This window comes from Hymenobacter saemangeumensis, from assembly GCF_039541835.1.
GTDB lineage: Bacteria > Bacteroidota > Bacteroidia > Cytophagales > Hymenobacteraceae > Hymenobacter > Hymenobacter saemangeumensis.
Window position 1 is genome coordinate 54704 of record NZ_BAABGZ010000079.1, and the last position, 90769, is coordinate 145472.

Annotated in this window: 79 protein-coding genes and 1 riboswitch (1 of these 80 only partly in view); of the genes, 32 read left to right on the top strand and 47 right to left on the bottom strand. The window is 62.3% G+C overall.

Annotated features, from left to right (window positions below):
- The 6 genes from ABD919_RS20760 to ABD919_RS20785 form a co-directional block, all read right to left on the bottom strand.
- Nucleotides 1-973 carry the start of a peptidylprolyl isomerase gene (locus ABD919_RS20760; RefSeq protein WP_345237995.1) on the bottom strand. Its footprint begins 1346 nt before the window's first position, so the window shows 973 of its 2319 coding nt (coding positions 1-973); it begins with the start codon at nucleotides 971-973; its stop codon lies off the left edge, out of view.
- Between the two features lie 400 nt (nucleotides 974-1373).
- Complete coding sequence (locus ABD919_RS20765) at nucleotides 1374-1787, bottom strand: ATP-binding protein (RefSeq protein WP_345237996.1); 414 nt, start codon at nucleotides 1785-1787, stop codon at nucleotides 1374-1376.
- 96 nt (nucleotides 1788-1883) lie between these two features.
- Nucleotides 1884-2213: an STAS domain-containing protein gene (locus ABD919_RS20770; RefSeq protein WP_345237997.1), complete on the bottom strand. Its 330-nt coding sequence runs from the start codon at nucleotides 2211-2213 to the stop codon at nucleotides 1884-1886.
- Between the two features lie 15 nt (nucleotides 2214-2228).
- A complete protein-coding gene (locus ABD919_RS20775) occupies nucleotides 2229-3626 on the bottom strand; it encodes a PP2C family protein-serine/threonine phosphatase (RefSeq protein WP_345237998.1) in 1398 nt (465 codons plus the stop codon).
- Between the two features lie 385 nt (nucleotides 3627-4011).
- Nucleotides 4012-5490, bottom strand: coding sequence for an IMP dehydrogenase (gene guaB / locus ABD919_RS20780; RefSeq protein ID WP_345237999.1), 1479 nt, complete (start codon nucleotides 5488-5490; stop codon nucleotides 4012-4014).
- 177 nt (nucleotides 5491-5667) lie between these two features.
- Entirely contained in the window at nucleotides 5668-7077 is a 1410-nt protein-coding gene (locus ABD919_RS20785) for an alpha/beta hydrolase-fold protein (protein WP_345238000.1), read from the bottom strand.
- Between the two features lie 359 nt (nucleotides 7078-7436).
- Between ABD919_RS20785 and ABD919_RS20790 the strand changes: the two genes are divergently transcribed.
- Both ABD919_RS20790 and ABD919_RS20795 read left to right on the top strand, forming a co-directional pair.
- Complete coding sequence (locus ABD919_RS20790) at nucleotides 7437-9437, top strand: T9SS type A sorting domain-containing protein (RefSeq protein ID WP_345238001.1); 2001 nt, start codon at nucleotides 7437-7439, stop codon at nucleotides 9435-9437.
- Between the two features lie 505 nt (nucleotides 9438-9942).
- Entirely contained in the window at nucleotides 9943-10794 is an 852-nt protein-coding gene (locus ABD919_RS20795) for an oxidoreductase (protein WP_345238002.1), read from the top strand.
- A gap of 270 nt (nucleotides 10795-11064) precedes the next feature.
- Here ABD919_RS20795 and ABD919_RS20800 read toward each other — a convergent pair whose 3' ends face one another.
- Both ABD919_RS20800 and ABD919_RS20805 read right to left on the bottom strand, forming a co-directional pair.
- Entirely contained in the window at nucleotides 11065-13569 is a 2505-nt protein-coding gene (locus ABD919_RS20800) for a T9SS type A sorting domain-containing protein (protein ID WP_345238003.1), read from the bottom strand.
- A gap of 33 nt (nucleotides 13570-13602) precedes the next feature.
- A complete protein-coding gene (locus ABD919_RS20805) occupies nucleotides 13603-14397 on the bottom strand; it encodes a hypothetical protein (protein WP_345238004.1) in 795 nt (264 codons plus the stop codon).
- A 253-nt stretch (nucleotides 14398-14650) separates the two neighbouring features.
- Between ABD919_RS20805 and ABD919_RS20810 the strand changes: the two genes are divergently transcribed.
- Complete coding sequence (locus ABD919_RS20810; RefSeq protein ID WP_345238005.1) at nucleotides 14651-15493, top strand: FRG domain-containing protein; 843 nt, start codon at nucleotides 14651-14653, stop codon at nucleotides 15491-15493.
- 200 nt (nucleotides 15494-15693) lie between these two features.
- Here ABD919_RS20810 and ABD919_RS20815 read toward each other — a convergent pair whose 3' ends face one another.
- Both ABD919_RS20815 and hrpB read right to left on the bottom strand, forming a co-directional pair.
- The gene (locus ABD919_RS20815; RefSeq protein WP_345238006.1) at nucleotides 15694-16452 is read right to left on the bottom strand and encodes a DUF2490 domain-containing protein; all 759 of its coding nucleotides are present in this window, start codon (nucleotides 16450-16452) and stop codon (nucleotides 15694-15696) included.
- A 177-nt stretch (nucleotides 16453-16629) separates the two neighbouring features.
- On the bottom strand, nucleotides 16630-19353 hold the full coding sequence (gene hrpB / locus ABD919_RS20820; protein WP_345238007.1) for an ATP-dependent helicase HrpB: 2724 nt from the start codon (nucleotides 19351-19353) through the stop codon (nucleotides 16630-16632).
- A 102-nt stretch (nucleotides 19354-19455) separates the two neighbouring features.
- Here hrpB and ABD919_RS20825 point away from each other — a divergent pair, with 102 nt between their 5' ends.
- On the top strand, nucleotides 19456-20406 hold the full coding sequence (locus ABD919_RS20825) for an alpha/beta hydrolase family protein (protein ID WP_345238008.1): 951 nt from the start codon (nucleotides 19456-19458) through the stop codon (nucleotides 20404-20406).
- A 129-nt stretch (nucleotides 20407-20535) separates the two neighbouring features.
- Here ABD919_RS20825 and ABD919_RS20830 read toward each other — a convergent pair whose 3' ends face one another.
- On the bottom strand, nucleotides 20536-20853 hold the full coding sequence (locus ABD919_RS20830; protein WP_345238009.1) for a rhodanese-like domain-containing protein: 318 nt from the start codon (nucleotides 20851-20853) through the stop codon (nucleotides 20536-20538).
- A gap of 86 nt (nucleotides 20854-20939) precedes the next feature.
- Here ABD919_RS20830 and pnuC point away from each other — a divergent pair, with 86 nt between their 5' ends.
- The 3 genes from pnuC (at nucleotide 20940) to ABD919_RS20845 (ending at nucleotide 23404) form a co-directional block, all read left to right on the top strand.
- On the top strand, nucleotides 20940-21569 hold the full coding sequence (pnuC, locus tag ABD919_RS20835; RefSeq protein ID WP_345238010.1) for a nicotinamide riboside transporter PnuC: 630 nt from the start codon (nucleotides 20940-20942) through the stop codon (nucleotides 21567-21569).
- 47 nt (nucleotides 21570-21616) lie between these two features.
- The gene (locus ABD919_RS20840; protein ID WP_345238011.1) at nucleotides 21617-22141 is read left to right on the top strand and encodes an AAA family ATPase; all 525 of its coding nucleotides are present in this window, start codon (nucleotides 21617-21619) and stop codon (nucleotides 22139-22141) included.
- 390 nt (nucleotides 22142-22531) lie between these two features.
- Nucleotides 22532-23404 carry an aldose 1-epimerase family protein gene (locus ABD919_RS20845; RefSeq protein WP_345238012.1) on the top strand — a complete coding sequence of 291 codons (873 nt, stop codon included), beginning with the start codon at nucleotides 22532-22534 and terminating at the stop codon, nucleotides 23402-23404.
- A gap of 118 nt (nucleotides 23405-23522) precedes the next feature.
- Here ABD919_RS20845 and ABD919_RS20850 read toward each other — a convergent pair whose 3' ends face one another.
- Nucleotides 23523-23747, bottom strand: coding sequence for a hypothetical protein (locus ABD919_RS20850; RefSeq protein ID WP_345238013.1), 225 nt, complete (start codon nucleotides 23745-23747; stop codon nucleotides 23523-23525).
- A 163-nt stretch (nucleotides 23748-23910) separates the two neighbouring features.
- A riboswitch (TPP riboswitch) is annotated at nucleotides 23911-24014 on the top strand.
- Nucleotides 24015-24075: 61 nt separating this feature from the next.
- Between ABD919_RS20850 and ABD919_RS20855 the strand changes: the two genes are divergently transcribed.
- Nucleotides 24076-26556 (top strand): TonB-dependent receptor, encoded by a 2481-nt coding sequence (locus tag ABD919_RS20855; RefSeq protein WP_345238014.1) that lies wholly within the window; start codon nucleotides 24076-24078, stop codon nucleotides 26554-26556.
- A gap of 229 nt (nucleotides 26557-26785) precedes the next feature.
- On the opposite strand, the gene ABD919_RS20860 is transcribed toward ABD919_RS20855, so the two are convergent.
- From ABD919_RS20860 to ABD919_RS20870, 3 genes are all read right to left on the bottom strand, one after another.
- Nucleotides 26786-28525 carry an amino acid permease gene (locus ABD919_RS20860; protein ID WP_345238015.1) on the bottom strand — a complete coding sequence of 580 codons (1740 nt, stop codon included), beginning with the start codon at nucleotides 28523-28525 and terminating at the stop codon, nucleotides 26786-26788.
- Nucleotides 28526-28680: 155 nt separating this feature from the next.
- Nucleotides 28681-29361 carry a potassium channel family protein gene (locus ABD919_RS20865; RefSeq protein ID WP_345238016.1) on the bottom strand — a complete coding sequence of 227 codons (681 nt, stop codon included), beginning with the start codon at nucleotides 29359-29361 and terminating at the stop codon, nucleotides 28681-28683.
- Between the two features lie 144 nt (nucleotides 29362-29505).
- Nucleotides 29506-31326, bottom strand: coding sequence for a TrkH family potassium uptake protein (locus tag ABD919_RS20870; protein ID WP_345238017.1), 1821 nt, complete (start codon nucleotides 31324-31326; stop codon nucleotides 29506-29508).
- Between the two features lie 276 nt (nucleotides 31327-31602).
- Between ABD919_RS20870 and ABD919_RS20875 the strand changes: the two genes are divergently transcribed.
- Nucleotides 31603-32838, top strand: coding sequence for an acyl-CoA dehydrogenase family protein (locus ABD919_RS20875; protein WP_345238018.1), 1236 nt, complete (start codon nucleotides 31603-31605; stop codon nucleotides 32836-32838).
- 70 nt (nucleotides 32839-32908) lie between these two features.
- On the opposite strand, the gene ABD919_RS20880 is transcribed toward ABD919_RS20875, so the two are convergent.
- Together ABD919_RS20880 and ABD919_RS20885 are read right to left on the bottom strand one after the other, a co-directional pair.
- A complete protein-coding gene (locus tag ABD919_RS20880; protein ID WP_345238019.1) occupies nucleotides 32909-33274 on the bottom strand; it encodes a hypothetical protein in 366 nt (121 codons plus the stop codon).
- Nucleotides 33275-33336: 62 nt separating this feature from the next.
- Nucleotides 33337-34491: a hypothetical protein gene (locus ABD919_RS20885; protein ID WP_345238020.1), complete on the bottom strand. Its 1155-nt coding sequence runs from the start codon at nucleotides 34489-34491 to the stop codon at nucleotides 33337-33339.
- A 241-nt stretch (nucleotides 34492-34732) separates the two neighbouring features.
- Here ABD919_RS20885 and ABD919_RS20890 point away from each other — a divergent pair, with 241 nt between their 5' ends.
- The 7 genes from ABD919_RS20890 (at nucleotide 34733) to queG (ending at nucleotide 40923) form a co-directional block, all read left to right on the top strand.
- Entirely contained in the window at nucleotides 34733-35677 is a 945-nt protein-coding gene (locus ABD919_RS20890) for a helix-turn-helix transcriptional regulator (RefSeq protein WP_345238021.1), read from the top strand.
- Nucleotides 35678-35720: 43 nt separating this feature from the next.
- Entirely contained in the window at nucleotides 35721-36476 is a 756-nt protein-coding gene (locus tag ABD919_RS20895) for a hypothetical protein (protein ID WP_345238022.1), read from the top strand.
- Nucleotides 36477-36575: 99 nt separating this feature from the next.
- Nucleotides 36576-37559, top strand: a complete 984-nt coding sequence (locus ABD919_RS20900; RefSeq protein ID WP_345238023.1) for a hypothetical protein — start codon at nucleotides 36576-36578, stop codon at nucleotides 37557-37559.
- A 52-nt stretch (nucleotides 37560-37611) separates the two neighbouring features.
- Nucleotides 37612-37959 (top strand): HIRAN domain-containing protein, encoded by a 348-nt coding sequence (locus tag ABD919_RS20905; RefSeq protein ID WP_345238024.1) that lies wholly within the window; start codon nucleotides 37612-37614, stop codon nucleotides 37957-37959.
- A 264-nt stretch (nucleotides 37960-38223) separates the two neighbouring features.
- On the top strand, nucleotides 38224-39279 hold the full coding sequence (gene ruvB / locus ABD919_RS20910; protein ID WP_345238025.1) for a Holliday junction branch migration DNA helicase RuvB: 1056 nt from the start codon (nucleotides 38224-38226) through the stop codon (nucleotides 39277-39279).
- Nucleotides 39280-39284: 5 nt separating this feature from the next.
- Complete coding sequence (locus ABD919_RS20915; protein WP_345238026.1) at nucleotides 39285-39875, top strand: hypothetical protein; 591 nt, start codon at nucleotides 39285-39287, stop codon at nucleotides 39873-39875.
- Between the two features lie 91 nt (nucleotides 39876-39966).
- On the top strand, nucleotides 39967-40923 hold the full coding sequence (queG, locus tag ABD919_RS20920; protein WP_345238027.1) for a tRNA epoxyqueuosine(34) reductase QueG: 957 nt from the start codon (nucleotides 39967-39969) through the stop codon (nucleotides 40921-40923).
- Nucleotides 40924-41153: 230 nt separating this feature from the next.
- Here the strand turns inward: queG and ABD919_RS20925 are convergent, their stop codons facing one another.
- The 7 genes from ABD919_RS20925 to ABD919_RS20955 all read right to left on the bottom strand — a co-directional run bounded on the left by ABD919_RS20925 (nucleotide 41154) and on the right by ABD919_RS20955 (nucleotide 46950).
- On the bottom strand, nucleotides 41154-41348 hold the full coding sequence (locus ABD919_RS20925) for a hypothetical protein (RefSeq protein ID WP_345238028.1): 195 nt from the start codon (nucleotides 41346-41348) through the stop codon (nucleotides 41154-41156).
- Nucleotides 41349-41550: 202 nt separating this feature from the next.
- Nucleotides 41551-42441 carry a ferritin-like domain-containing protein gene (locus ABD919_RS20930; RefSeq protein ID WP_345238029.1) on the bottom strand — a complete coding sequence of 297 codons (891 nt, stop codon included), beginning with the start codon at nucleotides 42439-42441 and terminating at the stop codon, nucleotides 41551-41553.
- A gap of 24 nt (nucleotides 42442-42465) precedes the next feature.
- Nucleotides 42466-43182, bottom strand: coding sequence for a ferritin-like domain-containing protein (locus tag ABD919_RS20935; protein WP_345238030.1), 717 nt, complete (start codon nucleotides 43180-43182; stop codon nucleotides 42466-42468).
- Nucleotides 43183-43305: 123 nt separating this feature from the next.
- The gene (locus tag ABD919_RS20940) at nucleotides 43306-44286 is read right to left on the bottom strand and encodes a ferritin-like domain-containing protein (RefSeq protein WP_345238031.1); all 981 of its coding nucleotides are present in this window, start codon (nucleotides 44284-44286) and stop codon (nucleotides 43306-43308) included.
- 47 nt (nucleotides 44287-44333) lie between these two features.
- A complete protein-coding gene (locus ABD919_RS20945; RefSeq protein WP_345238032.1) occupies nucleotides 44334-45140 on the bottom strand; it encodes a ferritin-like domain-containing protein in 807 nt (268 codons plus the stop codon).
- Nucleotides 45141-45325: 185 nt separating this feature from the next.
- Nucleotides 45326-46210 (bottom strand): ferritin-like domain-containing protein, encoded by an 885-nt coding sequence (locus ABD919_RS20950; protein ID WP_345238033.1) that lies wholly within the window; start codon nucleotides 46208-46210, stop codon nucleotides 45326-45328.
- 26 nt (nucleotides 46211-46236) lie between these two features.
- Nucleotides 46237-46950 carry a ferritin-like domain-containing protein gene (locus ABD919_RS20955; protein WP_345238034.1) on the bottom strand — a complete coding sequence of 238 codons (714 nt, stop codon included), beginning with the start codon at nucleotides 46948-46950 and terminating at the stop codon, nucleotides 46237-46239.
- A gap of 262 nt (nucleotides 46951-47212) precedes the next feature.
- Between ABD919_RS20955 and ABD919_RS20960 the strand changes: the two genes are divergently transcribed.
- Entirely contained in the window at nucleotides 47213-48727 is a 1515-nt protein-coding gene (locus ABD919_RS20960; RefSeq protein WP_345238035.1) for a BatD family protein, read from the top strand.
- 72 nt (nucleotides 48728-48799) lie between these two features.
- The gene (gene aroC, locus ABD919_RS20965; RefSeq protein WP_345238036.1) at nucleotides 48800-49879 is read left to right on the top strand and encodes a chorismate synthase; all 1080 of its coding nucleotides are present in this window, start codon (nucleotides 48800-48802) and stop codon (nucleotides 49877-49879) included.
- A 19-nt stretch (nucleotides 49880-49898) separates the two neighbouring features.
- Here aroC and ABD919_RS20970 read toward each other — a convergent pair whose 3' ends face one another.
- Genes ABD919_RS20970 through ABD919_RS20980 form a run of 3 tightly spaced genes read right to left on the bottom strand, consistent with a single transcriptional unit; the run spans nucleotide 49899 to nucleotide 51419 of the window.
- On the bottom strand, nucleotides 49899-50135 hold the full coding sequence (locus ABD919_RS20970; protein ID WP_345238037.1) for a hypothetical protein: 237 nt from the start codon (nucleotides 50133-50135) through the stop codon (nucleotides 49899-49901).
- Nucleotides 50136-50159: 24 nt separating this feature from the next.
- A complete protein-coding gene (locus ABD919_RS20975; protein ID WP_345238038.1) occupies nucleotides 50160-51221 on the bottom strand; it encodes an OmpA family protein in 1062 nt (353 codons plus the stop codon).
- Nucleotides 51222-51233: 12 nt separating this feature from the next.
- Nucleotides 51234-51419 carry an OmpA family protein gene (locus ABD919_RS20980; RefSeq protein WP_345238039.1) on the bottom strand — a complete coding sequence of 62 codons (186 nt, stop codon included), beginning with the start codon at nucleotides 51417-51419 and terminating at the stop codon, nucleotides 51234-51236.
- A 286-nt stretch (nucleotides 51420-51705) separates the two neighbouring features.
- Here ABD919_RS20980 and ABD919_RS20985 point away from each other — a divergent pair, with 286 nt between their 5' ends.
- Together ABD919_RS20985 and ABD919_RS20990 are read left to right on the top strand one after the other, a co-directional pair.
- Nucleotides 51706-52326, top strand: coding sequence for a hypothetical protein (locus ABD919_RS20985; protein ID WP_345238040.1), 621 nt, complete (start codon nucleotides 51706-51708; stop codon nucleotides 52324-52326).
- A 226-nt stretch (nucleotides 52327-52552) separates the two neighbouring features.
- Nucleotides 52553-53155, top strand: coding sequence for a NifU family protein (locus ABD919_RS20990; RefSeq protein ID WP_345238041.1), 603 nt, complete (start codon nucleotides 52553-52555; stop codon nucleotides 53153-53155).
- An 81-nt stretch (nucleotides 53156-53236) separates the two neighbouring features.
- On the opposite strand, the gene ABD919_RS20995 is transcribed toward ABD919_RS20990, so the two are convergent.
- The 11 genes from ABD919_RS20995 to ABD919_RS21045 form a co-directional block, all read right to left on the bottom strand.
- Nucleotides 53237-54151: a DUF5777 family beta-barrel protein gene (locus ABD919_RS20995; protein ID WP_345238042.1), complete on the bottom strand. Its 915-nt coding sequence runs from the start codon at nucleotides 54149-54151 to the stop codon at nucleotides 53237-53239.
- Nucleotides 54152-54178: 27 nt separating this feature from the next.
- Complete coding sequence (locus ABD919_RS21000; RefSeq protein ID WP_345238043.1) at nucleotides 54179-54769, bottom strand: YceI family protein; 591 nt, start codon at nucleotides 54767-54769, stop codon at nucleotides 54179-54181.
- A 35-nt stretch (nucleotides 54770-54804) separates the two neighbouring features.
- The gene (locus tag ABD919_RS21005) at nucleotides 54805-55197 is read right to left on the bottom strand and encodes a hypothetical protein (protein ID WP_345238044.1); all 393 of its coding nucleotides are present in this window, start codon (nucleotides 55195-55197) and stop codon (nucleotides 54805-54807) included.
- A gap of 56 nt (nucleotides 55198-55253) precedes the next feature.
- Nucleotides 55254-56033: a hypothetical protein gene (locus ABD919_RS21010; protein WP_345238045.1), complete on the bottom strand. Its 780-nt coding sequence runs from the start codon at nucleotides 56031-56033 to the stop codon at nucleotides 55254-55256.
- A gap of 994 nt (nucleotides 56034-57027) precedes the next feature.
- The gene (locus tag ABD919_RS21015) at nucleotides 57028-57636 is read right to left on the bottom strand and encodes an RNA polymerase sigma factor (RefSeq protein ID WP_345238046.1); all 609 of its coding nucleotides are present in this window, start codon (nucleotides 57634-57636) and stop codon (nucleotides 57028-57030) included.
- A 169-nt stretch (nucleotides 57637-57805) separates the two neighbouring features.
- Complete coding sequence (secDF, locus tag ABD919_RS21020; protein WP_345238047.1) at nucleotides 57806-60814, bottom strand: protein translocase subunit SecDF; 3009 nt, start codon at nucleotides 60812-60814, stop codon at nucleotides 57806-57808.
- A 132-nt stretch (nucleotides 60815-60946) separates the two neighbouring features.
- Nucleotides 60947-61321 (bottom strand): hypothetical protein, encoded by a 375-nt coding sequence (locus tag ABD919_RS21025; protein WP_345238048.1) that lies wholly within the window; start codon nucleotides 61319-61321, stop codon nucleotides 60947-60949.
- A gap of 103 nt (nucleotides 61322-61424) precedes the next feature.
- Nucleotides 61425-61886 (bottom strand): DUF4268 domain-containing protein, encoded by a 462-nt coding sequence (locus ABD919_RS21030; protein ID WP_345238049.1) that lies wholly within the window; start codon nucleotides 61884-61886, stop codon nucleotides 61425-61427.
- Between the two features lie 10 nt (nucleotides 61887-61896).
- Nucleotides 61897-62535, bottom strand: coding sequence for a uridine kinase family protein (locus ABD919_RS21035; protein ID WP_345238050.1), 639 nt, complete (start codon nucleotides 62533-62535; stop codon nucleotides 61897-61899).
- Between the two features lie 82 nt (nucleotides 62536-62617).
- On the bottom strand, nucleotides 62618-63244 hold the full coding sequence (gene rdgB / locus ABD919_RS21040) for an RdgB/HAM1 family non-canonical purine NTP pyrophosphatase (protein WP_345238051.1): 627 nt from the start codon (nucleotides 63242-63244) through the stop codon (nucleotides 62618-62620).
- Nucleotides 63245-63356: 112 nt separating this feature from the next.
- Nucleotides 63357-63812, bottom strand: a complete 456-nt coding sequence (locus tag ABD919_RS21045; RefSeq protein WP_345238052.1) for a hypothetical protein — start codon at nucleotides 63810-63812, stop codon at nucleotides 63357-63359.
- A 202-nt stretch (nucleotides 63813-64014) separates the two neighbouring features.
- On the opposite strand from ABD919_RS21045, the gene ABD919_RS21050 reads away from it, so the two are divergent.
- From ABD919_RS21050 to ABD919_RS21080, 7 genes are all read left to right on the top strand, one after another.
- The gene (locus ABD919_RS21050) at nucleotides 64015-64260 is read left to right on the top strand and encodes a type B 50S ribosomal protein L31 (RefSeq protein WP_345238053.1); all 246 of its coding nucleotides are present in this window, start codon (nucleotides 64015-64017) and stop codon (nucleotides 64258-64260) included.
- Nucleotides 64261-64444: 184 nt separating this feature from the next.
- The gene (locus ABD919_RS21055; protein WP_345238054.1) at nucleotides 64445-65653 is read left to right on the top strand and encodes a GlmU family protein; all 1209 of its coding nucleotides are present in this window, start codon (nucleotides 64445-64447) and stop codon (nucleotides 65651-65653) included.
- Nucleotides 65654-65658: 5 nt separating this feature from the next.
- Nucleotides 65659-66198, top strand: a complete 540-nt coding sequence (locus ABD919_RS21060) for a hypothetical protein (protein ID WP_345238055.1) — start codon at nucleotides 65659-65661, stop codon at nucleotides 66196-66198.
- A gap of 33 nt (nucleotides 66199-66231) precedes the next feature.
- Complete coding sequence (locus ABD919_RS21065; RefSeq protein WP_345238056.1) at nucleotides 66232-67371, top strand: DNA polymerase III subunit; 1140 nt, start codon at nucleotides 66232-66234, stop codon at nucleotides 67369-67371.
- Between the two features lie 102 nt (nucleotides 67372-67473).
- On the top strand, nucleotides 67474-68403 hold the full coding sequence (gene hemC / locus ABD919_RS21070) for a hydroxymethylbilane synthase (protein WP_345238057.1): 930 nt from the start codon (nucleotides 67474-67476) through the stop codon (nucleotides 68401-68403).
- A gap of 73 nt (nucleotides 68404-68476) precedes the next feature.
- Complete coding sequence (locus ABD919_RS21075; protein ID WP_345238058.1) at nucleotides 68477-69163, top strand: peptidylprolyl isomerase; 687 nt, start codon at nucleotides 68477-68479, stop codon at nucleotides 69161-69163.
- A gap of 84 nt (nucleotides 69164-69247) precedes the next feature.
- A complete protein-coding gene (locus ABD919_RS21080; protein ID WP_345238059.1) occupies nucleotides 69248-70156 on the top strand; it encodes an SDR family oxidoreductase in 909 nt (302 codons plus the stop codon).
- Between the two features lie 813 nt (nucleotides 70157-70969).
- On the opposite strand, the gene ABD919_RS21085 is transcribed toward ABD919_RS21080, so the two are convergent.
- From ABD919_RS21085 to ABD919_RS21100, 4 genes are all read right to left on the bottom strand, one after another.
- On the bottom strand, nucleotides 70970-71944 hold the full coding sequence (locus ABD919_RS21085) for an ABC transporter permease (RefSeq protein ID WP_345238060.1): 975 nt from the start codon (nucleotides 71942-71944) through the stop codon (nucleotides 70970-70972).
- Complete coding sequence (locus tag ABD919_RS21090) at nucleotides 71932-72993, bottom strand: ABC transporter permease (protein WP_345238061.1); 1062 nt, start codon at nucleotides 72991-72993, stop codon at nucleotides 71932-71934. The genes ABD919_RS21085 and ABD919_RS21090 overlap by 13 nt, the downstream gene beginning before the upstream one ends.
- Nucleotides 72994-72997: 4 nt before the next feature.
- Nucleotides 72998-74752 carry an ABC transporter substrate-binding protein gene (locus tag ABD919_RS21095; protein ID WP_345238062.1) on the bottom strand — a complete coding sequence of 585 codons (1755 nt, stop codon included), beginning with the start codon at nucleotides 74750-74752 and terminating at the stop codon, nucleotides 72998-73000.
- A 71-nt stretch (nucleotides 74753-74823) separates the two neighbouring features.
- The gene (locus ABD919_RS21100) at nucleotides 74824-75030 is read right to left on the bottom strand and encodes a hypothetical protein (RefSeq protein WP_345238063.1); all 207 of its coding nucleotides are present in this window, start codon (nucleotides 75028-75030) and stop codon (nucleotides 74824-74826) included.
- A 434-nt stretch (nucleotides 75031-75464) separates the two neighbouring features.
- Here ABD919_RS21100 and ABD919_RS21105 point away from each other — a divergent pair, with 434 nt between their 5' ends.
- Nucleotides 75465-76922 (top strand): hypothetical protein, encoded by a 1458-nt coding sequence (locus ABD919_RS21105; protein ID WP_345238064.1) that lies wholly within the window; start codon nucleotides 75465-75467, stop codon nucleotides 76920-76922.
- A gap of 43 nt (nucleotides 76923-76965) precedes the next feature.
- Here the strand turns inward: ABD919_RS21105 and ABD919_RS21110 are convergent, their stop codons facing one another.
- From ABD919_RS21110 to ABD919_RS21120, 3 genes are all read right to left on the bottom strand, one after another.
- Nucleotides 76966-77136, bottom strand: a complete 171-nt coding sequence (locus ABD919_RS21110) for a hypothetical protein (protein ID WP_345238065.1) — start codon at nucleotides 77134-77136, stop codon at nucleotides 76966-76968.
- Nucleotides 77137-77309: 173 nt separating this feature from the next.
- On the bottom strand, nucleotides 77310-79370 hold the full coding sequence (locus ABD919_RS21115) for an OmpA family protein (RefSeq protein WP_345238066.1): 2061 nt from the start codon (nucleotides 79368-79370) through the stop codon (nucleotides 77310-77312).
- Between the two features lie 55 nt (nucleotides 79371-79425).
- Entirely contained in the window at nucleotides 79426-80523 is a 1098-nt protein-coding gene (locus ABD919_RS21120) for a tetratricopeptide repeat protein (protein WP_345238067.1), read from the bottom strand.
- A 390-nt stretch (nucleotides 80524-80913) separates the two neighbouring features.
- Here ABD919_RS21120 and ABD919_RS21125 point away from each other — a divergent pair, with 390 nt between their 5' ends.
- The 4 genes from ABD919_RS21125 (at nucleotide 80914) to ABD919_RS21140 (ending at nucleotide 86997) form a co-directional block, all read left to right on the top strand.
- The gene (locus ABD919_RS21125; RefSeq protein ID WP_345238069.1) at nucleotides 80914-82512 is read left to right on the top strand and encodes a DUF6377 domain-containing protein; all 1599 of its coding nucleotides are present in this window, start codon (nucleotides 80914-80916) and stop codon (nucleotides 82510-82512) included.
- Nucleotides 82513-82877: 365 nt separating this feature from the next.
- On the top strand, nucleotides 82878-84992 hold the full coding sequence (locus ABD919_RS21130; RefSeq protein ID WP_345238070.1) for a glycoside hydrolase family 97 protein: 2115 nt from the start codon (nucleotides 82878-82880) through the stop codon (nucleotides 84990-84992).
- Nucleotides 84993-85036: 44 nt separating this feature from the next.
- Nucleotides 85037-86437: an alpha-amylase family glycosyl hydrolase gene (locus ABD919_RS21135; protein ID WP_345238071.1), complete on the top strand. Its 1401-nt coding sequence runs from the start codon at nucleotides 85037-85039 to the stop codon at nucleotides 86435-86437.
- 137 nt (nucleotides 86438-86574) lie between these two features.
- Nucleotides 86575-86997, top strand: coding sequence for a BrxA/BrxB family bacilliredoxin (locus tag ABD919_RS21140; protein ID WP_345238072.1), 423 nt, complete (start codon nucleotides 86575-86577; stop codon nucleotides 86995-86997).
- A gap of 294 nt (nucleotides 86998-87291) precedes the next feature.
- Here the strand turns inward: ABD919_RS21140 and ABD919_RS21145 are convergent, their stop codons facing one another.
- Together ABD919_RS21145 and ABD919_RS21150 are read right to left on the bottom strand one after the other, a co-directional pair.
- Nucleotides 87292-89355, bottom strand: a complete 2064-nt coding sequence (locus ABD919_RS21145) for an OmpA family protein (RefSeq protein ID WP_345238073.1) — start codon at nucleotides 89353-89355, stop codon at nucleotides 87292-87294.
- An 81-nt stretch (nucleotides 89356-89436) separates the two neighbouring features.
- Nucleotides 89437-90582, bottom strand: coding sequence for a tetratricopeptide repeat protein (locus ABD919_RS21150; protein WP_345238074.1), 1146 nt, complete (start codon nucleotides 90580-90582; stop codon nucleotides 89437-89439).
- Between the last annotated feature and the right edge of the window lie 187 nt (nucleotides 90583-90769).

The following is a 90769-nucleotide window of genomic DNA, read 5'->3' on the forward strand; positions in this document are numbered from 1 at the left end:
CGCCGGGGCTCTGCAGCTTAAAGGCGGCTTCCTCAAACGAGGGAATCATGCGGCCGGTGCCGAAGGGCGGCAGCTCGCCGCCGTTGGCGGCCGAGCCGGCATCCTCCGAGAACTGCGCCACGAGCTTGTCCCAGTTCTCGCCTTTACGGAGGCGGGCGTACAGCTCGTCAATCTTCTTTTTAGCGGTCAGCGAGTCGGCCGTCGGGGCGTTGCGGTTCACGCGCACCATCAGGTGAGCTACTTTCACCTCCCCCTGAGCCGCGCGCTTGTCGTTTACCTTGATGAGGTGGTAGCCGAAGCGGGTACGTACCGGCGCCGAAATCTGCCCTACGGGCGTCTTGTAGGCAACCGACTCGAAGGGGTACACCATCTGCATGGCGGTGAAGTAGCCCAGCTTGCCGCCGTTGTCTTTGGCCGAGGGGTCTTCGCTTACTTCCCGAGCCAGCGCTCCAAAGTCCTGACCGGCGGCAATCTGCTGGCGGATTTTCTCAATTTTCTGATACGCCGCCAGGGTATCCTGCGGCGCCGCGTCGGGGGCAATGCGTATCAGGATGTGGGAGGCATTGACTTCCTGACCCATGCGGTCGTACGCCTCCTTCACCAGCTGGTCGGTTACGCTCTTTTCCGTCAGGTAGGGCTGAGCCAGCTGCTGGCGGTAGCCATCGAGCTCCCGCTTAAAGGCTTGGGTGGTATCGAGGCCTTTCTGTTCGGCTTCCAGCACCTTGAGGCGGAAGTTGGTGTACAGGTCCAGGTACTCGTTTACGCTCTGGCGGCTGCCGTACTCGGGCGCATTGCTGTTGTTCTTGCGATAAACGTAAGCAAACTCGCTGGCTGGCACCGGGTAAGTTCCCAGTGTTTCGATTACAGGGCCGGTGGTGGTTGAGGCGGCAGCCGTGGCCGCGGGTTTGGAAGCCTGGCAGCCGGAGAATAGCGTAGCGGCGGCCGCGCCGACGTACAAAATGCGTTTGTGCATAAGTGGATTAAGAAGTCAGCTGCGCCGGATAGGTAGGCAGATGCGGCGCGGGCGTAAGATTACCGCTGCGAAATTAGGCAATTTTACGTGTAAGTGGGAGGGACGCAGCAAGTGACCGCCAACAGCAGGACGGCGCCCAAGGGTAGATTCCTGTTTGCAGCGGCAAGCAGCAGATGCTCAGCGCTGCCCAGCACGGCTGTCCGGCTGCCAGCTGAACCGGCACTCATAAGAAGTCCCCCGCCTGTTTAGGCGGGGGACTTCTTAAGTATTGCTCAGGTCAGGGGAGAGAGTTAAAAGTTTAAAGAGAAACAAGCCCGTCTTTGAACTATCAGCATTTGACTTCTTATTCAAAGCATACACCAATAGAGGAGCTGCGCTGAGTGGGGGCCAAGTGCAGCGCTTACGCCAGGCGCTTGCTCAGATGACAAACGGTGTGGTTGTCGCGGGTGAAGAACTCCACCCGGTCCATAAGGCGGTTTACCAGGGTCATGCCCATGCCGCCTTTGCGGCCCTGGCGGATGTAGTCGCGCAGGTCGGGGGCCTGGTGTTCCGGCGGCAGGAAAATGGTATCGCCCTGGTCGGCTATCTCGATGTTGAGCTCCGGTCCTTTGAAGCTCATTTTCAAGTCCAGAAACTGCGTTTCATCCTCATCGTTGGCATGAATGATGAAGTTGGCCACTACCTCGTCGACGGCCAGAACTACTTGATTTACTGCTACATCGGCAAGCTGGCGCTGGGTGAGGTAAGTCCGCACGAAGTCGCGCACCTCTTGCAGGTTGCCGCGCGAACAAGCAATGCGGAGTGTGGACTTCATCTTGACAGAATTAAAAATTAAAAATTAAAAATGATGAATTGCCGATGGGGGCCGGCGGCAACATTTATAATTTCTAATTCAAAATTTTTAATTGAATTAGGCAGCCGTGGCTTCGGCTTCGGTGGGAACGATGGTCATCAGGGCATCGAGGCCCAGGATTTCAAACACGTTGAAAACCTTTTCCTGCATGTTGTAGAAAACCAGCTTTACGTTGGCATCCTGAAAGCGCTGCAGGTGGGAGATGAATACGCCCAGGCCGGCCGAGGAAATGTAGGTCAGCTTGGCGCAGTCCACCAGCACCTTGCGGTACTCAAGGATATCGGGCTTAGCCAGTTCGGTGTCGAGCAGGATGGCGGAGCTAGCGTCCAGTTCACCGTCTAGCTGGAGGGTGAGGACATCGGCGGAGGGTTGAGCGGTTACTTTCATAGTGAGGCCGATACGTTAGGCGAATGGTGCGGGTTGAGCGGCTTTAAATTTTATGACCAGCAGGGTTTGGTCGTCGTGAATAGGGTAGCCGCGGGTGAAGTTGTTGAGGTCGCGCAGGATGTGCTCCTTGATTTCGTCTGCTTCGAGGTAGTAGCTGGCTTCGAGCTGGGCTTTGAGGCGGGCCTCGCCGTACTCGGTGTTGCCCTCGCCCCGGGCTTCTACGATGCCATCGGTGTAGATGACCATCACATCGCCGGGGCTGTAGTCGTAAAACTGATTTTTGATGTGCTTCTCGTAGCTGTCGTTGCGGATAATGCCCAGGCCCAGGCCGGTCGACTCGAAGTAGAACACTTCCTCGCGCATGGCGTGGTAGTACAGGGTATGGCAGTGCCCGGCCCGCGCAAACATGAAGCCGCCCTGCTCATAGTCGATGATGTAGAGCGTGGAGGTGATAAACGACGAGCGTTCCAGGCAGTGGGTAAGGGCCGCGTTGGCCTGGGCCATGAACTTGCTGGGCACCGGAAACTTGTCGCGCTCCGACTTAGCCAAAGGGTTTTCCTGCATCAGCGCGTGGAAAATTCCTTTCATCTGGGCCATGTGAAAGGCAGCCGTGACGCCCTTGCCGGATACGTCGCCGATGAGCACAGCCAGGCGGCGGCCCGGCAGGTGCAGGAAGTCGTAGAAGTCGCCGCCTACTTCCTTGGCGGCCAGGGAGTGGGAGCTGATTTCGAACCAGTTGTCGGTAGGGAGGTTTTTAGGAATCAGGCTTTCCTGCACCTGCGAAGCAATTTTCAGCTCTTCCTGGGTGCGCTGATTTTCGGCCGAGTTGGCGGCCAGCTGAAGGTTTTCAATACTAAGGACTGCCTGGCTGGTGAAGGTCTGCAGAATGCCCAGGTCTTCGTGGTGAAAACCCTGGGCCTGCTGCTTTAGCAGGTAAAGCGTGCCGTAGTGGTTGTGCATGCCTCGCAGCGGCAGGGCCAGCAGGGAGCGCAGGGGGCCGCTGCCCAGGGAGGGCCCGTCAGTGAGCTCGTTGAATATGCGCTCGCTGTCCTGCAGCGAATGGCTGATGAGGTAGTCGCGAATGGTAGCTGCCTGGGCTGGCGTGAGCTGGTGGTAGAGAGCCCCGGCGTCAGGCGCTTCAGCATCAGAATGCCCGGCCTGCAGGTCGAGCCAGGCGGCATCGGCCCTTACCGTTTGCACCGCCGACTCCAGCAGAATCTTATAAATCTCACTCGAGGTCTGGCCGCGCTGAATAATCTGGGTCAGCCGTTGCAGGCTGGCAATTTCGGTGCGGCGCGGCGCCAGGTCGGCTACTAGCGGGGCTGTTGGCTCGGGCTGGCTGCGGTATACTATCACCAGGCCCACCAACGACAGCAGCGCGGTAAGCAGCAGGGCCAGCACTGGCCAGTACATCCAGGATAGCCTCTCTTCTCCACTCACAGCGTTGACCATGAGGGCACCCCAGCTCAGCAGGGTAAGAGGGAAGAGTATGGATAGTAACCGTTGACGCACGCAGAGCGACTAGAATTAGCACAATTAACCAAGCCCCTTGCGCCCTATAGGCGCTCCAATTGCTGTGCAAGATACAATCGGGCAGGTAGGAAATTGTTGATACGGGAACCAGGGAGTGGGGTTGAGGGGATGGGGGAGAAGGAATAGGAGGTAGGGGCTAGGGTAATGTGGAATAGGAATAAGAAGGTTGAACTTCCTGCCTTAAGCTTACGCCAGATAAGCGCAACACGTAGGTTCCCTTTTTCCTCCTTTCACACCTTACCCCCTATTCCTTTATCCGCACCCTTTACCGGCTGCTGTAGTTGGGGGCTTCGCGGGTAATCTGCACGTCGTGGGGGTGGCTTTCGCGCAGGCCGGCATTGGTGATGCGCACGAACTGGGCTTCTTGTAAGGCGGCTATATTCGCCGCCCCCACGTAGCCCATGCCGGCCCGCAGGCCGCCGGCCAGCTGGTAAATCACCTCCGACACATTGCCTTTGAAGGGTACGCGGCCCACGATGCCTTCGGGCACCAGCTTTTTCACGTCGTCTTCAGCGTCCTGGAAGTAACGGTCCTTGCTGCCGTCTTCCATGGCTTCGAGCGAGCCCATGCCGCGGTAGGTTTTGTACTTGCGGCCTTCGTAGATGATGAGGTCGCCGGGGGCTTCCTCGGTGCCGGCCAGCAGGGAGCCCACCATGACGGCGGTGGCACCTCCGGCCAGGGCTTTCACTACGTCGCCCGAAAACTTGATGCCGCCATCAGCCACCAGGGTGGCCTTGGTGCCCTCCAGGCCCCGGGCCGCTTCCAGCACGGCCGAGAGCTGCGGCACCCCAATGCCGGCGATGATGCGCGTGGTGCAGATGGAGCCGGGCCCGACGCCCACCTTCACCACATCGGCGCCGGCATCGGCCAGGGCGCGGGCGCCGGCGGCGGTAGCCACGTTGCCAGCCATTACCGGCAGGCTGGGGAATGCCGCCTTGATGGCCTTCACGGCGTCGAGCACGCCCTTGGAGTGGCCGTGGGCGGTGTCGAGGCTTACGATGTCGACGCCGGCATCAACCAGCGCGGCTACGCGGGCCATGAGGTCGGCGGTGACGCCCACGGCGGCGCCCACGCGCAGGCGGCCCAGGCGGTCTTTGCTGGCCCGGGGCGAGCGGCGCCGCTTGCGGATGTCCTTGTACGTCATCAGGCCAGCCAGTCGGCCGTCCTTGTCCACCAGGGGCAGCTTTTCCACTTTGCTGTCCTGCAGCAGCTCCTCGGCCTCGGCCTGGTCGATGCCGGCGGGGGCGGTGATGAGGCGGGCCAGGGGCGTCATCACGGTGCTCACCGGCTGGCTGAGGTCTTTCTCGAAGCGCAGGTCGCGGTTGGTGAGGATGCCCACGAGCCGGCGGTCGTCTTCAATAATGGGAATGCCGCCGATGTCGTGCTTGCGCATGAGCTGCTTGGCATCGCCGAGGGTAGCGCCGGGCGCCAGGGTGAAGGGGTCGGCAATGAGGGCCGACTCGCTGCGCTTCACGCGCCGCACCTGCTCGGCCTGGGCTTTCACCCCCATGTTTTTGTGGATGATGCCGAGGCCGCCCTCCTGGGCCAGGGCAATGGCCATGTCGGCTTCCGTCACGGTATCCATGGCGGCCGAGATGAGCGGGGTGTTCAGCCGGATGGTATCGGTGAGGCGGGTGCTGGTGTCGCAGTCGCGGGGGAGAACCTCGGAGTAGGCTGGCAGCAGCAGCACGTCGTCGTAGGTGAGGGCCTCGAAGGCAATTTTGGGGGCGGCGGAGTCGGCCATGCGCAAGAAGTTTTCGGGGTGAAACCTATTGCCGGTCAAAGGTACGGTGCCGCCGGGTAGTTTTGGGTTGCTGGTTTCTTGTTTCTGGTTGCCGAGGGATTTTGGGTAAAGGTGTTTATGCCCGCCGGGGCCGCTGGATTGCAGCAATAAGCGTTGTTTTGGTCGATAGGCAGAATATTATTCTTTGATGAACTTACTGGTGCTGATAAAGCCGGCGCTGCTTAGGCGGGAGATGTAGATGCCGCTGGGCAGCCCGCGCACGTCCACGGCCTCCTGGGCCTGTACCTGGCGGCGCAGCACCACCCGGCCCAGGGCGTCGCGGAGCTGCAGCTCGGCCGTGGCTGTGGCGGCGGGCAGCTGCACCCGCAGGGTTTCGGCGGCGGGGTTGGGGTAAAGCAGAGTGCCGGGTAGCTGGGGGCGGGCCGAGGCCGTGGGGGCGGCGGCGTACAGCCACTGGTAGGCCGCCGGGAACTCGCGCCGCCAGTACCACTCGGCGTGCTGCCCGTCGGCGTGGGTAGTGAAGCTGAGGTTGGTGGCGGGCACGCCCTGGCGGGCCAGGGAGTCGCGCACGGCGCGCATGTGGGGCACCATGGTGGCACTTTCATTGGTGCCGGCCACGAAGTAGAAGCGGGTGTTGGGGTTGGCAGGGTTCTGGCGCAGGTACTGGTGCAGCTGGGTGTTGGCAAACCAGAAAGCCGGCGAGAACACGCCCACTTTGCTGAACACAGCCGGGTAGCGCAACGCGGCATACGTGGCAATGAGGGCGCCCATGCTGGAGCCGGCAATGCCGGTGTGCTCGCGCCCGGTGAGGGTGCGGTAGTTCTGGTCGATATAAGGCTTGAGGGTCTGCACCAGGAAGTTGACGTACTGCTCGCCCTGCCCGCCGCCGTACTGCGGGTTGTTCCAGGGCGAGTACTCGTCGAGGCGGGAAGCGCCGCCGTTATCCACGGCCACCACGATGCAGCCGGTGGGGTCCTGGCCGCTGGCCTGCAGCTGGGCCAGGGCTTCGTCCACGCCCCACTCGCCGGCAAAGGCGGTGAGGTTGTCGAACACGTTCTGGCCGTCCTGCAGGTACAGCACGGGGTAGCGGCGGGTGCTGCCGGCATAGTTGGTGGGCAGGTAAATCCACACCCGGCGGCTGCGGTTGAGCTGCGGCATCTGGAAGGAGGTGGAAATAATGCGGACGTTGGCATTGGCCGTCGACTGGCCGCCGGGGGTGCCGCCGGCCAGGTCTTCCCAGTTCAGCACCTGGTGCAGCACCGGGCCGGAGCTGCTGCCAAAGGTGAAGCGGCGGTTGGGCACCTGCCCGTTGCTGGCGTTGGTTTCGACGGCGGCCCAGCTGCCGCGGGTAAACTTGTACTCGATGGTGCCCGTGCCGGTGGGCAGCGTTAGCTCATAGCTGCCGTCGGCGCTGTTGTAGCTCAGGGCGTGGGCGGAGCTGGCGGGGTTCCAGTTGTTGAACGAGCCGGCCATATAGATGACGGCATTGGCGGGCGTGTTGGCCGGCACGGCCGTGATGCGGAAGGTCACCTGCGCCGAGGCCAGCGAGGCCCACAGGGTCAGCAGTAGGGTAAACAGGTTTTTCATAGTGAACATACAGCGAGCAGCGGGGTACAAGGGCCTTGCTATGCGAAAGATACAAGCTGGTTAGAAAGGCTTTTGTACGTCCTGCGGCAAGAGCTTGCAAGCTTCCTGGAGTGGTTTTAGGGGTAGTACACCTTTTTTAGGTAGTAAAAGGTGAGCGTTAAAAGCTAAAACTCATCCAGCCTGTCTTTTTACTTTTAACGCAGCACCTAGAAAGAGAAAGGTTCAAAACAGCTTTATAAAATGAGTAACCACTCATGGACTTGCTTTTCACTTATCATTCAAAATAAATATCAACTCGCAGGCCTTACTCCGTTCTGAGGCGGGTGTAGCTTTACCAGACTTTTCTATCATCTTATTTCATGTTGCTTGTGCTTACTTCTCCTCGGTCGTTAACCAGCCTTCGGCCTCTGGCGGGCCTGCTGCGGGCCCTGCTGCTTACATGGCTACTAGCTGCCCCGGCCGGAGCCAGCACGCCCCCGACCGGGCCGCTGGCCGAAGCCCCGATGCCCAAAAGCCAGCCCCTGGCTGGGGCCCTAAACCCCAACGGCACTCTCAAGGCGGGCACCAAAGGCTCCTTCGATGCCCGCGGCTACTTCCTGGCCACGGCCCCCGACGGGCGGCCCACATTCCGCCCGGCTGGCGCCGGCGACGAAAACTGGCAGGACGGCTTCGGCCTGCCCGGTACCGACGGTGAGGTGCTTACCGTGGTGCGTAGCGGAACTGATGTCTACATCGGTGGCCGCTTTACGGTCGTGGGCACCGTGCGGGCCAACTACGTAGCGCGCTGGAACGGCACGGCCTGGAGCGCCCTCGGCACGGGCATGAACAATCAGGTGAATGCGCTGGCCGTAGGCAGCGGCGGCGAGCTCTACGCCGGGGGCTTCTTCACCACCGCTGGCGGGGTGGCCGCCAGCCGGGTAGCGCGCTGGGACGGCACAGCATGGACTGCCTTGGGTTCGGGCATGGATGGTGCCGTGGGAGCCTTGGCCGTAGGCAGCGGCGGCGAGCTCTACGCCGGGGGCTTCTTCACCACCGCTGGCGGGGTGGCCGCCAGCCGGGTGGCGCGCTGGAACGGCACAGCCTGGAGCGCCCTGGGAACGGGCATGAACAATACCGTATTTGCCCTGGCTGTGGGCAGCGGCGGCCAAGTATACGCCGCGGGCAGCTTCACCACGGCCGGCGGGGTGGCCGCCAGCCGGGTGGCGCGCTGGAACGGCACGGCCTGGACTGCCCTGGGCACCGGCATGGACGGAGCCGTGGGAGCCCTGGCCGTGGGCAGCAACGGCGAACTCTACGCTGGGGGCGGCTTCACTACGGCGGGCGGAGTGGCCGCCAATTACGTGGCGCGCTGGAACGGTACAGCCTGGACTGCCTTGGGTTCGGGCATGAACAATGGCGTGGACGCCCTGGCCGTAGGCAGCGGCGGGGAGCTTTACGCCGGGGGGGCGTTCACCACCGCTGGCGGGGTGGCCGCCAACCGGGTGGCGCGCTGGAACGGCACGACCTGGAGCGCCCTGGGCTCGGGAATGGACGGTAATGCCGTGTATGCGCTGGCTGTGGGCAGCGGTGGAGAGCTCTACGCCGGAGGCCTCTTCTTCACGGCCGGTGGGGTGACCGCCAATTTTGTGGCGCGCTGGAACGGCACAGCCTGGAGTGCCTTGGGCACGGGCCTGAACAATACCGTGCAAGCCCTGTCCGTGGGCAGCAACGGCGAGCTCTACGCCGGGGGCATCTTCACCACGGCCGGTGGGGTGGCCGCCAATTACGTGGCGCGCTGGAACGGCACGGCCTGGAACGCCCTGGGCACGGGCCTGAGCAGTCGTGGCGTGGTGGCCCTGTCCGTGGGCAGCGGTGGTGAGCTCTACGCCGGGGGCACCTTCACCACGGCCGGCGGGGTGGTCGCCAGCCGGGTGGCGCGCTGGAACGGCACGGCCTGGAGCGCCTTGGGCACGGGAATGGACGATGCCGTGTATACCGTAGCCGTGGGCAGCAGCGGCCAGGTCTACGCCGGGGGCATCTTCCTCGCCGTGGGCGATGGCAGCAAGGTGTCGGCCTACTTCGGCGCGTACTGGCCGCGGGGTGTGCCCACGGCCACCGCCGCCCCGCAGCTAGCCGCCCAGGTGCTGCTCTACCCCAACCCGGCCAGTAATACCGTCTTCATCGAGCTACCGGCCACGCTTAGCCGCACGGCCCATACCGTGGAGCTGTTTGACGGGCTGGGCCGCGTGGTGCGGACCCAAGTGCTACGGGCTGGCATGAAAACCCAGCCGGTATCCCTGCAGGGATTGGCGGCGGGCATGTATGCTCTGCGCCTGGCTACGGCCCAAGGCACCATCAGCCAGAAGCTGGTGGTGGAGTAGCCGAGGCTGACCCCGGAAATGAAAGCCCCAGCCGCGCCTGCGGCCTGTTTCTTTTCTAAATCCTGCAAAGCGCTGGCTCCTGGGCCAGCGCTTTTTTTTAGGCCGTGGCCACGCTTGCGGGGCGACAAACCCGCACAACTAAAAAGAGCGCCGGCTAACCGGCCGGTGCTCTTTTTAGTTTGGGTAAGCCCCAGCTGCGCGCGGCGGGGGCTTAGGCACGTAGCGGGGAGCCGGGCTAGGTCGGCAGCGGGGCGGGTGCCAATTTCAGCTTGGGCTACCTAGACCATTTGCGTCTCCGGCCGCGCCGATAAGTTAATCGCGTTTAGCGACGAAACGCAACCAGACGCCTCTACCAACTCAATGCTTAACTCAACAGCTTCACGGCCACGGGCAGCTGCTTCTTCAAACAATTCCCTGCTTGAAACGTCTTACACGCTGCCCACCGTCAAGTCTCACCCTTCAGGCTGAAACCTGCCTGGACAATTTCTCATTTTGCTAAACCCCTATGTCAGATTCAACTTCCAAAACATGGTTTATTACGGGGGCTTCCACCGGCTTTGGCGAAGCGCTGGCTACCTATGCCCTGGAGCAGGGCGACCGGGTGGCGGCCACCTTCCGCAAAGACGGCCAAGCCAGCGAGTTTAGTGGGCACGGCAGCGGCCGCGCCCTGGGCGTGGTATGCGACGTTACCGAGGAGCAGCAGGTAAAAGCGGCCATTGAAGCGGCCATTGCGCACTTCGGCTACCTCGACGTAGTGGTGAACAACGCGGGCTACGGCTCCATGGGCAGCATCGAGGAAGTAAGCGCCGAAGAGGTGCGGCGGCAGTTCGACGTCAACGTATTCGGGCCCCTGCACGTGCTGCGGGCTGTGCTGCCCCACCTGCGCAGCCGGCGCGCGGGCCACATCCTCAACATCACCAGCATTGGCGGGCTGCGCGCCTTCCCGGGGGTGGGCATCTACAACGGCTCCAAGTTCGCGCTCGAAGGCATCGGCGAAAGCCTGAGCCTGCAGCTGGCGCCCCTGGGTATTCGCGTTACCAACGTCGAGCCCAGTGGCTTCCGCACGAAGTGGGCCGGCGAGTCGGCCACTTTTACCGAGCCCGAAATCGACGACTACCAGGCCACCGTGGGCGAGAACATGCGGGCCATTCAGGGCTACAGCGGCCGGCAGCCCGGCGACCCCGTGCGCGCCGCCAAGGCCATGTTTGAGCTGGTGCGCATGGAAAACCCGCCCTTGCACCTGCCCCTGGGCGTAGCCGCCGTGCGCGGGGCCCGCGACAAGGTAGCTACCCTGGCCAGGGAGCTGGAGCAGTACGCCCACATCGGCGAAGCAGCCGACTTTCCGGCCGGCGAGTAAGCAGTTAAGTATTCAGCCACAAGTACCCGTATAGTCGGCGCGGCCACGTTAACCTCACCCCCCGGCCCCCTCTCCAAAAGAGAGGGGGTGCCAAACGGCGATTTTCGGGACAGGCTCCCCTCTCTTTTGGAGAGGGGCCGGGGGTGAGGTTGGCGGCGTAGGGTGAATACGGTTTCTTATGCACAAGTACTCAGGAAGCTTGGTGGGCACTAAGTGCAAAAAGCCCCGGCGCCAGTAGCGGCACCGGGGCTTTTTACCAGGTTGTCGGCCTTATTCTATTACCACGCGCCTGGTGGCCGAAAGCTCGGCTCCTTGCAGCCGCAGGGTATAAACACCGGCGGCAAGGGCCTGTGTAGAGAGCTGGCAGCTGCTACCGGCCGTAGTGCCGCCCAGCTGCTGCTGCAGTACGGGGCGCCCCAGCGCGTCGAGCAGCACGGCCTGCACGGGGGTGGCGCGGGCCAGGGGAGGCAGGCTCACCGTCAGCTGCCCGCGGGCGGGGGTGGGGTAGATGCTGACCGATGCGGCCAGGGCACTGCTGTTGCCCAGGGGGCGGGCAGTGCCGAACTGCAGGGCGAAGCGCCCGGCCGGAGCAGTGCTGCTGCTGCTGAAGGTGTAGCTGGCTTGCGGCTGCAGCTGCACCCGCTGCCCGGTGAGGGCATCGAGCAGGTACACCGCCGTGCCGCCGAAGTTGCGGAGGCTTTCGGCGCTGAGCGTGTAGCTGCCAGCGCGCGGCAGCCGCACCGCCAGGGGAACTACCGTGGCTGCGTTGGGGCTGAAGGGCGGCAGCCCGGCAATGCTCAGCGCTTCGCGGCCGGCCAGCGCGGCCAGCTCTACCTGCCCGGGGCTGGGGAGCTTGTAGGCGTCGAACTGGGCGTCGAAGCCGGCAGTAGCCCCGGTTTGGGCGTACACCTGCAGCTCGTCGCGGCTGCCATTGCCGGCCAGGCTCAGCTTAAGCTGGGGGCGGGCGTCGGGCATGTCCCGGTAAAAGGCCGGCGTGCTGGCGTCGTAGCTGGGCAGGCGGGCAGCCAGCGGCACGGTCAGGGTAGCCGGTGCGGCCCCGGCGGCCTGGCTCATGAAAAAGCTTTGGCCGCTCGGTACCACGGGTGAGACGCCCAGGCCATTGACATAGGCGCGGTAGCGGCCGGCATAGGCGCCGGTGCTTTCGAATACGTAGATAGCCGCCGGCACCGAGGCAGGGCGCGTGAGCAGCCGGCTGTCGAGCGGGGCTGCGAAAGGGTTGCCCACCAGTACCCAGCCCGGCGTAATGTCCGGGTTGGCGGGGAAGTCCACCTGCTGGCTTACCTCGTTCAGCAGCCCGGTGAAGCGCACCAGTGCCAACGGCGGCAGGTGAGCAATAAAGCCCTGCCCCCGGCCCGGCGTGGGGTCGGAAATGCTCAGGGCCCGCCAGCCACGGTCGAAGGGGGCGTAGCTGCTGGCCGGGCTGCCGGGAATGGCCGTGAAGTCGTAGGTAAACAGATTAGGAAACGGGCTTACCGTGCCGGGCGTGGCCGAGGTGTTGTAGGCAGGGTTGCTTGTCGGCACGAAGGAAGAGCCGGCATCGAAGGAAAAGAGCGGCCCGCTGTCGAGGGGGTTGCTGAAGTGGCGGTAGCCGGCCCCCGCATTCAGGGCCGGGCTGATGGCCCGCTCCAGGGTCAGGCTGCCGACCAGCGCGCCAGTAATAGCCCCCACCACGGCCGTGCCGCCGCCCGGTGCAGACTGCAGCGTGAGGCCATAGCCGTTGGTATCGAGGTGGGTGTGCAGGTCGAGCTGCTGGGTAATGGCGAGGGGCTGCGACAGGCGCAGGATGCCCGGCCCGTAGCCGGTGGCCAGCTCGCGGTGGCTGTTGGCCGCCAGGGCCCGCACGGTAGCGGGCAGGCCATTGCCGGTCTCCTGCCGGGCATTGGATTGCAGAGGCGCGGGGTAGATGTACTCGTAAGTGGCCTCGGGCGAGTAGCTGCGCGTGTCGGTGCGGATGCTGCCGGTGAAGCTGCTGCTTGTGATGCCGGCCACGTCGCCCACGCTCAGGTAGCTGCCGGGCTGCAGCACGAAGCTATTGCCCCGCACCACGAAGCTCTGGTAGCGGCTGGCGCTGGCCGAGTAGGAGCCGGTGGCCAGCCCGCCGCCCGTTTCCACGGTGAGGGTACCGCTCACGTACAGGTCCGACTGCAGGGTGAGCACGCCGCCGCTGGCGATGGTAATGTTGCGGTAAGCACCCAGGGGGTTCAGCATGGGCGTGCTCACCACCAGGTCGGGCAGCACATCTTCTTCAAACTCCAGGCTGAAGCGCGTACTGGTAGAGTAGGTGCCGCTCATGCTGAAGGCATAGGTGGTATTCAGGGCCAGCAGCGTGCGGGTGTTGAGGCTGGCATCGCGCAGGTACACCCGGGTGGCGGGCATGTTGTCGAGCTGCCCTACCCGAAACCGGTAGCTGCCATAGGCCGGCACGCCCACAAACATGGGCACCGACAGCAGCACGCCCGGCACCAGCAATGGCAGGGCGTTGATGGCCAGCTGCCGGGTGCCGGCCAGAGTAGCCAGGTTCAGGCCGGAAGGGTTGGAGAGCTTGGCCGCATCCAGCAAGGGGTCGAAGCCGGGCGTGGCGTCGGCCTGAAAGTACACGTAGGCCTGGTCGGTGAGCGTGGTGCTGGTGAGCAGGTCGACCCGGATGAGAGGGCGGTTCCCCTGGGCCTGGGCGTTGTTAAACACGAGGGCCAGCAGCAGCAGCAGGCCCATTCCCCAGCGGCGCCGGCCAGCCGGGGTATAGAAATACGTCATGAAGTATAAATAGAAGCAGATTGAGGGCGAAAGCTATTCCAGTACCAGGTGAAGTGAGGCCGCGGCTTTGCCCGGGCCCAGCACCCGCACCCGGTAGTAGCCGGGGGGCAGGCCCCGCACATCCACCGGCAGGGTAAGGGCACCCCGGCGCCGGGGCAGGTCGATGCTGCGCACGCTGCGGCCCAGGGCATCGAGTAGCACAGCCCTGGTCGCATCAGCCGTGGGCAGGCGCAGGCTGAAGCTGCCCTGGGCGGGGTTGGGCCAGAGCTGGGGCTGCAGGGCCGGCGCCGAAGCTGCGGCAGCTGCGGGCAGCAGCGCATCAAACTCCAGGTACAGGCGGTTGACGGCCGTGTAGGTGTTGGTGAAGCTGAGGGTAATGGTGGTGCCCAGAGCCAGGCGGGTGCGGGTATTAAGCTGGGCGTCGCGCAGCCACACCGCCGGCGAGGTCAGGTTGTCGAACTGCCCAACCCGAATCTGGTAGCTGCCATACGCCGGCACGCCCACAAACAGCAGTACCGAAAGGGGAGTGGCATTAAGCGGTGGCAGGCCGTTGATGGAGTACTGCTGCGTACCCATCACGCTGGCAATGTTGAGGCCCGAAGGATTGGGCAGCTTGCTGGCATCGAAGGAAGAGTCGAAGCCCGTGGTGGCGCCCGCCTGAAAGTAGACGTGGGTTTGGTCGGTTAACATGCCGCTGCCCTGCAAATCGAGCCGAACAATGGGGCGGGGCGCCTGCGCCCGGGCCGCCTGCGGAGCCAGGCCAGCTGCTACGGCCAGCAAAGCCAAGAAAAACCAGCGCGTGACCCTGGCAGGCATGTAGTAGTTCATCGGCTGGTAAGCAAGAGCTTAGAGGTAGGCAAATATAACTCCGGGGGCAGGCCGCCCGGTTGTGGCAGGAAATAAAATTTCGATGGGCGGCCCCTGGACTTCGACGGAAGGACTGCTGCGCAGAATGAGCGACAAGCGGTGCCGTACCGTTGGGCTCAGTTCAGGGCGTGGCCAGCCTTCGCTCCATGGTCTGGCATCATTGCCTGGGCAGGCAACGTACCTTCGCTCACCCACCGTTTCCCCCTATTTATCCATGCCCTTTTCTGCCAACGACTTCGAGGCCACCACCTGGGAAGAGCTGCAGCGCCTGCTATTTCGCGATACCTGGGATGGCCGCATCGGCCGCTTCCGCTCCCCTTTTGTGTACCGGGGCGGCCGCTCGCGCTTCTACCAGCTCGAAACCAGCCTGCAGCGCCTGGGCGGCGAGTACCACCAACTGGAGCACCACCTCCTGCGCAACTTCCGCAAGTACGCCCGCGACACCACCACGCCGGCGGAGGCCGCCAGCACCTGGGATTGGCTGGCCCTGGCCCAGCACCACGGCCTGCCCACCCGCCTGCTCGACTGGACTTACTCGCCCTACGTGGCCCTGCACTTTGCGACCGACGACCTCGAAGCCTACCACGAAGACGGCATTATCTGGGCCCTCAACTACGTGAAGGCGGCCGAGCACCTGCCCGCCAAGCTCCGCGACGCCCTGCGCCAGGAGGGCTCCAACGTCTTCACCTCCGAGCTGCTGGAGCCCGTGAGCAACAGCCTGCGCAACCTCGAAGAGCTGCAGCCCGAGCCGTTTGTGCTGTTTCTGGAGCCGCCCAGCCTCGACGCCCGCATTGTGCACCAGTACGCCCTGTTTTCGCTGATGAACTCGGCCCAGAGCGTGCTGCACGACTGGCTGGCCGACCGGCCCGAGCTGTACTACCGCATCATCATTCCGGCCCATCTCAAGTGGGAGGTGCGCGACAAGCTCGACCAGGCCAACATTACCGAGCGGGTGCTGCTGCCCGGCCTGAGCGGGCTAAGCCGCTGGCTGCACCGCCACTACTCGCCAGCCCGCGGACAAAGCGCCGGCGGCCCCGGCGGGGAATTGCCGGGATGATTTTATGAGGTGATGAGGTGATGAAGTAATAGGTGGAAGGATGATTTGGCTATGGTGTGGGTGCCACAATTGGCGTCCTTGCCCCGATGCTCAGCGCCCTTGACTGTGAGCAATGAAAAAGCCCCAATGCCAGCGCTGGCATTGGGGCTTTTCCTATAATCTATTCAGCTGCTCAAAGCAGTAGGCTGGCCAACTTTCCCCTATAACGGCTGCCTTACCAGGCTCTGCCGGGCGGCTGGGGCATAGGCCAGGCTGAGTTGCACGGCATTGCGGGCTAGCGGCGCCGCCTCGTAGCCTGCCGTTTGGGTTTGGCGTAGGTAGGCCAGTTCCACGGTGGTCAGGCGGCTCAGGCGGTAGCCCAGCCCCCCGCTGAGGCGGTTTTCCTCGAGGAAGCTGCGACCGGTGTGTGCGCCCAGACCGGCGAAAAACTCGTTGGAGGCTGTCAGGAACAGGCTGCCTACGGGAAGCTTAGCATCGCGCCGTAGCGGGGCCACCAGCCGCAGGTGGTAGCGCAGCCGGGGCGCAAATCGAAAGCCTGCTTCAGGGGCGGGGCGCAGCCAGCGCTCCTCAGCGCGCAGGCGGTGGCCTACGCGCAAGGGGCCCGTAGCATCGGCCAGGGCTATTTCCTGGTACAGCCGGTGTTCGGGCAGAGGCTCGCGCGGGTCGCCGGGCTGGAGCTCGTTGTAGGCGAGTACGTAGCCTGTGGTTACGCTAAAGCTGGGGCCGTAGTGCCAGCGCAGCCCCACGCGCCCCAGGTATTGAGCGGCCAGCTGGGCGTTGTTTTGCCGCGTCTCCACCTCCGAATGCAGGCTCCAATGCCCTCGCAATGGAGCTACGGAGCTGATTCTAAGCCAGCCTACCGGTGGCCCGCCACTGGGCGAGGCCTGGGCACGGGCTGCCCCGGAGCCGATGCCCCAGGCCAGTACTGCGCTAAGTCCAATCGCGAAGAGGTGTTTCATAGAAACAAGTTACGTAATTGTTAAGCGCATTACGCAATTGTTTCCTAAATGATAACATTGGCCGGCTGTGGTATCAGGGCTTAGACCTTAGACGTTAGACATGAGACATGAGAAAGTTCTTCTGTCAGAACAATTCTAACGTCTTATGTCTAAGGTCTAACGTCTCATGTTTAAGTGCTACTGCCCCAGCCGCTTCTTGGTCAGTCGGGTAGGGATGTGCTCCATGGGCTTGTCGGGCCAGGGGTGCTTGGCGTAGCGCCCTTTCAGGTCTTTGCGCACCTCAAAGTAGCCTTTTTCCCAGAAGCTGCGCAGGTCGCGGGTAACCTGGGCGGGGCGCCCGCCGGGCGAAAGCAGGTGCAGCAGCAGCGGCACCTTGCCACCCGCCACGGCAGGCGTTTCCGTTAGCCCAAACAGCTCCTGCAGCTTCACGGCCAGCACCGGCGCTTCCGGGTCGCTGTAGTCGAGGGTGATATGCGAGCCGCTGGGTACTTCCAGCGCCGCCGGTGCCAGCCGGTCGAGCGTCTGGCGTTGGCTCCAGCCCCCGGGCAGGCGGGCCAGCAGCGGCTCGGTCAGGTCGAGGCGCTGCACCTGGTCCAGGGTTTTCAGGCCTTCCAGGTGGGGCCCCAGCCACTCGGGCAGCTCGGCCAGCAGCGTTTCGTCGTCGAAGGCTGGCCAGGTAGTAGTTGTCAGTTGCTCGTTGTCAGTTGTCAGTAGTTGCTTAGCGGAACCGGCCTGCTCCTGGCCGACGTGGCGGCGCACGAACTCCAGGCGCTGCTGCAGCTGCCGGGCGCCGGCGGTCCAGTTCAGCTTGGCCAGACCGGCTTCCTGCAGGTACGCCAGCAGGGCCTGTGCCACCAGCGCCTTGTCGGGCTGCCCAATCACCGACTCGACCAGCAGCAGGGCGCCCAGGCGGCGCAGCCGCCGCCCTGTCACGCGCTGCGTGGCCGGGTCGAAACGCACTTCATCGGCCGTCGTAATCTGCTCAGCAAAGCCGGCTTCCAGCTCTTCCCGGCTCAGGGGGGCGGCCAGCATGGCCTTGGGGGCCGAAGCAGTGCCGGCCAGGTGAGCCACGGCGAAAAACTCCGCCTGCGGGTCTACGTCGGTGGTGTTCAGCGCTACCCGCTGCCCCGTTACCAGGCGCAGGCGGTCGTGGGCTTCCCGCTGCGCCAGCCGGTCGGGGTAAGCCAGGGCCGTGAGCAGGCCGGCAGGGGCCGTGCTGAGGGGCGGCGCGGAGCTGCCGGCGGCACTGCCCAGGCGCCCCTGCAGGTGGCGGGCTACCTCGCGCACCCGCTGCAGGGTGGCGTGGTGCAGGGCCAGCCCCGGCAGGGGAGGGCGGCCGCTGCCCAGCGCCTCCAGCCGCAGGCGGATGTCGGGTGGCGTGGGCCGTGGGTCGTTGGGCGTGGCCCAGCGCAGCAGGTCGCGCTCGGCCAGCAGGGCGGCCAGGGCGGCCGCAGCCGGCCCGTGCTTCAGCTCCTGCCCGCGCACCACCAGGTGGCCCAGGCGCGGCGGCAGGCCCAGCTTGGCCAGCTGCCGGCCGTGAGGGGTGGGCTTTAAGTAGTTAAAAGTTAAAAGGGGAGAGTTAAAAGTGGCTGATTCGGAGCTTTTAACTTTTACCTTTTCACTTTTAACTGGCTCGCCCACGAGTGCGCCCAGCCGCAGCAGCAGCTCCCGGGCCTGGCTCATGGCCGCGGCCGGTGGCAAGTCAATCCAGCGCAGCGCCCCGACATCGGCGGCGCCCCACAGGGCCAGCTCCAGCGCCAGGCTGCTCAGGTCGGCGGTGTGGATTTCGGGGGCGCGGTGGGGCGGCAGGTTGTGGTGCTCGGCTTCGGTCCAGAGCCTGTAGCAGGTGCCGGGGGCCAGGCGGCCGGCGCGGCCCCGGCGCTGGTCGGCGGCGGCGCGGGCCACGGGCACCGTCTCCAGCGTGGTAAAGCCCGTGCGGGGCAGAAAGCGCGGCACCCGGGCATAGCCGCCGTCAATCACCACGCGCACGCCCTCGATGGTGAGGCTGGTTTCGGCGATGCTGGTGGCCAGTATCACCTTGCGGCGGCCCCCACCTACCGGGCGCAGGGCCGCGTCCTGGGCTTCGAGGGGCAGCTCGCCGTGCAGCAGGTGCAGGTCGACGTGAGCGGGCAGGGCATCTTCCAGCTTGCGGGCCACGCGCTGCAGGTCGGCCACGCCGGGCAGAAACACCAGGATGTCGCCTTCGCTGTGGGCAGTAAGGGCCTGCCGCACCTGGGCCGGTACCAGCTCGGCCAGCCGCTCGCCGGGCTTGCTGGGCAGGGCCGCGGCCCGGCGTGGGTCGAGGTAGTGCGTTTCGATGGGGTAGAGAAAGCCGGCGCTGCTCACCACGGGGGCCGGCAGCCACTGCCCCAGGCGCTGGGCCTCCAGCGTGGCGCTCATGATGAGAATGCGCAGCTCGGGCCGCAGCACGGCCTGGGCGTCCAGCGTCAGGGCCAGGCCCAGGTCTGCGTTGAGGCTGCGCTCGTGGAATTCGTCGAACACTACGGCGGCTACGCCTTCCAGGGCGGGGTCGTCCTGCAGCATGCGCGTCAGAATGCCTTCGGTGATGACTTCCACCCGGGTGGCGGCGCTCACCTTGCTATCCAGGCGCACGCGGTAGCCGATGGTGCGGCCCACCGGCTCGCCCAGCAGCTGGGCCAGGCGGGCGGCAGCGCCGCGCACGGCCAGCTGCCGCGGCTCCAGCACCAGAATCTTGTCTTCGGGCGCCCGCCAGGCGGCGGTGAGCAGCTCCAGCGGCACCACGGTGGTTTTGCCGGCTCCGGGCGGGGCCTCCAGCACCACCCGGGCATTGTCGGCCAGCGCAGCCCGCAGGCGCGGCAGCGCTTCAATAATGGGCAGGTCGGGCAGGGTGGGAAGCTGAAACGGGGGGGAGGCGGCCATGCCGCAAAGTTCGGCAGGCGCGGCCACTGCTGGGCTAATGGGGCTGGCAGCAGAGCAGGGAGGTTCCTACATTCGCGTATTGGCTTCAATTCTTACCCTGCCATGCCTGGCTTTCTCCGTTTTTCTGCCTGCCTGCTGTTCATCCACTTCCTGCTGCTGGGGGGCAGCCGGCTGCTCCCGGCGCAGACGCGCCCGGCCGGCAAGCCGCTGGCGGCCCTGCTTCCTTACCAGCCCACCGCGCCGCTGGCGGTCAGGACCCTAAGCACCAAGAGCGAGGGCGGGGTGGTAGTGGAAGACCTTACGTTTGCCAGCGCCTCGGGAGGCGAGCCGGTGCCGGCCTACCTCGTGCGGCCCGAGGGCAGTGAGCGGGCCGGGGCCGGCGTCTTGTTCGTGCATTGGTATGCCCCCGCGGCGCCCAGCTCCAACCGCAGCCAGTTTCTGGCAGAGGCGCGTGAGCTGGCCCGGCGGGGGGTGGTTTCGCTGCTGGTTTCCACCTTCTGGTCAGACCCCGCCCGGTACCAGGAGCGGCGCTGGCAGGACGACTACCAGAACACCATCAACCAGGCCATTGACCTGCGGCGGGCGCTCGACGTGCTGCTGGCCCAGCCCGGCGTACAGGCCGGGCGCCTGGCCTGCGTGGGCCACGACTACGGCGCCATGTTTGGGGCCCTGGCCGTGGCGGCCGACACGCGGGTAAAAGCTTTCGTCAGCATAGCTGGGGCTTCGCGGTTTGCCGACTGGTACAGCTTCGGCTCGGCCAGCGGCCGGCCCGAGGGCGCCGAGCTGGCGGCATTTCAGGCCCAGCTGGCGCCGCTGGACCCCATCACGGTGCTGCCTAACAGCAAGGCGGCCGTTTTCTTTCAGGTAGGAGAAGCCGACCGCTTCACGCCACGAGCCGACTTTGTGGGCCTTTACGTGGCCGCTGCCGAGCCCAAACGCCTGGCTACCTACTCCTGCGGGCACGAGATGAGCCTGCCCATCATTCAGCACGACCGCCTGGCCTGGCTGCAGGAGCAGCTGCGGCTGGTGCCGGCAGCAAGCGCCAAGCCCTGACCGGCAGCTTGTGGGCTTAGAGGGCGCCGTCAGTGTAGGCCGCCAAGTAGCGCGGACTTTTAGTCCGCGAGCTCACCGACGCACTCGCGGGCTGAAAGTCCGCGCTACGTACCGCAGCTCCCAACGGCACTAATAAACCGGGAAGTCGGCGTCGACCTGCAGGGCCCAGGCGTGCACGCCCCCGCGCAGGTTGAGCAGGTTGTCCAGGCCGTGGCGGTGGCGCAGGTACGCCAGGGCCTGCCCCGAGCGCACGCCGTGGTGGCAGATGAGCACCACCGGGCCCTGCTCCCGGATTTCTTCGGCCCGCCGGGCCAGCTCGCCCAGGGGAATGAGCACGCTGCCGGGCAGGTGGCAGTAGTCGAACTCCCGGGGCTCGCGCACGTCAACCAGCTGCAGGTCTTCGCCGGCCTGCAGGCGCTGCTGTAACTCTTGGGGGCTTATTTCCATCCGCATGGCATCCATCCTTTTCCTATTATAAAACAAAAATAGCCCGGCCGCGTCCTACCTTGCGGGGCCTACTGCCTACGCCTGCCTTGCCTACTGCCTTTCTGCTCGATTTCGGTACTGCTTTCCTGGAGGGCCTGCGGGCTACTACCGGCCTGGAATGGGTCGCGGTGCTCACCGGGTTTGCCTGCGTGTGGCTGGCCGCCCGCGAAAAAATTCTAAACTTTCCCGTGGCCATTGTCAGCTGCGCGCTGTACATGCTGGTGTACCACCGCGCCCAGCTGTACTCCGACCGCAACCTGCAGGTGCTGTTTGTCGTGCTTAGCCTGTATGGCTGGTACGAATGGCTGCACGGCGGGCGGGGAGGGGCCGAGCTGCAGGTGTCGCGCACGCGTCCGGTGGAGTGGGCCGGCTGCCTGCTGCTGGTAGCGGGCTACACCGCCGGCTATGGCTACTACCTGCGAAACCATACCGACGCCTCCCTGCCTTACCTCGACAGCCTGACCACGGCCATCAGCATTGCCGCACAATTTCTATTGATGCGTAAGCGGCTGGAAAACTGGCTGTTGTGGATACTGGTTGACCTGATGTACGTGCCCCTGCTATGGTATAAGCAACTCTACCCCACCAGTATCCTGTATGCCTTGTACCTGGCCCTGGCTGCCTACGGCTACCGGCAGTGGCAGCAACACCTGCCCCACCGGCCGCAGCTGGCCTAGCTTACGCTCTCGCTTTCCCTTCTTTCTCGCTTTCTAGTTTCATCATCGTGCTGCGCGTTTCCCTTACCGGACCGGAATCAACGGGCAAGTCGACCCTGGCAGAGCAGCTGGCGGCGCACTACCGCACGAGCTTCGCGCCGGAGTTTGCCCGCGAATACCTGGAATGTACCGGCCCTCACTATACCCTGGAAGACCTTGAAGAAATTGCCCGGGGCCAGATTGAGTGGGAAGAGCGCGCCGCGGCCCGGGCCCACCGCGTGGTGTTCTGCGACACCGACATGCTGGTGATTAAAATCTGGGCCGAGCACGCCTTCGGCCACTGCCCGGAATGGATTCTGCGCCGCCTCGAGCAGCAGCCCTACGACTTGTCCATTCTGCTGGGCGTGGACATCCCCTGGCAGCCCGACCCCCTGCGCGAACACCCCCACCTGCGCCAGCACTTCTACAACCTCTACCAGCGCGAGCTGCGCGAGCGCCTGGCACCCTTCGCCGAAATCTGGGGCGATGCCGACCGCCGCTTCCAGGAAGCCTGCTTTTTGATTGACGAGCTGCTGGAGAATAGCAGTAAGTAGAGAGTCACTCAAATTGCGGGATTGATGGCGCGGGGTCGTACCCGAGAGGGCTCTGACCCGTGTCTACTTATTGCCGGCCTCTGGCCGGCGACGATAGAACGACTTATAGGAGGGATGTTCTGATGGATGCAGGCCAGAGGCCTGCGAACAATAGACACGGGGCAGAGCCCTCTCGGGTAAGACCCCGCGCCATCAACCTCGCAACATAAATAAATAGTGAGTAGTAATTAATTCATTAGCGCTGGGCTCATGCAGGCTGCAAGCCAATTAGGCTACGTCCCGAGACAGGAAACGCAAGCCCCAGGCCCCGCCGCGTACAGCCTGTATTTCCAGGATTGAGTGCTTTGTCATCAGCACATCACCACATTAATAAATCAGCACATCCATCTCGTGTACACCCTTGCCTCTGCCACCGCCCGCGCCACTTTTGCCGCTCACGGCGCCGAGCTGACCAGCTTCATTTCAACGCCAACAGGGCTGGAGTATATCTGGCAGGCCGAGCCCGGCGTGTGGGCGCGCCACGCGCCGGTGCTGTTTCCCATAGTAGGGCGCCTTTCCGAAGATACTTACCTGCATCACGGGCAGGCTTACAAGCTCAGCCAGCACGGCTTTGCCCGCGACCGGGAGTTTGCCGTGCTGCGCCACTCCGATACGGAGCTGGCGTTTCAGCTGACTGACGACGAAGCTTCCCGGGCCGCTTATCCTTTTGCTTTTGAGCTGACCATCACCTACACCCTGCGCGAAGCCAGCCTCACCGTGCAGTGGGAGGTGCGCAACCCCGCCAAGACCGACGAGCTGCTGTTCAGCATCGGCGCCCACCCGGCTTTCCGCTGCCCCCTGCTGCCCGAGGAGCAGTTCGACGACTACTATTTCGCATTCGACCATCCCGTAAGTTTGGAGCGGCACCTGCTGCAAGGCGGCCTGCTCGACGGCCGCACGGCGCCGGTGCTGCAGCAGCAGGCGGAGCTGCCCCTCAGCTACCCGCTATTTGCCGACGACGCCCTGGTGTTTAAGCACTACGATTTCACCCGGCTGGCTTTGCGCTCCCGGCGCTCGCCCCATTTTGTGCAGATGCAGTTCGATGGCTTTCCCTACCTGGGCCTCTGGACCAAAGGGCCCGGGGCAGCATTTGTGTGCATCGAGCCCTGGCAGGGCATTGCCGGCCATACCGGGCAGCCCATGGAGCTAAGCGACAAGGAAGGCATACTCACCCTGGCCCCCGGGCAGCGCTACCAGGCGGCGTATACCATCGAGGTGGGGTAGAAGAAGTTAAAAGTGGAGAGTTAAAAGTTAATGCCTGAAAGGCCTATTAACTTTTAACTCTCCACTTTTAACTCCATACACAGACCTGAAATCCGCGCTGACAGCTTGAGTAAAAAGCCTACACAATAACCCGGCGCCGGTTGTATTCCGGCTCCCAGTCGTTGATGGGCGGCGAAATTCCCGGCGGCAGGTCCAGGTCGGGCAGGCCGGTGTCGTGGGGCTCCCCGCCGTCGTCGTCGCCATCGGGGGGAGAGGGTGGTGGGGGCACCAGGCGCTTGCGAGGTACCACCAGAAGGAACACGAAGAAGGCACAAAAGGCGACGGCGTAGAGCAGGTGATACATGGCGATAAACTCTAAAGCGTGGTAGGCTAACAAACGCAGACGCGGGGCTTGGCGTTGCGTTCCGGGGATGTCCTAAATTAACTGGCTGTCAGGAATTGGCCTGCAGCCGCACAGGTAAATATTTTTTTCTTGCCGGCCGAGGCCGCAACCCTTGCTACCTTTGCCGCATGTTTAGGGGTGCTGGCTTTTTCGGAAGCCGGCTGAGATGATACCCATCGAACCTGAACCGGGTAATGCCGGCGAAGGGAACAAACAATCCGCGGACGTTTCCGCTGCTGCTCCGACCCCTGGGGCGGTGGCGCGTTCCATCTTTTACCCATTTATTTTTTTGAAAACCTCATTCCTGACGGGAGCGGCGCTGTGCGTGCTGGCTGCCGCGCCGGCCTGGGCCCAGGGGCCCGCGCTTATTACCGTGAAAGACGCGGCCACGGGCGTCGTACTGCCCAACGCGACTGTAGTGCTGGATGGCCAGCCGCTGCCGCCCACCGGGGGCGGACAATTTGAGTTCACCATGGGCGACGGGCCGCATGAGCTGCGCATCACCTTCGTGGGCTACGAGCCGCTGGTACGCCAGTACAATGGCCGGCCCGACTCGCGCTACCTGGATTTTGGGCTTAAGCCCGCCACCGTGCTCACGGGCGAGGCCGTGGTGACGGCCCAGCGCGCCAGCGACCGCACCGCCACCGCCTACACCAACGTGAGCAAGGAAGACCTGGCCAAGCGCAACTTCGGCCAGGACCTGCCCTACCTGCTCGACCAGACGCCCTCGCTGGTGGTGACGTCCGATGCCGGGGCCGGCGTGGGCTACACCGACCTGCGCATTCGCGGCACGGGCACCACGGGCATCAACATGACCATCAATGGTGTGCCGCTAAACGACCCGGAGTCGCGCGGGGCCTTTCTGGTGAACCTGCCCGACCTGGCCTCCTCCATCAGCAGCCTGCAGGTGCAGCGCGGCGTGGGCACCAGCCAGAACGGCGGCGCGGCCTTCGGCGCCAGCATCAACATCTCCACCCTCGACTCGCGGCGCGAAGCCTACGCCGAAAGCCAGAACAGCTACGGCTCCTTCAATACCTGGAAAAACAACCTGCAGTTTGGCTCCGGCCTGCTGGGCGGGCACTTCACCGTGGACGGCCGCCTCTCCCGCATTGCCACCGATGGCTACATGAACCGGGCCTCGTCGGACCTGAAGTCGTACTACCTCGCCGCCGGCTACCAGGGCAAGAGCACCCAGCTGAAGTTTATCACCTTCTCGGGCCGCGAGAAAACCTACCAGGCCTGGAATGGCGTGCCCGAGCCGGCTATCACCGGCGACCCGGCCCTGCTGCAGACCTACATCGATAATGGCGAGCTGAGCGCGGCCAATGCCGAGCGGGTGCGCCAGGAAGGCCGCCGCTACAGCTACTACACCTACGACAACCAGACCGACAACTATCAGCAGAACCACTACCAGCTGCACCTGTCGCAGGGCCTGGGCCCGGACTGGAACATCGGCGCGGCCCTGCACCTCACGCGCGGCTTTGGCTATTACGAGAGCTTCCGGGCCCGCCGCCGGCTTTCGGCCTATGGCCTCGAAAACGTGGTGATTGGCAGCCAGACCATCAGCCGCACCGACCTTATCGACCGGAAATGGCTGGATAACTACTTCTACGGCGGCACCTTCGCCCTGAACTACCAGCCCCGCAGCAACGACCGGTTCCAGGCCACGCTGGGCGGTGCGGCCAACCGCTTCGACAACGAGCACTACGGCGAAATCATCTGGGCCCAGTACGCCACTACCATTGCCCACCGCCAGCGCTACTACTTCAACGACGCCACGAAGAGCGACTACAACGTGTACGCCCGCGCTACCTGGCAGCTGCTGCCCCGCCTGGGCGTGTACGCCGACCTGCAGCTGCGCCGTATAGACTACCGCATCCAGGGCATTAATAATGACCAGCGCAAGCTCGATACCCGTGCCGACTATACCTTCTTCAACCCCAAAGCCGGTGCCACCTTCACCCTGGCCGAAGGGCAGCAGCTCTACGCCAGCCTTGCCGTGGGCCAGCGCGAGCCCGTGCGCTCCGACTTCACCGACCGCCCCGCCGGTGACGTAAGCGCCCAGGCCGAGCGCCTCGACGACTTCGAGGCCGGCTACCGCTTCAACCGAGCCGACCTGCGCCTGCTGGGCCCACGTACCACCCTGCGCCTGGAAGCCAACGGCTTCTACATGAGCTACCAAAACCAGCTGGTGGCTACCGGCCAGCTCAACGACGTGGGCACGCCCCTGCGCACCAACGTGGCCCGCAGCTACCGCCGCGGCGTGGAGCTGACGGGCTTCGTGTCGGCTGACGATAAAATCAGCTTCAGCACAACGCAGACCCTGAGCCAAAACCACATTCTGGACTACCGGGGGGTAAGCTACGATGCCAACTTCAACCCCATTGAAGCTGCGTCGCGCACCTCCACCATCTCCTACTCGCCGGCGCTTGTGTCGGCCCAAACCCTGGAAGGGCAGCCCTTGAAAAACCTGCGCCTGGCCCTGCTTTACAAAGCCGTCAGCCGGCAGTACCTCGACAACTCCGAAAACCAGCGCCGTAGCCTCGACCCCTACCAGGTGCTGGATTTGCGCATCCGCTACGCCATTCACCCCTCCTTCCTGAAGGAGATTGAGCTGGCCCTGCTGGTCAACAACCTGCTGAACCGGGAATACGTGACTAACGGCTACACCTACAGCTACATCGGCGCCAGCCGCCGCGAGGAGACCTTTAACTGGTACTACCCCCAGGCCACCCGCAACTTCCTGGCCTCAGTAGGAGTGAAGTTTTAGTGATGTGCTGATGTGCTGATTTTTTGATGTGCTGATGTGCTGATGAGGTGATGAGGAAAGAACGTCATGCTGAGCGGAGCGCAGCGGAGCCGAAGCATCTCTACCACGAGAGTAAATCCAATCAAAAAGGATTGCTTCCCCTGGCTAGATGCTTCGACAAGCTCAGCATGGTTCTTTTTTAACAGCACATCAGCACATCAGCACATCAGCACATCAAAAAATCAGCACATCAAATAATCAACCTCACCCCGCCCAGCTCGGAAATCTGGTAGGGGAACCGGTCGCCGGGGGAGCCGATGAACATGAAGTTCTTGGGGATGTTCCACTCCTGCGAGAGACGGTCGATGAGCTCGGGGCCAAACTTGCCGTCCATGGTCACGAAGTCGACCACCACCTGTTCGTAGGCCCGGTCCAGCACCCGGATGTCGTTGAGCAGGTCCTCCGGAAACTTTTCGCCTTCCGGGAGCAGGGTCACGATTTTCAGGCGGTTGGTAAACTCATTTTCCACCACGTAGGCCATCACCTTGTTGAGGTTGGATACGTTGTCGCCCTTTGTGAAGAACACAAACTCCTGCTTGTTGAGCTCGCGCAGCTGCCGGTGGGCCGTGAGGCGGCCGTAGCGCGAAATCCGGGGGAAGTGCTTGGCCAGCGAGTCGGCGGCCGACATCACCAGGTTGAGAATGGCAATGCGGTTGAGCATCACCGACACCAGCACCATGGTGGGAATAAAGTACTGCAGGAACACCACCAGGTACTCGGGGTGAATCTTGACGTTGCCGAACAAGGCCACCAGCACGCCTACCATGGCCAGCGTTACGGTGATGATGCCCGCGTACACCGGCCGCGGCAGCTTGGGCCGCTTGCCTTTCAGCAGGAAGTTGCCCAGGGCGAAGAAGGCCATTACCGACAGAAAGGAGATGGTGTACACGCCCGCCAGCGGCCCCAGCTCCCCGTTGGTGATGGCCAGCACCGAGATGCACAGCAGGAAAAAGGTGATGAGGATGGCGTAGTTGCTGCCGCGCCTGTTTTCCTTGAGGAAGAACTGCGGCAGAATGCGGTCCAGGGTCATGCGCTTCATCAGGCCGCTCACGCCCACGAATGACGTGAGCACGGCCCCGCTGAGCACGGCTACGGCATCGACCGAAATCAGGGTGCCCAGCCAGGGGCCGCCGGTCATGTTGCCCATGTGCGAGAGCAGGGTTTCGGTGTGCTTGCCCACCTCGGCCAGGGGCAGGACGGCAATGGCCAGGAAGGCAATGAGGGGGTTGAATACCGTTACCACCACCCACATGTTGCGCAGCGTTTTCTGGAAGACGCCCGGGGCCTGCTCCTCCACGAAGTTGGCCGAGCTTTCGAAGCCCGATATGCCCAGCATGGCCGCGCTAAACCCAAAAAACAGAGCCGTAACGATGCTGCCTCCCTTCACCGGCAGCTGGAAGTTGGCCAGCAGGTTGTCGAGGCCGTGCACGGCCAGAAACCAGGCCGTGGCCCCCACCAGCACGGTAAGGGAAACCAGGTGGGTGAGGAAGATGATGATGGCCACCTTGGCCGACTCCGAGATGCCCAGGATGGTGAGCACCAGAAACAGGCCCAGCAGCCCCACCGTGGCCCACATCACGGGCAGGCCGTGCCAGAGCGTGTGCAGGTAGTGCATGGCCTCGCTGGCCGACAGCACCGCCGTGGCCATGTACGACAGAATGGTGAGGCAGGCGGCTACGGCCGCGTTGCGCTTGCTGGTGGTGTTCAGCAGCACGTTGTAGGCCCCGCCGTTCAGGGGCAGGGCCCCCACCACTTCGCCGTAGATTTTGCGGAATAGAAACAGCACCGCGCCTACTACCAGCAGGGCCACCCAGGCATACTGCCCGGCGTAGGCAATGGAAAGGGCCGAAACATAGAGGCAGGACGAAGAAATGTCGTTGCCGCAAATGGCAGTGGCTTCCAGTTGGTTAAGCTTCTTATCGTGACTCATACAAGCAGGTTAAAAACGACGGCAGGCCCGGGCAGCTGTACAAACAGGGGAAAGGTAATGCCGGCGCCCAAACGGAAATGAAAGCCCTAGGCCCGGCCTGTACGTTGCAGGCTGCTCCGCCGGCTATGCCTCGGGCAAGGAGCCGGAAATCAGGCTCAATGTAGCACTTTGCGAATATCTTCCATCTTGCCAAAAATCACCATCACATCATCAGGCTGAAACACGGTGTCGGCCGCGACCACGCCAATGGCGGCCGGCTTGTGCTCGGTGCGCCCAAACAGGCTGGTCGTTTCCCGGAGCCGGATGATGGTCAGCACGTTCACATTGTACTTCTGCCGGAAGTTGGCTTCCTGCATCGACTTGCCCACGTAGCGGGCCGGCACCGTCGCCTGCACGATGTTGTAGTCCTCGGTCAAATCCAGGGAGTCGAGAATATCTTTCAGGTCCAGGCTTTTGGCCAGGCGCTCGGCCGCCTCCGTCTCGGGCTTGATGATTTTATCCACGCCAATGGCTTCAAGCACGGTCTGGTGCAGGGGCGAGATGGCCCGGCCGATAAGCTTCTTCACGCCCAGCTGCTTGAAGTTGGCCACGGCCATTACCGAGGCGCCGAAGTCTTCGCCTATGCCCACCAGTACTACGTCGGTATCAGAAAGCGGCAGCGTGGCCAGGGCTTGCTGGTCGGTGGCGTCGAGGCACACCGTATGCGTGATTCGGTCCTTGAGCTGGTTCACCTTGGCGAGGTCGCTGTCGACGGCAATGACTTCGTGGCCCATCTCGGTGAGCTTCATGGCCAGCGACGAGCCAAAGTAGCCCAGCCCGATAATGATGTATTTCATGCTGTTCGGCTGAGATTTCTATGAGACCTTAGAGGTTAGACTCTAGACTCTAGACTTTAGACATGAGACGTTAGAAAGTTCTTCCGTCAGAACAGTTCTCATGTCTAAGGTCTAACGTCTCATGTCTAAACTCCAACGTCTACTTTAAGTGATGATGATGTTTTCGGAAGGGTACTGGTAGTTCAGGCTGCGGGCTTTGCTTACCACGCCGGCAATGAGCGTGAAGGTGCCCACCCGCCCCAGAAACATGGTGGCAATAACGACCAGCTTGCTGCCGGCCGTAAGGTCGTCGGTAATGCCCAGCGTGAGCCCCACGGTGCTGTAGGCCGAAAACGTTTCAAAGGCTACGTGGATCAGCGTCAGCTCGGGGTTGAAAAACTTGATGAGCAGGGTAGCCAGCCCAATCACCAGAAAGGAGAGCACGATAACCGCAAACGCCTGCTGCACCGACTTGGCCGGAATGTGGCGGCCGTAGAGCTCCAGCTGCTCGCGGCCCCGGGCAATGCTGTAGATGTTGAGGCAGGCCAGGGCAAACGTAGTGGTTTTGATGCCGCCGCCCGTGGAGCCGGGCGAGGCGCCAATCCACATCAGCAGCAGGTAGATGAGCACCAGCGGCGTGGTCAGCTGCGTCATGTCCACGGTGTTAAAGCCAGCGGTGCGGGGCGTAACGCCGCCGAAAAGGGCCGTCACCAGCTTGCCCAGGCCGGAATGCTCGCGTAGGGTGCTGTGGTACTCCATGCCGTAGTACAGCACCGTGCCCGCCACCAGCAGCGCCGCCGAGGTGAGCAGCACAATCTTGGTGTTTACGTTGATGAGGCGCGGCGTGTAGGCGTACCGCTCCCGGTAATAAAACTGCCGCCAGCGGCCCCGGGCAGTGGCCCGCAGGTAGCGGTAGAGGTTGAAGATGATGGGAAAGCCAATGCCGCCAATCAGAATCAGGGCAATGATGACGAGCTGAAACCCGTAGTTGAAGCGGAAGCCTTCGTCGTACAGCCCCGCCGACAGCGTGGAGAAGCCCGCATTGCAAAACGCCGAGACGGAGTGAAAGATGGCGAAGCCCAGGCGGTCGTGCAGGCGCGGAATCTCGCTGGGGCCAATGGAAGCATAAATCAGGCAGGCGCCCAGCAGCTCCACCAGAAACGTTATCCAGACGACATTGCCGATGGTGCGCATGGTGTTGCCAATGCTTTCTTCGTTGATAAGCCCCTGCAGAAACAGCTGGTTTTGAAACGACGAGGAGCGCTGGAAAAACATGGCCAGAAAGCTCGTAAACGTCATGATGCCCAGGCCCCCCAGCTGAATCAGCATCAGAATCACCACCTTGCCGAAGGTGGTGAAGGCCGTGGCCGTATCTACCGTAATCAGCCCCGTCACGCACACCGCGCTGGCGGCCGTAAACAGCGCGTCGAGCGGCGCAATGCCCTGGGTAGTGGCCCGCGGCAGCAGCAGCAGGCCCGTGCCCAGCCCAATCAGCACGATAAAGCTGCTCACAAACAGCAGCGTGGGGTTGTAGCTGAGCCGGTAAAAGTTGAGCGAGCGGCGGGAAAGCTCCGTGAGGAATACATACAGCAGCACGGCCAGAATCAGCAGGTCCTGCTCGATGTAGCGGCGCAGCACGGCGCCATCGAAGAGGAAGCGCACCGGGAAAAAAGCCAGCAGCACGCCCAGCCCGGCCAGCCCAATCAGCAGGCACTCCACCACCAGCCAGCCCCTGGGCACGCCGGCCCGGTTGAGCAGCGTCAGCCGCACGATAAGCAGCAGCATCAGCAAGGCCGTGTAGCCGCCGTAGAAATAAGTGAGCAGCAGCTCGGCCTGCTCGCTGTGGGCAAAGCCCAGGTCGTAGAGAAAGATGAGCAGCCCGCCCAGGCTCAGGTAAAACAGCACCGTGTCGGCCCGGCTCACCAGCTGCGGGCGCTGTTCCTGCAGGCTTTCGTAGAGGTGCTGGCTGAGCTTGGGAAAGGGCATGGAGAAAGGTAGTAGGCGTGGGGCAGGCCATCAGAGTAATTCCCCTTGCTGCTTGGCCCGCGGGCTTTATAGCCCGCGAAGAACGGTACCTGAAGCCAAGTGCCGCTGCAGTCCCTTACGCCGTTTATCAGCTAAAAGATGAATATAAAGGACCGCTTGCCTGGGAACCTATGGGCCGCCGGGCCGCTTTTGAGGCTGGCAGAACCGCCTAAGGCGCTGCCGGCCCGGCACAAACCTTTTATCTTTGGGCCTCCCACCTAATCTAACTCCTCCGATATGTCTTCGCAAGCCGACGTACTATCTCCCCAGGCCAAGGCCCACTCTGCCCAGAAAGGCAGCACCAACGCCAACGGCTTCACCGACTATTTCGACCTCGACGGCCTGCTGACCGAAGAGCACATCCTTGTGCGCCAGTCCATCCGCGACTTCGTAAAAAAGGAAATCAACCCCAACATCGAGCGCTGGGCTCAGGAAGGCCACTTCCCCTCCGAAATCGTGCGCAAGTTCGGCGACGTGGGTGCCTTCGGCCCCACCATCCCCACCGAGTACGGCGGCGGCGGCCTTGACTACATCAGCTACGGCCTGATTATGCAGGAGATTGAGCGCGGCGACTCCGGCATGCGCTCCACGGCCTCGGTGCAGGGCTCGCTGGTGATGTTCCCCATCTACCAGTACGGCTCGGAAGAGCAGCGCAAGAAGTACCTGCCCAAGCTGGCCAGCGGCGAGTGGCTGGGCTGCTTCGGCCTCACGGAGCCCGACCACGGCTCCAACCCCGGTGGCATGACCACCAACATCAAGGACATGGGCGACTACTACCTGCTCAACGGCGCCAAGCTCTGGATTTCCAACTCGCCCGAGTGCCAGGTAGCCGTGGTGTGGGCCAAAAACGAGGAAGGCCGCATCAAGGGCCTCATCGTGGAGCGCGGCATGGAAGGCTTCACCACCCCCGAGATTCACAACAAGTGGAGCCTGCGCGCGTCCTGCACCGGCGAGCTGGTGTTCGACAACGTGAAGGTGCCCAAGGAAAACCTGCTGCCCAACATCGACGGCCTGAAGGGGCCCCTGGGCTGCCTCGACTCGGCCCGCTTCGGCATCGCCTGGGGCGCCATCGGCGCGGCCATCGACTGCTACGAGTCGGCCCTGAAGTACTCGCTGCAGCGCGAGCAGTTCGGCAAGCCCATCGCCAGCTTCCAGCTGCAGCAGAAAAAGCTGGCCGAGATGATTACCGAAATCACCAAGGCCCAGCTCATGGCCTGGCGCCTGGGCGTGCTCAAAAACGAGGGCAAAGCCACCAGCGCCCAGATTTCCATGGCCAAGCGCAACTCGGTTGACATGGCCCTGCACATTGCCCGCGAAGCCCGTCAGATTCACGGCGGCATGGGCATCACGGGCGAATACCCCATGATGCGCCACATGATGAACCTGGAGTCGGTAATCACCTACGAAGGCACCCACGACATCCACCTGCTCATTACCGGAGCTGATATCACCGGGATTCAGGCCTTTAAGTAGAGTCGAATTAAAAAGTGAAAGCCCCGCTGAGCAACCTCAGCGGGGCTTTTTTATGCATGTGCTTGTCGGGCTACTTCTTTTCCAGCAGGTAGGTAGTCTCATTCAAGGCGCCCTGGAATGAGTTGCTTTGGGTGACAGCTACCACCCGCCACCCTTGCGCAGAAAGCTGGTTTAGCTGGGCCAGCTCCGCTTTATGCAGGTCGACAAAGCCGCTCATCACGTTTTTACGGGTTAATGACTTTGTATCAATCTCCCGGGCTTGTTCTTCCCCGGTAGGTTGGACTACTGTAATAGATGCAGTGTAGGAAGCAAGTCCTGAGGTGCGGCCGCTGCCAATCACCATCATGTAGCCAGAGGGCTCAGCGGGCTTTGGGTAAAAGGCCCAGGAGCCGGCTGCAGCCAGCAGTAACGCAGCGAAGGAAAGTGCTTTTTTCATGGGGCAAGAAGTTGGAGTGAAAACTACTGCAACTTACCCTGCTGCTAGGTTGCTGCTGGTCGTTACTCCACCAGCAGCTCCGCCAGCTTGCTGATTTCGGCCTTGGCTTCTTTCACCTCCTGGTCGTGGGGATAGCTGTTTTCCACTACGTCGATAAAGCCCGACATCATGGTGGTTATCATCTCACGGGTTTCGCGGGCCTGCTCGGCCCCAATCACCGGGGCGGCCGGCGCGTTGTCTTTATCGGCCGGCACGCCCCCGCGCAGCATCACGTCTTCGAGGCTGCCCGTGGCCGACACGTCGGCTACCGCGCTCAGGGCGCATACCTGGGCGGCCTGGTAGAGGCGCAGCAGCTCCGACCACGACAGGGTAAAGGGTGTTTCTGCGGGCGAGCTGCGCAGGCGGTTGGCCAGGCGCTGCATCGCTTTCTGCCGGAAGCGCGGCACCGTGGCCAAGGCTTCAGCAAAGGGCGTCTCGCCCAAGGTCATGAGGATGCCAGGCAGCTGCAAGGCAGTGCTAAGGGTGAGTCGCTGCACTTCATTGAACACCACCGATACCATCACTTCCTGCTGGTCTTCGGCCTCGTCGGCCTGGTCGAGGGCCAGGATTTGCTCTTCCTCGGGCGACTGCCCCGGCGGATAGAAGGGGCGCAGCGTATCGCCCAGGGTAGCAAAAATGCTTTCCGTTTGCAGGCGGCGCATGCGCAGCTCTTCGCGGGCCTCCTCGTTGTGCGCGGCCAGGTACTGCCCCAGGTTTTCGAGCAGGTCCTCGCTGAACTTGAGCAGGTAGTCGCGCAGGGCCGTGTGGTCTTCGGCCGTGGAGCCGGCTTTGTTGCGGGCCAGAAAAGCCCGCAGGGGTTCATCGAGGCTACTTTCAAATACCAGCCGGCTTACCAGCATGAAGTCGAAGAACTCCAGCGTGTGCAAGGCCATGAGGCGGCCCAGGCCGCGGGTATCGTCAACTGCTCCTACCCGCTGCACCACTTCATTATCGTAGTCGAGCAGCTCCTTCAGGGCAGCCGGGATGGGGTCGTCGGCGTAGCCCAGCAGCATGTGGTTGGCCACGCCGCCCAGTAGCAGCAGGGGCTGTAGCGTGCTGTACAGCTCAGGCGGCAGGCGGGCTGTCATCTGCTCCAGCAGGGCTTCCTTTTCAGCCTCGCTGGGCTCATGGCCGCCAGGCAGCTCATTCAGCTCGTCATTGTCATCAAATTCGGCCATAATTGGTTGTGAGCCATGGTGCTCAGTGAAAGGTGGTAAGAGAGATTACGTAACAAAATAGGTGGACAGATGCTGCTAGAGGAGGTGCTTTTCAACTAACTTGGATGACGGGCCGTCTGGTACCGGCTGCCGCAGGCAGCGCCAGCCAGTACTTCAAGCCGGGCGGCAGCTACTTGTTTTCATTTCTTTAAGCTAGATACGAAGTCCGGTAATTCGATGCCAGCTTCCGCCATTTATCCCCATGCTGCGTACCCAATTTCCCGACATCAGCGAGCTGAAGCGCAACATTGCCCTACGCTTTGCCGAAGGCAGGGGCTGGCCCAGCGTGGTGCTGAATGTACAGACCACCGGCACCGTACACCGGCCCGACATTGTGGGGCCGCTCACCCTGTTCAGCAACCGGCGCGGGGGCAGCGCCGTGGCAGTACACGGCCGCCGCGTGCAGCTTGAAGCCGACGGCTACTTTCTCAGCAACCAGGGCGAAGCCTACACCCTGGATGTAGCGGCCCCGGGCACCGAAACGCTGAACGTGCACTTCGGCCAGCAGCTGGCCGAAACCGCCTGGCGCGACCTCAGCACGGCCGACCAGCGCCTGCTCGACGACCCTTTTGGGCCCGCCGAACAAGTGTGTTTCTTTGGCCGCGTCTACGAAAAAGACCCCGTGACTGCCGCCTTGCTCGACGAGCCCCTGCACCAGGGCGAAGCCTTCAACCACCACGCCACGCTGCGGGAAGAGTGGCTGCTACGCCTGCTGGCCCGGCTGCTGCACACGCAGCGGGCCGCCTTCCGGCGCCTCGAAGCCCTGCCCGCCGTAAAGGCCGCTACCCGGCAGGAAGTGTACCGGCGCCTGAGCTATTCGCTCGACTACCTGCACAGCTACTACGCCGCCAACCCCAGCCTCGACGAGCTGGCCCAGGTAGCCTGCCTGTCGAAGTTTCACTACCTGCGCCTGTTTCGGGCCGTGTACGGGCAAACGCCCTACCACTACCTGCGCCGGCTGCGCCTGCAGAAAGCGGCCGGCCTGCTCGGGCAGCGCCCGCCCCTGCCCGTGGCCGCCATTGCCGAGCTGGTGGGTTTCGAGAGCAGCAGCGCCTTTTGCCGGGCGTTTCACGCCGCCACAGGCGCCTGGCCCCAGGCGTTCCAGCAGCAGGGCACAATTAGCAATTTTGGTCAATACAAGGCCTGAGCGGGACGGTACTTTTGCAGGGTCATTATTTCATCTGAACGCCATGCAAACCCCATCCTATCAAGTGGCTGCGGCCTTGTTTCTGCTTCTGGTTGCCTTTCTTGCCTTCCTCTCGCTGCGCGGCTTCCGGGCGGCGCTGCGGGCGGCTGGTAGCAGTTTGGAACGGAGCCGGCGCGGGGTGGGGCTGGCGGCGGCTCTGCTGCTGGCCTGGCTGGCGTATGTGGGCGTTGTAGCGCAAAGCGGCATCCTGCGCGACTTCACCGCGCTGCCGCCGCGCCTGTTGCTGGTGCTGCTGCCGCCCTTTGCATTTGCGGCTGCGCTGTGCTTGCTGCCTGCCGTGGGCCGCCTGCTCGATACGGCGCCCTCAGCGGCGCTGGTTTACGTTCAGAGCTTTCGCGTGCTGATGGAAATTATTTTGTGGCTGCTGTTCAGGGCCGGCGTGGTGCCTGTGCAAATGACTTTTGAGGGCCGCAACTGGGACATTCTGGTGGGCCTCACCGCACCCGTAGTGGCTTATATGTGCTTTACACGCCGGGCATGGTCGCCGGGCGTGGCCATGCTCTGGAACCTGGGAGGACTGGCCCTGCTGCTCAACATCGTCATCGTGTCTGCCCTGTCGACGCCCGCCCCGTTCCGGGTCTTTATGGAGGGGCCGGCCAATACCATGGTGGCCGACCTGCCCTTTGTGTGGCTGCCCTCGTTTGTGGTGCCGGTGGCGCTGTGCAGCCACTTGCTGTCGCTGCGGCAGCTGCTGCGGGCCGGCCGGCGGCCGGTGGCGCCGGCCATGCAGCTGGCTTAGCTTTCAGGATGTGGAGCAGGGCGGGTAAGCAGGGTTTTAACAGGCTGTGCGCTTATTTTTACAGTCCCGGGAACCGTCCTCATTTGCGCCCTTCTTCACATGTCCTTGCGCTCTTTTCTGCCGGCTTACATGAAGCAGGCCGGCATTGTCGGAAGCCTGCTGCTGGCATCGGCCGGCCTGGGGCAGGCCCAGGGCCTGGCCGGGCCCACTGCCGTGCTGCACTCGCCCTATTACCACGCCTACCAGCCCAAGGCTGTGCCCGGCGCGCCGGCCCGCATTGGCGTGGTGCCGGCCCGGCTGCAGCACCCGGCGGCAAAGCGCATCTTCAGCAAAACGCGGGCGCAGGCACTGCTGGACTCCATCAGCCGCTTTCTGGGCCGGCAGCCGGGACTGACGGCCGTGGCCCTGCCTGCTGAAATCAAACCCCAGCACCTGCCCGATGTGTACTTCGGGACCACCGACCAGGAGCTGCCGGGGACGCTGCCGGGCTACGTCCAGAACCTGAAGTGCCCCAACCCCGGCCAGAGCTGCGTGCAGCTGGCCGGCTGGAACGGGCAGGGCAGCACCCGCCAGGCCCTGCTGGCCCTGATGGCTGCGCAGAAGCTCGACTACCTGCTGCTGCCCATCGTGCGCGAAGCCAACATCTACTTTTCCCAGAAGATGACAAGCGTCGGCCCCATTTCCGGCGGTTCGGCGTCGGCCACCAGCTACTACCTCGACCAAGGCTCCCAGCACGTGGAGCACCTGAGCCGCCTCAACGACCTGAACGGCACGGCCGGCCTGCTGGTACTCACCGGCGCGCTTATCGATGCCAAAGGCAACCTGGTGCTGATAGGAGCGGAAACCCTGAAAAGCCTGGGCGTGGGCTTCCAGCCCGTGCGGCTGAGCGCCACTGAGCCCTTCATGGCCCTGCCCGCCGACTACGAGGTGCTGCTGCGGCCCCTGTTGCGCGACGACCTCAGCCCGCCCCGGCCGGCCTGGCAGGAAGCCGCCACGCAGCTAAGCCAGCGCCTCACCGGCCGCCTGCCTTACCGGGAAGACAGCCCGTACCTGATGTTTAGCCCGCCCCAGCCAGGGCGCTAGGCGTATACTGGCGCCCACGCCCTTACTTTGCCGCCTCACTGCTTGGTTCCTTATGTCTGAAGACGCTACTTCCTCTGCCGGCCTCGTGCTGCTCGAATGCCTGGTGGCCGGCACTTCCCACCGCCCCAACCTGCAGCAGTACGAGCCCCAGCTCTACGTGGGCCAGCTGCTCATGCTCACCCGCGAAGCCGACAGCAAGTACGACGACTGGGCCGTGCAGGTGCACACCCACCCGGCTACCTCGGCCGAAAACGTGTGGCTGGGCTACCTGCCCGAAGGGCGCAACGAAACCGTAGCCCGCCTGCTCGACGCCGGCAAGCGCATCACCGCCCGCCTCAACCACAAGTCCTGGGAGTCGGACTGGCTGCACCTGGACATTGAAGTGCTGCTGCATGAGTAGGACAGTTGTCAGTTGTCAGTTGTTAGTTGTTAGTTGTCAGTTGTTAGTTGTTAGTTGTCAGTTGTTAGTTGTTAGTTGTTAGTTGTTAGTTGTTAGTTGTTAGTTGTTAGTTGTTAGTTGTTAGGAATAGGTCTATAGAACAGTCTGACAACTGACAACGAACAACTAGCAACTAAAAACTCATTTTTCAGGGAGCTTTTTCGCCGGCAAAAGGGTTTCTAATCCGATTAGCAAGCAGCTCTTTTAATTTTAGCAATTTCTCTCATGCGCGAAGCCTATCTCTCTGGAAGTGCCGACGGCTACGACCCTACCGATAAGGACATCGACAAAGCCCTGCGGCCGCTTTCCTTCGACGACTTTACCGGGCAGGACAAAATCCTGGAAAACCTCAAGGTGTTTGTGGGCGCCGCCAAGCAGCGCGGCGATGCCCTCGACCACGTGCTGCTGCACGGCCCCCCCGGCCTGGGCAAAACCACGCTCTCGCATATCATCGCCAACGAGCTGGGTTCCAGCATCAAGATGACCTCGGGCCCGGTGCTCGACAAGCCCTCCGACCTGGCCGGCCTGCTCACCAACCTGGAGCCGCACGACGTATTGTTCATCGACGAGATTCACCGCCTCAACCCCGTGGTGGAAGAGTACCTCTACTCGGCGATGGAAGACTACCGCATCGACATCATGCTCGACTCGGGCCCCAACGCCCGTTCGGTGCAGATTTCGCTGTCGCCCTTCACCCTCATTGGCGCCACTACCCGCTCGGGCATGCTCACGGCCCCGCTGCGGGCGCGCTTCGGCATCTCGGCCCGCCTGGAGTATTACGACTCCAAGCTGCTGACCACCATTGTGCAGCGCTCGGCCGAGATTCTGGGTACGCCCATTCACGAGGATGCGGCCTTCGAAATTGCCCGCCGCTCGCGCGGCACCCCGCGTATTGCCAACAACCTGCTGCGCCGCACCCGCGACTTTGCCCAGATAAAGGGCAACGGCACCATCACGGTAGACATCGCGCAGTTTGCCCTCAGCGCCCTCGACGTAGATGCCCGCGGCCTCGACGACATGGACAAGCGCATCCTGACCACCATCATCGACAAGTTCAAAGGTGGCCCGGTGGGCATCAGCACCATTGCCACGGCCTGCGGCGAAGAAGGCGAAACCATTGAGGAAGTGTACGAGCCTTTCCTGATTCAGGAAGGCTACATCAAGCGCACGGCCCGGGGCCGCGAGGCCACCGAGGCTGCTTACCAGCACCTGGGCCGCCTGCTGCCCGCCCACCTGCGCGGCAACACCGGCGACCTGTTCGGTGAAATCACGCAGGGATAGCACGAATGAATTGGGTACTCTTACGTCGTATGCCCAGGCTGATGCTTTTCTTAGCATTTGGCTTGGGCATATTACATTCTTGCCAAAGCAATAATTATAAAGGAAATATGCCCTCAAATAAAGAGCCCTTAGATGCTAGAATAGCACGATTGAGCAAGAAGTACGACTTACGAATTCATTACTTTGATGCTGAATGTTTGTATGATGAAGGCGACTTGGCAGCAACCTTATTAGAATTTTTGACGGAGTTGCTGCCGGATGAAAAATTCAGTGTTATCGAATCAATGAGCCCTAATCGGCAACAAGTCATAGCGCGTGTATCTTACCAAGGCGAGGTTATTGAGGAAGTAATTTCCAATGTTGGGGGCGACTATTTACCGGAGTCATTTTATCAAGCATTAGATTCTATTCCGGTCCGGGCAGGTAGTAAAAGGGAAATTTGGGCTGTTAATCCGCGACTATATGGTCAAGATGGGTGTTTCCTGTCGGGCACAGCACAAAACTTGCTAGCTGCAAGGCAAGAAGGGTTGCCTTTGCTGCTGCCGACTGAAAGTGTCGATGACATGATGCGAGCAGACATCAGCGAGTTTGAGTAAGATTTGTGGAGCCTACGTCAAGTCCCAAACGGAACGCGCCGCCCCCAGCGGCGCGTTTCTCTTTTCTTCGCAATTCTTTTCCCTTAAACTAATGCTTCCCCAATCCGAGTGGGCCAACTTTGTTAAGCGCCGCGCGGCCGAACTGGGCTTTATGGCCTGCGGCATCTCCCGGGCTGAATTCCTGGAGGAGGAAGCGCCGCGTCTGGAAAACTGGCTGCACCAGGGCCGGCACGGGCAGATGCGCTGGATGGAAAACCACTTCGACAAGCGCCTCGACCCGCGCCTGCTCGTGGACGGGGCCAAGTCGGTTATCTCGCTTCTGCTGAACTATTACCCGCCCAAGGAAGAGCAGCAGCCCGACGACACGCTTAAAATCAGCAAGTACGCCTACGGCCGCGACTACCACTTCGTCATCAAAGACAAGCTGAAAACGCTGCTGGCCGATATGGAGGCGCAGATTGGCGCCATCAACGGGCGCTGCTTTGTCGACTCGGCCCCGGTGCTCGATAAAGCCTGGGCCAAGAAGAGCGGCCTGGGCTGGGTGGGTAAAAACTCCAACCTGATTACCCCCGGCGCGGGCTCGTTCTACTTCATCGCCGAGCTGATTGTGGACGTGGAGCTGGCCTACGATGGGCCCATCCGCGACTACTGCGGCTCCTGCACCCGCTGCCTCGACGCCTGCCCCACGCAAGCCATTACCGAGCCTTACGTGGTGGACGGCAGCAAGTGCATCAGCTACTTCACCATTGAGCTGAAGGACCAGATACCGAGGGAAGTAGCCGGGCAGTTCGGCAACTGGGTGTTTGGCTGCGACATCTGCCAGGACGTGTGCCCCTGGAACCGCTTCTCCAAGCCCCATCAGGAGCCGCAGTTTAACGCCCATCCCAGCCTGAAAGACCTGAAGCCGTCCGATTGGCAGGAAATTACTCACGAGCTGTTTTCGGAGCTGTTCCGGCAGTCGGCAGTGAAGCGCACCGGCTACGCTGGGCTCACCCGAAACATCCGTTTCGTAGCTGGCGACGGGGGCGAGTGGCAGGCAGAAGAGTAAGTAGGCCTGCAGCAGCAAACGGCTTGTCCGTTTTCCGTGAAGTACTAACCGAGAGGCTAACAACGGACAGCTAATAACTGCCAGCCTCAAGCGGGCGCCACCTGGCCGTTTGCCTTAGCCAGGCGACAACAAAAGGCCTTATCAGCCCAGAGCAGCTATACAGCTAACTGCTCTGGGCTGATAAGGCCCTCTTTGTGAGCTCAGAAAGACAAGCGGGTATACCTGGCCGACTAGGCCACTGCTATTGCTCCGAACACCTGGTTCAGAACTTTGCGGTAGATGCGGGAAAACTGCTGGTAGCACCAGGTGCGGAAGTCGGGGACTTCGGCGGGCATCAGCATCTTTAATGACTTGCGCAGCTCTTTTTCAAACAGCGCTTTGTTGAAACTTACTTTCAGCAGAATCATTTTCACATACTCTAGCATGGGGTTTCGATGTAGCGGTGAAAGAATAGGAGAGTTTAGCTGCCCGTTCCGGAAACGATTGCAGCGGATGGCCAATATACAAAAATGATTTAACCAGGCGCAAGTCTTTTTTGCAAAACGCTGCTGGCACGGCTGCCCAATACGCAAAAAGAGCGGCTGGAGCCACTCTTTTAACTGGTAAGGCCAAAATTATGTAAGTCCTTTAGCCGAAAATATTCAGCAGCGCAGTCGCTTGCGCCGTGGGCAGAGGCTCGTCGAAGGCTTCGGCAAGCGCATTGGTTTGTACAAGGTTGCTGCCGGTCAGGAGGGTGGCATAGGGCACCAAGCGAGCCCCCGACATGATTTGCGTCTCGTTGGCCTCAAACGCATAAATCGACGTAGTGCTGGGCGGCGTGGTAGCCGGCTGTGACGGCACCTGAATAGCCGGGTTGGGAGCGGCGTCGGCCCGGCTGGGCCAGCTTTTCACCCGGGCTCCGCTCAGGGTGCGCCGCAGGGTACGCAGGTGGGCGGCATGGCGGGCTTCCACGGCTTGCATGCGTAGCACGGCATCGAGCAGCAAACGGTTGCCGATGATGAAGGCCGCCTGGCCCTGGTAGATGGCCGCACTGGCATCTTCCAGCTGCTGGGCCATTTCCAGAAAACCGTTCTGGCCGGTGAATACAGTGGGAAACAGGATGGGGTTGGACGGGTTGCCGCGGCGGCCGCTGAAGTCGTAGCGGGGGCTGGTAGGAGCGGGCGGGGGCGTCACGCCGGCATCGCGCAGGGTCTGACGCAGAAAGGCCGCGTGGTTTTGCTGATGCGTCTGCAGCAGCGTCAGGTCGGCCCGGAATGGCGCGGCCATAAGAGCGGGGGCGGCCAGGGCCTGGGTATAGAAGTCGGCCAGCAGGTCTTCCAGCCTCAGCAGCAGCTGAACGGCATCGAGGGCGGTGTCCTTTATTTTGGCTTGGGCCGGGCTGCCTGCGCCCATAGCCAGCGGCAGGCCGGCAGCCACTGCCTGGCCCAGCTGGCGCAACGCCTGGCGGCGTGGGGCGGGTGCCGGGGCCGCAGGCTGGTCGGCTACACTCAGCCGGTTGAGAAGCGAAAGGAGATTCATTGGGTCGAAGGCAATGGAAGGAGGCTACGCGGAGGGCAGCGAGTCGGTGAATATGCTCAGGGGCAGGAAGAACGGCGCTAAGTTCGCCGTGACCTGGGCTGGCGTCTGGGTGGCGGCTACACTGAGCAGGGGGGGCGTATTCACCACCACATCGGTGGCAAAGGTGCCCGCCGCCGGCGACAGCACGTCGCGGATAAAGGTGGAGTGGCGGTTTTCTACCGAGGAGATTTTCAGGAGCGTAGCGAAGTGCGACTGGTCGAGCACCAGGCGCAGAATGCCGGCGATGCCCGCCGACCCCAGGTCTTCCAGGCGCTTGGCGGTGGCCAGCACACCGGCCCGGGTGGTCAGGGTGACGGTGGTGAAGTCGATGGGTATCGTGGTTATTGCCTGATTGCCAAGCGCGAAACGCAGGGTTTCGCGGTGAATAACCTCGTGGTCGCGCAGGTCGTTGAGGAAAGCCAGGTCGCCGGCCTGCAGGTCCGTAGGCGGGTTATCCAGCACCTTCTGGTAGAAAGCCGCCTGCAGCTGTTTCAGCAGATACACGTAATTGAGCAGGCCCACGTCGTTGCTGCCCAGCGAAACCAGCGTGGTGTTTACGGGCTCCGGCGTGGGGTCGTCGCTGCTGCAGCCAGCCAGCAGCAGTGCAGCACTGGCCGCGGTGGCGCCGGTGGCCTGCAAAAAGGCCCGGCGGCCCCAGGACGGCCCGGCGGTTGGCTTATCAGAGGAAGAAGAGAAAGTCATTGACAAAAAAATAAAAATGCCGGCTGCAGCCCGCCACTGCAAAGGTAGCCCGGGCTACAGTTGCCAGGGTAGGAAGGCCACCCCGGCCGGGGCACCTTCCACCGGGGGCTGCCCGCCCTCGGCTTATTGAAACAAGCCCAAAGCTGCTCCCTGGGCGGAGCGGAAAAACAAGGCAATGTCTTTGACCTTGTTTTCATTCAGGCCTTCGTCGAAGGCCTCGGACGCCGCACTGCTGTCGATTTCCGGGGTAGCCGCAGAACCGGTCAGGGTGGTGGCACCGTTCTGAATGTAGTTGTCTTCCGCCGGGAAGTAGATTTGGCTGGCTACGCCTACCGCGGGGGTGCCGGCGCCATAGATAGGTGCGGTGAAGGGGGCAGCCGGGCCGCCGCTGTCGGTTTCCGACACCCAGCTCTTGGGCCGCTCGGCCAAGTTGCTAGCTAGCGCGGGCGTTTGGGCGGCTGCCGGCCCTTCTACCCCGGCCGCCTTGCCCCGGCGCAAGGTGCGGATGTGCGAGGCATGGCGGGCTTCCACGGAATGGATGCGGAAAGCCGTTTCTACCAGCGTTTTGTTGGCAAGCAGCTTGGGCGCAGCTCCTTTGTAGGCCCGCACGCCCAGGTCTTCGAAGGACTGGGCTACGGCGTAGAACATGGCCGCGTTGGAGAATACCGCGTTGAAGCGGTTGCCGGCGGTGTAGTCGAAAGCTGCCGCCGTCGGGTCGCTGGCACTAAAGGCCTGGGTCCGCAAGGCCCCGCGCAGCACTTTAACGTGGCCCGACTCGTCGTTGCGGATTGCGGTAATGGCCGGGCGGTCGGCCGCGCTTATCAGCGTGCCGGAGCCTAGGCCGATGGCGTAGAAGTGGTACTCCAGGTATTCGAGCTGCAGGGCCAGGTTCAGCACGTCGGCCACCGGGGCGGGCAGCGTGGTGGCACTGCCCTGCCCGTAGGCTTTGTTGAAGAGCATGCTCATGAAGCCCGGCAGGGCCGCCGCGCCCAGGGTTTTGCCCATGCCCGAAACGTGGCGGAACACCCGGCGGCGGGAGTCGAGGCGCTCGTACACTTCGGGGTCTACCTGCTCAATATCAGAAATCAGTTTTAATAAATCCATGCCAGCGGGCGTCAGTAGTTAAGGGAGAGAAAAGCCGAAGTGCTGCATCACACCAGCAGGGCCGCGGTAATCTTGGAGCCCTCTTTCAGGTAAGTGTTCAGGATGGTCAGCACTTCGGTGGGGGTCTTGAGGCGTTCCATGCCGGTGCCGTCGCCTTCGCCGGGGGTGGTGCTGCTGGGTACAAAAACGTCTACCACGTCGGTGGCCACGAAGGAGTTGTAGCTTACCAGGTCGCGAATCAGGGCCGCATGGCGTGCATCGACCGACACGATTTTGGCCAGGGTGAACAAGGCCGCCGGGTTGGTAAGAAAGCGAACCGACCCATTGACGGCGGCAACGCTCAGGTCTTCGAACAGCATGGCCGCGTTCAGTACCCCCATCCGGGCGGCGCCGGGCGCCGTCAGGCGGGTATTGAAGTCGAGGCTGGTAAAGTCGGTTTCCAGCTGCTTGAGGCCGGAAGTGCTGTTGGCTCCGACCAGCGACTTGTAATAGTTTTTGTGGACGGACTCGTGCTTTTCCAGGTCGTCCAGAATCTGCTTTTCGGCGCTATTGCTAGTTGGCAGCCCTTTAAAGTAATTGCCCTCGCGCAGGGCCGTATAAAAGGCCGAAGTCACCAGCTTCACGGCCGAGACATAGTTCAGCACGCCGGCATCGCCGCTGCCTACTTCTGTGTTGGTGACTGGCGTAATGGGCTGGTTGTCGTCGTCTTTTTTGGAGCAGCCAGCCAGGGCCAGGGCAGCTACGCTGGCCGATGCCCCAGCATATTGTAAAAACTGGCGCCGCTTCAGGGGCGTCAGCGGGGTTTGCTCGGGTTGGGGGAGGCCGGAACCGCCGGGCAGCAATGAGTTGGGCATGAATTAGTGGCGTTGCTAACGAATCAAGACACGAAGGTACGGCCTGGGGCAGGTCTTTACCAGATGCCTATTTGAGCGGAAAGGCTGCATGGCTGCCGAAAGTACCGCCAGGCCACCCGTCACGCTATAAAAAAAGGCCGGCTCCTGTGAGGGAGCCGGCCTTTTCGGTCGTCGTTGCCGGAGGGCTACGGAATGATATACGGGCTGGCAATATTCAGCACAGTCGGGTGGTCCAGGGGCTCGTCAAACGACTCACTAATCTCGGCCGCCGTGTAGGCTGGTGTGCCCATGGTGGTGAGGTTGATAGCGGCGTTCTGGGTGGTGTTGGCCTCGGAGGGGAACATCGCGGCCGGGTTGCCCGGGCCGTACACGGCTGCGGGTGCCCCATTGGCCTGGTCCAGGGTAATCCAGCCAAACTGGTTCTGGCTGCCGCCCGAAGCGTTGGCGGCCATGCGGCGCTGGTAGCGGATGTACGAAGCGTGGCGAGCCTCTACGGCGTGAATTTGCAGGGCCGTCTGCAGCACGTTCACCATGCCCACGTTCGGCACGTTCGCCATTGCAGTGCGGGGAATGTAGCCGGCCTGTCCTTTGTAGGCACGTACCCCCAGGTCTTCAAATGCCTGTGCAAAAGTGAGGAAGGTAGGAATGTTGGCGTAGGCCGCCGTGAAGTTGTAGCCCCGGGGAGCGGGGCTGGCAGCAGTGCCCAGGGCAGCTGCCAGCAGGTCCACGTGCGCCTGCTCGTCGGCTCTGATTTTATCAACACCGGCCCGCAGCGCAGCGTTGGCGCCAAAGGCGCTGGCCAGCGTAGGAGCCGCCAGGGCCTGGGTGTAGAAAGCCGCTTCCAGGCGCTCCAGCGAAAGGGCGTAGTTGAGAATAGAGTTTACCGAGCTGCCGGCTCCCTGTGCCAGGGTTTTGTTGAAAGCCGCGCCAATAGCTACCGGGGCAGCGGCCAGGGCCAGCTTCTTGGTGATGTCGCCCAAGGCGCTCAGGGCGCTGCGACGGTCGTTGATACGCTCCAGGGCCTCCGGGTCGGCGTTGGAAATTTCCGAAATGATTTGAAATAGATTCATGGTCGTGGAAAGGCTAGAGAATTGAGTTAGGCGCCAACACGGCTGCCGTTAAGGTTTTCACGGATGAAAGGCTGCGCAGCCGTCAGCACCTGGGCAGGGGTGAGGGCCTGGTCCAGACCACGCGCGTTCACAACGTCGGAGGCAAAGGAGCCGGGGGTAATCAGCTCCCGGATTTGGGCCGCGTGCCGTGCTTCTACCGAAACAATCTTGCCGGCGATGCCCAGCAGGGATACATCGGTGAGGAGAGGGCCGGCCCCGTTATAAGCCGCCACGCCCAGGTCTTCGAAGGTGCGGGCGGTTTCCAGCACGCGCTGTCTGTTGGAGAAGTCCACCGAGGTGAAGTTGGGCGTCAGGTTCGCAATGCGGTTGGTGGCAGGAATAGCCGCTTTGAAGAAGTCGCGGTGAATGGCCTCGTGCCGGGCAATGGCCCGCATAATGGCTTGCTCGTCGGCCGTCATGCCCGTATAGGGCCGGGATACCACCTCGGCGTAGAAAGCGGCTTCCAGCTGCTCCAGCGCGTAAGCGTAGTTGAGTACCCCGACATCGCCGGAGCCCAGGTCGACGGCAGGCGTATTATTAACGGGCGTGTTGTCGTCGTCTTTTTTGCACCCGGCCAGCACCAGGGCCGTAGCGCCAGCCGTAGCGCCGGCATACATAAAGAAAGAGCGCCGCTTAATGGGCACCAGGAGGGGCTGCTCCAGTTGGTTATCGGGGCCGCCGGACTGAAGGTTGTCGGACATGAGTGGAAAGGATTAAGTGGAAAATGGAAGGTTAAGGCAACACAAATCTGCCCGGCATTTTGGGCCGGTTTAGGACTGGAAAAGTTCAGAATGCAGAAAGCTCTGTGGGGGCAGATACGGAGCAAAGGCGCCGATTAGATTGAATAGCTTCAAAAAAAAGTGCCTTATTTTCTCGCGAGGGTGCATTACTTTCCTGATAAAGTAGTTTTCCAACGGGATTCAGGCGGCTTTAGCTAATTTTAGGGCCCTCAAAAAGATGCCTGTGCTTAAAGCTTTGCGTTGGTTTATGGTGTTGGCCGGCTTGCTTTTGGGGAGCGGGCAGGGGGAGCGGACATGGGCCCAGGCTCCCGCCGCCGCCCCAGCGCCGGAAGTGGAACTGGTGCCGGGGCCGGCCAGCATTGCCATCACGGAGTACTACACCCTGGCCTTCCGGCTGCGGGGCGCTCCCCTTGGGAGCTACACGCCCTTTCCGGAGCTGGAAGGCTTCAAGAAGAGCGGCAAGACCAGCACCACCACCACCCGCATTGTGCAGGGACGCAGCTCCACGGAGCTGACCATTACCCAGCGCTACATTGCCTACGGTGAGGGAGAGCAAAGCATCAAGCCCTTCCAGATGACGGTGAACGGCGTGACCGTGCGCAGCAGCGGCGGCACGGTGAAGGTGGGGCCCGCCCCCATGTCCAGCCCTGCGCCCACAACCTCGCCGGCCAACCCCCAGGAGCCGCTGCAGGCCGTGGGCGACCTCGACCAGCTGTTTGGTAAACCCAAGCCGGCGCTGTACCAGGACGTGCCCGACCATGCCTACCTGGCCGTGGAGGCCGACCGCAAGGCGGTGTATGTAGGCGAAGGCGTGCAGGTGGGGCTGTATTTCTACCTGCAGCCTTCCGACCAGGCCCTGCTGGCGTTTTACGACTTCAGCGAGCAGCTGCCGCGCCTGCTGCGCCAGCTGAACCAGTCCACGGCCTGGGAGGTACCCGCCGCCGAGCTCAGCGCGACGCCCGACAGTGTGCGGCGCAGCGGGCAGCTCTACCTCCGCTACCGGCTGGCCGAGAAAATCTACTACCCGCTCACTACCCAGCCCCTGCGCTTCCCGCCCCTGGCGCTGACCATGACCAAGTTCAAAATGCTGAAGAAGCCCGAGCCGGGAGTAGATGGTCGCCTGGCAGCTTACAAAACCTACACCTCGGCCGGGGTAGGCGTAGCGGTGAAGCCCCTGCCGCCCCACCCGCTGCGGGAGCAGGTGCCGGTTGGCAGCTTCCAGGCGCAGGAAGCCATTAGCCGGACTTCGTTTCGGGTGGGGCAGTCTTTTACGTATTCGTTTGGGGTGGAAGGGCGCGGCAACCTCGCCGCCGTAATGGCCCCGCTGCCAACGCCCTACCCGGGCCTGGACGTGTACGGCCCGGAGGTGAAGGAAAGCGCGGTGCCGGGCGGCGGCCGCCGCATGTTCCGCTATCGGCTGGTGGCCCGCCGCCCGGGGGTGCTGCCGCTCGACAGCGTGTTTCAGCTTATCGTATTCAACCCCAGCACCGCGCGCTACGACACCCTGCGCCCCGGCGTGCAGCCCCGGGTGCAGGGCGCTCCGCCCGCCCCCCTCAAGCCGCTGCGGCCCGAAGACGACCCTTTCTATGGCCCGGCTCTGGCCGCGGCCGACGCCACCCTGCAGCCGTTCGACGTGTACGGGCAGGTGCGCCACTACGCCAGCTGGGTGCTGGGCGCCCTGTTTCTGCTGGCGCTGGGCGGCTGGGCCACCTCCAAATCCAAGCACACTGAACAGTGAGCCATGAACCATGTTGTTCAGAACCCTCCCTGCTCCCTGTTCATTGCTCACTGATAATTAAGCGCAGCACACATGTCCAATACCTTCGGCACCCTCTTTCGCATCACCACCTTCGGCGAGTCGCACGGCGCGGGTATTGGCGTCGTTATCGACGGCTGCCCGGCCGGGGTAGCGGTAGAGGCCGCCCATATTCAGGCAGCCCTGGACCGGCGCCGGCCGGGGCAGTCGGACCTCACCACCCCGCGCAAGGAAGCCGACACGGTACAGATTCAGTCGGGCCTGTTTGAGGGAATGACCACGGGCACGCCCATCAGCCTGTTTATTCCCAATGCCGACCAGCGCTCCGACGACTATTCGCACATCGCCCACGCCTACCGGCCCAGCCACGCCGACTATACCTACGATGCTAAGTACGGACGCCGCGACCACCGCGGCGGCGGGCGCAGCTCGGCCCGGGAAACGGCTGCCCGGGTGGCCGCCGGGGCCGTGGCCGCCCGCCTGCTGGCGCATTTTGGGATTGAGGTAAAGGCCTACGTGTCGGCGGTAGGCGAGATTGAGGTGCCGCTAAGCTACGAGGAGCTGGACCTGGGCCTGACCGAAACCAACCTGGTGCGCTGCCCTCATCCCGAAACGGCGGCCCTGATGGAAGCCCGCATCCGGGCCGCGCGCGACGCGCACGACACCGTGGGCGGCGTGATTACCGGCGTGGCCACGGGCGTGCCCGCCGGCCTGGGCGAGCCGGTGTTCGACAAGCTGCCCGCTGTGCTCGGCCACGCCCTGCTCAGCATCAACGCCGTGAAAGGGTTTGAGTTCGGCTCCGGCTTTGCCGGCACCCGGCTGGCAGGCTCCCAGCACAACGACGCATTCTATACCGACGAGGCGGGCCGCGTGCGCACGCGCACCAACCACAGCGGCGGCAGCCAGGGCGGCATCTCCAACGGCCAGGACATCAACTTCCGCGTGGCCTTCAAGCCCGTAGCCACCATTTTGCAGGCCCAGCAAACCATCAACGACCAGGGCGAAAGCATCAGCCTGGCCGGCCGGGGCCGGCACGACCCCTGCGTGCTGCCCCGCGCCGTGCCCATTGTGGAGGCCATGACGCAGCTGGTGCTGGCCGACCTGCTGCTGCGGGCTCGGGCCAACCGGCTGTAAATCAGTTGAAAGATTAGATTTAAGAGTTGAAGCCGTAGCGCCAGTTCGGAAACCACAGGTCGGGGGCGGGCTGCTGGCCCGTGCCCTGCGGCCGGAACGCCACGCGGTAGTGCGCCCACGACATGCTGCCCTGGTAATGGTCGAAGTAGTTGGAAACGCGGCTCAGGCCAAGCCCGTTGAATAGCAGCTCGACCGGCAGTGTCAGCAGCAGCAGCAGAATTAGGCCAACGCCCAGGGATTTGCTAGCTAGCTCCATCAGAAGTAGGAATGGGTTGTGTTGTTATTCGTGGGTCACTACCATTTCCACGCGGCGGTTGCGGCGGCGGTCGGCTTCGCTGCCGCCCCGGTTGAGGGGGCGGCGCTGCCCAAAGCCCTCGGTGCTGAGGCGCTCGGCCGCGATGCCGCCATCGACCAGGTATTTTTTCACGGTTTCCACCCGCTGCTGGCTCAGCACTTCGTTTTTCAGCGAGTCGCCAAACCGCTCGGTGTGGCCTTCCAGGCGCAGGGTGAGGGACGGACGCTGGCGCAGCGCCTGCGTTAGCTTGGCCAGCTCGGGCTTGGACGAAGGCAGCAGCTTGGCCTGGCCCTGCACAAACAGCACGTTGCGCAGGGTGAGGCGCTGGCCGGTGGTAAGCGTGCCGGCCAGTGCCTCGGCGGCGGCAGGCGCCTCCGGCAACTCCACCGCCGCCGGCGAAGGGGGCGCCACGGCTGTTGGAGCCGGAGCCGGCACCAGGTGCCACACGCGCAGGCGCCGCAGCCGCGCTGTGGAGCCGCGGTTGGTTTCCAGCCCCAGGCCCGGGCCTACGCGGCCCCGGAACGGGAAGCGCCCCACTTTTTTGTCGTTGATAAAGTACAGCACTTCGCCACCGCGGCGTTCCAGCCGCAGGGTGTTCCAGTCGTTGTTGCGCACGGCCCGGGAAGTCAGGTTCTCGTCGCCCGTCCAGAAAAAGCTCCCGTTTTCCCAGCCGCAGATGGCCACGCCCTGGTCGGGCTCGATGCCGAATATCTGCATGTTGTCGGTATTGGCCACGCCCCAGGCCAGGGTGCCTACGTGGCTGGTGCGGTACTCGGCCTCAATCACGAAGTCGTCGCCGGGCTGCAGCGGCACCGGTACGGTGGCTACCTGCTGGCGGTTGATGCGCTGGGTTTCTTCGCCCACGTACTCGCCGTTGGCCAGCGTAAAGGTGGCGTTGCCCATGCGCCCTACCGGCCACTTATGCCGGTTGTCGACGAAGTTGTCTTCGAACACCAGCTCTGGCACCAGCTCGGGCTTGCGCTGGGCCTGCAGGGTGGCGGGAAGCAGCAGGCTGCTTAGAATGAGAGTTGTAAAGAATTGCCACATAAGAAGTAAGGATTATCGGCCGACAATGACAAACTCCACGCGTCGGTTTTTGTGCTTGTTTTCATCCGTGTCGTTGGGAGCCACGGGCTGCGTGTCGCCAATGCCCTGGGTGTAGAGGGTTTTGCTGCCGGCGGCACTGCTGCCCGCACTCCAGCTCTCGCTGTTTTCGCCGAAGTCCTCCAGCAATACAGTTGGCACCAGCCTGGGACCAGGCTGAGCACAGAGCGTAACAGGCAGCAGCAACAGCCAGCAAAACAGCAGCAGTTTCATGCCGCAAGCTCGCTTCCATGTGCGCACGGCGCCATCCGGGCCAGCCCGGATATTTGGTCGGGCTACTCTCCGGGGTGGCCGGTAGGCAAGCATCCGGCGGCCCGGCAAGCTGTAGGTGCACCGGGTGGGCAGCCTTCCGGCCCCTGCCCACAACCCTTGCCGGCCATTTGAAGTACCGAAAGGCGTGCAGCACCCCTCATAACGTACTTAACCAATGAGCCAAACCCATCAATCCACTCGCTTTGCCAAAGTCAACGCCTACCTCGGCCAGCGCCCGGCCATATTGGCGGTAGCTGGAGCCCTGGCCGCGGCCGTAGCCGCGTATGCCGGGCTACGGGCCGTGTCGCCCACTCGCCGCCGTGCTCCCAAAGAGCAGGCTGCCCGGCGGGCCACGCTTACCAAGCGGCTGACGCCCCTGCTGGGGGCCCTGAAGAGCTATTACCAGGCACAGGGCAAGCTGGACTACAGCACCGACCTGCACCTGGGCGATGCTGATGCGCTGGCGTCGATGTCGCCGGAGAAATACACCCGCCTGGTAACAACCGTGCTGAAGCTTACCGACGAGCTGTCGGCCGGGGCGCTGGAAGCATATGGGCACGACGACAACGAAATCAAGAAGTTCGGCCTCGCCGCCGAAGCCCTGGGTATTCAGCACCGGCCGTTAAGTGCCTCCCCGGCCCCGGCTTTCGGCCATGCCAAGGAGCCCGGGCAGGCAGCACACCCGGAAAAGACGGCGCCCCTCCCGGGCATTACCTACGACCGCCGCGGCGCCCATGTCGGGGCCACGGATATGCCACCGCCGGCCGCCCCGCACGGCAGTGGGGTGGGCAGCTAAGGTGGCGGGGACAAAGCCTTTGGTAGTAGATTGCGACAGACAGCGCCGGCGCCCGGATGCCGAGCAGCGCGGCCGGGGTGTTACCTTTGCAACCTCCGGCGCCCCGGCGCTGTTGTAGCAATTCCAGTTGTCAGTTGTTGGTTGTCAGTTATCAGTTTGTTCTGATAAGCCTGCCGCCAGCACAATTCTGACAACTGACAACTAAAAACTGACAACCAAGAAAGCTATGTCCGCTGTCTCGATTTACGCTGAAGCGTCGCCCAACCCCGAGAGCATGAAGTTTGTGCTCAACCAGCAGCTCCTCGCCGATGGCGTGAGCGTGGATTACCCCAACCTGGAAGCCGCCGCCAACTCCCCGCTGGCCCAGGAGCTGTTCAACTTCGACTACGTGGGCCGCGTCTTCATTGCCCAGAACTTCGTCACCGTCACCAAAACCACGCCCGACCTGGGCTGGACGCACATCATTCCCGAGCTGCGCCAGTTCCTGAAAAGCTACGTGGAAGCCGGTGGCCCCCTCTTCCTTGTGGACCCTGCTGCCGAGCAGAAAGCCGCGCAGGCCGCCACCGCCGGCGACCCCACTGCCCAGGACGGCCAGACTTCCCAGAAAATCATCGACCTGCTCGATAACTACGTGCGCCCCGCCGTGGAGCAGGATGGAGGCAACATCACCTTCAAGAGCTACCACGATGGCGTAGTAACCGTGAACCTGCAGGGCTCCTGCTCCGGCTGCCCCTCGGCCACGGTTACGCTGAAGTCCGGCATCGAAAACCTGCTCAAGCGCATGGTGCCCGAAGTGCAGAGCGTCGTTGCCGAAGGCATTACCGTTTAAGAGTTAAAAGTTGAGAGATAAAAAGCCCGCCGGAGTTAATTCGGCGGGCTTTTTAACTTTTAACTCTCAACTTTTAACTGATTATAGCTGGGGCTTTACCGTGAAGTTGCGCACCACGTTGAAGCCAAAGTAGATGTCGCCGTTAAAGAAGTTGCCGGATGTGCGGGGCACGTAAAGCTGCTCAATCATGCCCTGGGCATTGGTGAGGTGCAGCTGAAAGACGTGGCCCCCCGTTTCGATGTCGACGCCCACGCCGATGGTGTTGCGGAAGTTGTCGGCGGTATTCCCGGGCAGCAGGTAGAAGTAGTCGGCCGTCAGGGCCAGGCGCTTGGTGATTTTCTGCCGCAGCGCCCCGCCCAGGGCGTACACATCGTTTTCCTCGGCCTCGGTATCCACGTAGTTGCGGTGGATAAGCGTAGGCATGAGCTGCACCGACAGGCTGGGGCTGAACTTGCGGGCAATCAGGGCTTGGTAGGCATAGCTGAGGCGGGACACGTCGTCGCGCTTTTCCGTGGGGGCAAACTTGAGCGTGGTGATAGCCGAAGACGCCAGCAGCGTAACCGAAACCGGCATGGCCTGGGCGCCGGTGCTCTGGCGCAGGGCCCGGTACTTCACAAAGCCGTCGAAGGTCTTGTTCTGCGAGCTGCGCCCCACGCCCAGCGTCAGCCGGTCGCTCAGCCCGTACTCGAAGCTCAGGCGCAATACGGCCTGGTCGAGCCCGAAAAAGTTGTAAGCCCCGCTGTTGAGCGTGCCAAAGCGGTGCTGAATCAGGAAGGCCAGGGTGCCTTTGCCGGGCGTTTCCACCGACTGCGAGCTGATGATGTGCGTGCCTTTGAAGGTGGCCTGCACCACTTCGCGCTTTTGGGGGTCGGCGGTTTGCTGCTCCAGCTGGTTCAGCAAATCGTCCTGGGCCCGGGCCGGGCGGGCGCCGGCCAGCAGCAGTACGGCTAGCAGGCCGCCCCACAAAGCAGAGGTATAGAAGTTACGAAGCATCATGAAGGTCGAAAGGCAGAGCCGAGGAGTTTAGTTGGTAGGCCGGGCCGTGGCGGGAGCTGCCGGGGCCGGGTCGCAGGTTAGAGCCACGCGCACGCTCACCACCTTGGCCACCTGGCTGCGGACCAAAGCCGGAATCTTGATGTTGTAGTCGGCCGTAGCAACCGGAAACGTAGCCGCCGCAACCAGCTGGTTGTTCTTGATTTCCAAGGTACCGGGCACCTGAATGCGGCGCGTTACGCCGTGAATGCTCAGGTCGCCCTCCACCTGCACTGCGTGGGGGCCGGGTGTGGTCAGGCTTTCGGGGTCCAGGCCCACAAACTTGCCTGAGAACGTAGCCTTGGGGTACTTGTCCGACTCCAGGTAGTTCTCGTTGAAGTGCTCCTGCATCAGCGTGCGCTTGAACACAAACTCCTTGATGGGCACCGAGAAGGCCAGCTGCCCGGCCGCCAGGTCGAGCATGGCCGCGGTGTGCTGGTTGTGGGCTTCAATGTTTTCAATCAGGCTTTCCGAGAAGAACGACACCCGGCCGGTCTTGGTCATGTACCGGCCCTGGGCCTGCGTTTGGCCCAGGGCTGCCAGCAGCAATACCGGAATAAGAAGCAGATAGGAGAGTCGCATCGGGAGAATATTCAGGCCAGGCAGGTCGCCATGTATTAGTTGTTGGGGGTGCCCGCCGCCACCCAGGCTTTGATGCGGGCAATGTCGCAGGCCGAGAGCTTGCCGCGGCCCTTGGGCATAAAATCAGGGTGCGAGGGGTCGAGCTCAATGCGCCGCACAATGCTGCCGCTGCCGGCATAAAACTGCGTGTCGCCAAAGTCGTCGAAGTTGACGCCCCCACCCCGGGTAGTTGCGTTGTGGCAGCCGTCGCGGCAGTTCACTCGAATAATGGGGGCCACCGTGGCAGCAAAGGAGATGGTAGCCGGATTGGCTTCGCAGGGCACTACGGCATCCCCGCCGTGTGAGTAAGTGCAGGCCGAGGCCAGCAAGAGCAGGCCGGCCAGGTATGCTGTAGCGCGGCGAGCTATCGGGTAAGGAAACCGGGTCATGGTAAGAATAGCTGGAAAAGCTATGATAAGTGAAATGCCCTTGCTGATGAAGGGCGCTAAAAGCCATATTTCAGACCCAGGAATACACCACCGCTGGCCAACCGTACTTTGCCGGCGCCTACCCCGCCCAGTGGAATCTTCACGTAAGGCTCTGCCTGTACGCTCCAGTGCTGCCCCAAGCGACGCTCGTAGCCAAATGACAGATTCAGCACGCTGAACCAGTGCTGGTTTTCATTGACATACTCTTTCTGCCAGCTTCCGGATTTATTAATGGGGTTGGGTGAGGGGCCCGGGTAGGGGTAGGGATTGGGAGGAATGGAGTCGTAGGTGTAATCGTAGGCATATTTTTCCCGCTGCATGAACAGACTCGACAGGCCCACTGAAGTAAACACATGGTAGCGCGGCCGTTGCACCAGGTCGTAGCGCAGGTTCAGCGGTACGTCGAAGATGGTGCAGCTACCATCGACCCACTCGAACTTAGCGCTGCTGGCAGAGGAATAGTTCGACCAGCTATAGTCCTCGCGGCGGGCCCGGTACACCTTGGTGCCGCGTAGCAAGCCTGTGTTCAGCCGCAGGCGCTTGCTGATGCGGTACTCCACCAGCAAGCCCAGGTTTACCTGAGGAGCCTGGTAGTCGGCCATCTTCACCGTGCTCACGTCTGGCGCACCCAACACCCCCAGGTACAGGCGCGGCTGACGCAGCGGCTCAGGTTGCGGAGCTGGCGGCGGAGCGGGCACCCCGGCCAGCTGGGTGGGCAATGCCTGCAGCGCATCCACCAGCAGGCGCACAGGCCGGGCAGTAAGTCCGGTAGCTTGGTCGGCAGCCAGGTAGCTCAACGGCCGGGTGGCACTGCCAGCCGGCGCGGCTGCCTGGGCTCCTGGCGTGCCAACCGCGCCTGCACGCTGTGGTGGGCTGCTTTCTTCGTTGCGTAGGCTGGCAGTTGGTGTGGTGCTGGTCCTGCTTTGTTGGGATAGCCGAGCGGCGGCTGCGCCTGAGTCACCTGGGCGGCGTGGCCGCCGCGTGGCTTTCATAGCCGTAGAAAAATTGCCAGCTGCTGCCAGTAAAGAGCTGCGGCTCAATTGTTGGGCTGCGTTCTGCTGTCGGCTGTTTTTCCGGTTGGCCTTCTCCGCAGGGGCGCTTAAGGCAGAGCTGGCCGTGCCCGCTGGCCGCCGCGCAGCCGCAGAAGCCAGGCTTGCTGCAGTGCCATCCGTATTGTCAGCGGAAGCTATGGTTTTCAGGGAGCGGCGGGTGGGGCTGTCCAGGCCAGCCACTGGCAGTACCGCTACCCGACGGCGCCGCTTTTCGCGTGATGCCGTGGGCCAGCCAGCTGCGGCTAAGCCTTGGGCTGTAGACGGTGAGCCGGTGGGCGCTGAGGCGGGCGCAATCGAGGCCACCGCGTCGACTGGGTTGTCCGACGGGCGTGTTGGCAGGCTGCTTGCCGATGCTGGTGCTTCCTGCGCCCTGGCCTGAGACCCGAGGCCTGGCGTAGAGGCCGGCGCCTGGGAACCCACTGTAGGAGCCGGCTGCCGCAGTGCTTGCTGAGGGCGAGCAGCTATTCGGGCCGGTGTGGCTGCAGTGGCCGGCTGCACTTGCTCGGCTGCGTGATGGGCGCGGCTGCTGGCCTGAATACGCGGCCAGAGCAGCCATACCAGGGCTATTACCCCCACCACGGCCATTTCGCCCGCAAAAAACTTCCACAGCCGCAGCCGGAACTGGCGCTCCATAGCGTCCTTGTCCAGCTTCGCATCCAGGCGCAGCCAGGCGTCGAGCGGAAAAGGCTCCGGCTCGGGCTCAGCAGGAGCCAGCCGACGAAAGGCGTCGTCTATCTCTTCATCCGACCACATAACGCGCTTTTTCTTGGGTGGAACACTGGGCCAGCATGCTACGCAGGTGGGCGCGGGCCTTGAATAAATTCGACTTCGATGTGCCGACGGATATGTTTAGCTTTTCGGCAATTTCCTCGTGGCCAAAGCCATCAATAACGTTGAGGTTGAACACGGCGCGGTAGGCTGGTGGCAGGCGCTGCACCAGGGCCAGCAGCTCGTCGTAGCTCAGGGTGTCGAGTGGCGTGGCGCCGCCGTCGGCCTGGTTCAGAGTTACATCGTCGAGCTCCTGCTGGTGCTGGTGGCGCTCGTTGGCCCGGTAGTGGTCGATGGCCGTGTGTATCATGATGCGCTTGAGCCAGCCGCGGAAGGAGCCCGCCACGTCGTTGGGGTGGCGGCTGGCATCGAAGCGGTGCAGGTCGCGGAACACTTTCAGAAAGCCATCGTTGGCTGCTTCCATGGCCTGGTCGCGGTCGCGGGCGTAGCGCAGGCACACCGACATGGCAAAGCCATGGAACTGCCCGTACAGCCGGCGCTGAGCCAGCCGCTCCTGCCGCTGGCAGGCCTCCAGCAGCTCGGGCAGGGTAGGGGCAGAATCGGGGGGTAAGACGCGCATGGAGCGGGCAATAGTCGGGCTTCTACTTGACCACTCGGAAGGTACCGAAAAAAGGTTGCCTATAAAAAAAGCCCGGCTTGAGGCCGGGCTTTTTTCAATGAACAATGAGCAATGAACAATGCGCAGTGAGCAGCTAGAACGTCATTGTTCACTGTTCATTGCTCATTGCCTACACGGTAGCCGCGGTGTTCAGCTTGGGAGCATCGCCGGGCGTAGTGGTTACATCCTCACCTGCAGCAGCGCGCTCGCGGATTTCCTTCTTACCGTAGGTGTCGAGGATAATCGGCGTGGCGATGAACAGCGAGGAGTAGGTACCGAAGATTACCCCGATAATCATGGCGAAGGAGAACGAGCGCAGGGTCTCGCCGCCGAAGATGTAAAGCACCACTACTACCAGGAATACCGTGGTGAACGTAATCATGGTACGCGAGAAGGTCGAGTTCAGGGCCGGGTTCACCACCTGGGCGAAAGTCAGCTTGGGGTTCTCGCGCAGGTACTCGCGGATACGGTCGTAGATAACCACGGTGTCGTTCATCGAGAAGCCGATGATGGTGAGCACGGCGGCCACGAAAATCTGGTCCATCTCGTAGTTCAGGCCAAACACGCGGGCGATGGGGTAGGCGGCAATCACCAGCAGGGCATCGTGGAACAGGGCCACGACGGCAGCCATGGAGTACTGCCACTTCTCGAAGCGGAACAGTACGTACACGAAGATGCCCAGCAGCGTGAGGCCCAGCGACAGCATGGAGGTGCGCTTGATGTCGTCGGCGATGGTGGCGCCCACTTTCGAGGTCGACTTAATTTCCGGCGCATCGGCCGAGAACTTCTGCAGGCCGTTGTTGAGGGCAGTTACTACGCGGGCATCAGCGGCTACGCTTTCGTCATCGGCCAGGTAGCCGGTGGTGATACGCAGGCGGTTGGGGGCGCCAAACTGCTTTACTTCGAGGCCAGCGCCCTCGAAGGAAGGGCTGATGGCGTCGCGCACGTCCGAAGCAACCATGTCTTTGTTGAAGTCAACCACGTAAGCGCGGCCACCCATAAAGTCGACACCCAGGTTGGGCCCACCCTGTACAGCCATCAGCACGAAGCCGATGATGATGAAAACAGCCGAGAAGGTGTAGGCAATCTTGCGCTTGCCCACGATGTCGAAGTTCAGGTTCTGGAACAGGTTGCGCGAGAGGAAGGTCGAGAAGGAAATCTTGCTGGTTTCCTTGCCCTTGGTCAGCCACTCGATGATGAGGCGCGACACGAACACGGCAGCCAGGAACGAGGTCAACACGCCGATACCCAGCGTAATGGCGAAGTTCTGTACCGGACCCGTGCCGAAGAAGCCCAGAATCACGGCAATCAGCATGGTCGTCACGTTGGAGTCGAAGATAGCCGAGAACGCGCGGCTGTAGCCTTTGGCAATGGCATCCTGCAGCCCCAGGCCGTGGTTAAGCTCTTCGCGGATACGCTCGAAAATCAGCACGTTCGCATCCACCGACATGCCGATTACCAGAATCAGGCCGGCGATGCCGGGCAGGGTGAGGGCAGTACCAAACTGGGCCAGTACCCCCAGGATGAGGAAGAGGTTGAAGAGCAGCGCTACGTCGGCTACCATACCAGCCCGGCCATAGTACACGGCCATGAACAGCATGATGATTACCACACCGGCCAGCGACGAGTACAGGCCCTGGTTGATGGCTTCGCGGCCCAGCGACGGGCCTACTACGGCTTCTTCTACAATGCGCGTGGGAGCGGGCAGCTTACCGGCTTTCAGCACCTGGGCCAAGTCCTGCGCTTCTTCGATGGTGAAGTTGCCCGAGATGCTGGTGTTGCCACCGGCAATCTCGCTCTGTACCACCGGGTCGGAGTACACGTAGTCGTCGAGCACGATGGCAACCTGACGGCCGATGTTGGCAGCCGTCATCTTCTGCCAGCGGCGGGCACCCGAGGGGTTCATGCCTACGCTAACCTCGGGGCGGCCGCCCTGGTCGTAGTCCTGGCGGGCGTCCGATACCACTTCACCCGTGAGGGGGGCGGCACCGCCGTTGCGGTCTTTCTTCACCGGCACCAGGCGCAGGAACTCCTGCTTGTCGAGGGTGATGGGCTTGGCCGACCACAGCAGGCTCAGGTTGGGGGGCAGGGTGGCGCGGGCTTCGTCCGAGCGCAGCAGGGCGTTCATGCGGGCGGTGTCGCGCACGTTCACACCCAGGCCACCGGGCATGGTGAACAGGCGGGAGAGGGCGCCGCCTTTGTTAGCAGCGGCCGAGTCGGTCTTGGCTGCGGCCGTAGCCTTGTCTTTCTTGGCGAGCTGAGCAGCCAGTGAGGTCGAGTCGCCAGCGGCGGCAGTAGCAGCCGTGTCGGTTGTAGCAGCAGTGGTAGCATCGGTGTTGCCGCTGGCCTTGGCCAGGGCTTCTTTGGCGGCCAGGGCCTGGTCGAGCTGCATCAGGTAGGGGCCTACTTCGTTCTGGGCCCATACTTCCCAGAACTCCAGCTTGGCCTGGCCCTGCAGCAGCTTACGCACGCGGTCGGGGTTGTCGACGCCGGGCAGCTCAATCTGCAGGCGGCCGGTGCCTTTCACGCGCTGAATGCTGGGCTGGTTCACGCCGAACTTGTCGACGCGGGTACGCAGGATGTCGAAAGAGCGGTCGATAGCTTCTTCCACTTCCTTGTCGATGGCGCCAATCACCTTCTCATCGGTCGAGTTGATGTCGATGCCACGGCCTTTGTTGGTGGTGTTGGCGAAGATGCGGGCCAGGGGCTTGCCGGGGGCCAGCTCGCGGTACTGCTGGGCAAACAGCGCCGTGAAAGGCGTGCCCGAGTTGGTTTTCTGCAGCTGCTGGGCGCGGGAAATGGCCTGGTTGAAGGCAGGGTCTTTGGAGTTGCCGCTCATGGCGCGCACAATCTCTACCGGCGATACTTCCAGGGTTACGTGCATGCCGCCTTTCAGGTCGAGGCCCAGGCCGAGCTCGCTCTGACGCACGTCGCGGTAAGTGTAGGGGCCGAATACGGGTGCCCGCCACACCGAGTCGAGGTAGTGCTGGCGCAGCTTCTCGTCGAGCTTGCCGTTTTTGGTGGCATATGCCACCGCTTTGTCCTGTACCCCGCGCGAGACGTAGGTGAAGAACAGGAAGTAGCCGCACAGCGCCGTCACGATGACGGTCAGGGCAATGATTAGTCCTTTGTTACGCATTCTGAAAACAATTAGCAATTAGTAATGAACAATGAGCAATGCTGAACAACAACGGGCAATAAGCCAGTCACAACCAGCCGCCGGGGTACGGCAGCCAATTGTTAATTGCTCATTGTCCATTGTTAATTGTTACTAGGGGGCCTGCGGCGACAGCACCACGGCCAGCAGGCGGGTGCGGAAAACCTCGCCGGCGAATACCACGGCGCAGAGGCGCGGGGCCCGCAGGGCGCGGCGCACGGCGGGTAGCCAGGCGGAAGTAGCCGGGCGCGGCAGCCAGGCATCGGCTGCCGGAGCTACAAAGTGCTCCAGGGAAGCCGTGGCTTCCAGTAAAACCTTCTGTTTAACTACCGTAACCTTGGGCGGCGCCTCAAAGCGGGTCTGCCCCTTGGGGGCCGGCAGCCGCAGCACGCTCACCGCCCGCTGGTTCAAACCCAGCACCAGCAGCACCGAGGCCAGGAGCAGGCCAAAGCGCAAATGGGCTAAAAAGGAACGGCGGAGAAAGGGCATAATCCGGACAGAGCTACAAATATAGTCCTTTCGGGCCGTAAGGCAAGCAGGAGCGGTGTGGGTTTGATGAAGTCCGTCGGCAATGTGCCCTGCGGCCCTCTGCTCACCTCAGCGCCTCAAAGGTGTACTGGGCATCGGTCCAGAACGCATCCAGGGCTACAATACGGGGCTTGAAGAAGGATATCAGTGCCGGCCAGCTTTCCCGGTTAAAGACGTTGACGCCGCTCTGCTCCCGGTAGATGCGGGCCAGCGGCTGCCCGTGGGCATCCATGGCCTCCGGCTCCCAAATCCACTCCTCGCCCAGGGTTTCGTGCAGCAGGGTTTTCAGCTCCAGAAACTGCTCGAAGAACAGCTCCCGGATGCCCGCGTCCGGCTGCGTCATCTCAATGGCAATGGAAGCCTGCCGGTTGTCGGCCTGCATGCGGAAATACAGGTTTTTGATGCCGGTCTTGTAGTTAATCCAGTTCACCGGCCAGCCCTCGGCCGAGGGAACGGGCGTCATGTACTGCCCGAAGGTGGTCCAGAACGCCTGGCGCAGCTGCGAGGCTTCGGCTTTGGTATACACCGCTTCGTGCTTACTGGGCCTGGGCCAGCTGTTCGGCCACCTTGCCCCGCAGGAAGCCCACCAGCACTTCCAGGCCCTTGTCGAAGTGCTGGTTGTTGGGTACCACGATGTCGGCGTCGTGCTTGTAGGGCGCGATGTACTTCTCGTAGGTGGGCGCTACGTGGTGGGTGTAGCGGTAGAGCACGTCGGCCAGGTCGTAGCCCCGCTCGTCGCGGTCGCGGATGATGCGGCGGTGCAGCTTCACGTGCTCCTGGGCGTCGATGTACACCTTCAGGTCGAGCAGCTTGGCAATTTCTTCGAAGTGAAATACGAAGATGCCTTCCACCACCACAATGGGGGCCGGCCGGAACACCAGCTCCTTGGGCTTCACGGCCGCGTTGTTGAAGGTGTACTCCAGGCGGCGCACCTCTTCGCCCTGGCTGATGCGCAGCACGTCGGCCGCATAGGAAGCGGCATCGATGCTGCTGGGCAGGTCGAAGTTGTGTACGCCCTGCGAGTCAATCAGCTGATTTTCGCGGGGGTGGTAGTAGTTATCCTGCGAAATCAGGCAGATGTGCTCTTCGGGAAAAGACGACAGCAGGCGGCGCAGAAACGTAGTTTTGCCCGAGGCGCTGCCGCCGGTAATGCCAACAAGGTAGGGGTGACGCATAGGAAGGCAAAGGTAAGGCAGCGCGGGATAGGGTAGAAGGGAATAGGAAATAAGGAAAGCATTTTCCCGACCTGCGGTCTACCTATTCCTTATTCCCATTTAAAAAAGCCAGCAAGCCCGCCACAGCCCGGGCGCGGTGGCTGATTTGGTTTTTCTCGTCGCTGCTCATTTCAGCGAAGGTGCGGCCGTCGCCCTCGCGGGGCGCAAACACAGGGTCGTAGCCGAAGCCGGCGCTGCCGCTGGGCTGCTCGGTGATGTAGCCTTCTACGGCGCCTTCAAACTCGCGCAGGCTGCCATCGGCGCTGGCCAAAGCCACTACGGTGCGGAAGCGGGCCGAGCGGTCGGCCTGCCCGGCCAGCTCGCGCAGGAGCTTGGCTACGTTGTCTTCGGCCCGGCGCTGGGGCCCGGCGTAGCGGGCCGAGTATACGCCCGGCTCCCCGTTGAGGGCCGCAACCTCCAGGCCCGTGTCGTCGGCAAAGCAGCCCACCCCGTAGTGCTGGCGTACGTACTCGGCCTTTTGCCGGGCATTGCCTTCGAGGGTGTCCTGGGTTTCCGGCAGCTCCTCGCGGCAGCCAATGTCCTCCAGGCTGAGCAGCGTGAAGCCCACCGGAAGCATGGCCCGGATTTCATCCAGCTTGTGAGCGTTATTGGAGGCGAAGCAGATTTCAAGCTTCTGGTCGCTGGTTCCTGGTTGCTGGTTGTTGCTCATAGGGTAAAAAGAGACGGAAAAGGGTACAAAAAAGCCGGCTAGGGCCGGCTAAGCTAAAGGACCAGTTAAGAAACCAGAAACCAGCAACAAGAAACGAGCAACCTGAGGCAGGCTACCGGAACATGGACTTGATAGTGCCCCAGGAGCGCTGCACGGCGCTGGGCGTGCCGGCCAGAATGGTGGTGTAGCTCTGTTCGCCCCCACCGGTACTGCGCACCGTGAGACGGTAGGTGAAAGGGCCACTGGCCGAGGGGTTGGCCACAGTGCCCGCGCCGGTGACGCGGTACACGTTGGTATCCAGAAACTGGTAGCGGCGCTGACCCGTGGGCATGGTGTTGCTCACCAGGCTGAAGCTCGACTCGGAGGCGGCTTTGCGGTAGAGGTCGAAGCTGCTGACGTCGGTTTCGCTGCTTACTTCCCACTCAATCCGCACGTTGGAGCCGTCGTAAGATGCCGTAAATAGTGTAACCGTAACGGCCAGGGCAAGGGTAGTGCTCAGCAGCACCAGCAGCAAGGCCGCCGCGCCGGAGCGGCGCATCAGACGAGAGACGAGTACGGAGTATAGCACGCGCAGCAACGGCCCCTGGTGTGGGCCGGATATCAAATGTACAACCTTTTTCCCTTAGATACTAGTTGGCCCGCGAAAGTTGCCTGGCACCTGCTAAGTCGAAAATATCGGCCCGAAGGTTGGCTGTTTCGGAGCTAAGCTGTACTTTTGCAGTCCCTTCCGCAAAATCGGCAGGGTTCAACGGTAAAACAGGCCCTTCGATATGAAAAAAGACACGCACCCCGAGTATCAGGAAGTAGTATTTCAGGACACTTCCTCGGATTTTAAGTTCATCACCCGCTCCACGATGAAGCCGACCGACACCATCACGATGGAAGACGGCAAAACGTATCCGCTGGTGAAGATTGAAGTTAGCAGCGCTTCGCACCCCTTCTACACCGGCAAGAACGTGTTTATCGACACCGCTGGCCGCGTAGAGAAGTTCATGAACCGCTACAAGAAGAAGTAATTCTTTTAGTTGTCAGGGTCTAGTTGTCAGTTGTTAGGCTGACGACCAGACTTCGAGAAAGCTCCCGACAGCTCGCTGTCGGGAGCTTTTGTTTTTAAATGTGCCGAACTTTGCCGCCAGGTTTAAGACGGAAGCCAACTCCAGAATCCTGACAACTGACAACGAGCAACTGACAACCAACTTTATGCACGTCCTCCTGTTCGACGACCCGGCCATCCGGCCCCATCTGCTGCCCTTCACCTTTACCCGTCCGGTGGCGGCCCTGCGTTGTGGCATCCTCACCATTGCCGAGAAATGGCAGCAGCGCCTGGGCGCCGGCAGCGTGGGCTACCTCACCCAGCCTTACCTGCAGGCCAAGTATGCGGCCGGCCAGGTAAGCGGCCCGGCGCTGGTCGTAAACGGCGCCGTGTGCCCCGACGAGCTACTGGCCCGGCAGGTGCAGGCCCTGGCCCCCGGCGAAGGACTCTACGACGGCGAGCTGCTGGTGGCCGCCCACCTGGCCGACGCCAGCCTGGTGGCCGAGCTCATTCAGGATGGCCTCAGCAACACCCGGGAAGTAGCCGAGCCGGTTACCGTTATCAGCCGGCCCTGGCACCTGTTTCTGAACAACGGCGCCGAAATCCGCCGCGACTTTGCCCTGCTCACCGCCGGCCGTACATCCCAGCCCGTGGGCGACGCCCACACCATCGTGTACGGCGCCGAGAACATCTTTATCGAGGAAGGCGTGAAAATCCGGGCGGCTATTCTCAACGCCGAGGATGGCCCCATCTACCTGGGCAAGAATTCTCAGGTGCACGAGGGCGCCATCATCAAAGGGCCGCTGGCTTTGTGCGAAGGCTCCCACATCAACGCCGGCGCCAAGATGCGCGGCGACAACACCGTGGGGCCGCACAGCAAGGTAGGCGGCGAGGTAGGCAACAGCATTCTGCTGGGCTACAGCAACAAGGGACACGACGGCTACCTGGGCAACTCCGTTATTGGCGAATGGTGCAACCTGGGGGCCGACACCAACACCTCCAACCTGAAAAACAACTACGCCCCCGTCAAAATCTGGAGCCACGTCGCCGGTCGCTTCGTGGATACCGGCCAGCAGTTCTGCGGCCTGATGATGGGCGACCACAGCAAGTGCGGCATCAACACCATGTTCAACACCGGCACGGTGGTGGGCGTGGGGGCCAACATCTTCGGCGCCGGTTTCCCGCGCACCTTCATTCCTTCGTTCAGCTGGGGCGGCTCGGCCGGCTTCGAAACTTTTAAGCTGCCCAAAGTAGCCGAGGTGGCCGAGCGGGTAATGGCCCGCCGCCACCTGGCGTATGATGAGGTAGAGCAGGGCATCATGCAGGAGGTGTTTGAAGCAACGAGTAAGGACCGGATTTGGGAGAAGGCCCAATAGCTGCTATGAAGCCCTTTCTGGTCAAAAAGCTGCGGATTAAGGAGTGGGACGAGGCCGTCTCGGGTCTGTGGCTGGCTGAAAATGAGGAATGGGTATTACTGCGACGCCTTTACGATTACCGGCCTGACGGCTACGTGCTGGTAGCCAAAAGCTATATTGAGTCAGATACCAAAAGCCGCTCTGAGGCTCAAACCGCCCGCGTGTTAAAGCTGAAAGGCATTGACAACGCGGTGCCGGAAGGATTCATGTTTGGGAACGTGGTACAGATGTTTCAGTGTATTCAGCAGCAGTACCAACTGTTCCAGTTTCAGGACGAGGAAGACAGCAGCTTTTGTGGACAGCTTCGTGATTATGATGAAACTGGGTTTCGGATAAACAGCCTCTCACCCCGTGCCGAGCTGGACCTGGATTACGACCTCTGGTTTCGGTTTAATGAGTTGGTAACAATTGATTTTGAGAACGATTATCTGGCCTCGCTGGCGTTGCTGTGGCAGGACAAGGCTCGGCGCAAGTGGAAAATCAACCAGCGCATCCAATCAAACTAAGCCACAGCGAGAGGTTTCTCTACAAATCGTATCATGCTCTTCTCATCCATTCCCGGTCAGGCTGCTGTGAAGCAGGTGCTGCGCCAGTCGGTGCAGCGCCAGCACGTGGCGCACGCCCAGCTGTTTCGCGGCAGCGAGGGCGGGGCGGCCCTGGCCCTGGCCCTGGCCTACGCCCAGTACCTGAACTGCGAGGAGCGGCCCGCCGATGCCGCCGACAGCTGCGGGCACTGCCCGGCCTGCACCAAGATTGAAAAGCTGGCTCACCCCGACCTGAACTTCATTGTGCCGGTGACCACCACCAAAGCGGTGGCCAAGGACGCCACCAGCAGCAAGTTCATGGCCGACTGGCGCAGCTTCGTGCTCGCCAACCCTTACCAGGGCCTCAACGACTGGATGCAGCACATCGGGGCCGAGAACAAGCAGGGTAGCATCTCCAAGGAAGAAGCCGGGCAGCTGCTGCGCCTGGTGAGCCTCAAGGCCTTCGAGGCCCGCTTTAAAATCGTCATCATCTGGCTGCCCGAGCTCATGCACCCGGCTGCGGCCAATGCCGTGCTCAAGCTGCTGGAAGAGCCACCACCCGCCACCATCTTCCTGCTGGTGAGCCACGCGCCCGAGCAGCTGCTGCCCACCATCATCAGCCGGGTGCAGCCGGTGGTGGTGCGCCCCTTTTCCGAGAACGATATCACGGCCTATCTGCACGAGCAGCACCAGGTGCCCGAGGTGAAAGCCCGGCAGGTGGCCCAGCTGGCCGAGGGCAGCCTGGGCGCTGCCCTGGCCTCGCGGGAGCAGAGCGCCGACCACGACTACTTCACCTTTTTCGTGGCCTGGATGCGCCTGTGCTTCAGCTATGGCAGCAAGGCCGCCGACATTCTTAAGCAAAGCGAGGAGTTTCAGAAGCTGGGCCGTGAAAACCAGAAGGAGCTGCTGAGCTACTCGCTGGGCCTGCTGCGCAAGGTATTGCTGTTCGGCATCGACCCGAAGTTCGTGCCCCACCTGGCGGCGGGAGAGCAGCAGTTCATCACTGGCTTCGCCCGCTTCGTAACGCCTCGCAACGCCGACCTGCTCACCAAGGAACTGACTGATGCCCACTACCACATCGAGCGCAACGCCAATCCCCGCATGGTGTTCGTCGACAGCTCCCTGCGTATAGGCGTGTTTTTAAGAATGAATTAAGGCTTAGTTGTCAGTTGTTCGTTGTCAGTTGTCAGCCCGTTCTGACCAAGCTGATTCCAGAACAACCCTGACAACGAACAACTGACAACTGACAACTACCCTATGACTATCCGCCTTGCTACCCGCAGCAGCCGCCTGGCCATGTGGCAAACCGAGCACGTAGCCGGCCTGCTGACTCAGGCGGGCTTTGCCACCGAGATTGTGCCCATGCAAACCACCGGCGACATCGTGCAGGACCGTTCCCTGGCCAAAATCGGGTCCAAGGGCGTGTTTACCGAAGAGCTGGAGCAAAGCCTGCGCCGCGGCGAATCCCACCTGGCCGTACACTCGGCCAAAGACGTGCAAAGCAGCATTCCAGCCGACCTGGAGCTGCTGGCCTTCCTGGAGCGCGAGCAGGTAAACGACGTGGTGCTGAGCTTCGACGAAGACTTCTCCCTCGACAGGCCGGGCATTGTGCTGGGCACCAGCAGCACGCGCCGCAAGGCCCAGCTGCGCCGCTTTTATCCCAACGCAAGCACTGCCGAGGCCCGTGGCAACCTGCAGACCCGCCTGCGCAAGCTGGAAGAAGGCCAGTTTGATGCCCTGGTGCTGGCGTATGCCGGCGTGCACCGCATGGGCTACGAGCATCTGGTGCGCTACGAGCTGCCTACGGGCCAGTTTGTGCCGGCCACCGGGCAGGGCAGCATCGCCATTGAGTGCGCCGCCAGCCTGGATGCCGACCTCAAGACCCGCTTGAAAGCGGTGCTCGACCACCCCGCCACCCACACCTGCCTGCTGGCCGAGCGGGCCTTCCTGCACACCATGGAAGGCGGCTGCAGCATTCCTTCCTTTGCCCTGGCCACGCTGAGCGAGCGTGGACAGGTGCGCCTGCACGGCGGCCTCATTAGCCTCGACGGAGAGGAATATGTGGAGGAAATACAGACGGCAGACAGTCCGGCAGGCGCCTGGCAGCTGGGCACCCGCGTGGCCGAGGCCGTACTGGCCCGCGGCGGCCGGCAGATTCTGGACAGCATCCGCTCCGGGCGGGCGTAGCGCCTGAGACGAGCCAGCCGCCCGCGTATTCCCGTATTTTTGCGCTGAATTCAACTCTTGTTTACTGCTTATAATGCTCCATTATCGTCGTTTTATCTCCGGCATCCTGTCAGCTGCCGCCCTTATGCTGGTAAGCCAGGCTACCCTGGCGCAGTCGGCGGAAGCACCGGTCGCCGAAAAGCAAGCCAAGGTTAAAAAGGTAAAGGTCAGCGGCAAGGATGAGGTGGTGACTATCATCACCACCTACGGCGACATTCGCCTGATTCTGTTTCAGGACACGCCCCTGCACCGCGCCAACTTCCTCGAGAAAGCCAGCAGCGGCTTTTACAACGGCACCACGTTTCACCGCGTGATTCAGGACTTCATGATTCAGGGGGGCGACGCCAACTCCAAAGACGCTGACCCCAGCAACGACGGCATGGGCCAGCCCAACGAGACCACCATCCCGGCCGAGTTCAGCGCCGGCCACAAGCACGACTACGGCGCCCTGGCGGCTGCCCGGCAGGGCGACTTTGCCAACCCGCAGAAGGCCAGCAGCAACTCACAGTTCTACCTGGTGCAAAACCGCAACGGCACGCACTTCCTCGACGGTCAGTACACCGTGTATGGTCAGGCAATTCAAGGGCTGGATGTAATTGACAAAATTGCCAAGGTCACGAAAGACGGCCGCGACCGGCCCACTACCGACGTGAAAATGACCATGAAGGTGGAAAAGCTGAAGAAAAAGAAAATCACCAAGCTCTATGGGTATAAGTATTAGCTAGGGAAAGGGGATAGGGTGGTAGTATCCCTTATCCCTTTCCCTTCAACCCTATACCTTTTCCCCTCCTTAAGCGAAGCGTATATGAAGGTGCTGGTGACGGGCTCGAATGGCTTGCTGGGGCAGAAGCTGGTGCAGCGGCTGCAGCAACTGCCGGGTGTGGAGCTGGTTGCTACCTCCCGGGGGGCCAACAAGCTCGCCGGGCTTTATCCCGGCCTGCGCTTTGTGCCGCTGGATGTAACCGATGCCGGGCTGGTGGAGCAGGTGCTGGCCGACGAGCAGCCCACGCATCTTATTCACACGGCTGCTATGACCCAGGTAGATGAGTGCGAGCTAAATCAGGAAGCCTGCTGGCTGCAAAACGTGACAGCCGTGGAGCATCTGGTGGCGGCCTGCGCACAACGCGGCGTTCACCTGACTCACCTGAGCACCGACTTCATTTTCAGCGGCAAGGAGGGACCCCTGCGCGAAGATGCCCGCCCCGAACCGGTTAACTTTTACGGTCAGAGCAAGCTGGCAGCCGAGCAGTGCGTGCAGGCCAGCCCGGGGCCCTGGGCCATAGCTCGCACTGTGCTGGTGTATGGCGTGGCCCACGACTACGGCCGTACCAACATCGTAACCTGGGTGCGCGACTCGCTGCGGGCCGGGAAAGCCATTAAGGTGGTCGACGACCAGCTGCGCACGCCTACCCTGGCCGAAGACCTGGCCGAGGGGTGCTGGCTGCTGGCACGGCACCGTGCCCAGGGCATCTACCACATCAGCGGCGAGGAGATGCTTACCCCCTACGGCATGGCGCTGCGCGTTGCCGACTACTTTGGGCTGGATAAAGGCCTCATTGAGCGCGTGGACAGCAGCACGTTCAGCCAGCCGGCCCGGCGGCCCCTGCGCACGGGCTTTATCCCGGAAAAGGCCCGGCGTGAGCTGGGCTATGTGCCGCATGGCTTCGAGCAGGGCATTGCCATGGTGGCTGAGCAGAGCAGGCAAGGCAGCTAAAGCATGTGCCAGGGCAGGGGATAGATTCAGAAGTGGATAGTCAAAGGTTAAAAACAAATGAGTCTGTGCGTTAACCTGCGGATTCTTCCCAAAGCATACTTCATTCAGAGGACCGCTGCAAGCCCGGTGCGGCGTGCTGCCGGGTAAAAAATAAAAAGCCCGCCGGGGTAGCGGCGGGCTTGCTCAGCGGGGTAGACGAAGAGCTTTACTTCCTCACGGGTATTGGGTAGAATACGCTACTGGATAGCCACTTGTATGGTAGACGCAGCATCCAGAAAGCGGCAGGAAGTACTTTGTGTGGCCTTATATTCCACTGCTGGACCACATTCCTACTGACTGCTCCCGGCTAGCTTCGCGACTGGTAGTGCAGCGCGACTTCCCCCAAAGCGCGTGGGTCTGCACTACCAGTCGGCGAAGCATAGCCTAACTCAAGCTACCATGCGGGCCCGTTTGGCCTGCATTCCGGTTGTTGCTTTTTGGTCCACGTAAGACACAATAAGCAAATTCGTTACAAATCGGCGAGAGCCGCGGAAGTAGCTGCTTGAATTAAGGTGCGTCCCGAAATCGATACAATATTAAAGCGGTCAATAGCCCTGGGAAAGGAAAGACTAGCTATAAATGTGACATATGCTCAGCCAATTTTTCTGTTTACAATGTTCAAGCAAAAATTAATAAAATCTAGTCTGCAATGCTTTGCCTTGATGAAATGGGCTTTACAAGCAACTTGTAGGGGATTAGACTTTGCATTTTTTCTTCTGTATGTGACAGTAAGCAGCGACTGATGATGTAGCTTTACTTAAAGCTCAGAAGAAATCAACGGGCCAATTGCCGCCGGGCAATGACCTTCAGAGATAGTAAAGTAGCGGCCAGCGGGAGAGCAGGCAAAGCCACCAGCCACCAGGCTTCAGGCGCCAGACGGGCTGAGCTGAGCATGCGGCCCCAGCTGGGAGTGGTAGGCGCAAAGCCAATGCCTAAGAAGGAAAGTGTGTTTTCCATTCCTACCAGTGCTGCAATGCTAAGCGGCAGCGCCGCCCGCAGTACCTGAGCAGCATGGGGCAGCGCATGCCGCCACCAGACCCGGAAAGCGGGCAAGCCAAGGCTATGCGCTGCCTCAACAAAAGAAAGCGCGCTGACCCGCAGCATCTCCGCCCGAACCAGCCGGGCGGTGTCGGGCCAGGTCGTGAGAACCAGCAGCGCCAGCAAGGCTGCAGGTGGGAGGCCCAGGCTGCCTACCGCCAGCACCAGCACCAGCCGGGGCACCGTGCCTAGCAGGGCTGCCGTGCCCAGTAACAGGGCATCGAGGGGTAAAGACAAAGCCGGCATACGAGTACGCAGCCGAGGAAAGGCGTACAGCAGAAGTAGCCCCAGGCCGGCTAATACAGTCAAGGCTTGTCCGATTTGGAAGTAAGGCAGGGCCAGGGCCCACCAGGCTGCCCCCAGACAGAGCAACAGCAACGGCAACGGCCAAGGCATATCGTTGCGCCAAAAACCGGCTGCTCCTCCTGCTAAGGTGCCCAAAGCAGCGGCCAACAGCGCCGCTGGCAAGGTGAAAAGCACTGCTGTGCGGGCCCCAAAAAGCAGGTTAGCCAGCACATCGCGCCCCTGGGCATCGGTGCCCAGCCAGTGCGGGCTGTCCAGGCCGGGCGGCAGGGCAGGCCGGGCCAGGTCGGGCGTGGCGGGCGCAAAAGGCAGGGGCAGGAAAGGAGCCAGCAGGCCCAGGGCTACTACTATCCCCAGCCACAGCAGCGCCAGCTTTTTCGGCCACGGCCAATTCCTTAGCGCTGCCATCGGATGCGAGGGTCGGTTTGAGCATACAGCACGTCGGCGAGCAAAAGCGCCAGGAGGCGGGACGCCCCGGTAATCGCCAGGGCCCCCACCAGCACGGGGTAGTCGCGGGTAGTGGCCGCCGTGACCAGCAGGCGCCCCATGCCCGGGATGGCAAAGATGACCTCCACTACCACAGCTCCGGCAAAAAGGGCCGGCAGCAGTCCAGTAAACTGCGTAAGCAGGGGCAGCAGCGCATTCCGGAGCGCATGCCGGTTCACTACCAGGGCGGTGCTCAGGCCTTTGGCCCGGGCCGTGAGCACATAGGGCAGCCGCAGCTCCTGGGAAATGGCCTGCTCCAGCTGCAGCGTCAGCGCAGGGAGGGCTGTGAGCACCAGGCTCGCCACTGGCAGCACTGCCCGGGCGAGGCCGGAGCCGGTTAGCCCCGGGTTGGTACCGCCAGCTACCGGCGACTCGTACACTGGGAACCAGTCGAGCCAGGCCGGATTCGCAAAAAGCAGCAATAAGGCCATGGCTACCACAAACAGGGGCGGGGCCTGCAAAGCCGTAAGTAGCAGCTGAATTACGCGGCTGTAAGCCGGGCGCCCTGCTGCCAGCCACCGCGCCAGCAGCAGGGCGCCCAAAGTGGTAAGCACAATCGCGGCGCCGGTGAGGGGCAGGGTGTGCGCAAGCGCCTGCCCGATTCGCTCGCTTACCGGCTGGCCGGTACGGATAGAGTAACCCAAGCGGCCCCGCAGCACTTCCCCCGCCCAGCGGTGGTACTGATTGTGCGTGCCGTGCCATTGCCAGCGGGCGGGAGCAGCGCGGGGCAGGGCGGGGCGGCTCACATAAAACAAGGGCAGGTCCAGGCCCAGGCGCTGCCGGTAGGCGTACCGGGCCTGCTGCCGGGCTGCCGGGCGGAGACCTGGGCTGGCAGTGGCGGGGTCGGCAGTATCGGGCAAGGCCAGCTGTTCGGCGCCGGGCCCCAGGTGGCTGAGCAGAAAAACCGCGGAGGCCAGCAGCCAGATGCCTGCCACAGTCTGCGCCAGGCGCCCTAGTAACCACCTGCTCATGAGCCTATGGGGCCGTGGCCGACGGAGAAGTGCGGCGGATGGTAGTTGCCATATAGCCCGGCTTCAGCCCCGACACATGCAATCCGGTAAGGTCGCGGCTGGCCACTACCCGGGTGGGCAGGAAAAAAAGCGGAACCAGGGGCATGTCGTCCTGCAGCCGGGCCTGGAACCTGCGCAGCAGCATGGCCTTTTGTGCCGGGGTTTCTGCGCGGGCCACCGCTTCAATAAGCTGGTCGCTGGCCGGTGTGCCGTAGCCGGTCATGTTGCCCTGGCCTACAGACTCCGAGTGCAGGATAGGCGCAAAGTTGAACACAAAAGGGTTGCCCTTGAGCGTGCGCACATACAGGTCGAAGTCGCCGCTGTGCAGGGCCGGGTTAAGCAGGGAGGCTTCCGTAGGCTGCAGCACTACGGGAATCCCGAGCTGGGCAGCGGCGGCCCTGAATTGCAGGGCAGCGGTTTCGAACGTGGCTTCGTCGGAGCGGTAGCGCAGCTTCAGCTGCAGCAGCTGAGGCTTGGCACCTCGCCGCATCCTTTGCCACCCACCGGCGGGCTGCCGCTGCCAGCCGGCAGCTTGCAGCAGCTGCCCGGCCGCCTTGGGGTCGAAGGGTGTTAAAGGCAGGCTGTCGTTGTAATTGGCCCGGTCGGCGGGACTTATCAAGCCAACCGTACGGGTGCCGGTGCCCAGCTGCGTGGCCGCCAGCAGGCCGGCCGCATCAAACAGGCGGCTCAGCGCCCGGCGGGTGGCCGGGTCGGCAAGCGCGGGGCGGCGGGTGTTAAAGCCCGCGGTTACGACGTCGTAGGAGGGCGCCGAGTAAAACGCCAGCTTTTCCCGTAGGCTGGCCATGCGCTGCAGGCGTTGAAATTCCCGGGCCGGCACTGCGGCGTAAAGGTCGACTTCGCCGCGCTGCAGGGCCAGCGAGGCGGTGGCGTCGTCGGGAATAATAGCGTATTCGAGCTGCGGCGGATAGGCACTCAGCATCTCGGGCCAGGGCTGTATCTGGTCGGCCCACCAGTTGGGCTTGCGCTTAAAGTGCAGATACTGGTCTTTTTCCCAGCTCACCAGGTCATAGGGCCCACAGCCGGCTATATAGCCCGGGCCTGGCTTCTGGAATACGGCCTGGTAGCGCCGGGCAAAGCCGGCGAGCATGGAATCGGCGGGAGCCGATGCGGGCCGGTTCTGCAGCTGCGTTAGCGACAGCGCCCTGAGCCGGTGCTCCGGGTCTAGCGACGCCTCGGAAAGCACCGGAAAGTCGCCGGCTCTTTTGGCCAGCTCCGGGGACTGCCCCCGGCACACCAGGGTAAAGCGACGAGGGTCGGCATCGTCCAGACGAAGCGCCTCAATAAAGGCAAACTGCAGCCGTGCACCTTCGTTGGGTAGCCCCGGGCAAAACATGAGCTTCAGGGTGAAGTCTATGTCCTGGGCCAGTACCGGCTGGCCATCGTCCCAGCGGGCCTGCGGCCGTAGGCGGAAGCTTAGCCGGGTCAGCGAGTCGCCTACGGGCGTAACCGTTGGGAACGCCTCTACCAGTAGCGGTACGACTTTGTCTTGCAGCAAATCATATTGCAGCAGTCCGCAGTAGAGCAGGTTGGCGGCGTCGGAAGCCTGCTGATTGGGAAGTACCAGCGGGTCCAGGTTTTCGGGGTCGTGCGACCAGCGGATGCGAATGGGGCGCGAGGCTTCGGGGTGAGAACGGCAGCCCGTTGACGACAGCGCTGCTGCAATGGCCAGCACCAGCGAAGCCCAAAGACAATACTTCATGCAGGGGATGTATGCACCTTCCAGGTGGGTAGGCCGGCAAGGTAAGCAGCGAAATGGAAAGCCCGCCAGGCTTAGTTGCCGCCAGTACCAGTGCCAGTGCCGGTTCCAGTGCGCGGGGCATCATTTCCCCAGCTGTTTGTGCCATTCCCGGTTTCTGCAGCCGTAGTTGTTGTGGTCGTAGTAGTGGAGCTAGTCTGGCTCTGGGTAGCCGAATTCAGGGTGCTGGAGCCGCTGATAGCTGCCAGCTGGAGCAGTGCGATGGTAACGAGTTCAAGCATGACCTTAGGGTTTAAATATTTGTGTTTGAGGAGTTAACAACACAAATCTGAGGTCCGCCAATTGCGAATGAAAGGAAACTCTTACGGTAAACGTGACTTAAATTATCCTGAGAAAAATTTTTGTCTTACTCAGTGGAATGAAATTTACCGCGCTTAAAGCTTAATTAGTGCATCTAAGCAGCGGGTTTACTAGCAGATAAAATAAAATTTTGTGACTTCATCTGTCTGATGTGGGCAGAATAATGCACCTTACAAAGGTGCTGGGGCATACGCCAGAGCAGAAAGGAAAAACCTGTGTTATTTGTGACATTAGATTTAGCCGTGGTAGGCTCAGGTAATTGTTGTTTCAGGCGCTTTTTTGAGGTTTCTATATGGATGAAATTGCCAACCTTGCTCGTATTGTGACATTACGCCGGGCTTCTTCTCCTCCTCTATTGAACCTGGACGAGGCCAAGCCCAGCAAAGAAGTACAGCTGGTAAACGCGCTGGTGAAGACCACCGGCGTGACGCAGCAGCAGCTGGTGCGCGAGCTGTACGGCAGCACCGGCAGCGCCAATGCCGTGGCGTTCCGCAAGCTTCGCTCGCGGGTGCAGACCAAGCTGCTCAATCACCTGTTTTTTCTCGACCACAGCGACCCGCGGCATATCGTGACCCGGCGCTACGAGATGCAGGTGCTGGGGCTGTTTCATCAGGTGAGTGCCCTGTACGCCGAAGGCGAGTACGTGCTGTCGGCCCGCCTGCTGCGCAAGTGCCTGCGCCTGGCCGAAGAAGGCGAGTTTACCTGGTATAGCCTGCAGGCCGCCAGGACCCTGCGGGCCATTTATGCCGACCAGGGGCAGGCGGCCAGCTACCGGGCCATTGAAAAGAAGCTGGCCAAGCTGCAGCAGCAGCTGGGCTGGGAGGAAGAGGTTGAGCGGCTGAATGCGGAAGTCAAGCTTCTTTTCGTGAGCACAGTGGCTTCGCGCCGGGCTAATATGGCCAAGCTGCCGGCTTACATCAAGCAGATTGAGGACCTGCACCGACGGGCCCGCTCCTATAACACCTTTTTTCCGCTCTACCGTTTGCGGCTGGCGCAGGAAGAGGCCGTTGGCAACTACTCTGAGATTATCAACATCACCACCGACGCGGCCCGGCGCCTGCAGCAAGGCAAGCTGAATGAAAGACGCTTCGACAAGCGGTTCAACAATTTCATGAGCGTTTATGCCCACCTGCGCGGCGGGCAGGCCGTGCGGGGCCTGAAGCTGGCCGAGGTATACGCCCGCGACTTCCACCACTCTTCTACCAACTGGTTTTATTTCCACGAGCACTACCTGCTGCTGGCCCTGCACGCCGGGCAGTACGAGCGGGCCCAGCGCATTCTGCAAACGGTAAGCAAAAACCAGTCTTACCCCAAGCAGCGGCCGGCTGCCCAGCAGCGCTGGGAGCTGTTCCGGGCCTACGTGGAGTTTTTGCAGCCCACGCCGGCCGCGCCGCTGAAAGCCCGCAGCATTGCCCAATGGGCGTTGATGATACCTGAGTACAACCGCGATAAGCGGGGGCACAACGTGGCCATTCTGGTGCTGCAGATGCTCTATTACCTGCGCCAGCGTGACCTGGACGCCGTGCTGGTGCGCATGGAGCGCCTGCGCAAGTACCAGCAGCGCCACCTGCGGGAAGCCGCTACCCTGCGTAGCCGGCTGTTTCTGCGCCTGCTGGCGCTGGTGGTGGAGAAAGACTTTGACGCGGACGAGTGCGCCGAAAAAGGGCAGAACATTCTGGCCAAGCTGCGCGCCGCCCCCCAGCCGGGCGAAGCCTACGCCCAGATTGAGATTATCCCGTATGAAAACCTGTGGGCTATCACGCTGCAACTCTTGCGCAATGGGCCCCGCATGGCAGCCCGGCAGCAGGCGTAGAACCGGTAGTGCTGGCCGGGCTGCTTAGCCGCAGGACGCTTGGCTACGCTGGCAGCAAGACCAAGCCCGCCGCAGCGGTTACTGTCTGAGCTATGGCGGGTTGCGCTGCCGCCCGCGCTTCAGCGGTGTTGGAGATAATAAGCAGAGCCACCAGTAGCGTTAGTAGCAGCAGGCCCAGGCGCCGGGCAGGAGTAGCGGATAAGAACAGCTTCATAACAGCAGGGGCGGGCATGGGCCAGCCGATAACGCCCGCAAAGCTGGCATGCTGAGCCGTCTGATGCTGGAAAATACGGCCATTGCCGCGGGCTGCTATGCGAACAATGGGCAGCGCCCGGCGAACGAAAACACCTGGTGCCAAAAACACTGCGCCCGCACTGGCCGCGTACCTTACTTCGCTACCACCTTAAACTCGGTGCGGCGGTTAAGCTGGCGGCCGGCCTTGCTCGTGTTGGGCACCACGGGCTTGGTGTCGCCGTAGCCCACGGCACTGAGGCGGTCGGCGCCGATGCCATGCTGGGTGAGGTAGGTCACCACGGCCTGGGCCCGGCGCTGGCTCAGGTCCTGGTTCATGGCGGGCTTGCCCACGTTGTCGGTGTGGCCGTCCATCTCCAGCTTCAGGGCGGGGTTTTCTGCCATCAGCTTCTGCAGGCGCTCGAGCTCGGAGGTGCTTTCCGGCCGCAGGGTGGCCTTGCCGGTGTCGAAGAAGATATTGCGCAGCACTACGGTGGCGCCCACTTCCAGCTTTTTCAGAGGTATATCCTTCACCACTTCGGCATAGGCAGCGGTGGTGGGCAGGTCAAAGTTTTCGGAGTGGAACAGGTAGCCGTCCTGCCGCACCACAATGCCGTAGTTAGTGCCCGAGGGCAGGCTTACCAGGTACTTGCCGGAAGTGGCGTTGCTGCGGAAGGTAGCAATGCTCTGGCCGGTTACGTTGTCGATGACGTCGATGCCGGCTTCAATGGGCTGTTTGGTGTTGTTGTCGGTAATGGTGCCCTTCAGGATGGTTACCTTGGCCACGGCTACTTCCACGGCCGGGGCCAGCACGGACTGCTTCACCGGCTGCAGGCGCGAGGCCAGCAGCTGGTCTTCCTGGCTGAGCAGGGGCTGCTTTTCCGGGCCCAGGAAGGTGACCCGGTAAATGTCCTTGCCGCCCAGCCCGCCGGGGCGGTCGCTGGAATAGTAGCCGTAGCGCCCCGAGGCCGAAGTCACGAAAAACACGTCGTCGTCGGGGGTGTTGATGGGCCAGCCCAGGTTTTCGGGCTCGCTCCATTTGCCGTCTTCAAACACGGCCTTGAAGATGTCGTAGCCGCCCATGGAGTTGTGGCCTTCCGAGGAGAAGTACATGGTTTTGCCGTCGGGCATCATGAACACGCCTTCTTCGCCGTAAGGCGTGTTGATTTGCGGACCCAGGTTCTGGGCGGGCCCGCGGCCCTCAATCTCCACTTTGTAGATGTCGCGCCCGCCGCGTCCGCCTTCGGGCTTGTCGCTCACAAAGTACAGGAAGCGGCCGTCGGGCGAGTAAGTGGCCGACGACTCGTGGAAGCGCGTGTTGATGCGGGAGCCCAGGTTCAGGGGCTTGCTCCAGCTGTTGCCTTTGAGGTTGGATTCGTTGAGGTCGCCGCCGTTATTTTCCACATATACCAGCATGCGCTGCCCATCGGGGGCCAGGCCTACGGTGGCGTCGTGGCCGTCGGTGTTCACGGGGCTGCCCAGGTTTTTGGCCGGCGTCCAAGCCTTGCCTTTGCGGGTGGCCTGGTAGATGTCTTCAAAGTAGCCGTCGCCGTCCGGGTCTTTTTTGGCTTTGGCATCGGCGGGGCGGCGGGAGGTAATCAGGATAACCGACTCGTCGGCCGATACCACGGGCCCGTAGTCGGAATAAGGAGAATTGATTTCCGGCCCTACGTTGTCGATAAACGCGCGCACGGGGTTTTTCATCAGCTGCTCGCCGTTTTTGCATTCCCGAATGTGGCGGGCCAGGTCGTTGCTGGTCACGGCCAGGTCGTCGCTGCCCTTGGTGCCGGCCACGGGCTTGGCTTCCTGGTACTCCCGGATGGCTTCGGCCCACTTGCCATTGAGGTGGTAGGCCCGGGCCAGCAGGTAGTGCAGGCGGGTGTCGGCCGTGGGGTCGAGGCGGGCGGCTTTCTGCAGGTAGGGCAGGGCCTGGGTTTTGGTGAGTGAGTTGAGGTAGCAGTCGCCAATCTTCACATTCAGCGCCGCGTTGTCGGGGTTGAACTTATGGGCTTCCAGGTAGCTGGTGAGGGCCGTGCCGTAGCGGGGCGGGTCGGCCAGGTAGGCTTCGTCGCCATCCTTCAGGGCCCGCTGGGCTGCTTTAAGCCCTTCTTTGTTGCCAGCAAAGTTGTCTTTGGTAAAAGCCACGCTCTGGGCAGACGCACCAAGCACGGTGCCACTCAACAGCAGGGTCAGCAGAAGGCGGATGAAAGAAGGCATAGCTAAAGGGAAGGAATAGAGGGCCGCGCCCGGATGGTAGTAGGGAGCCGTGGGCTTACTTGTCGTCGTCTTTGTCGCTGGCCTCACCTGCGCAGCCGGCGGCGGCGGCGTAGTTATTGCCGGCATCGATGCCCAGCGCGGCGGCTTTACGCCAGTCTTCGCAGGCCTCCTCGGCTTTGCGCAGCATTTCGCGAGCATGGCCGCGGTTGAAGTATGCCTCGGCATACTGGGGGTTAAGCTTAATGGCTTCGCTGGCATCCGACTCGGCTTTTTCGAACTTCTCCTGCTTGAGGAAGGCCGCCGCGCGGTTGTTCCAGGCGAAGGCATACTTGGGGTTGAGCAGAATGGCCTGGTTGAAGTCGGAGATGGCGCCGGCGTAGTCCTTGTTTTCAAAGCGGGCGCTGCCCCGGTTGTTAAAAGCCAGGGCATTATCGGCTTTTTTGTCGAGGTAGGCGTCGTAATCCTTCAGGGCCTCCGGCAGCTTTCCGGTGCGGCGCAGGGCCGCAGCGCGGTTCAGCAGAGCCGGCAGCAGGCTGGGGTCCAGGGTCAGGGCCTTGGCGTAGTCCTGGGCGGCCGCGGCGTAGTTGGAAAGCTTGGTGTTGGCGCTGGCGCGGTCGTGGTAGGCGTAGGCATAGCTGGGGTCGGCCTTGATGGCGCCGTCGAAGTCGTCGCGGGCCTGCTGGTATTCCCCTTTTTCGAAGCGGATGATGCCGCGGTTGTACCAGGCGGGGGCGTAGTTAGGCTGGTTTTTCACCGCTTCGGAGTAGTCCTGCTCGGCCCCGTCGAGCTGCTTGAGGGCTTCGCGCACCTGCCCGCGGCCAAAGTAGCTGGTGTAGCTGGTGGGCTCCAGCTTAATGGCCTGGTCGAAGTCGACCATGGCCTGGTCGTACTCCTGCAGCTCGTAGCGGGTGGCGCCGCGGTTGGAATAGGCCGCGGCGAAGTCGGGCTTGGCGGCAATGGCCTGGCTGAAGCTGGCCAGGGCGGCCGGGTAGTTCTTGCTGTTGAAGCTGCTGAGGCCGCTGTTGTAGGCTTTCTCGGCCAGCTGCTGGCCGGGGAGGTTCTTGGCCCGTACCGAGTCGACCTGTGCCTGGCTGACCGTTGGCAGAGCCCCTAATAGCAGTAATAAGGCGAGCGTAAACAGTTTCAGTTGCATAATAATCGGAATAGGTACAGGTAGTACACCTTACCGTGCGAAGTTATTGGATTTGAAGCGCCGGCGCAATTCGGAAGGCAAAATCGATAGCCAACGCGCCCCCGTTTTGCCGCCGCAATGGACGAGAAACTGGGTGGCCGGGCCGTGGTGCCCTGGGTGTCAGGCCGGGTAAAAGCGGGCGGTACGCGGCGCTCAATCAAGGCAGCGCTGCCGACGGGTTTTTAATTTTAACGGGAAGGCCAGTGGCCGGAGGCGGGCCGGGAGAAGTGGGGAAGGGGAGAAGCCCCGAGGCATGCCCCGAGCTCAATTTGCTAGCTTTGCTGACTACCTCCTTTAAAGGAAGGCCTTTCTCCCTTGGTGAAGTACTTAATAACTCTGTATTGCCTCGTAATGAGCATGTTGCCGGCCTGCGTAGAAGCCAGGGCCGCCTCTGCCGATAGCTTGTTGAGGGAGCTGAACGAAGCCCTGGCCCACAAGCCGGAATACGATGCGCAGCGCTTGAGCCGCATTGCGCGGCTCACCGCCGACTTCAGGGCACCCAAAGCAAGCCCCAATGCCAGGTTCAACCTGGGGCTGCGAATCTATGATGAGTACAAGGCGTTTAAGTACGATTCGGCTTTCGTGTACTGCCAGCGGCTCGCCCGCCTGGCCGAGCAGCTAGGCGACCCGCAGAAGAAGGAGCTCACCCGGCTGAAGCTGGCATTTGTGCTGCTCTCGTCGGGTATGTTCAAGGAAACCTTCGACGTGCTGGAGCGCCTCAACCCGCGCCAGCTGGCTCCCGCCGACCGGGGCAGCTTTTACTTCCTGCAGGCGCGTGCCTACAACGACCTTGGCGCCTTCAATGCCGACCGGACTTACCGCCCGGCTTACTACCAGAAGGCGCTGGCATTTGCCGATACCGCCCTGCAGCTCAGCCGTCCGGGCTCGTACGAATACCTGGCCGTGCAGCTGTTCAGGGCCCAGAAAACCAATGACCTGGCCCGCGGAGCGGCGGTGTATGCGCAAATCCGGCGCCTGCCCCGCCTCACGCAGCACCAGCTGGCCGTGAGTGCCAGCACCACTGCTTACCTCTATGAGCTGGCCGGCCAGCCCAAGAAGGCCTTTGAGCTGCTGCTGGTATCGGCCGCTGCCGACCTCAAATCGGCTACCAAGGAAACGACTGCCATATCCAAGGCGGCCGACTATTGCTACCGCAAAGGCGACTTGAAAAACGCCTACAGCTTTATCAGCGAGGCCCGCGCGGCCGCGTCCTTCTACAACGCGCGGCAGCGGCAGATTCAGATGAGCCAGCTGGCGTCGGTGATTGAGGGGCAAAAAATCAACATCATTGAAAAGCAGCGCAAGTCGCTCCAGACCTTGGCCATCATTCTGTCGGCCCTCGCGGCGGTGGTCATTGGCTTTGCCGTGGTCAGCTTCCGGCAGCTGCGGCAGCTGCGCCGGGCCAGCCGGCTTATTTCAGCTACCAATGGGGAGCTGCAAGCGCGCAACGGGGAGCTGCGCCAGCTTATCAACGAGCTCAACGAAGCCAACAGGATTAAAGAGGAGTACCTGGGGTACTACTTTCACAACAGCTCCCGGTACATCGACAAGCTGGAGGCGCTTAAGAAGCGGGTGGATGGCCTGCTCGGCAGCAAGCAGTACGCCGCCGTGCAGAAGCTGGCCGACGGCATCAACATCAAAACCGAGCGCAACGAGCTGCTGAAAGGGTTCGACACGGTTTTCCTGCGGCTGTTTCCCCACTTTATTGACCGGTTCAACGCCCTGTTTCGGGAAGAAGACCGCATCCGGCTGCCCGAAGACCAGCTGCTGACCACCGAGCTGCGCATCTTCGCCCTTATCCGGCTTGGCATAAGCGACAGCGAGCAAATCAGCCGCATGCTCGGCTATTCCATCAACACGATTTACACCTACAAAACCCGGGTGAAAAATCGGTCGCTGCTACCTAACGATGAGTTTGAAGCGCGCATTCAGGCCATTCAGGCCGTTTGATTGAAACTTGTGGTGAAGAGTGCGTATTGAAGCCAGATACCCTGGCCTGCCGGTCTGCCGGTGTGCAATGATACCGGGTTGACTGGCAATATCAGGCTTATATTTTAGTCGGAATAATTTGGGGTAATATGTTGTTTGATAGTTGGTTGTATTGCCTGTTGGTTAATATTTTTCATACTTCAGCTTGATAAATTTCCCCCGGCCAGCCATGACTATACTTTTGCTGGCAGTCGGTGCCCAAGTGTTGGCCTGCCGCCACCCGACGCGCTGGCAGCAAGGGTGCTGGGCCTGATTTGGTGCTGAAGCGTAAGCTACCGCAGCCAGCGCCGGCAGCTCGGCCCCGGTGCTTGACTTTCCCTTTTACCATGAAAAACTTCCTCTCTACTGCCGCCTTGCTGCTGGCCGCTTACAGCGCCGCGGCCCAGCCAACCGGCCCGCTCACGGCCCGCCTCGACAAGGTGAGCCTGACCTTTGCCCTGAACAGCAGCGGGCAGCCGACTTACAGTGTCAGCTACAACCAAAAGCCCGTCATTCAGCCCTCGCGCCTGGGCATCTCCCTGGCCGAGGGGCCGGGCTTCGATGCGGTGCTGGAAGTGGCCGGCAGCGAAACCAAAGACGTGGACGAAACCTGGCAGCCGGTGTGGGGGGAGGTGAAAAACATCCGCAACCACTACCAGCAGCTGACCGTGCACCTGCGCCAGCCCCAGGCCCCGGGCCGCCAGCTCGACGTGGTGTTCCGCGTATTTGCCGACGGCGTGGGCTTCCGCTACGAGTTTCCGCAGCAGGACAAGCTGCAGTACTTCACCGTGAGCGACGAGCAAACCCAGTTCAACCTGCCGGCCGACCACAAGGCCTTCTGGATTCCCGGCGACTACGATTCCAACGAGTACAGCTACACCACCTCCCGCCTCAGCCAGGTAAACACCACGCCCATTGCCGTGATTCAGCACCGGGCCGCGCCTACGACTGTGCAGACGCCCCTGATGCTCAAGACCGACGACGGGCTGTACGTCAACATCCACGAGGCCGCGCTGGTGAACTACCCGGCCATGTTTGTGAACGTGGACCCTAAGACATTCGCACTAAAGGCCCAGCTCGTTCCCAGCGCCACCGGGGCCAAGGCGTATTTGCAGACGCCCGAGCACACGCCCTGGCGCACCGTGGTGGTGGCCGACAACGCCCCGGCCATTCTGGCCAGCAAGCTCATCCTCAACCTGAACGAGCCCAGCAAAATAGCCGACACCGGCTGGATTAAGCCCCAGAAGTTCGTGGGCGTGTGGTGGGAGATGCACGTCAACAAGGCCAGCTGGAACTACTCCGACGCCAGCAACATCAAGCTGGCCGGCACCGACTGGAGCACCCTGAAGCCCAACGGCCGCCACGGTGCCAACACGGCCAACGTGAAGCGCTACATCGACTTTGCGGCCAGGCATGGCCTGCAGAGCGTGCTGGTGGAGGGCTGGAACGTGGGCTGGGAAGACTGGTACGGCAACTGGAAGGAAGAGGTGTTCGACTTCGTGACGCCCTACCCCGACTTCGACGTGCAGGAGCTGCAGCGCTACGCGGCGGCCAAAAGCGTGAAGCTGATTATGCACCACGAAACCTCGGGCTCGGTAACGAACTACGAGCGGCGGCAGGACGAGGCCTTGCGCTTTATGAAGCAGCACGGCTACGACGCCGTGAAAACCGGCTACGTGGGCCGCATCATCCCGCGCGGCGAGCACCACGACGGGCAGTGGATGGTGAACCACTTCAACCGCACCGCCGAAAACATGGCCCGGCAGCAGATTATGGTCGACATGCACGAGTCGGTGCGCCCCACCGGCCTGCACCGCACCTACCCCAACTGGCTGGCCAACGAGGCCGCCCGCGGCAACGAGTTCAACGCCTGGAGCAGCGGCAACCTGCCCGAGCACGAAACCATTCTGCCCTTCACCCGCCTCATGGGCGGCCCCATGGACTACACTCCCGGCATCTTCCAGATTAAGCTCGAGAGCTGGAACCCGGCCCAGAACAAGGGGCGGCAGGTGCACACCACCCTGGCCAAGCAGCTGGCCCTGTACGTGACCATGTACTCGCCCCTGCAGATGGCCGCCGACCTGCCCGAAGCCTACGAGCAGCACCTCGACGCCTTTCAGTTTATCAAGGACGTGGCCGTGGACTGGGACGACACCCGCATTCTGGCCGCCGAGCCGGGCGAGTACGTCAGCATTGCCCGCCAGGCCAAGGGCACGGACGAGTGGTACCTGGGCGCCATCACCGACGAGCAGGCCCGCAGCCAGACGCTGAAGCTGGACTTCCTCAAGCCCGGGCAGCGCTACACGGCCACCATTTATGCCGATGCCCCCGGTGCCCACTGGGAGAAGAACCCCATGGCCTACCAGATTCGCCAGGTGAAGGTCGACAGCAAGTCGGTCCTGAAGCTGCAGCTGGCTCCGGGCGGCGGGGCGGCCGTCAGCATCAAGCCGGTTAAGAAATAGCTCCGGCCCCCACTTATTTCATCGTCCTCCATCAATTCCCACCCATGCATATTCTCAGAAAACTATTCAGCGCCAGCCTGCTGGTGCTTGTTGCCGGCAGCCTGCTGGCGGGCTGCAAAACCGAGACGGCGGACCCGGTTACGCCGCCCGGCAGCACCGGCCCCAATCCACCGCAGTATGGCACGCCCTTCACCGGCGTGCCCAATCGGGAAGACGCGGCCATGTACCAGGTAAACATGCGGGCCTTCAGCCAGGCGGGCAACTTTGCCGGCGTCACGGCCCGGCTGGACTCCATCCGGGCCCTGGGCGTGAACGTGCTGTATTTGATGCCCATTTACCCCGTCGGGCAGCTGCGCGGGGTGAACTCGCCCTACGCCGTGCGCGACTACCGCGCCGTAAGCCCCGAGTTTGGCACCCTCGCCGACCTGCGCACCCTGGTGGATGCCGCCCACGCCCGCGGCCTGAGCGTGATGCTGGACTGGGTAGCCAACCACACCGCCTGGGACCATCCCTGGATAACAGCCCACCCCGACTGGTACCAGACCAATGCGGCGGGCACCATCGTCTCTCCTTCCAACAACGGCATTACCTACAACGACGTGGCCCAGCTGAATTTCAGCAACGACGCCATGCGCAAGGAAATGATTTCGGCCATGAAGTCCTGGGTGTACACCGCCAACATCGACGGCTTCCGCTTCGACTACGCCGACTTCCAGCCCGTCGATTTCTGGAGCCAGGCCATCGATACGCTGCGCAACATCCGCACGCACCGGCTGCTGCTGCTGGCCGAAGGCACCCGCGCCGCCAGCTATGCCGTCGGCTTCGACTACACCTTCGGCTTCCGGTTCTACGGCGGGCTCTGGGACGTGTACCGCCGCGGGCAGCCCGCTACCGCATTCGATGCCTTCAATACCAGCGAGTACGTGGGCGCCACGGGCACGCAGCACGTGGTGCGCTACATCACCAACCACGACGTGAACGGCTCCGATGGCACGCCCGTGGCCTTGTTTGGCGGAAAAGCCGGCGCTATGTCGGCCTTTGTAATTGCCGCCCTTTACAAGGGCATTCCCATGGTGTACAACGGGCAGGAGGCCGGCATGACAACGGCCATTCCTTTCCCCTTCACCTCCGTGAAAGTAGCCTGGGGGGTAAACCCGGACGTAAAGCTGGCCTACCAGCAGCTGCTCACTGCGCGGGCCGGCACTGCGGCCCTGCGCCGCGGTACTCCCACGTCTTACAGCACGGCGGCAGTGTGTGCGTTCACCAAAACCCTGGGCAACGAGCAGGCGCTGGTGCTGGTGAACGTGCGCAACGCAGCCACCGCCTACACCTTGCCGGCCGCCCTGGCGGGCACCACCTGGACCGATGCCTTACAGGGCGGCTCCGTCGCCCTTGGCACGCAGGTGATGCTGCCCCCCTACGGCTACGTGGTGTTGAAGAGGTAAGCCAATGCGGTACGCCGGGCGAGCCCTGGGCAGGGAGCCGCAGGCGGGCGAAACTTTTGCCGTCTCATCCCGCTTGTAGTCCTTGTATCTTTGCATGATTACACCCGCGGCTGCGGCCGCTTTTTCGCTACTTTCCCATGGCAGTTTATCCCGAATACATGGTTGCGCCTATCCGGCAAGACCTGGTCGAGGCTGGCTTCGAGCAGCTCATGACCCCCGAAGAAGTTGAGTCGGCCCTGGCCGGCAAGGAAGGCACCGTGCTGGTGGCCGTGAACAGCGTGTGCGGCTGCGCCGCCGCCAAAGCCCGCCCGGCCCTGAAAATGGCCCTGGCCAGCGCCGAGAAAAAGCCGGCCAAGCTCGTAACGGTATTTGCCGGCATGGAAACCGACGCCGTTGCCAAGATGCGCGAGCACCTGCTCCCGTACCCGCCCAGCAGCCCCTGCATCGCCCTGTTCAAAGACGGCGAGCTGGTGCACATGATTGAGCGCTACCACATCGAAGGCAACGATGCCATGCGCATCGTGAACAACCTGCAAGGCGCTTTCGAAGAGTACTGCTAGTTGATGTGCTGATTTTTTTGATGTGCTGATGTGCTGTGCAAGCATTCGGCCTCTCTCATTGCGAGGGCGCAGCGCAACAATCGGTCCATTTCGAAGAACCAGGCAGTTAATGTAAAAGCCCCAATGCCAGCGCTGGCATTGGGGCTTTTTGATGGGGCTAATCTCAATAGTGACTGAACTCTGGAGGAAGAACCAGCTACACCGGACTTCTTTACCGCGCTTCACCGCGCTTCACTCGCAAAGCAACGTCTTTTCAGCACATCAGCACATCAAAAAATCAGCACATCAACACATCTACTTCGATACTACCTTGAATGTAGTCCGTTGATTCTGCTGGCGGCCGGCCTCGGTGGTGTTGGCGGCAATGGGCATGGTGCCGCCGTAGCCGGCGGCGGTGAGGCGGTCGGGCTTGATTTTGTGGTCGGTGAGGTAAGCCATCACGGCCTGGGCGCGGCGCTCGCTCAGGCCCAGGTTGGCTTCGGGCGAGCCGCTGTTGTCGGTGTGGCTGGTGAGCTGCAGCTTGAGCTTGGAGTTTTCGTTGAGCAGCTTCACCAGGCGCTCCAGCTCGGCCGTGCTTTCCGGGCGCAGGGTGGCTTTGCCCGGCTCAAAGAACACGTTGCTCAGTACCACGTTGGAACCCGGCTCCATCTTTTGCAGGCGGACGTTCTTTACCACTTCCGCGTAGCCGGCGCTGGGCGGCAGGTTCACGTTCTCGGAGTGGTAGAGGTAGTTTTCGTGGCGCACCACAATGCCATAGTTGGCGCCCGAGGGCAGGCTTACCAGGTACTTGCCATTAGCGGAGCTTTGCAGCGCAGACACAACCTGGCCGGTGACGTTATCAATGACCTCAATCTGGGCCTGCAGGGTCTGGGGGCTGCCAATGTCGGTTATCACCCCTTTCAGCACGGTTACTTCGGGCGTCACCACGGGCACCGTCACCACGGGCAGGGCCTGCTTCACGGGCACCGGGCTGGCCGCCAGCAGCCGGTCCTGCTGGCTGAGGAAGGGGCGCTTTTCCGGCCCCAGGAACGTGATGCGGTAAATGTCTTTGCCCCCCTGCCCGCCGGGTCGGTCACTGGCCACGTATCCGAAGCGGCCGGAAGCCGACAGCACGAAGAACACCTCGTCATCGGGTGAGTTGATGGGCCAGCCCACGTTTTCCGGCGCCGACCACATGCCGTTTTTCAGCACCGACTTAAAGATGTCGAAGCCGCCCATGCTGCTGTGGCCCTGGGAGGAGAAGTACAGGGTTTTGCCATCGGGCATCATAAACACGCCTTCTTCGTCGAACGGAGTGTTGATGGCGGAGCCCAGGTTCTGCGGCGGGTTTTTGCCCTCAATCTCGGCCCGGTAGATGTCGCGCCCGCCCAGGCTGCCTTCGGGCTTGTTGCTCACGAAGTACACGTACTTGCCATCCGGTGAGTAGCTGGCTGAGGTCTCGTCGTACTTGGTGTTGATGTGGGAGCCCAGGGGGCGGGGCTTGCTCCAGCCGCTGGCCGTCAGGCGCGACTCGCTGAGGTCGCCCGGGCTGTTGTCGGCGTGCAGCAGCAGGCGCTGCCCATCGGGCGAGAGGGCTACGCCGGCATCGTGCCCGCTGGAGTTGAGCGGTGTGCTGGGGTTGCGGGCCGGAGCCCAGTCGGCCCCATTTTTAATGGCCACGTAAATGTCTTCATTGAAGCCTGCCCCGTCGGAGGCTTTGTTTCCACCCGTGCTTCCCTGCCGGCGCGAGGTGAGAAAAAGCGTCGACTCATCGGCCGAAATAAGCGGGCTGTGGTCGGCTTCCGGCGAGTTCAGGCCCGGGCCCAGGTTGTCGACAAACACCCTCAGCGGGTGCTGCATCAGGCTCTGGCCGGTTTTGCTCTGCGCAATGCCGCGGGCAATGTCCGCGACAGGCACCTCCGCCGGCTGCCCTTTTTTGGCCGGCCCCACCGCCACTGGGCGGGCCTTCTCATACTCCTTGATGGCTTCGGCCCACTTCGCGTTCTGGTGGTATGCGCGGGCCAGCAGGTAGTGCATACGGGGTGCCGGGCCGCTTTCCAGCTCCGCCGCCTTCTGTAGGTGCGACAAGGCCAGGGTTTTATCGCCCAGGTTAAGGTAGCAGTCGCCCAGGCGCATGTTCAGCGCCGCGTTGTTGGGGTTGAGCTTCTGGGCTTCCAGAAAGAGGGGCAAGGCTGCCGCGTAGCGCGGGGGCTTGTTCGTGTAATGTTCTTCCCCATCCTTCAGCGCCCGCTGGGCCGCTTTCAGGGCGTCTTTGTTGAGAAACTTGTCGGAGGAAAAGGGCACGTTCTGAGCCGCAGCCGGCTGTAAGGCCCCCCAAAACAGCGTAAGCGCAAATAGATAGCAAGCAGAAAAACGCATAGTAGTAAGCATACTGAATAGCAGAAAAGAAAGTGCGAGCCGCGCAGGCGTAGCTGACAGCTAAGGCCGCAGCGAAATAGGCTACTGCTTGCCAGCCTCCGTGGCCGGCTCGGTCGCCGCCGCCGGCTCGGCTGCCGGCGTGGGCTCGGGCGCGGGGCAGCCGGCCAGCAAGGCGTAGCTCTTGCCGGCGTCGATGCCCAGCTCGGCGGCTTTGTGCCAGTCCTGGCAGGCGTCGCCGGCTTTGCGGAGCATCTCGCGGGCATGCCCCCGGTTGAGGAAGGCCTCCGCGTAGGCCGCATCCAGCGAAATGGCCTGGCTGGCATCGGCTTCGGCCTTGTCGTATTCCTCCAGCTTGAGGTGGGCGGCGGCGCGGTTGTTCCAGGCCAGCGCATACTTGGCATCCAGCGAAATGGCCTGGGTGAAATCGGCTACCGCGCCCTTAAAGTCTTTGTTTTCGTAGCGGGCATTGCCGCGGTTGGTAAGTGCCAGCGCGTCGTCGGGCTTGGCCTTGAGGTAAGTGTCGTAGTCGCGCAGCGACTGGGCCAGCTGCCCGGCACGGCGCTGGGCGGCCGCCCGGTTCAGCAGGGCCGACAGCAGATTGGGCTGCAGCGCCAGGGCGGTGGTGTAGTCCAGGGTGGCATCCACGTAGTTGCCCAGCTTCTGGTTGGCGCTGGCCCGCTCGTGGTAAGCGTAGGCATCGTTGCGGTTAGCCTTGATGGCCCCGTCGAAGTCGTCGCGGGCCTGCTGGTACTCGCCCCGCTGAAAGCGCAGCACCCCGCGCTTATACCAGGCCGGGCCGTAGCTGCTGCCGCCCTTCATGGCCTCGGAGTAGTCCAGCTCGGCCTCGCTGAGCTTGCCCTTGGCCTCGTAAATCTGGGCGCGGCCCAGCAGGCTGGCGTAGTTGGCTGGCTCCAGCTTAATGGCCTGGTCGAAATCGGCCAGCGCCAAATCGTACTCTTTCAGCTCCAGGTGGGTGGCGGCCCGGGTACCGTAGGGCGGGGCGTAGTCGGGCTTGGCCGTAATGGCCTCGCTCAGGCTGGTCATGGCCGCGGCGTAGTCTTTGGCCTGAAAGCTGGCCAGCCCCTTGGCGTAGGCTTTCTCAGCAAGCTGAGCCGGGGTGAGTGCCTGGGCCGTATCGAGCCGGGCGGTCTGAAGACGGGTGGTATCCGCCTTTGTGGTTTGGGCATCCGCCAGCTGCGAAGAACCCGTGGCCAGCAGAATGGCCAAAAGAAGAATATAGCGTAGCATCTGTTTTCTATAGGCAAACGATGAAAAAATAGGACAGGAAGACGAAGTTATTAAATTTTATGCGGGAAACAAATAGTAAGTCTCAGACTAAACGCATTCGGCCAGTTGGGCTAACAGGCGGTCAAGAAAGGTGTCGTCCCAGGCCAGGCGCTTGCGCTTGACTTTG

Coding starts and splice junctions, on each gene's coding strand:
- ABD919_RS20995 (WP_345238042.1), bottom strand. CDS start 54,151: ATGATGCTTCGTAACTTCTATACCTCTGCTTTGTGGGGCGGCCTGCTA.
- ABD919_RS21115 (WP_345238066.1), bottom strand. CDS start 79,370: ATGCCTTCTTTCATCCGCCTTCTGCTGACCCTGCTGTTGAGTGGCACC.
- ABD919_RS20945 (WP_345238032.1), bottom strand. CDS start 45,140: ATGCCCAACTCATTGCTGCCCGGCGGTTCCGGCCTCCCCCAACCCGAG.
- ABD919_RS20860 (WP_345238015.1), bottom strand. CDS start 28,525: ATGAGTCACGATAAGAAGCTTAACCAACTGGAAGCCACTGCCATTTGC.
- ABD919_RS21145 (WP_345238073.1), bottom strand. CDS start 89,355: ATGCGTTTTTCTGCTTGCTATCTATTTGCGCTTACGCTGTTTTGGGGG.
- ABD919_RS20770 (WP_345237997.1), bottom strand. CDS start 2,213: ATGAAAGTAACCGCTCAACCCTCCGCCGATGTCCTCACCCTCCAGCTA.
- ABD919_RS21120 (WP_345238067.1), bottom strand. CDS start 80,523: ATGCAACTGAAACTGTTTACGCTCGCCTTATTACTGCTATTAGGGGCT.
- ABD919_RS20870 (WP_345238017.1), bottom strand. CDS start 31,326: ATGCCCTTTCCCAAGCTCAGCCAGCACCTCTACGAAAGCCTGCAGGAA.
- ABD919_RS20905 (WP_345238024.1), top strand. CDS start 37,612: ATGTCTGAAGACGCTACTTCCTCTGCCGGCCTCGTGCTGCTCGAATGC.
- ABD919_RS20935 (WP_345238030.1), bottom strand. CDS start 43,182: ATGACTTTCTCTTCTTCCTCTGATAAGCCAACCGCCGGGCCGTCCTGG.
- ABD919_RS21100 (WP_345238063.1), bottom strand. CDS start 75,030: ATGCTTGAACTCGTTACCATCGCACTGCTCCAGCTGGCAGCTATCAGC.
- ABD919_RS21015 (WP_345238046.1), bottom strand. CDS start 57,636: ATGCGCGTCTTACCCCCCGATTCTGCCCCTACCCTGCCCGAGCTGCTG.
- ABD919_RS20890 (WP_345238021.1), top strand. CDS start 34,733: ATGCTGCGTACCCAATTTCCCGACATCAGCGAGCTGAAGCGCAACATT.
- ABD919_RS21000 (WP_345238043.1), bottom strand. CDS start 54,769: ATGCGACTCTCCTATCTGCTTCTTATTCCGGTATTGCTGCTGGCAGCC.
- ABD919_RS20900 (WP_345238023.1), top strand. CDS start 36,576: ATGTCCTTGCGCTCTTTTCTGCCGGCTTACATGAAGCAGGCCGGCATT.
- ABD919_RS20990 (WP_345238041.1), top strand. CDS start 52,553: ATGTCCGCTGTCTCGATTTACGCTGAAGCGTCGCCCAACCCCGAGAGC.
- ABD919_RS20800 (WP_345238003.1), bottom strand. CDS start 13,569: ATGACGTATTTCTATACCCCGGCTGGCCGGCGCCGCTGGGGAATGGGC.
- ABD919_RS20765 (WP_345237996.1), bottom strand. CDS start 1,787: ATGAAGTCCACACTCCGCATTGCTTGTTCGCGCGGCAACCTGCAAGAG.
- hrpB (WP_345238007.1), bottom strand. CDS start 19,353: ATGGCCGCCTCCCCCCCGTTTCAGCTTCCCACCCTGCCCGACCTGCCC.
- secDF (WP_345238047.1), bottom strand. CDS start 60,814: ATGCGTAACAAAGGACTAATCATTGCCCTGACCGTCATCGTGACGGCG.
- ABD919_RS21085 (WP_345238060.1), bottom strand. CDS start 71,944: ATGGCAGCGCTAAGGAATTGGCCGTGGCCGAAAAAGCTGGCGCTGCTG.
- ABD919_RS21090 (WP_345238061.1), bottom strand. CDS start 72,993: ATGAGCAGGTGGTTACTAGGGCGCCTGGCGCAGACTGTGGCAGGCATC.
- ABD919_RS21095 (WP_345238062.1), bottom strand. CDS start 74,752: ATGAAGTATTGTCTTTGGGCTTCGCTGGTGCTGGCCATTGCAGCAGCG.
- ABD919_RS21060 (WP_345238055.1), top strand. CDS start 65,659: ATGAAGCCCTTTCTGGTCAAAAAGCTGCGGATTAAGGAGTGGGACGAG.
- ABD919_RS21065 (WP_345238056.1), top strand. CDS start 66,232: ATGCTCTTCTCATCCATTCCCGGTCAGGCTGCTGTGAAGCAGGTGCTG.
- ABD919_RS20940 (WP_345238031.1), bottom strand. CDS start 44,286: ATGGATTTATTAAAACTGATTTCTGATATTGAGCAGGTAGACCCCGAA.
- ABD919_RS21055 (WP_345238054.1), top strand. CDS start 64,445: ATGCACGTCCTCCTGTTCGACGACCCGGCCATCCGGCCCCATCTGCTG.
- ABD919_RS20850 (WP_345238013.1), bottom strand. CDS start 23,747: ATGTATCACCTGCTCTACGCCGTCGCCTTTTGTGCCTTCTTCGTGTTC.
- ABD919_RS20785 (WP_345238000.1), bottom strand. CDS start 7,077: ATGAAAAACCTGTTTACCCTACTGCTGACCCTGTGGGCCTCGCTGGCC.
- ABD919_RS20925 (WP_345238028.1), bottom strand. CDS start 41,348: ATGCTAGAGTATGTGAAAATGATTCTGCTGAAAGTAAGTTTCAACAAA.
- ABD919_RS20790 (WP_345238001.1), top strand. CDS start 7,437: ATGTTGCTTGTGCTTACTTCTCCTCGGTCGTTAACCAGCCTTCGGCCT.
- ABD919_RS20815 (WP_345238006.1), bottom strand. CDS start 16,452: ATGAAACACCTCTTCGCGATTGGACTTAGCGCAGTACTGGCCTGGGGC.
- ABD919_RS20885 (WP_345238020.1), bottom strand. CDS start 34,491: ATGGCCGAATTTGATGACAATGACGAGCTGAATGAGCTGCCTGGCGGC.
- queG (WP_345238027.1), top strand. CDS start 39,967: ATGCTTCCCCAATCCGAGTGGGCCAACTTTGTTAAGCGCCGCGCGGCC.
- ABD919_RS21025 (WP_345238048.1), bottom strand. CDS start 61,321: ATGCCCTTTCTCCGCCGTTCCTTTTTAGCCCATTTGCGCTTTGGCCTG.
- guaB (WP_345237999.1), bottom strand. CDS start 5,490: ATGGCCGACTCCGCCGCCCCCAAAATTGCCTTCGAGGCCCTCACCTAC.
- ABD919_RS21005 (WP_345238044.1), bottom strand. CDS start 55,197: ATGACCCGGTTTCCTTACCCGATAGCTCGCCGCGCTACAGCATACCTG.
- aroC (WP_345238036.1), top strand. CDS start 48,800: ATGTCCAATACCTTCGGCACCCTCTTTCGCATCACCACCTTCGGCGAG.
- ABD919_RS21140 (WP_345238072.1), top strand. CDS start 86,575: ATGGCAGTTTATCCCGAATACATGGTTGCGCCTATCCGGCAAGACCTG.
- ABD919_RS20895 (WP_345238022.1), top strand. CDS start 35,721: ATGCAAACCCCATCCTATCAAGTGGCTGCGGCCTTGTTTCTGCTTCTG.
- ABD919_RS21080 (WP_345238059.1), top strand. CDS start 69,248: ATGAAGGTGCTGGTGACGGGCTCGAATGGCTTGCTGGGGCAGAAGCTG.
- ABD919_RS21135 (WP_345238071.1), top strand. CDS start 85,037: ATGCATATTCTCAGAAAACTATTCAGCGCCAGCCTGCTGGTGCTTGTT.
- ABD919_RS20775 (WP_345237998.1), bottom strand. CDS start 3,626: ATGTACTGGCCAGTGCTGGCCCTGCTGCTTACCGCGCTGCTGTCGTTG.
- ABD919_RS20810 (WP_345238005.1), top strand. CDS start 14,651: ATGCCCTTTTCTGCCAACGACTTCGAGGCCACCACCTGGGAAGAGCTG.
- hemC (WP_345238057.1), top strand. CDS start 67,474: ATGACTATCCGCCTTGCTACCCGCAGCAGCCGCCTGGCCATGTGGCAA.
- ABD919_RS20950 (WP_345238033.1), bottom strand. CDS start 46,210: ATGAATCTATTTCAAATCATTTCGGAAATTTCCAACGCCGACCCGGAG.
- ABD919_RS21110 (WP_345238065.1), bottom strand. CDS start 77,136: ATGAAGCTGTTCTTATCCGCTACTCCTGCCCGGCGCCTGGGCCTGCTG.
- ABD919_RS20880 (WP_345238019.1), bottom strand. CDS start 33,274: ATGAAAAAAGCACTTTCCTTCGCTGCGTTACTGCTGGCTGCAGCCGGC.
- ABD919_RS20875 (WP_345238018.1), top strand. CDS start 31,603: ATGTCTTCGCAAGCCGACGTACTATCTCCCCAGGCCAAGGCCCACTCT.
- ABD919_RS20865 (WP_345238016.1), bottom strand. CDS start 29,361: ATGAAATACATCATTATCGGGCTGGGCTACTTTGGCTCGTCGCTGGCC.
- ABD919_RS20975 (WP_345238038.1), bottom strand. CDS start 51,221: ATGTGGCAATTCTTTACAACTCTCATTCTAAGCAGCCTGCTGCTTCCC.
- ABD919_RS20955 (WP_345238034.1), bottom strand. CDS start 46,950: ATGTCCGACAACCTTCAGTCCGGCGGCCCCGATAACCAACTGGAGCAG.
- ABD919_RS20805 (WP_345238004.1), bottom strand. CDS start 14,397: ATGAACTACTACATGCCTGCCAGGGTCACGCGCTGGTTTTTCTTGGCT.
- ruvB (WP_345238025.1), top strand. CDS start 38,224: ATGCGCGAAGCCTATCTCTCTGGAAGTGCCGACGGCTACGACCCTACC.
- ABD919_RS20795 (WP_345238002.1), top strand. CDS start 9,943: ATGTCAGATTCAACTTCCAAAACATGGTTTATTACGGGGGCTTCCACC.
- ABD919_RS21035 (WP_345238050.1), bottom strand. CDS start 62,535: ATGCGTCACCCCTACCTTGTTGGCATTACCGGCGGCAGCGCCTCGGGC.
- ABD919_RS20915 (WP_345238026.1), top strand. CDS start 39,285: ATGAATTGGGTACTCTTACGTCGTATGCCCAGGCTGATGCTTTTCTTA.
- ABD919_RS21130 (WP_345238070.1), top strand. CDS start 82,878: ATGAAAAACTTCCTCTCTACTGCCGCCTTGCTGCTGGCCGCTTACAGC.
- ABD919_RS21050 (WP_345238053.1), top strand. CDS start 64,015: ATGAAAAAAGACACGCACCCCGAGTATCAGGAAGTAGTATTTCAGGAC.
- ABD919_RS20970 (WP_345238037.1), bottom strand. CDS start 50,135: ATGGAGCTAGCTAGCAAATCCCTGGGCGTTGGCCTAATTCTGCTGCTG.
- rdgB (WP_345238051.1), bottom strand. CDS start 63,244: ATGAGCAACAACCAGCAACCAGGAACCAGCGACCAGAAGCTTGAAATC.
- ABD919_RS20930 (WP_345238029.1), bottom strand. CDS start 42,441: ATGAATCTCCTTTCGCTTCTCAACCGGCTGAGTGTAGCCGACCAGCCT.
- ABD919_RS20985 (WP_345238040.1), top strand. CDS start 51,706: ATGAGCCAAACCCATCAATCCACTCGCTTTGCCAAAGTCAACGCCTAC.
- ABD919_RS20830 (WP_345238009.1), bottom strand. CDS start 20,853: ATGGAAATAAGCCCCCAAGAGTTACAGCAGCGCCTGCAGGCCGGCGAA.
- ABD919_RS21075 (WP_345238058.1), top strand. CDS start 68,477: ATGCTCCATTATCGTCGTTTTATCTCCGGCATCCTGTCAGCTGCCGCC.
- ABD919_RS20825 (WP_345238008.1), top strand. CDS start 19,456: ATGCCTGGCTTTCTCCGTTTTTCTGCCTGCCTGCTGTTCATCCACTTC.
- ABD919_RS21125 (WP_345238069.1), top strand. CDS start 80,914: ATGAGCATGTTGCCGGCCTGCGTAGAAGCCAGGGCCGCCTCTGCCGAT.